Below are 115,343 nucleotides of genomic sequence, written 5' to 3'. Positions count from 1 at the left end.
TATGTTGACGACGAGGATCGTCCTCAGCTAATTCTGATAAAGGTTCGTAGCTATAAGATTTTTCTAAAGGGGTGACGCCAGCCCAGTTAACCCCGAGTTCTTCGCAGTTATAGTCTTGAACGATATCGAGGTAGGTAAACTGCGCTGGTTGTAAGATCACATCAAAGCCGGTGCCAGCACATTCAACCGCCGCTTGTTCACTTTGCCATGAGCAAACAATGGTGTTTTTGCTGACTTTATCGCCGTGTTGTACTTCTTCCCAACCAATCATGCGCTTGCCTAGCGATTGCAGTTTATCTTCTGCGTGGCGCAATAAATGGCCTTGTAGATCTTTAGAATTGGAGTATCCATGCTGTTGCATTAACGCTTGGCATTTAGGGCTTTCAGTCCAAACACCTTCCGGCACTTCATCGGCACCAATATGAACTAAAGGCGCAGGGAATAGTTGGGCGACTTCTTCTAGTACGGTGTCGATAAAGGTGTAAGTGCCTTCAAGCGCCGGGGAGAGAATATTGTCGGTATAGTATTGAATACTGCGATATTGAGATTGATCATCCGGATCAACTAACAGTTCAGGTAACGATTTAATTGCCGCTCGACAGTGGCCCGGAATATCAATTTCAGGGATCACAATAATGTTACGCTCGGCTGCGTATTGAACTATCTCACGGATCTCTTGTTGAGAATAAAATCCACCATGTTTGCCTGCCAAATTGGAATATTGAGGTTCCATTGGGGTATCAATACCTCGCCATGCACCAATTTCGGTTAATTGTGGAAAGGCTTTAATTTCGATTCGCCAACCTTCATCATCGGTTAAATGCCAATGAAAAACGTTGAATTTTAATTGCGCTAATTGGTTGATTAGGCGTTTAACCGTATCGACACCATGAAAGTGACGAGCACAATCAAGCATCATACCGCGGTGAGAAAATCGAGGTTTATCTTCAATTAATACGCAAGGTAATGATGGTTGATTATTATGAACTTGATGGCTTACCCATTGCCAAAGTGAAGCACAGCCATGCATAAATCCACTGGATGAATTGGCTTCCAAAATAATTTGCTTTGGTTGAATTTCTAACTTGTATTCGCCATCCGTTAAATTAGGCGACACCACCAAGCATAAGTTACCTTGGCTGCTCATCTTGATGGTGGAATCTAAAATTTGGCTCAGCTCTCCCGCAAGCCATGTTAAGGCACTTTTTGCTTGATTGGTGTGTGATTGAAAGACCAAGCTTTGGCTTAAATCAAACTCACCATCCATTGGCTTTAAGCTTTGTGGCAGAGGAATGATACCTTGATAGTTGGCGGCAATTGTTGGCAGTGACGTTCGCTGTTTGCTGGCTGATTTTAAGGCGACAGGAGTGACTGCTACCGCCAAAGATTGCGGTTTATTTGAAATATTGGTTTGGATAACTGCATCATCAAAACCATCATCGAGCAATTGAAATGGGGTGGTATGGCAACCAAATTCCACATAAAAATGCGCATTGGCGGCTAAGGTATGATGTTGGTTTGGCACAAAGCGGCAAAAGCTACCAGTTTGAGTGATGCTACCTTGCGTTAAGCTAGCCGGTTGAATATAACGGCGAAAGCTGACATTTAATGCCCAGTCATGTAGATCATGATCACTAAGGTTATGCAGTGTTAAGCCGAAGCGTGCGTAATTTTCTTGTTCTTCAAGAACAGCAAGGTCAATTCGATAATCCATTTTCTCACCTTTTGAGGCGTAATCTATTGTCATTTTATTTATCAACTAAGGTCGCTATTTAGCGGATTAAATAAATTGTGTTTGGGTTGGCGAGCCATCATTAGAGCGCCTTCCATTGCATCGCTTTTCGCTGGCACCAAATACTCTGTGATTGCGGATGAAAGCCAAGGTTGAATTCGTTCAGCAATGCCTCCCATTAAGGCAATCTGTTTTGCGCCCTTGTTTACTAGTGCGTTGAGGTACATTTCAATATCTTGCGCAGTCTGAGTGAGCAAGCTTGCGGCAAATTCATCACCTTGATTAGCACTGGCAAAAATTTGCGGTGAGAATTGGCCGTAATCACATGGGCGAGCGCTTTTAGACCAAGTGACGATGGCATCAATATCATGATCAAAATGGCTCATAACAACGTCTGTGATAGGGCTAGCAGGGTAGATGCCATCTTGAACCAGTAGGCTGTGTTGAATTAGCCTAAGTCCCATAATCGCGCCGCCCCCTAAATCAGAGATAGGAAATTCACGGCCACCGACCACATGTTGTTTTCCTTGAGCTAATAAAATACCGCAAGATCCGGTGCCGGCAATCATGATCGCGCCATCTTGTCCTTGATGCGCTCCTAAGCAAGCGCCATAAGCATCGGTATTGAGTACTACGCTAGCAAAAGGATGTGGCAGCGACATAAATTGCTGCCAGGCACTTTCTTGTTCAGCTGCCGCTAGAGCGAGCCCTAGATGCATGCGAGAAAAGTCTTGTTGGGATAAACCAGCTTGTTGAGCGGCCTTATTGATCGCTTCAATGATGGAAGCCATGGCAACTTCAACACCTAACAAGATATTGGCGCTACCGCTTTTTCCTTCACCGAGTAATACCCCGTGGCTATCACGAATTCGTGCGCGACATGAGGTGCCGCCGCCATCGATGCCAACCAATAAATCACGCATGGTTGGCCTCCATTGTTGACTCTGTTACCGCATATTGCTGCGCGATGATCGCCAATAAGTACCACGCGCCATGCGGGATCCATTGTTCACCCCAACGCCAGTTTTGCAGCATGTCATCTTTTTGTGGTTCAGGATTGAATGCGATATCGGATTCATCATCAAAACCTGCTGTAATACCATTGCATACGCCGCCTTTGGCATTAAAGAAACCGAGTTCTGGTAGGTAGTCCGGGTTATTGTGGCCATGTCCATCAAGCATGCACATGTCATATGGGTTCAAGCCTAAAATCCAATCGAGCGCCGATTGAGCGTAGCCTTGTAATTGGTTTTTCAATTGCGGATCTTGCAGATAAGGCGACACTATATTAGCCATCGCCGAAAGTGAGCCAAGTCGTGCATTTTCGCCTTGCCACCAATAGCCAGACTCATTGTTATGAGCAATAAAAAAGGCGTCACGTTTGTCACTATCAACCGCTTTTACATATTGGCGAGGGTAACCAAATGGATTGGCAACTTGCTGGCTAATAGTGAGTTCAAAGCGCACCGCATTTTCAATTACCGATAAAGTGGTTTGACGCAGTGCTTGATCGCTTTCAATCGCTAAGTATTCAGTGAGAGCAATGGTTGGTAATCCGGCTTCTGCAGAATGAAAGTAAGGTCTTGAGCCATCTTGGTTAGCAGACCAAAAGTGCTCGAAGTTCTCATCAGAGGTTTGACGCAACATTAATGCTTGCGACCAGCGACGTGCTTCCGATAAATAAAATGCATCTTGAGTACTACGATATAGCTCAACACTGGCCAGCAGGGCACAATATTCATCAATAATGTTTTCAACGCCATCGTTGAGGTATTGGGTATTGTGCTCAATCAAATGTTGATAACCTTTGAGCGCACAATCTAGGTAGGTTTGTTGGCTGTATTCACCGCTTTCTTCTAATTGAGAAGCCGCCGCTAAGGCTGCAATCGCGATGCCGCCACCTTGACGAAATCCCGCTTGGTAATCACTGCCTTTATGACCTTCTTGCGTTTCATAAGCGCAAATTTCACGTTGAGCAGTATCTTTACTCCACTTATCAAATACGGTCATATAGAAGAAGCCTTGTGGGCTTTGCATGCGTACTAAAAAGTCAGCGCCAAATAGTGCTTCTTCGATTAAACGAACTTGGGAAAATTTTGCAAAGTCACCGTGATTTTTTGCAAGATTTAACCCTTTCAGCATATTCCACACTACCATTGGAATTTGCTGTGGGTTTAAATAATTAGCATAAGAAAGGTGGCTTAAGTATTTGCTGACATCGCCAGAGGCGTCATACCAACCGCCATGTACATCGACGGTTTGCTGTGTTGATTGATCTGAGCTCAATATTGGCGCGTTGCGATCTTGCTTATCAAACTTTCCACCGCAGCGCTGAGATTTAAAGTAGTGAAGGAGATCCGAAAAAGTACGCTGCATTAAAAGATCATTTTTGATCTCAAAGCTGTGAGATTGAATAGACCTAATAGAAAAGCAGTAGCGGCCAGCTTTAGAAAAGCGAGAAAAGTCGATCTGAGCAAAATCGCCATGATGCCAACGATCAACTTTCCCCACAAAAGTAACTGGAAATTCTTCCTCTACTTGCTGAGTATCTATATTGATTAATTGAGCAATGAGAGGGCGATCTTGTCTGTTGGTTACTGTATTAAAATCTGAGGCAAGTACTACCGCATTTTTGCTGCTAAAGCATGAGTAACCAATATGGTTAGTGAGAATTTGCATATCTGCTTCAAGCCTCCTGCCTATAGCCCCGAATTGTAAAGGCATAGACAACGTTCAAATAGTTTGTTGGCATACCAACCTGAGTAAAGAGGTCAGATTGGTATGCGGGTAAATCGAGGATTAATCCTCAAATAGGTAACAGCGAACAAAGTGGTTTTCTGCTAACTGAGTGACGCCAGGCATTTTCTCGCGACATTTGTCGGTCGCATGTAGACAGCGTCCGGCAAATGGACAGCCAAGGGAATCTGGTGTCCAAAGAGGAATATCCCCTTTATTGCCTTTTAGTTTTTCATGAATCGATTTTTTAGGATCTGGAACTGCAGAAACTAGCAGTTGAGTATAAGGGTGCTGAGGATCGTGAATAATTTCATCGGTATCTCCCCATTCGACCATGTGGCCGACATACATCACTGACAGATCTTCGGCAATATAACGAGCGGTGGCGATATCATGGGTGATGTAAAGAAGTGACATTTGCTTATCAAATTTCATTTCTTCCATCAGATTAAGTACCCCTGCGCGGATAGAAACATCGAGCATAGACGTTGGCTCATCGGCTAACACGACTTCGGCACCCACCGCGATATTACGCGCTAAGTTAACTCGTTGACGTTGACCACCTGAAAGTTGGTGGGGGAATTTTGCCGCGGTTTCTTTTGGCGGGTTAAGACCGACTTGCTCTAGCAGTTCGTAGACTCTTTCTTGCAACTCTTTCTTATTGCTGCTTTTCACTTTGTTATGAATGATCAGTGGTCGCGCAATATGGTGAAAGATATTGTGAGTCGGGTTTAATGAGCCAAATGGATCTTGCCATACCATTTGTACGCCTTCACGGTAACGCATAAGATCTTGGCGTTTAGTGATATCGAGAATATCGCGCCCTTTATATTCAATTGTACCAGCCGTTGGGGCATACATTTTGGCGATCATTTTGGCGGTGGTGGATTTACCCGAACCGGATTCGCCAACCACGGCAAGGCCGCGACTTTTGTACATTTTAAATGACACGTCATTAATAGCGCGCATCATAGGTTGTTTTAATGAATTACTGGTGATCGGGAAGTCTTTAACTAAGTTCTTCCCTTCAATGAGTAATTTTCCGTATTTATCTGATGAGCTCATAATTGTCTCCAGCTTCTCGCTAATTCTTGTTTTACTGGCCGTTAGTGACGACTAAACGATGTATACCCGTCGTACTTGAAGCAGCAGCTTTGTTGACTGCATTCATTCACCCCAATCACATAGGCAAGCTATGCTCATGGGGCTTCATTCACTTGTCGCCTCACTGCAACTCCAATTACTTTGGGTATATTCGATAACTATCTCGTTTAATTAAACTTTTGCCTGAACAATCGGCTCACCATATAAATGGCAGTTTGATAATCGACCTGGCTCTATTTGACGCAATTGAGTAGGAACATGACGACAAGTATCATGAACACGCTCACAACGCGCTTGGAAACGACAACCTTCAGGAATTTCTAGAAGGTTGAGAGGATTCCCAGGAATACCAGTTAGCTTCGTTTTAGGACCAGTAAGTGGTGGGAAAGATGAACCCAACCCTTTGGTGTACGGATGATAAGGCGATTCTAAAATTTGCTTAGAAGGCGCAACTTCAATCAACTCACCTGAATACATAATCCCAATGCGATCAGAAAACTCAACCATCAGTGATAAGTCATGGGTAATGAACAAAATAGAGAAACCAAACTCTTCTTTTAACGCATAGATTTTTTGTAAGATCTCGCGCTGAACCACCACATCTAGTGCAGTTGTCGGTTCATCCATGATGATCATTTTAGGGTTGAGAGCGAGCGCAATCGCAATCACCAGTCGTTGACGCATACCGCCAGAGAATTGGTGAGGGTAGTCACCTAAACGATCTGGGTGAATATCGACAATTTCTAATAAGCCTTCGGCGCGTTTGCGTGCTTGCTCACGAGTCATATTGGTATGACGCATGATCACATCGCAAAATTGCTCTTCCATTGGTAATACAGGGTTTAATGCATTCATGGCACTTTGAAATACCATCGACATTTCACTCCAACGAAAGCTCTGAATGCGTTGCTCGCTGTACTTTAAAATGTTCTCACCGTTGAAGATAACTTCACCACCGGTAATAAATGCTGGCGGCTTATGTAGGCGCATTAGAGAGAAAGCAACGGTGGATTTACCACAGCCCGATTCTCCTGCTAGGCCAAAGACTTCACCTGGTGCGATATCAAAGCTTACGTTATTTACCGCACGGACATCGCCAGCATCAGTGATGTAGTCAACACATAAATTGCGAATCGAAATCAGCGGTTCTTGTTTATTAGTTATTGTCATATTATTTATCTCCGCTCCAAACTGCATTTTGTGGTGGCAACTCAGGTTCACGTGCTTTTTGGTCTTGTTCTGCAATTTTCTTCCAACGCTTCATTCCTTTGTGTGAACGAAGTTGTGGGTTAGCTACTTCATCAACCGCGAAGTTAAGCATTGCTAAACCAACAGCAAGTGATGTCAAAGCTAAACATGGGACAATTAATTCCCACCAAGCGCCGACGAGAATGGCTGAAGAGGTTTGTACGTTATAAAGCATGATGCCCCAGCTGATGGTGCTTGGATCGCCAAGACCTAAGAATGAAATAGTCGCTTCCATCATGATGGCGTACATTACGGAACCGATGAAGCTGGCACCGACAATGGAAATTAAGTTTGGTAGAATTTCCACAAAAATGATTCGGAATGAAGATTCACCTAATACTTCAGCCGCTTTTACAAACTCTTTTTCACGTAGCGCCAAGGTTTGAGAACGAATAACCCTTGCGCCCCAAGCCCAGGAAGTACAACCGATAATCAGTGCGATTGTTAGCGGGCCTGCTTCACCGATAAAGGCTGCCAGAACGAACAGCAGTGGGTATTGTGGAATCACCAACATGATATTCATGGCAGCGGTTAATATGTCATCAACTTTGCCACCAAAGTAACCAGCTGAAACCCCGATAATGGTTGCCAGGAAGCACACAACTAAGCCTGCGCCAAAGCCCACACCTAGAGATACACGCGCTCCATATACAACTTGAGACCAAACATCACGGCCCATGCGAGTTGTCCCTAGAGTATGGTCCTCTTTTTTCGACATGATCATTGTACGGCGATCGTTGGCGAGATTTTGTGCTACCCACCCATCAGGGCTTTGTTTTGCCATGTGGGTGACCAAGCTTGGGTATTCGTGTGGATTACCGGTACGACGGTCTGGTTCATGTTTAGTAATTAATGGAGCAAATAGGGCCATTAAGATGAAAACCGTTAGGATCAACACACCAAACATGGCTTTTGAGTTACCTGAAAGTAATTTAATGAGAGCTTTCATGATTATTTGCCTCCCTTACGTAGGCGAGGGTCAAGTACGACATACAGCATGTCTGCGAGTAAGTTAAAGAACAGCATGAATAGGGTCATGATAAGAAGTTGCCCTTGAAGAACTTGGTAATCACGCGCATTGATAGCGTTAAATAGTACTGAACCAAGGCCAGGGTAGTTAAAGATGATTTCTACGATAAGCTGACCACCGATTGCCATGCCGAGTGACATAGAAAGCGCGGTGACACTTGGTAGCATGGCGTTACGAGCTGCGTAATTAAAGACCACACGGTTTTCGCTAAGGCCCTTGCCTTTCGCCATGGTGATGTAATCTTCATTAAGAAGGTTGATCATGTTGTTACGCATGTTAATCAGGAAGCCGCCAATCTGTACTACCGAGGCACAGAATAGAGGTAGAACGGCATGCCAAAGTACGTCTTTAATAAATACCCAGCTTGTCCAGTCAGGAATATTCCCTGCGGTATAAGCATAACCCGTCGGGAACCAACGTAAACCAACCGCAAAGACGAACATCGCCAGCATCGCAATCACCACTTGTGGAACGGCTTGGATGACTAACATTCCCGGTGAAATAAAGGCATCGTATTTACTACCACGTTTCCATGCAGCAAAAATACCCAGAATCGAACCGATCGAGAATGAGAAGATAACCGCAGTACCCGCTAGAAATAGTGACCAACCAAATGCACCACCAAGTAGCTTTTCAACAGACAGAGGATAAAACTGTATAGAGGTACCTAAATTCCAGCTTAAAATGTTTTTTATGTAGGCAAAATATTGCGCGATAATACCGCCATCAACAAAGCCTAAAAGCTCTTTCATTGCAGCGATACGTTCTGGCGTGACTTGAACAGTGGCATGCGCAAACATCATGGTCACTGGATCGCCTGGCATGGCGCGTGGAATCGCAAAATTAATCGTGGCAGCCACGACTAGCGCGATAAAATAAAATCCTAAACGTTTTAAGAAAAATCCCATAACTTACACCTTAACTTTCCCAGATTTTTTGGCCTGACTCTGGTTTCAGGCAGTCTATTTCAGACAAAGAAATCCCCTGACGCCGAGCGCCATACATTTTCGTATCAAGAAGGGAGTTTAAAAGCGGTGCACTGCTAGCAGTTTCAATGAGTGCACCGCAAGGTTTTTACATGCTACTTAACAGGTTTTAGGTCTAGTACTTGTAGTAGACGCTCTGGAATACCAGCCCAAATGTTTGGACGACCTTTCGGGTTTTTCTCATTCCACCAACCTGTGAATCGTTTAGTGTTGTACTGGAACATGTATGCGCCAGACTGCACCGGTACGGTCACTTGGTTTTCAGCAATGATTTTCTGGATTTTATGAGCGATGTTGATTTGCTCATCTTTATCCGCTGTTTTATAGAAGCTGTTTAGTAAGTTGTCTAGCTCTGCATTCTTGAAGAAGTGCATAGCAAAACGTGGCATACCGTCACCGCTTTGTAGTGCTGAGTTGTAAGCAGAGTTCCAGTAAGTGTATGGATCCGCACCGTGGAAATAGTTGGTGTAAGCCACATCGTAATTACCTTCTAGCATTGCTTGGTTATAAACCGCAAATTCAGGCGTACGAGCTTTGGCTTTGATACCAACATCTTGTAGTTGCTCAACCGCAAGTTGTACTGTGTTGTTAAAGTCAGTCCAACCATTTGGTGATTGAATCAGTAGCTCGAAAGACTTACCAGATGGAGTATCGACAAATCCATCACCATCTTTATCTACGAAACCAGCTTTCTTCAATAATGCTTTAGCGCCTTCAACGTTATAAGTGTTGTACTTCTTATATTCGTTGTGAACTTTCTCATCAGACCAAGCTTCAAATGCATAACCTAGACCTGAAGCGAAATCATTTGGAGTACCGCCACCGTAGAAAGCGATATCGATGATAGTTTGACGATCAAGCGCCATAGAGAATGCACGACGGAAGTCAACGTTAGTCAGTGCTTCTTTCTTCGCAGGATCTTTTTCTGCAAAGTTAATCATAAATGCTTGTGTGCCTGATGGCGGGTACCAGTAGTGGTGATTAGGGCTTACTGATGCGTAAGTTTTATCGATATCTGGTACGAATGAAGAGGTCCAATCTAGTTCTGAGTTAACAATCTTGCCAAGTAATTGGTCATTGTTGGCAATTTGAGGAACACGTAAACAGTCAACTTCTAGGTTGTCTGCATCCCAGTAATTAGGGTTACGACATTGGATGTAAAGCTGTGGTGTAAAGGTATCAATAACCGTAAATGGACCAGTACCTACTGGGTTTTCGTTGGTGAAGCTTGTTGGATCTTTTACGTCTTTCCATACGTGTTCAGCTACAACCGGTACTTTAGAGATTTCGTAAGGTACGTTTGAGTTTGCTTCTGTTAAGTGGAAGACAACTTGGTAGTCACCTTTTTTCTCAACACTTTTTACCCATTTGTTGATACCTGATTGGTCTAGTGCTGGGTATTCTTTTACTAAGTTGAAAGAATAAACCACATCGTTAGCACTGAATTTTTCACCATCAGACCATTTTACGCCTTCACGAATATCGAAAGTGACAGTCATTAGGTCATCAGACATTTTGAAGTCTTTAGCAAGACGCATAACAGGCGTGTTACCGTGCATTTCATTAAATACAACTAAAGGCTCGTAAACAAAATCTGTGGTTGTATGTAGGTTCGTTGCACCCAAGTACGGGTTAAAGTTACGAACAAATGTAGGGTAGAAGTTTGGTACTACCGTTAGCTCGCTGCGTTCTGCCGCAGTGGCTACCGAAGTAAAACCTGTTGCTGCGACAGAGAGTACTGCTGCTGCAATGGCTGTTTTTTTGATATTGGTAAGCATAGCTGTTCCTTACTTTTGCTTTTGTAATTAGCTTAATTAAAAGGAATGTCATCAATTGATAAACACTCGCTTAAGACCTACCTCATTAATGTCACTTCCTATATGAGTGTGATGTTCTGTTACACCCTATGTGACATTTCAGAGTGGCCTGTAGGCCTTTGGCAATACAAGAAAACACCTTAGCGTTGAAATCGTCAATTTCTATTCCCGTTAAAAACGTTAAAAGGGTGGCGTTTCTCGTTAAAATCGTAAAAATCCATGTTTAATGGTTAATGTTTGAGCGAATGTTGGGTGTGATTAATATCACTTTTTTAGATTTAGTTTTTTTTGGTGTAAGTGCTTACTATTTATGTGTGGCTTTATTATATATCGTCTTTATTTGCTTTTATTATTTATTGATGATGATCACAGCTCGAGTATCTCCTTTGTTTTTGTTAGAAAAATAATATTGCCGATTTGTTGTGAGTGGCTTCGCATTACCTGTAATAAAATAGAAATAATAACTTTAAAATCGACATTTCGTTGAAATAAGCAACGGTTAAGCTGTCTTATAATGCTGTTTTTTTTAAAGGAAAAATAAGTATGTGAGCCAGTATTATTGAGTGTTAATGGTTCCCTAGTCGCTAAATATCAGCCCACAGATAAGCGGGCTAGATTGCTTCTGAGCCATACCAACGTCGCCTATTTAGAGTTATTGGAATGAAATGAGGTTGAAGGATATAGTAAAACAAAAGCCAGCACGGTGATGCTGGCTTTGATTGTGATAACGGATTAGGTATTCGCTTCTCACGTTAAGTGGTGATAAGCGTTTGTAGTTGCTCTCGACAAGCCAATAAATGTTGTCGCTGAGACGTTTCTGTTGACGTATGCTGTAAGATATAGTCAATGGTATTCAGTACGGTGCGCCAGCGAGGCGTTTTAGGTAAGGTTTCGATTCTTAGGTACTTATCTAACGTTCGAGTTTGCAAAGTACTACGGTCAAGGTATACGCGCCATAGGCCACTTTTTTCCGCTAAATTAAACTTAGTTTGACCAGTGTCGGACTCCCAATAATCGAGTGCGCTATTCATAGTCTCGACGAGTATTTCACGCATTACCTGCTGTTTATCTTCACTCTTATGTGACACCTTATCCGCTAAACGTGTGAATTCACCACCGAGTTCTTTTAATTGCTGAAGTTTGTTTTTATCACCTTCGAAGGCGTAGCTTGAAAGGGCTTCAATTGCCGTTTCTAGGTTATCAATGCGTTGAGCATTCACACCACCGCCAACGTTAAATATGTAGATGTATTTCAAACCAGAGCCTTCTGGCAAGGTTAAAATATCTGTCTGGATATGCTCTCGTTTATCCTCAATGAAAATATCTATTTCACCACAGAAATGCTCTTGAGCTGTCTTGAGGTATTTCGGTGCAATAATTTCATCGGCTTGAGAACGCTTAAGTTGCTCAGGTGTTCGTCTAAATAATTTGGCCGCTGAATCATTGGCAAAGCGGATTCGACCATCATCTCGAACGCAAATAATCGCTTCTGGTGCTGATTCTAGTTGTTCTAGTAAGCGACCTTGAGTTTCCAGTAAGCTGGCTTCTACTTGTTCACGAATTCGTAATTCTTGCTGTAATTGGGCATTTTCAAGTCGGCGAATTTCTGCTTTGCTGGCGGTTAAATGCGCACGAATACGAGCCGCCAACTCTTGCTTGTTAAAAGACTTGGTTAGGTAGTCGTTTGCCCCACAATCGAAACCTTTGATCCTGTCATTGGTTTGGCTTAATGCGGTTAATAAGATGACGGGGAGTTGGCCATGATCATATTGTTTGCGAATTTCTTGGCAAGCGTCATAACCACTCATGCCCGGCATCATAATATCGAGCAGCACCAATTCAGGCTTTTCTTCTTTAATCAATTGTACGGCACTCACTCCATCGCTCGCAGTACGAACGCGATAGCCTTCTAAACGCAAGAAACTATCTAAAATCTGCAGATTGACCGGTTCATCATCGGCAACGACTAATAGCGGCCCGTCTGGATTTTGTGGTAATGATGAATCATCAATATTAACAAAGTTATGTATATCAGGCGCTTGAAAGTGATTTTGCAAATCATCTTGTTGGTAATCGGCTATCTGCTGCTGGTTTGCGATTGGCAGAGAAAAACTGAAGGTTGTCCCCACCATTGGCTGACTGCTGACATACAAAGTTCCCCCCATAAGCTCAATCAATTGACGGCTAATTGACAACCCAAGGCCTGCACCTTGGCGGTAGCGGCTTGCATCTTGTCCTGCTTGAATCAATGGCTCAAAAATATGTTCGAGTTGGTCTGCTGGGATCCCTTGCCCAGTATCGACGACTTGAATACGGACTTTTTGTTCTAGTATGGTGGTTGAGATTATGATCTTACCTTCGGAGGTATACTTGATAGCATTACCGACCAGATTATACAGTACTTGCTCTAAGCGCTGAGCATCCGCTAATACTAAAGGAAGATCTTGTGGCGTTTGATTAATAATACGAATCGGTTTGCTACCCAATAGGTGCTTAGATAGCTCTAATACTAGTTGAGTGGTGGCTGCTAAATCTACGATGGTGGTTTGAATATCGAGATTGCCATAACGCATTTTATGATAATCCAATAAATCATCGACCAGAGTGGCTAAGCGCTGGCCACTATTAATGATAATTGAAAGTTGATGCTTTTGATTGGCAGGGATTGGGCCGTTGGCGCCTGAGTTTAATGCTTCTGCAATTCCTACCATGCCATGTAGAGGGGTTCTCAATTCATGTGAGGTGGTGGCCAAAAACTCATCTTTTAATTTATTGGCTAGGTGTAACTCATCATTTTGCTGGCGGATGATGTTGATATTGTCTTCTAGCTTGGCGTTTTGGTCACCAATTAATTCTATTTTGTCTTTGATTGAACGCTGCATACGAGCAAAGCTGGTGGCGAGTCGGCCAATCTCATCTTTACGATCAATATTGATTATGTCTTGCGATAAATCACCGGCGGAAACCCTTTCTGCTACCCAAGTTAACTTAAGCAAAGGTCGGGTGATAAAGTTCGACAGGTAGTGAGAACAGATAAATACCACGAGAATACCAATCAGCATCACAACGTAAAATATATGCTCTAATTTTTGAACGCGCGAGTAGGCATCCTTTTCTGGTAATTCAATCACTAAAGCCCAGGTTTTGCCTTGAATACTGATTGGAGTGTAAGCGGCGATAATTTTTTCATCGAGAGTGTTGGTAAAAGAGCCTACCGCTGTTTGTCCGGCTAACGCTTTTGTTATCACCTCATTACTGGCATCAATTTGTTCGGAGGTGATCCCTTGGATCTTGGCTTGCTGGTCGGTGCCAACCAATAACTTGGTCACATCTTTATTATTGTCAGCCACGGTGCTGGTTAGGGCGGTACTTGGCAATTTAAACATCGCATAGCTATGTAGGTAGCCTTGTTGAATAATCGGCGCGCCAATCCACAGAACCTGCTCGCCATTTTGATTGGAAAAGTCAGACAAAATGATAGGGGTGTAGTCTTCGTTATTTTTACGTGACTCTTTAACCGTGGTGATGAGTTGTTGAAAAGTCTGCCCTAAAGGCGAATCTTTATATTTACCCGTGAGTAAGTTAGTGCCGAATTCATCATTTTTACTTACCGAATAAGCAACGTTGCCACTTAAATCAACTAATAAAATATCAGTGAAATCGGAGCGTTTTAGAATATCCACATAAGCCCAATGATAACGCTTATGTAGCAATCGATAGCGCTCAGTGCTGGCATAGTTAGACGATTCTGGCAGTACAGAGGTTTTTATTTGATCGCCAGAGCCAGGAATATAACGTTGTTGCGCATTTGTGCGAGCTTGCTCTGATGTGTCGCCTAATTTGTTAAATGCACTTATCAGGCCATAAAAGCGTCCGCCGCTTGCGTAAGCTAACTCTGAGCGCACCATGCCCATCACTTCGGATTCTTTAGATTTTAAATAATCGTTAATTTGTTGTTTTTTCGTGTCGCGAACTGAGACCAGATATGAGGTGCTTTGTTCTTGTAAGTCTTGGGTGTGGGAATGCAGGAAAAACAGACCAATAATCGTGAGAGGGGTCAGGCTTAAAACCAGAAAGGCCACCATTAAAGTGTGTTGAAGTCGTTGAAATTTATGGGTCTTATTGGACTTAAACATGATGATACTGCTTGCCTGTTCTAGGTGAATAACTTAAAAAAGCTGACTGAAGTTACTTGAGCTTAGTTTAGCTGAGGTCTAATAAAGAAGACACATTGTAGATAATATGCCTTTTTACTATTTTATGCGCGAATAGTTAAGCAAACTTGATTTTCGACAGTAAAAAAGGTGATCGACCGCTATGAATGCCAATAAATTGTCAAAATTAGTGGGGTAGGTTGAGATGGTAGAAAGCGCGATACTTGAGAGTTCAAATATCACGCTATTAGAGTCAATTGAGGTGTGAGGTTATTTCTGGGCGGAGTATATTGAGAATTTGGTATTTTTATCCAGTGTGACGCACTCGCCAAAAGCCTTTTGAATAATCGGAGGGTATTTCAGGAAGTTATTGGCCACTATGATCATTTTACCTGCATGAGATAAGTAGTTCGGTGCTTGGGAAAGCAAGTTTTCTGCTGCAGAATAATTGGTATCCAGTCCTGAATGGAAAGGTGGGTTGCTAATTAAGTAGTCATACTTTCCTGTGATATCGGAATAGATATCTGAGGCAAATACCGTTCCTTTTAAGCCGTTAGCTTGTAAGGTTGCCTTACTCGATTCAATCGCAAGCGCGCTGATGTCGCACATTTCCAGTGAGATGTTTGGGTTACGAGTCGCCATAACACTGCCGATTACGCCCGCACCACAACCAAAATCGAGTACTCGACCTTTTAATTTAGGTAAGGTTGCTAGTAGTAGTTCACTACCTTTATCAAATTCACCGTGGCTAAATACACCCGGTAAACTTTTAATGGTTAAGGTATCTTGGCCTATGGTAATCGGGTAGCTCTTGTACCATTCAGATAGAGTGAAAGGCTTCGCCGGAGTTTGGCATTGTCCCCAATAAAATGAACAACGTCTGGCAGAGTCATACTTTTTGATGATGCCATATTGGTTAAACATCTTTTCGATACTTTTCACACCTGAGCGGTTTTCACCGACTACACAGATTTCGGTATCGACGCCAAGTTTGTCCATTAACATTGCCAGTAAATATTCAGCTTCAGCTTTGGCTTTTGGCCAATATAGCAGCAACATATCCGCTTTCGTGTCTTGTTCTAGCTGGGCGCCAAAATAGGATTGAATATGCGAATGTTGTTCAAATTGTTTGTGGTAGCCATAGTGAGTGGTAAAAATGGATACTGACTCACAGTGGTTGGCCAGCTCGAGGCAGAATAAATCTTCTGCTTCACCGGCAATTAAAACATGTTTACCGTGAAAGTATTCTAGCTGACGTTGTGCAATTTGACTTGGCGCAGTGTACGAGGACATGAATATTCTACCTAGGGTCTGTTGAACTTTGGTGGTTAAATTTCGTTCGATATAAAAGCATTTTAGGCGAGGCAAGTTGATTGTAGCCTAGTAATAAAACAAGCCTGATTTTCTCATAATCAGGCTTGGATACCAATCTAAACAGTTTTCGTTATTTATCTACGGCATTATTTAGCTGTTATCTTGCATATTGAGGAAGTGCTTGAATTCTTCTTCATACATTTTAAATAGCACCATGGTTATCGCAAAAATGAGTGGGCCATAGATTAGACCGATCAAGCCAAATAGCTGAATGCCGCCTAGTAGGGCAAAGAAGATCATTAAGGTATCCATTCCTGCACTACCTTGCATTAATAATGGGCGCAATAGGTTATCGATGGAACCAATTACGGCAATTCCCCATACCACAATGAAAATCGCCCAAGTGATCTCTCCGGTGAAAAATAGATAAGCTGAAGCGGGTACCCAAACTAATGCAGTTCCGACTACCGGAATGAAAGAGGCTGCCCCGATCATGGTGCCTAAAAATAGACCGGGTAGACCAACAATCCAGAATGCCAAACCACCTACAAACCCTTGCGCAATCGCGGTTAAGAAAGAGCCAAGTACGGCAGATTTTGAAACTTGTTCAATTTCGCATAATAGACGATCTTCTTGGCTGCGTGATAACGGAAGAATATGTCGAATATTATCAACCAGTTTTCCTTGATCGCGTAATAAGAAAAACAGTACAAACAGCATTAAGAAGAAGTTCATAATGAAGTTAGTGGCATCACCCAGTATCCCCGCGCTGACAGAGACGAGTACCGAGCCAAATTGAGAGACAAATTTCGCGGCACGCTGAGCTAATTGTTGAGGGTCGATATTATCAAAAGGCAGATAGTGATTAATGATACTTAGACCTTTCACCACATAAGGTTGAGCCAGTGCTTCTTGAATGCCTCCATGGGTCGCCCAAGCATAAACGGTTTGCGATAAGCTGGCTCCTTGCTGAACGATCGATGCGAAAATGGCGAGTAAAGGAAGCACGATCACAAAGGTCAGCAATAAACAGGAAAGAAAAGCGGTGCTATTACGGTGATTTGGCCAGCGTGAATTTAATTTATTGTGCAATGGGAATACTAACAAAGAAATAATAAATGCCATGATGATCGAGTTTAGATAAGGCGTGATCAATAAGTAGCAGGCATAAGCTGCGCAAAGTAGGGCAATGATCAGCACCCAATGTGTGGCTGTCATTCTAAATTTAGTCGGCATGGATCTTCCTTGCGTAATGGTAGTCATCAGGAGTAGTGTTACTTTTAGTTCTTATAATGGCGACAATTGATCGAGTGATCAATCTAAGATTTTTAGTTATAGCTTTGATCAAACAGACAGGAGTAAAACGATGGGGTGCTGTGATAATAAAAATGGCTGTAAGAGTAAATCGAAAAAGCCTATTCCATGGTTTGCGTTATTGATTTCAGTATTGGCTATTTTAGTGGTACTTAATTGGCATTAATGAGTCGCTAGTAAACAAAAAAGCGCTAAAGCAACTCTAACGCTTTTCATTCATCTATTTCTGAGATGCGAGATTACTTATCTTCAGCCATCACAGCAAAGCAACGTTCAGCGGCTTCAATGGTCGCTTCAATTTCACGTGATGAGTGAGCCAGCGACATAAAGCTTGCTTCAAATGCTGAAGGTGCAAGGTAAATACCGTGCTCTAGCATCAGGTGGAAGAAACGCTTAAAGCGCTCAGTATCACACTTGGTCACATCTTCGTAGCAGGTAATGTGTTTTTGTTCGGTAAAGAAGAAACCAAACATGCCGCCAACGCGGTTAACGGTAAACGGAATACCATGCTTTTCAGCCGCTTTCTTTAAGCCTTTGGTTAACTGTTTGGTTCGCTTCGCAAGACGAGCTTCATTCTCTTCACCTTGCAGCTCTTTCAGGCAAGCTAGACCTGCCGCCATAGCGATTGGGTTACCTGATAGCGTACCTGCTTGATAAACCGGGCCGGTTGGTGCGATATATTGCATGACATCTTTACGACCACCGAAAGCACCGACAGGCATTCCGCCACCAATGATTTTTCCAAGGGTCGTTAAGTCAGGCTTAATATCGTAGTAATCTTGTGCGCCACCTTGAGCGACACGGAAACCCGTCATGACTTCATCAAAAATCAGTAGTGCTTTGTGCTCGTCACAAATTTCACGTAGACCTTCCAAAAAGCCTTCAACCGGTGGAATGCAGTTCATGTTGCCGGCAACTGGCTCAACAATGATACAAGCGATTTGCTCAGAATTGGCTTCAAATAAAGCGCGTACCGAGTCTAAATCATTAAAGGTTGCGGTTAAGGTGTGCTTAGCAAAATCAACAGGAACGCCTGGAGAGCTAGGTTGACCTAGAGTTAATGCGCCAGAACCTGCTTTTACTAATAAGCTATCCGCATGACCGTGATAACAACCTTCAAATTTTAGGATTTTATCGCGACCAGTAAAGCCTCGCGCTAAACGAATGGCGCTCATGGTTGCTTCAGTACCAGAGCTTACCATGCGAAGTTGTTCCATTGATGGCACCATCTCTGAAACTAACTCGGCCATTTTGATTTCAGTTTTGGTTGGAGCGCCAAAGCTTAGACCGCGTTCAGCAGCTTTAATGACGGCATTGCGAATCGCTGAATTATTATGGCCCAGGATCATCGGACCCCAAGAACCCACGTAGTCAATGTAAGCTTTGCCATCGGCATCAAAAATTAATGCGCCATCAGCGCGTTCAATAAATAGGGGTTCACCACCCACACCGTTAAAGGCTCTTACTGGAGAGTTAACGCCACCTGGAATGGTTTGTTGGGCTTTTTGGTATAGTTCAGCAGACTTACTCATGCTCTATCCTTTAATAATGCTATTTCTTTGCTGCTCTATCGGCTGAAAAGTCAGAGCTCGAGCAGATGAGATAATTTCAGTCGCATTGTATCTAAGCTGACGAGTTTTGCACTTTTTTCGCTGAGGTTTTTGGCTATGGTTGGGGTTTTCGGAGAAAAGGTCTAGTTTTCAGTAGAAAAAAGCCAATCCTGTTTCTGTTAAGTTACTTGGGTAAAGTTTAATTGTGATTAACTCACGATGAATACTTGAACGATAAGGTCAGGTATTAGATAATCAAGCTATCTGAAATTCATTTCAATGATGAAGTGTGTTCTACCCAAATCGTCGTGCCAAGTAGATAACTTGGTAACAACGCTAATGAGAGAGGTCGTCATGAGCGATGAGCAATTACCATTATCTTTTTCTGACACTGCTGCGTCTCGCGTTAAAATGCTGATTTCTGAAGAAGAAAATCCAGAACTAAAATTGCGCGTGTATATTACTGGCGGTGGTTGTAGTGGTTTCCAATACGGTTTTACTTTTGATGAGAAGGTAAATGACGGCGATATGACTATTGTTAAGCAAGGTGTGACACTGGTGGTGGACCCTATGAGCTTACAGTATCTAATTGGTGGTGTGGTGGACTATACCGAAGGCCTTGAAGGTTCTCGCTTCTTTGTGAACAACCCAAATGCAACGACAACTTGCGGTTGTGGTGCATCATTTAGCGTTTAATTACAAAACCTAAACTTAAGAAAGTTATAAATAATTCCAAGTAAAATGCCCAGTTGATTTAATTATCAACTGGGCATTTTTTATTTAATGACATACCCTGTCAGTTGGGGGTAGCAACTTTGATTATTTATCTTGAGCAATTAAACGATGATCATACTGGTTTAACTTATCAAGTTGTTGCTTAGCAAATTTAACAAAGCGGGTTTTCTTATCACCAGTTAGAGACCTAGATTGAGGTAAATCCACTGTTCTTGGGTTTTTATGTATGCCATGGACCAGAAATTCATAATGCAAGTGAGGTCCGGTTACTCGTCCTGTTCCTCCCAATGTCCCTATGGTATCGCCTTGTTTAACTCGTTGACCTGTTTTAACTAAACGCTTTTTCATGTGCAAGTACTTCGTGATATAGATACTACTATGGCGAATGAATACGTAGTTACCGTTAAATTGGTTATAGCCAGCCTTTTGAACGATACCATCACCAGCAGCCCAAATCGGTGTCCCTACAGGTGCTGCATAATCGGTGCCTCGGTGCGCGACCACTTTACCTGTTACTGGGTGGCGACGAGTTGGGTTGAAATTGGAGGTTACGCGACGAAAGTCAATCGGCGAACGCAGAAAGGCTTTTTTCATTGCTCGACCATCAGGGCCGTAATAGTTGCCATCTTCTGGATTGAGAACGGCTTCAAATGTTGTGCCTTGGTTGGTAAACACTGCCGCCAGAATCTTTCCGCCACCAATATTTTTGCCTTCGACAAACTGCTCTTCAAATAACACTTTAAAATTATCACCGGAGCGAATATCCAGTGCAAAATCGATATCCCAACCAAAGATACCAGCTAATGACATTATTTGGTTTGCCGTTAAGCCGGATGTCACTGCGGCATTCCAGAAATTAGAAGTAATGGTCGCTTCGGCATGGTTGAAATGTTTGTTGATTTCTTTTTTCTCAATATGCGAGCGAAAGCCATCTTTAGTTTTTGAGATACGGAAAGACTCGTAAGACGAGATTGGTCGGATTAACTGAGTAAATTCATGATCTTCATTAAATCCAAAAATCAGTTTATCGCCAGGGCGTAGGCGTGAGAGTTGCTTCTCAATTTCTTCACTAGAAGACACTAATTGGTAAAGTAGTTGTGCCGATAAACCAATACGGTTGAACAATAATGAAGTGCTTTCACCCGATTTTACTGTGTAAGTTTCCCAGTCTGTAAATACTTTTGGTGGGCTTTGCTGAATAAAGGTGTCTTCAGGAATAACCAGTGGGTAATGTTTGCCGACTTTTAAGCGAGGTTCATGTTGGGTTAACTCTTCCATATCAGGTAAGGAAAACGTCACGATAACGGTTAAAGCACTGATAAACCCGATCAGTACTTTATGAAAAATAGGTAGTTGGCTAATGAATGCGCGCATTATTAAAAAAAATTCTGTTATTAAGGCAATTAATTGCTCGGAAAAATAAGATGAGTCAGTCTAACTGGTTTCCAAAAACAGCGCTATTGCGTATTATGTTCTGATACGTATTTTTACAGAATTGTTGGAGTAAACCTAAATGTCGAGCATTGAAGCGGCACTGGCTGAAATTAAGCGTGGTGTAGAAGAGCTAATTCCAGAAGAAGAACTGATTGCTAAATTAAAAGAAGGCCGCCCACTAAGAATTAAATTGGGTGCCGATCCTACTGCGCCAGATATCCATTTAGGTCACACCGTTATTTTAAATAAGTTACGAGCCTTTCAAGAGCTGGGTCACGAAGTAACGTTTTTGATCGGTGATTTCACTGGTATGGTTGGTGATCCAACGGGTAAAAACACCACTCGTCCACCATTGACTCGTGAAGATGTTCTCGCCAACGCTGAAACTTACAAGCAACAAGTGTTTAAGATCCTAGATCCTGCGAAGACCAAAATTCAGTTTAACTCTGAGTGGTTATCGGAACTTGGTGCAGAAGGTATGCTCCGTTTAGCGGCGAATCAAACCGTAGCACGCATGCTTGAACGTGATGACTTTAAAAAGCGTTACGCAAGTAATCAGCCTATTGCGATTCATGAATTTATGTATCCTTTACTGCAAGGTTATGATTCTGTGGCGATGGAAACCGATATTGAACTTGGCGGTACTGACCAAAAGTTTAACTTACTGATGGGGCGTGAGCTACAAAAATCCCATGGCCAGAAGCCACAAGTAGTATTGATGATGCCTTTGTTGGTTGGATTGGACGGTGAGAAGAAAATGTCTAAATCTGCCCACAACTACATTGGTGTGAGTGAATCTCCGACTGAAATGTTCGGTAAGATCATGTCTATTTCTGATGTGTTAATGTGGAGCTACTACGAGCTTCTTTCTTTCCGTCCATTAGAAGAAATTGCGCAATTTAAAGCGGATGTGGAAGCAGGTAAAAACCCACGTGACGTGAAGATTTTATTAGCCAAAGAAATCATTGCACGTTTCCATAGTGAAGCCGATGCAGACGCGGCAGAGCAAGAGTTCATTAACCGTTTCCAAAAAGGTGCGATGCCAGATGAAATGCCAGAGTTTGAATTTGAATCAGGTATGGCAATTGGTAACGTATTAAAAGAAGCCGGTTTAGTTGGCTCAACATCAGATGCCATGCGTATGATTCGTCAAGGCGCAGCCAAAATGGATGGTGCGAAAATTGAAGATACTAAGTTAGTACCAGAAGACGGTACTGCGGTATACCAAGTCGGTAAACGCAAGTTTGCACGTATTACTATCAAGTAACATCGCTTGTCATATCAATCAAAAGGGGGCCAATGTGCTCCCTTTTTTGTCTCTACGTTTTGTATCTACGTTTTTTGGAGAAGGGTGATTAGCTTTTCATTGATAAAGCTGGCAGAGATAAGTGCCAACGTATAGCCGCTAAGCGAATGCTTAATGTTGTGGTTACCCCTAGTAAAAATGCAAGTTGAGAAGGTAGGCCAAAATATAAAGCAGCAGTATGGATGATCCCGCCAGCAATGCACGCGGTCGCATAGATCTCACTTCTCAGTACCATTGGGATTTCACGGGCGAGAATATCGCGAATAATACCGCCGCCACAACCCGTTAGCACCCCCATGATCACCGCGATCATCATTGAATCTTGTAATAGCAGTGTTTTTTCTACACCAATGCCGACAAACACCGCTAAGCCAATGGCATCACAAACTGGCAGAATATACCAAGGCAGCTGCTTAGGTTGCCTCACCAGTAATAGCGTTGCTAGGCAGGTTATAAAAATCACCCATAAGTAATTATTATCGATGATCCAAAATACTGGCGTTGCGCCTAACATCATATCGCGAATGGAACCGCCACCGATGGCCGTCACACTGGCGAGTACTACCATACCAAAGGGATCCATTTTTAATCGAGCCGCAAGCAGTACACCTGAAATGGCAAAGATGGCAGTGCCGAATAAATCAAACAAATACAGTAGGCTGATATCCATGAGGTATGGTCTTCGTTCGGGGTGGTTAAAGTTGGCGCAGATTCTACTGGTAAAAACCGTTCACGCCAAATGGTTATTTTGCGCGAGCTTTATCAAAGTAACCACACACTTGTTTTATTGCTTTTAAGCTACGCATGGTTGGGCGTGATAGCCAATCTGGGTTAACCGACCAGATAAAACCATGTTTAATTGCCGGTATCTGCGGCCAGTTTTGCCATGTAGTGTTATCGCTAGTGGCAAGGTGAGAATTAAAAATTACCTCAGGTTTTAAGGCGATAACTTGTTCGATGCTAATTTGTGGATAAGCAACACGGGTATTGGTTAGTACATTCTCTCCGCCACAGATCTTAAAAATATCAGTCGGCCAATTGGGGTTAGTGACAGACATCATCGGCTTTTGGCTGAGTTGATAAAAATAGCGAACCTTGGCTTGGTTTCGATATTGAGAGCGTAGTTGAGTTAACACTGCTTCAAACTTAGCTGCATTATTTTTCCCTAATGATGTGTCTTCAGCCCATAGGCTGAGTTGTCTTAGGTTTCTGGGAATATCATCTAAGCTCTCAATCGATGAGTAGTAGATGGAAATACCAAATTTTTCTAATTGTTCGAGCTCACGAGAGTTTGCATTCTTTTTCCATGCGATCACGAGATCGGGTCGTAGCGCTAAAATACGCTCTAATTTGATGCCTTGATAATTAGCTACTTGCTCGATATTTTTGGCTTCTGGTGGGTAGTCGCTTGCCTGGCTTACTCCAATCAGTTTATCGCCAAGTCCAGCAGAAAAAGCGAGCTCAGTGGCATGTGGGGATAGAGTTATCACGCGTTGTGCTACGTGGGGGGAAAGAGAGGCCGCCAAGAGTTTCGAGGATAAAAATAGCGCCAGTAAAATCAGCGATGTAACTGTACGAGCGTACATGTTTTATGGTTACCTCATCCTTGATCTATATTGATACCCAAGTATTTGAAAATAAATCACTTGGGTATCCGTTTGTCATTTATTGCATTTGAGTAAGCATATTGATCACCATTTCTGATGAACGTTTGGCTGCAAGCGGTAGAAACTCATCAAAGCTCATTGGCGACTCTTTATCTGCCACATCAGAAATGGCACGCACGACTACGAACGGTTTGCGGAACTGATGGCAAGTTTGCGCAATGGCTGATGCTTCCATTTCTACTGCAATCACATTTGGGAAATGCTGACGAATAAATGCTTGTTTTTCTGGCGTACAAACAAAGGCATCACCGGTACAAATTAAACCGCGTACTGCGTGAGTATCTTTCATGCTTTGAAGTGCTTTTTCTACGATATCAATTAAGGTTGGATCCGCCGCGAAAGCTGCTGGTTGACCGGCCATTTGACCGATTTCATAACCAAATGCAGTGACATCGGCATCATGGTGGCGAACTTCTGTTGAGATAACCACATCACCTAGGTTTAAACTTGAATCAAAACCGCCAGCAGAACCGGTATTAATGATGACATCAGGTTGGAAGCATTCAATTAATAGAGTGGTACCGATACTGGCTGAAACTTTACCAATACCAGATTGCAGAAGGATGATTGTCACATTATTAATGGTGCCAGTATAAAAAGTGCAACCGCCTTTGGTGGTTGTTTCACAGCCAATTAGTGCTTCTTTTAGTATCGCAACTTCTTGTTCCATTGCGCCAATAATGCCAACTTTCATAATCTGTATACTCTATATGGGTCGAAGATGGCGCGATTGTAGCATAACCGCTTTAATTTTAGAGGCTTGGTTTAAGTAAATTAGCGGCAATTAATTTCTGACGTAATGCTTCGACACGGCTTTTGTTGACGCCAAAATCAGAGTAACCCACCCGAGATTTTGAGCGAACCTGAAGCAGTGAGCCTTGTTTGACAATATGAAGGTCATCAACAAACCGGAAAATCAGGCTGGTGGATTCTAAATGTAAGCGAACATCGGTTTTGTTGACGGTTTTGGTTCTCTTTAAGGTCAGTGCCACTTGCTCTATTTCATCGATAGTTGTCGCTTCTGAAATGAGTTCAAATGGGGCAACTTGATAATCACTTCTTAGCTCTTGAGTGGAAACACAGTTAGGTTTCGAGCTGCATAGTAAATCGGGATTATTATCTTTCATAGCATAACTCTGAGTACAACCAGTAAGTAATATAACCATAGCTAAGGTGCTGAGTTTTCGCATCTTGAATGACCTTTTTAACCTTAATATTTTGAACTGAAATAATTATTAGTATACGAAAAGCTCCGAGCAGTATACGAAAGCCCCAAGCAGTATACGAAAAAGCCCCGAATTAACGGGGCTTTGGGTATCACATTATTGAGTTGTTTACGCAGATTTCATCAAAGAATCGGCTCTTGCTTCTAGATGTGAGTTACCCATTAGGTAAGCATCTACAGCACGAGCACATTCACGACCTTCATTGATACAGCGAACAACCAGTGATTGGCCGGTACGCATATCACCTGCAGCAAACACACCTTTTTGATTGGTGGCATAACCTTCGGCTGCGACATTGCCTCGATCATCAAGTTTGATGTCCAATTGGGCAAGTACGCCGCTTGGCTCTGGATGTAAGAAGCCCATAGCTAAGAAAGCTTTGGTACATGGAATGACTCGCTCAGAGCCTTCCACTTCTTTAAATCCTGGGCGTTCACCTGGTTTCGCGTCATCCCATACAATGTCTGCAATACGTAATTCTTTTACATTACCGTTTTCATCGCCAATAAACTCTTTGGTCAAAATATTCCAATGACGCTCACAACCTTCTTCGTGAGAAGTGGTGGTCTTCATGATCATTGGATATTGAGGCCAAGGTTGGTTAGCCGGGCGTTGCTCAGGTGGAATCGGCATGATTTCTACTTGAGTAATGCTTGCTGCGCCATGACGGTTTGACGTACCTACACAGTCAGAGCCAGTATCACCACCACCGATCACCACAACATGATCATCTTTAGCGTGAATTTCTTCACCTTTGAGATCCATGTTGTTAGCACGGCGGTTGTTTTGACCTAGGAATTCCATTGCAAAATGGACGCCTTTTAACTCGCGGCCTGGAATTGGTAAATCACGTGGAACCGTAGAACCACCCGTAAGCAGTATTACATCAAACTCTTGACGTAATTGCTGCGCATTGATGTTAACGCCAATATGAGCGTTAACTTCAAATGTAACGCCAGCTTCTGCCATCAAGTCGATTTTACGGTCGATGACGTCCATGCTGAGTTTAAAGTCAGGGATACCAAAACGTAGTAGGCCACCGACTTTTTCATCACGCTCAAATATGGTCACTGAGTGGCCTGCAGCATTGAGCTGTTCTGCTGCAGATAACCCAGCAGGGCCAGAACCGACAATCGCAATGGTTTTTCCTGTGCGTTTACGAGGTTTACGTGCTTTAGCAAAGCCTTCTTTATAGGCGCGCTCAGCAATGTTTTTCTCGATATTACAAATGGTAATAGGGTCTTGGTTAATACCCAGTACACAGGCGGTTTCACATGGTGCAGGACACACGCGACCAGTAAATTCTGGGAAGTTATTGGTGCTGCTTAGAATATTCCAAGCTTCTTCCCAGCTATCACGGTATACCGCATCGTTAAATTCAGGAATGATGTTCCCAATTGGGCAGCCGCTATGACAAAACGGCACACCACAATCCATACAGCGAGAAGCTTGAGTATTGATTTTTTCACCAAACTCCTCATCGAGTACAAACTCTTTATTGTCTTGTATACGAACACTCGGATCGACTTTTTTCGGTAGTTCACGTCCGTGCTCTAAAAATCCAGTAGGCTTACCCATTGACGGCCTCCAACTCTTCCTTGTTTGCGGCTTGTTTGCGCTTTTGCAATACAGCTTTGTAATCACGAGGCATGACTTTTGCCAAGCTTGCTAGGTTGTTTTCAAAATCAGCTAAGAAGCTTTGCGCCACTGTACTTCCTGTGTACTCAACATGCTTGGTCAGCATATCTTTAATGAACGCTTTATCTTCAGCTTCAATTGGATCGACATCCACTAACTCTGGGTTGAGCTTCTTATCGAAGTCACCATCTTTATCCCAAACATAAGCCACACCGCCACTCATACCAGCAGCAAAGTTACGACCTGTTGAGCCAAGGATAATCGCTGAACCACCAGTCATGTACTCACAACCATGGTCACCAACTCCTTCAACGACTACGTGTGCGCCAGAGTTACGAACGCAGAAACGTTCACCAGCCATACCACGGATAAAGGATTGACCTGATGTTGCACCGTAGAAACATACGTTACCAACTACGATGTTATCTTCAGCAACCACTGTCGAACGGCGATCAGGGTAGAGTACTAATGTACCGCCTGATAGACCTTTACCCCAGTAGTCATTGGCATCGCCTTCCACTTCAAACTTAACGCCTTTCGCAAGGAAAGCACCGAATGACTGACCAGCAGAGCCGGTGAACTTAACGTTCATTGGTTTTGGTAGACCTTGGTCTTTATATACTTTCGAAATTTCATTCGACAGCATAGTACCCGTACTACGGTCGGTATTAATGATAGGGAAGAGTGCTTCTACTGCTTCACCTTTAGTTAAAGCAGGTTGAGCCGCTTCAATTAACTTACGATCCAGTACTGCTTCTAAGCCGTGATTTTGTGGTTTCTGATTGTAGATACCATCTTCAGCGCGAGGCGGTTGAACATGCAGTACTGGGCTAAGATCGAGGTTCTTATATTTCCAGTGCTGGATATCATCACGTACTTTTAGTTTGTGAGATTGACCAACCATTTCATCGATAGTACGGAAACCAAGTTCTGCCATTACTTCACGTAAACCTTCTGCCATGTATTGGAAGAAAGTCACGACATCTTCTACGCGGCCATCAAAGCGCTCACGCAAGGTTTTGTTTTGTGTTGCAATACCAACTGGGCAAGTGTTTTTGTGACACTTACGCATCATGATACAGCCTTCAACCACTAGTGCTGCGGTTGCTACGCCCCATTCTTCTGCGCCAAGTAGTGTAGCGACAGCAAGGTCACGAGGTGTTTTCATCTGACCATCAGACTGAACAACGATACGGTTACGTAGGCCGTTTTTCAGTAGGGTTTGGTGAGTTTCAGCTAGGCCAAGTTCCCACGGTAAACCAGTGTGACGGATTGAAGACATAGGTGATGCACCTGTACCACCATCAAAGCCAGCAATTAGGACGACATCCGCTTTTGCTTTTGCAACGCCTGATGCAATGGTACCTACGCCCGCTTCTGATACTAGCTTGACGTTGACACGACCGTCGCGGTTAGCATTTTTCAGATCGTAGATAAGCTGAGCTAAATCTTCGATAGAGTAAATATCGTGATGCGGTGGTGGTGAAATTAAGCCAACTCCTGGAGTCGAGTGACGAGTCGCCCCGATCCAATCATCCACTTTATCACCTGGTAGCTGACCACCTTCACCTGGTTTCGCACCTTGAGCCATCTTGATTTGTAGCTCATCAGCGTTAGTTAGGTAGTAAGAGGTTACGCCGAAACGACCTGAAGCAACCTGTTTGATTGCCGAACGTTCCCAGTCACCATTGTCTTTTTTCTCAAAACGAATTGGGTCTTCACCACCTTCACCAGAGTTTGACTTAGCGCCAATGCGGTTCATCGCAACTGCTAGGGTTGAGTGAGCTTCGTAAGAAATAGAACCAAAACTCATTGCGCCTGTGGCAAAGCGTTTCAGAATGTTCTCAATTGGCTCAACTTCCTCAAGTGGGACTGAACCTGCTGGGTTTTTGATGAAATCTAGCTGACTACGTAGTGTTGCAGCGTTATCACCTTGGTCATCAACCGTTTTCGCGTATTGCTTAAACTGTGCGTAGTCTTTGTTACGCGTCGATTGTTGCAACAGTGAAATGGTTTCAGGGTTAAACAGGTGTTTTTCACCACGTTGTTTCCACTGATAAACTCCACCCACATCCAACATTTGAATTGGGATTTCACGAGTTGGGTAACCGACACGGTGACGGACTAATACTTCGCGTGCGATATCGTCAATGGTTAAACCTTGAATACGAGAAACGGTACCGGTGAAGTATTTATCAACGACAGATTTACTAATACCAAGCGCTTCAAAGATTTGTGCGCCATGGTACGACTGTAGTGTAGAAATACCCATTTTAGAGAAAATCTTCAACAAGCCAGCATTGATGCCTTTACGGTAGTTGTTGAAGTAGTCTTCAGTTGGAACTTCAGGATCGAGTTTTTTCTTCTTCTGAAGATCAACAATCGTTTCTGTGACCAAATATGGGTTAACCGCATTAGCACCGTAACCGACGAGAGTTGCAAAGTGGTGCGTTTCGCGAGCATCACCTGTCTCGATTACGATGTCACACTTCGCACGTAAACCTTTACGGATTAAGTGGTGATGTACTGCGCCAACCGCCAACATGGCTGGAATTGCCGCGTGGTTAGAGTTGGTTGCACGGTCGGTTAACAGAATAATCGAGTAACCATCTACCACTGCATCTTCTGCATACTGGCAAATACGTTTTAGTGCACGCTCTAGTTTACCCGGCTCTTCGGTGGCACGGAAAACGATGTCTAATGTTTTAGCTTGCAAGTGCTCATTATCGATCGCACGTAGTTTTTCAAGCTCTGCATTAGATAAAACAGGCGACTCTAACTCTACTTTTCGACAGTGTTCCGGCGTTTCCGTTAACAGGTTATGGTCACGACCTAAGTAGGTGTTCAATGACATAACCATGCGCTCACGAATCGGATCGATTGGTGGGTTAGTTACCTGAGCAAACAGCTGTTTGAAGTAGTGTGATAAGTGCTGCGATTGGTGTGACAATATTGCTAATGGCCAGTCTGCACCCATTGACATCAGAGGTTCATAACCCGTTTCTGCGAGTACATGAATGATGTCGTTTACTTCTTCGCTCGTAATACCAAACGCTTGTTGATGTTGTAGCAAGCGAGCAGGAGAAGGCTGGTGATGCATGTTATCGGCATCAGGCAGCGTTTTTAGAGTGAGTAGGTTGTCTTGAACCCATTGCTCATAAGGCTTAGCGGTAGCAATACTGTCTTTTACTTCTTCATCAGAAATAATGCGACCTTGTTCGAGATCGGCAACAAAGATACGACCTGGCTGTAAGCGGCCACGGTATTCAATGTTCTCTGGTGCGATTTCAACTGCGCCAGACTCTGATGCCATCACCAAGAAATCATCTTTGGTTACGGTATAGCGAGAAGGACGTAGACCGTTACGGTCTAGGGTTGCACCTACTTGAACACCATCGGTGAAACAAACAGAAGCCGGGCCATCCCAAGGTTCCATGATATTGGCATGGTATTGGTAGAAAGCACGACGGGTTGGATCCATGTTTTTATTTTCTTGCCATGCTTCAGGGATCAACATCATTAAAGCGTGTGGCAAGCTACGGCCTGAAAGAACCAGTAGTTCTAATGCCATATCAAAGTTAGATGAATCTGAACCATTCTCTGAACAAATCGGCAGTAGCATGTCGATTTCGGCTTTTGAGAATAAGTTTGATTCTAAAATGGCTTCACGTGCCTTCATCCAGTTCAAGTTACCGCGTACGGTGTTAATTTCACCATTGTGGGCAATGTAACGGAATGGTTGTGCAAGACGCCATCTTGGGAATGTGTTGGTTGAAAAGCGTGAGTGTACCAGTGCTAACGCCGTCACCATGGTTGGGTTTTGTAGATCTAAAAAGTATTGAGGAACTTGATCTGTGGTGAGCTGGCCTTTATAAACCAAAGTCTTGTAAGACAATGAGTTGATATAGAAATCATCGCCAATGTTAGATACAGACTCAAGACACACGCGAACTGTGTAGTTACGTAGCACATAAAGCTTACGTTCAAGTTCTGCTGGATCCATACTCGGGCCACCAGAAATGAAGACGTGTTCAAATTGAGGTTCGGTGCTGAGTGGATCTTCGCCGATCATTGAATTATCGACTGGTAAAACGCGGTAGCCTAAAATTTCAAGATCAAGGCGCTTAGCGTTACGCTCTAAAATATCGCGGCATTGCTGGCGTTTATGTTCATCTTTAGGGAATAGAACAACACCAACACCATATTTTTCAAATGATGGGAGTTTGATGCCGAGTTTGACGGCTTCTTCTAAAAGAAATTCATGAGGTTTTTGCAGTAAGATACCTGCACCATCACCACTACAAGGATCACAACCTTGACCACCGCGGTGTTCCATGCGGGCTAGCATATCCAGCGCCTGTGTTACCACAGCGTGAGATTTACGGTTTTTTAAGTGAGCAACAAAACCGATCCCACAGGCATCATGCTCCAGCTCAGGAGTGTACAATCCTTGTGTACTTTGCTCTCTACTTACCATAGATACATCCTTCCAAGTTAAATGGCAGCTTAGCGAATTAGCGTCTATGCTTATCGACATGGCTGCTTGTCCTTTTATGTACTTATAATCTTCCTTACTGACATTGCTCGGTCTAGTAAGTGCGATTCCTTTCAATATATTCGCAGAAAACTATTTGCGAAAAAGTTGTTTCTTAGTTCCTTCGGGAAGTGATACAAAAAACTAGTGGCTTTTTATGCTTCCATTCAAGGAAATGCTAGCGATTTATTCCTAAATATTGACGTGATATTCATCACGAAAAACACAGCATCGTGCCACCATCCTACATTTTTGTACTATGTAATTCCAACAAAAGTTACACAAAAATGATTAATTTTTTTGCGGTATTTGCATATTAAAAGACCATAGGTCCGTCTATTTGTGGATAATATGCTGTTTTTTTGAATTTTTATTTGTTTTTGTTTGCTTGTTGGCTAGGCGAGATTGGAGTGATATCACTATTATTTATTGGGGGAATCCCCATTAAGTATAAAGAACTTTGGCGCAAGTATTTTTGATTGAAGAAAGTTTTATAGTTGAAGTGCGAAACAATCCGCCACAATCAATCTATTTACTTGTAATATATGCGAGTTAATTTTTAAGCGATATGGTGGAACATGGATTGGCTTTCGTTGTTGGAGCATAGCTTTGCACTAGATGTTCTAGTTGTCTTGTTATTTTTAGTGATGATTTATTATTTTCATCATACTCGCCGAACAAGTTTGGTTTTTTCTATTAAAGATGCCCCGACGGCGATATTTTTGGTGGAAGCGCATACAGGTGTAGTGGTTGATGCAAACCGTAAGGCGATGCAACAGTTATCAATTCGCCAAGTAGGGTTGCGTTTTTTATTACCAGCTCGAATTTCTTCTCAACAATTACTTTCCATACTCGATGCTGCTCAAATTAACCCATATCAAGAATGGGAAGTATCGGATACCAATAGACCCTCTATTCATTTTACGCAGTATTCTGCTCGCTATCGGGGCCGTAAAACTTTGGTGGTCCATGCCACTAAATCGCAACACATAGAGCGGGATAACAATCTTCCGATAACTTTAGAAGCGTTAAATTGCCTATCTGAACATATTTTCATTAAAAGTGTTGATGGTGAAATGTTATTTACCAATCGTGCCTATGAGAGATTTTGGTTACATAGAGAGGGAGAGGGCGTTGCTGCTGAAAATATAAATCTCACTCATGAGGCAAGTTCGTACCAGAGGTGGACGACAACACCTAATGGTGATAATTGCTTACTTGAAACTCACCTTACGCCATTAATTTCGGTTGATAACAGCCTAAAAGCGGTCGTTGGGCTCAGCCATGATGTTTCGGATTGGTATTATACTCAACAATCTTACTCTGATGAGATGGATAAAAGACGGACAATTGAGCTTGATCTCGCGAGGAGTGAGACCTTATTACAGTCTATATTACGAGCATCGCCCGATCCGATTGCGATGTTTAACCAAAACCGTATTCATGAGGCTTGTAATCAAGCATATGCAGACTCATTAGGCATAGCTAAAACAGAAGATATTATTGGTCATAGCTTAGATGAGATTTTGCCTCAACAGATAGCTGAAAAATTTGCAGCTACAGATTTAAAAGTGCTTGAAGAAAAACAAACACTTCACTTTATTGATAAAGTAAAAAGTATTGATGGTGAGCCGACCTGGTATGACGTATTAAAAGCGCCTTATACCGAGCCCTTTACTGGTAATACTGGCGGCTTATTAATTGCTAGAGATGTCACCGAGCACTTTTTAGTTAAGCAGCAACTGGCCGACGCCAATGAAGAGTTATTGCAGCTTAGTCATTTTGATCACACATTAAAAATTTCTAACAGTCGGCACTTTTATTCTCAATTACAAGCAGTTTGGCAATTACAGTTGCGCCAACAATCACCTTTAACCGTGATGATTTGTCATGTGGTTATTAATCAGAATGAGCAAGAATCTGGATCAGATCGACTTGTGGAGATTTCTGCGAGATTTGAAGAGGTAATTAAAAGGGGAGCAGACTTGCTAGCGGTTGGTGAATTTGAAGGGGAATTCTTGCTGCTATTACCGGAAACTCAAGCACCATCCTGTCTATTGGTGGCCGATAAGATCCATCAAACGATTAATGAGCTTAATATGGAACATCAGAATTCTTCAGTATCAGAATGTTTTTCGGTCAATGTTGGTGTCGCCAGTGGAATTCCACAAAAAGATTTAAGTTCACTGTCTATTGTTGAAACGGCTCGTCAAGCACTTGATGCTGCTAAGTTGGGCGGGAAAAATCAAACTCAGCTTAAAACCTTACACTCTTCTCTAAAGGCTAGCTCAGGAGATCAGACTTCATCATGAATGTGTTAAAAAACCTTGCCCAATATTATGTCGATTTATTGGTTAAATTGGGAATGGTTAAATTCTCTATGTTGCTGGCGTTGGCGTTAGTGTGTTTTTCAGTGTTATTGCAAGCGGTCGTTAGCCTAGTGTTGATCGGGCATATAGAGAATATTGTGATTATTCGATCGGTATTTTTTGGTTTATTAATTACTCCTTGGGCGGTGTATTTTTTAACGGTTGTGGTCGATCAACTTGAAGAGTCTCGTCAACGCTTAACTAAAATGGTCGATAAGTTGAAAGACATGCGTCAACGCGATCATCAATTAAATATAGAGCTGCAAGAAAATATACATAAGTTGAATCAAGAAATTAATGAAAGAAAAAAAGCAGAAGAAGCTCGTTTAGAGGTTATGCAAGATCTTGAAAATGAGATTTATCAACGTGAAAAAGCACAAGTGGAGTTGGCAGAACGTACCGCTTTATTACGCTCATTTTTGGATGCTTCCCCTGATCTAATTTATTACCGCAATACCGAAGGGCTGTTTTCCGGTTGTAACCGTGCTTTCGAAGAATTAGTTGGATTAACAGAATCGGAATTGGTGGGGTTATCTATTTATGATGTGTATAAAGATAACTCTACGCGTCAGCAAGTAGAAGCAACGGATAAAACGGTTTTTTTAGAGAATCGAGAGTTGGCCTATGATCTGTGGCTTGAATACCCAAATGGTCACAAAGCGTACTTTGAGTTTCGTAAATTGCCTTTTTATAACAAATCAAACCAGCTGCTTGGCTTGGTAGGGTTCGGACGAGACATTACTGAGCGAAAGGCATACCAAGACGCATTACTTAAAGCCAGCCAAGATAAAACCAAATTTATCTCAACTATTAGTCATGAACTAAGAACGCCTTTGAACGGTATTGTCGGATTAAGTCGTATATTACTCGATTCTAAGCTCGATCAAGAGCAGCGGCAGTACATGCAGACAATCAATATCAGTGCCATCACTTTAGGTCATATATTTAATGATGTGATTGATCTTGATAAGTTTGACCGTAGAGAGTTAGAGCTTCTTCCTGTTGCGACCGACTTCCATAGTTTTATCACTGATATTGAAACCATTTCCAGTTTAATGGCTGAACAAAAAGGGCTCACGTTTGAGCTCGATCGTCTAACCGACCTTCCGCCAGCGATTATGGTGGATGCGACTCGGTTACGGCAAGTGCTGTGGAATTTAGTTAGCAATGCGATGAAATTTACCAAGCAAGGTGGCGTTACCATCAATGTCAGCGCGGATGTTGATGAGGATGTTGCCAATATTGAGTTTGAAATTGAAGATACAGGTATCGGTATTCCTGAGGATGAAGTCGATAATATCTTTGGTATGTACTATCAGGTGAAGTCAGGAAAGGATAACTTACATGCAGTCGGTACCGGGATTGGCTTAGCGGTTTCCCAAGAGTTTGCTCATCGTATGGGAGGTGAAATCACTGTTTCAAGTGAACTAGGGTTTGGCAGTACCTTTGTGGTGTCAATCCGAGTGCCTACCACGCAAATAGAAGAATCCATTAGCCATATGGAATCTCAACCAAGTCTACGCATCTTTATGGTGGAAGATATTGAACTGAATGTCACAGTAGCTCGTTCAGTATTGGAAAACTTAGGGCATAGTCTTGAAGTGGCGATGTCAGGAGAAGAGGCGCTTAGATGCTTTAAACCAGAAAACTATGATTTAGTCTTTTTAGATATTCAATTGCCAGATATGACCGGCTTTGATATTGCTCAGCAGCTCCGACAAACTTATTCTCAGTTACCACCATTAGTCGCTTTGACTGCTAATGTAATGAAAAATCAGAAGGAATATATTGAAAAAGGCATAGATGATGCGATCAGTAAGCCACTATCGATTAAAGATATTAATCAGGTAGTGAGTAATTTTTTTGGAAGTAACTCTTCTGGCCATAATTCATCCGGAGCTAAATCAGCCCCCAAAGTAGCGGTAAACTCACCAAATACTGAAGGTGTAAGTCTGCAAGAGGGGACTCAACTGTCGGTGATTGATACTGAAATGTTGAACTCTTATCTTGATATTGTTGGCAAGCAGCCTGTTTTAGATAGCCTACTGATGTTTGAACAAACCATTCCTGATTATATGCAACAACTCAATCAGTATTTAAGTGTTGGTGATGATGAGAACTTAGTGTCGGAAGCGCACAAAATTAAAGGCGCTGCGGGGTCGGTTGGTTTGCAACGTATTCAGCAACTTGCGCAGCTTGCTCAAACACCAGAAGCTGAGGAATGGCGAGAAAATGTCGCAGGCTGGATTGAAAACATGAATCAATGTTACCAGCAAGATATTAATACCTTAAAGCGATGGATAGAGCGGTATGCTTAAGTAACGTCAAGGTGATATCTCAGAATTTGGGTATAGTCATAAAGCAAAAGGCCTCGCAATCTCTTTAATAAAGAGATTGCGAGGCCTTTAAGTTTGTTAGCTATCTAGATGGAGATTATTCGCTTAGTTCACCGCAGAAACGATAACCTTCACCGTGAATAGTCGCGATAATTTCAGGAGTATCAGCGATTGATTCAAAGTGTTTACGAATACGGCGAATCGTCACGTCAACAGTACGGTCGTGTGGTTTCAATTCGCGGCCAGTCATTTTTTTCAATAGATCGGCACGAGTTTGAATTTTGCCTGGATTCTCGCAGAAGTGCAGTAATGCGCGGAATTCAGAGCGCGGTAGCTTGTAGCTTTCACCCATAGGGTTAACTAATGAGCGGCTATTGATATCAAGTACCCAACCGTTGAACTCGTATTTTTCAACTGTACGTTTCTCTTCTTGCGCATCACCGCTGTGCATAGAGCGTTGCAGTAGGTTACGAGCACGAATAGTTAATTCACGAGGGTTAAATGGTTTTGTAATGTAGTCATCAGCACCGATTTCTAAGCCTAAAATTTTATCAACTTCGTTATCGCGACCAGTTAAGAACATAAGCGCAACATTGGCTTGTTCTCTTAGTTCACGAGCCAGAAGTAGGCCATTTTTACCAGGTAGGTTGATATCCATAATCACCAAGTTAATTGGGTTTTCGGATAAAATCTGGTGCATGTTATCGCCATCAATGGCCTCAAAAACAGTATATCCTTCTGCTTCAAAAATAGTCTTCAGCGTATTGCGTGTGACTTGTTCATCTTCAACGATAAGAATTTGTGGGGTATGCATAGGAGTACCTAAATCATGACTTTAAATGGTTTATTAATTCTAAATAAAAATAACATTTTGCTAGCAACTTTATTTACATCACGAGAGTCATTAGCAGTAAAACAGTTTACAAACACAGCTTTAATATAGATAAAAACAGAAATAGTAGCTGAGTTGTTGATTATGGGTTTGAGTCTACAGTCTTAACAGCTTGCTAACAATAAGTGAATATAACCTAATTATCGGTTTGTTGATTTGCATCAATCAGTTTGAAAGAAGAATGTTAAATATCAGTAATAGTTATTCATCTTACCTACGATTAATGATGCTCGATTGATGAGAGGTAAGTATTTTGTGTCTTTGGTCTGTATTTTTGAGCTAAATGAGAATAAAGGTAACTTTTCATTGACTCTTTGCCTTTAAGTCGGTAAATGTAGAGATAGTTGATAACAAGATAAGACATAAGCAATGACGTTTTTTACCAGCATCACCATTATGACCTCAATTATGACCGACACCATTAATGTTGGGGCAGGCTGGTAAGCGAAAGTTTTCAAAAAAAGGCCTGTATCCCACCAGATACAGGCCTTTTTTTATGCAAATTTAGAAGTGAAATTTTGGAGGAAGGGATGCGAGTACTAAAATTTGGAGGGTCTTCACTGGCCGATGCTGACCGATTTTTAAGGGCAGCAGATATTATTATTAACAATGCTCAACAAGAAGACTTGGCCGTGGTGCTTTCTGCACCGGGTAAAACGACCAATAAATTGGTTGCAGTGATTGAAAACACACTAAAAAATGGTGAAGCAGAGTTATTAATTAATGACTTAGAACAATCATTTTATGCTCTTTTTGAGCAAATCAAACAACAAGTCGAAGGATTGGAATACTTAGCGTTTGATACTCAAGTTAAGACCTCAATGAAGCAACTTCGTCAATATGTGCACGGTATGGCGCTATTGGGAATGTGCCCAGATCATGTCAATGCGCGCATTATCAGTAAAGGTGAGCGTATTTCAATTCAATTAATGAAAGCGGTTATCGAGGCGAAAGGTAAGCCTGCGAGCTTAATTGATCCGGTTGAGTACTTGTTTGCCAAAGGCGATCATTTAGAAGCTATGGTCGATGTGGATATTTCGACAGGCAACTTCCAGCGTAAACCTCTACCTGCGGGGCACATTAATATCATGCCTGGCTTTACTGCCGGTAATGCTAAAGGCGAATTAGTGACTTTAGGCCGTAATGGCTCTGACTACTCTGCAGCGGTATTGGCAGCGTGTTTACGTGCTGATTGTTGTGAAATTTGGACAGATGTAGACGGCGTTTATAATTGCGATCCTAGACTAGTCGAAGATGCACGGTTACTGAAATCGTTAAGCTATCAAGAGGCGATGGAGCTCTCTTATTTCGGCGCTTCAGTACTTCACCCTAAAACTATCGCTCCTATTGCCCAGTTTCAAATCCCTTGTTTAATCAAAAATAGCTTTAATCCTCAAGGTGCAGGTACTTTAATCGGTCAAGATACAGGTGAAGATAACCTTGCGATTAAGGGAATTACTACCTTAAGCCAACTGACTATGGTCAATGTTTCAGGCCCAGGTATGAAAGGCATGGTTGGCATGGCGAGCCGCGTATTTGGCGCGATGTCGACGTCTGGCGTTTCTATTGTCTTGATCACTCAATCATCATCGGAATACAGCATTAGCTTTTGTATCGAAGCACAAGATAAAGAAAAAGCTGAGCAAGCCTTGCAAGATGGTTTCGAACTTGAATTAAAAGATGGACTACTTGATCCGATTGAGTTTACCGACAATGTTGCGATTGTGACGTTAGTAGGGGACAAAATGCGCACCGCACGTGGTGTGGCTTCACAATTCTTTGCCTCGCTTGCTGAGGTTAATGTGAATGTCGTGGCTATCGCTCAAGGCTCTTCAGAGCGCGCGATTTCTGCGGTTATTCCAGAAGATAAAATCGCAGTTGCCATCAAAGCTTGTCATGAGAACCTATTTAATTCTAAGCATTTCCTCGATGTATTCGTGGTTGGTATTGGTGGTGTTGGTGGCGAGTTGGTTGATCAGTTCCAGCGTCAGCAAGCCAAATTGGCAGAAAAAGGTATTGTGATTCGAGTATGCGGTTTAGCCAACTCAAAAGGTTTATTACTTGATAGTGATGGTTTACCGCTAGAAAATTGGCGTGACCGAATGGCCCATGCCACTGAAGAGTTCAGCTTAGCGCGTATGATCGCTTTGGTGCAACGTAATCACATCATTAACCCAGTACTAGTTGATTGTACTTCGAGTGAATCTATCGCCAATCAATACACCGACTTCTTAGCGGCAGGTTTCCATGTGGTGACACCGAATAAGAAAGCTAATACTGCGAGCATGAGTTACTACCATCAACTACGAGAAACCGCGAGAAGCACTCGCCGTAAATTGATGTATGAAACAACCGTAGGTGCGGGTTTACCGGTTATTGAGAACTTGCAAAACTTGATCTCAGCGGGGGATGAATTAGAGAAATTTAATGGTATTTTATCCGGTTCACTTTCTTACATTTTTGGCAAGCTAGATGAAGGCATGACGTTAAGCCAGGCAACCAATATCGCCGATGAAAATGGTTTTACCGAGCCGGATCCTCGTGATGATCTCTCAGGTATGGATGTCGCGCGTAAATTGCTGATCCTCGCTCGTGAAGCAGGTATGGAACTTGAGTTAGAAGATGTGATTGTTGAGCAAGCCTTGCCACCGGGCTTTGATGATTCAGGTAGTGTTGCTGAATTTATGGAACGACTGCCACAAGCGGACGCTTACTTTGCAGACCTTTCAGAAAAAGCCGCTCAAGAGGGGAAAGTATTGCGTTATGTTGGCACGATTGAAGACGGCCAATGTAAAGTGAAAATGATTGCGGTGGATGAAAACGATCCTATGTACAAAATTAAAGATGGTGAGAATGCGCTAGCCTTTTATAGCCGTTATTACCAACCAATCCCATTGGTGTTGCGTGGCTATGGCGCAGGGACTCAAGTGACCGCAGCAGGTGTATTCTCTGATGTGATGCGTACTTTAGGTTGGAAATTAGGAGTTTAATTATGTCAATGTCTCAACCTCAAAGTGTCGCAGTGTATGCACCAGCCTCAATCGGTAATGTCAGTGTTGGCTTTGATGTTCTTGGCGCTGCAGTATCACCGATTGACGGTACTTTGCTTGGTGACCGAGTTTTAGTGAAATCATCGGATACCTCATTTGATTTGAAAACCGCAGGAAGCTTTGTTGCGAAGCTTCCAACCGACCCGAAAGAGAATATTGTCTACCATTGTTGGCAAGTGTTTGCTCGTGAATTGGAAAAGAAAAATATTCCTTTATTGCCACTGCAAATGACACTAGAAAAAAACATGCCGATTGGCTCAGGTTTAGGCTCTAGTGCTTGTTCAATCGTGGCGGCACTAGATGCGTTAAACCGTTTTCACCAACAGCCATTAAATGAAATGGAACTACTGGCGTTAATGGGCGAAATGGAAGGACAAATTTCTGGTGGTATTCACTACGATAATGTTGCGCCTTGTTACCTAGGTGGTTTGCAGTTAATGCTAGAAGAACTCGGCATTATCAGCCAAGAAGTGCCTTGTTTTGATGACTGGTATTGGGTGATGGCCTATCCGGGCATTAAAGTGTCGACTGCTGAAGCGCGCTCGATTTTACCTTCTCAATATCGTCGTCAAGATATTATTGCCCATGGTCGTCATCTCGGTGGCTTTATTCATGCGTGTCATTCAGGTCAACCAGAGCTCGCCGCCAAACTGATTAAAGATGTGATTGCTGAACCTTATCGCGCTAAGTTGCTACCAGGTTTTGCGGATGCCCGTCAATACGCGATGTCGGCAGGCGCATTAGCCTGCGGTATTTCCGGCTCTGGCCCAACATTGTTTACTATTTGTAGTAAGAAAGATGTGGCAGAACGAGTCGCACATTGGTTAAATGAAAATTACCTACAAAATGATGAAGGTTTCGTGCATATTTGTCGTTTAGACAAGGAAGGTTCGAGAGTAACAGGAAGTGAATTATGAAGTTGTACAATATAAAAGAAAATGATGAGCAGGTCTCTTTTGGCCAAGCGGTACGTCAAGGTTTAGGTCGTAATCAAGGGTTATTTTTCCCATCAGAATTACCTAAGTTTGATGATATTGAATCACTACTAGCAGAAGATTTTATCAGCCGTAGCAGTAAGATTTTATCGGCGTTAATTGGCGATGAGTTAACTGCTGAGCAAGTGAATCAACTGGTTTCGGCGGCTTTTCAATTTCCAGCACCGATTAAATCAGTCAAAGATGGCGTTTACGCTCTAGAGCTTTTCCATGGTCCGACATTGGCTTTTAAAGATTTCGGTGGCCGTTTCATGGCGCAATCTTTGGCGGCTGTCACTGCAGATAAAGGCCAGAAGATTACTATATTAACAGCGACTTCTGGTGATACTGGCGCTGCCGTTGCCCATGCATTCTATGGGATGGAAAATATCAATGTGGTGATCTTGTATCCAAAAGGAAAGATCAGCCCATTACAAGAAAAACTATTTTGTACCTTAGGTGGCAATATTCACACTGTGGCGATTGATGGTGATTTTGATGCATGCCAATCATTAGTAAAACAAGCTTTTGATGATCAAGCGCTACGTGAAGAGATTGGCCTTAACTCAGCCAACTCAATCAACATCAGCCGCTTAATGGCGCAAATATGTTACTACTTTGAGGCAGCTGCTCAAATGACTAAATCTGAGCGTGATAATTTAGTTATCTCAGTGCCTAGTGGTAACTTTGGTAACTTAACTGCTGGCCTACTGGCTAAAGCGTTAGGACTACCAATCAAGCGCTTTATTGCCGCAACTAATGCTAATGATACGGTGCCTCGTTACCTTGAAACCGGTAAGTGGGAGCCAAAACCAACCGTCGCGACAACTTCTAACGCGATGGATGTTAGTCAACCGAATAACTGGCCGCGTATTGAAGAACTATGTCGAATTAAAGGTTGGGGTCTAGATACACTCGGCAAAGGCATGGTAACTGACACACAAAGTGCGGAATCCGTGGTTGAGCTGAATAGTCTTGGTTACTTATGTGAGCCACATGGTGCGATTGCATACCGAGTTCTGACTCAGCAGCTTCAAGAGGGTGAAACTGGTTTATTCTTATGTACCGCTCACCCAGCTAAATTTAAAGAAGTGGTGGATGAGATCCTGGATACAAATATCGACGTTCCGGGCCCACTAGCAAAACACGGTGCGATGGAATTGCTTTCTGAAGATCTTGCGGCTGATTTTGATTTGCTGAAAGAAGTGTTGAGAAGAGTGCAAAAATAGGTCGCTAGGTTACGAGTCCCTAGTTTCTAGGAAAAGACCAAACCACTGTTATTTATATTGTATTTTGATTAAAAATAAAAAAGGTGCTCAATATTAATTGAGCACCTTTTTTGATCTTCTAGGGACTAGGAACTAAGAGCCTAGTAACCTGAAAATTACATAGACTCTGTAAACGTACGAGCAATAACGTCGCGTTGTTGCTCAGCAGTTAGAGAGTTAAAACGTACTGCGTAGCCAGAAACACGGATAGTTAGCTGTGGGTAGTTTTCTGGGTGTGCCACTGCGTCTTCTAGCGTTTCGCGAGAAAGAACGTTTACGTTTAGGTGTTGACCACCTTCGATGCGTGGTGCAGTTTCAATTTTTACTTCACGGTATTCGATGTCGCCTAGAGAATCTGCAGCAACAACTTGATCCGCTTCAAAGCCAGCTTTAGCGGCAACACAACGTGCTTCATTTTTTTCGCTATCTAGTAACCAGATAGAGTTTAGTAAATCGTCGTTTGCTGCTTTAGTAATTTGGATACCTTGGATCATGCCCATCTCCTTTGCCACTTAAGTGGAATTAAATATGATGTTATTTTCGAACGAATCGATGACGCCATTATATACTTAATAACCACAACATTAATATTGATTTAAATCAATAAACAGCCAAAATTAGATTCCATTATTGGTGTGTTTTCTTGCTGTAAATCAAGAAAATCAAAAGAAATAAGGGGTTGTAAGATTATTTTAAACTCTAAAAAATAATTGAAGTATAAATATGTGGTTAATTTACTACGAAAATAACCGCATCCTTGTGGTTCGTCTTGGGCTCTCCTCACGATACAATGGCAAAATTAACTGAAAATAATGATAGGGATTAAGCGATGTCAACGTGGGCAGATGTGATCGAAAATGAAAAACAACAAAGCTACTTTAAACAACTTGAAAGCTTTGTTGCGAGTGAGCGAGCGCAAGGCAAAAACATATACCCTGAAGATAGTTTGGTTTTTTCAGCGTTTGACCATACCCCATTTGACCAAGTGAAAGTGGTGATACTAGGACAAGATCCTTATCACGGGCCTAATCAAGCGCATGGTTTGGCTTTCTCGGTACAACCTGGGATTAAAACGCCGCCTTCTTTAGTCAATATGTATAAAGAACTAGCGCAAGATATTGAGGGGTTTACTATTCCGAGTCACGGCAACTTGGTGTCTTGGGCCGAGCAGGGAGTGCTGTTGTTAAATACGGTATTGACGGTTGAGCAAGGTAAGGCGCATTCGCATGCTAAGTCTGGCTGGGAAAAGTTCACCGACCAAGTGATTGCAGAATTAAATCAAACGCATAGTGGATTGGTTTTTCTATTGTGGGGAGCCCACGCGCAGAAAAAAGGCGCGTCAATCGACCCATCTAAGCACCATATTTTGACCGCTCCACATCCGTCTCCTCTTTCCGCTCATCGTGGTTTTTTTGGCTGCCAACATTTTTCTCAAGCCAATACGCTTTTATTACAGCAAGGCCAGTCCCCAATTAACTGGGCTTCGGTGAGTTCGCAACAACATGAACAATTTGAATTGATTTGAGTTTATTGTGGGTTTGGATCACAGAAAATGAGCATGAGCTATACTGATTGAACGATATTTGACCATGGACAATAGCGAAGGAAAAGTATCACCTATAGTGGTGGTAGTTGACTGAGTAGGAGGGAGCCATGCTAGGAAATATTATAAGCCGTGAGCACAGCTATATGGTGCGATTGCTGGTTATTCTGGACCAGAAGCTTAATTTTTTAAAACAAGAGAAGCCAATTAATTATCTGATTATTAATGATATTATTTCTTATCTTCAGCGGCATTCGGAAATGACACATCATCCGAAGGAAGATCTTATCTATCATTATTTTTTAGAGCATTATGGCGATAATCATAATATTGCCAATTTGCTGGAAGAGCATAAAAACTTATCGGAAACGACCAAAGAGTTTTCTGATTTGCTGGAGATGGTGTTGCAAGATGCGGTGGTCCCGAATGATGTATTTTGCGAGCGTTTAGAGCATTTTATCCATCAACAAAAAAAGCATTTAGATTTTGAAGAGCGTGAAATTTTACCTACATTAAAGCGTCATTTTACCGAGCAGGATTGGTTGGCGGTTGAAAAGTTGTGGGGTAGTGAAGATAGTGATCCACTATTTGGACAAAGTATTGATAAAGAGTACCAACGTCTGTCTGAATACATGAAGTCAGATGGCTAATAGATAAAAATAAAGCAGACACATTATCAAGCGTGTCTGCTTTCTATTTTTAACGATTCTAACAATTTAGTCATTATAACAATATGGATATTTGGGTTTTAAAGGTTACATATCCAAAGTTTAAAGATTATGTGTTTTAAAAGTATAGGTCCTTAAATATCAAGGTCTTCTAAATTGTACTCGCCAAAGTAATCCAGTTCTTTCAATTCCTTTTGTAGTTGGCGTCTATCTTGAATCGCTTCAATCTCACGCCATTTTCTCTTAGTTGGCTTGGTTTTGTGAGCGCGATAAGGGTTTGGTTCCATTGCCATGATGTCTTCTAATTGGAAGCTTTCCATCTGTAATCCCTCTTTGTTGATACTGAATCCTATTCAGGACTTTATTGATACCACACTTTTTAAGAGGTTAACTTTGATGTGTTTCTCATTTGTTTCTAAAAGATGAATCTTTTGTGTCATTATGCTGCTTGATTCATGATTTGTTTCTGAGTAAAAATTCGCCGTTTAGTAAACTATTTTTGTAGGAAAATGCGGAGGATTGACTTGTGCTGGGTTGCGGAAATGTTAATGGTGTTAGTGGTATGTTTACTTGACTTTCGGGTTAGATATCTAAATTGAATTATCAAATAATAATTGATGTAGTGTTCGAGTAGAGACCTTACTAACTCTTAACTTTTCAGTATTTACCTGTTTTTAACAAAGATGAAAAATTGAGTTTTTATTTCTCAAAATTAATAGTCAAAAGTTTTTCTTTAATGTGAAAAAACAGATTAAATATACCAAAAACTTACTATCATCTAGTGTAATAATGCATAACTATGAATTAAATTTGATATTGATTTTTAGCGCGTAGCCCTGCATTATCCTGCCGTCATTATCGATTTAGTCCATAGTTTAAGATCTAAAATTGCATTTTGATGTGCTTTTTCTCTAAACATAATAAAAGCAACGAACATATAAAGAGATAAGGCGAACACTCAAATGATTTGAGTGTTGAGGGAACTCACTCTCATAGTGAGGGTAAATGAATCATTAATTTAGGTGAGGTTTGCGTGACGGATCTAATAGCTTTATTAAACGATCTTCTTTGGGGATCTATTCTGGTCTACTTATTGGTCGGCGTTGGTGTGTATTTCACTGTGCGTCTTGGCCTTATTCAATTTCGCCACTTTACGCACATGTTTTCGGTATTAAAAAACAGCCGTAAAGCAGATACATCAGGCATTTCTTCTTTTCAAGCTTTTTGTACAAGCCTAGCTGCGCGTGTTGGTACAGGTAACATGGCGGGTGTTGCGGTAGCTTTAACCGTGGGTGGCCCTGGCGCAATTTTCTGGATGTGGATCATTGCTATGGTTGGTATGGCCACTGCATTTGCAGAAAGCACCTTGGCCCAGTTATACAAAACCAAAGGTTCTGACGGCACTTATGTTGGTGGTCCGGCTTACTACATGGAAAAAGGCTTAGGTATGCGCTGGATGGGCATCCTATTCTCAATCTTCCTTATCATTGCTTTTGGCTTGGTATTTAATGCGGTTCAATCAAACTCGATTGCAGATGCGATGCACACAGCTTTTGCTTGGAATAAAGCAATGGTCGGTGGTGTACTGGTTGTGCTTTCTGGTTTTGTTATCTTCGGTGGTATCCGTAAGATTGCTCGTACTGCGGAAATTCTAGTGCCAATCATGGCGATCTTCTACCTAGTACTAGCAGTGATTGTTATCTTTATGAACCTAGATAAAGTACCGGGTGCTATTTCATTAATCTTCAAGAGTGCTTTCGGTTTACAAGAAGCGGCAGCTGGTGGCATAGGTTACGCCATTATGAATGCGATTAAGACGGGTGTTGCTCGTGGCTTGTTTTCGAACGAAGCCGGTATGGGGTCTGCGCCAAATGCAGCGGCAGCAGCAACTCCGTATCCACCACACCCAGCATCACAAGGTTATGTGCAAATGCTAGGTGTATTTGTTGATACGATCGTTATCTGTACTGCAACAGTATCGATCATTTTGCTATCAGGTGAATATGTGCCACACGGTGAAGTGACAGGTATCATCTTGACGCAAAACGCATTGAGCTCTCAAGTTGGTGAGTGGGGTAAAACCTTCGTTGCTATCGCGATCTTCTTCTTTGCATTCACATCAATCATTGCTAACTACTCTTACGCAGAAAGCAATATTGTGTTTATCTTTAAGAAATCTCGTCATGCTAAAAACATCTTCCGTGTCATTGTACTTGGTATGGTGATGTTTGGTTCATTAGCGACACTACCAACGGTATGGTCTCTTGCTGATGCCTCAATGGGCTTGATGGCGATTGTTAACTTAGTGGCTATCTTATTGTTGTCTGGTATCGTTATTAAACTAGCGAAAGACTACAACAAGCAATTAGATGAAGGTAAATTACCGACATTTGATGCGAAAGATTTCCCAGAACTGCATTCTCAAATTGAAGAAGGCGTATGGGGTAAAGAGTCTAAGTAATAACTTTGACCTATATACCCAAGTAACTTCAAGATGCGAGTTTCAGCAAGATTAAAACAAGCTGTAGGCAAGGCAAATTGAATATGATCATAGTTATTCTATCTCTATTTAATTTAACGCAGCATAAAGCTTGTTTTAACTTGCCCTTCGGGAGCTTCATCCAAACCTTTATGCTGCGTCAGATTGGTTTGAAAGGTGTTTACATTCCTTCGCCAATCTTCCTTGCTTAAAAGTTTGGATGATAGCTCTGAATTCTGCATCTTGAAGTCACTTGGGTATACCACTAATAGTAAAAGCCATGCAGCGATGCGTGGCTTTTTTGTTATAATGGTGCCAAATACCCCTCAGAACACATGGATTGAATATGCTGATATTGGTTTCTCCTGCAAAAACACTTGATTACGAATCTCCGCTTCCTACCCAAAAGCACACTCAACCTGATTTAACCGATCACTCTGCTGAGCTAATTGAAGTATGCCGTCAGCTTACGCCTGCAGATGTAGCTAGTTTAATGAAAGTCAGTGATAAGATTGCTGGTCTGAATGTGGCTCGCTTTGCTCAATGGAGCTCTGAATTTAGTTTTGAGAATGCGCGTCAAGCGTTGTTTGCTTTTAAAGGCGATGTGTATACCGGACTAGATGCAAATAGTCTGTCGGAAGCGGATATCGACTATGCTCAGTCTCATTTAAGAATGCTGTCTGGTTTGTATGGTTTATTGAAGCCGCTTGATTTAATGCAGCCATATCGCTTAGAAATGGGCACAAGGTTAGCGAATCCACGTGGTAGTAACCTGTATCAGTTCTGGGGCGATATCATTACCGATAAAGTCAATGATGCGTTACAAGCACAAGGCGATGAGTGGTTAATTAACCTAGCGTCGAATGAGTACTTTAAAGCAGTGAAGCCTAAAGGTGTGAAAGGTAAAATCATTACCCCGGTATTTAAAGACTGCAAAAATGGCACCTACAAGGTGATCAGCTTTTACGCGAAAAAAGCCCGCGGCATGATGGCGCGTTACATCATTGAAAATAAAGTAGAAGATTTGGATGCGTTGAAAGCATTCGATACAGCCGGCTATTACTTTGTGGCGGCAGAATCTACGGAAACTGAATTGGTGTTTAAGCGAGAAGAGCAGTAATCTGCATTTTTTGTTGCTTGAAAGCGTAAACTGAAAACGTAAAAAAGGAGCGAATAGTAGCTCCTTTTTAATTTTACGAGAATGGTTTGGTGAGAATGGCTTAGTAAGAATGTCTTACTTTTTCTTCTTTTTCACAGCCGTTTTCTTCTTCGCAGCAGGCGCTTTCTTTTTCTTCTTCTTAAAAGTCGCTTTTTTGCTTTGTGGGCGAAGATCTTTAATGTAGCGTTCTTTGATTTCATCTTGAGTGTAGCGCATCACGCGATCAATCATCGGCTGGTCATGGGCTTCAATCAAAGAAATCGCATTGCCTTTTTTACCGGCGCGAGCAGTACGGCCAATACGGTGTAGGTACACATCCGCGGTTCTTGGCATGTCGTAGTTAATGACATGGCTAACATCGGGTAAATCGATGCCACGCGCCGCCACATCGGTAGCAATTAATACATTCACTTCACCATCGCGGAAACGTTGAATCGCGTTGTTACGACGATCCTGAGGCATTTCTCCTTGGATCCATGAACAGACGATTTGAGCGCTTTCTAGCTGTCCACGAAGCTCTGCAAGACGTTCACGAGTCTTTACAAAGATAATAGTGCGTTCAGCTTGTTCGATAAGAATATTTTTTAACAGTGCCAGTTTATGTTCGGCATTATCGGCGCGGTGATACCATTGGGTGATTTTTTTACGTTCACGTCGAGAGGGATCCGCTTCCACTTTTACCGGGTTCTTTAGTAGATCTTCAGTAAAGCCTTCAACGCCACGGCCTTCTAAAGTCGCAGAAAAAAGCAGAGTTTGTTTACGCCAGCGACATTCTGAGGATAGACGGTCAACTACTGGACCAAAGCCCATATCTAGCATGCGATCTGCTTCATCTAAGATCAGCCATTCAATCGCTCGACAATCAAAACGCTCGGCTTCAATGTATTCCATTAATCGGCCAGGTGTTGCAACCACGATATCTTGAGTGGTACCCAAAATATCAGCGTGTTCTTGATACATCACGCCACCGGTAATGGTGAAAATGTTTAAGTTGGTATTTTTTGCCAGCGCGCGAGTTTGGTCAGCTACCTGCATCGCAAGTTCACGAGTTGGCGTTAAGATTAGTACACGAGCCGGGCCGGCTTTCTTACGTGGGAAATCTTGTAAGAACTGTAGGGCAGGAAGTGCAAATGCAGCAGTTTTCCCTGTACCAGTAGGAGCTGACGCTAAGACATCCTTGCCATCAAGCGCTTGTGGAATGGCATCCGCCTGAATTTGAGTCGGGCGCTCAAAGCCCATGTCTTCAATGGCTTCAATAAGGTTTTGGTCTAAATCGAGTTCAGCAAAAGTTCTGATCACGTCATTTCTCCAACAAGCCGAGTGGCTTTAGGTTCAGGGTTTATTAAAACGGTCGCGCATTATATACCCAAGTGACTGCAAGATGCGAGTCTCCAGCAAGAATAAAACCCGCTTTAGGCAAGGCTAATTGAAGTCACTTGGGTATATTGCAAGATCCTAATTTCAGTGAGAGATCTCTACTTAGCGTCATTACATCTTGAGATAAAAATCGCGAGTCAGTTGAATAAATGGTGCGCTATAACCGTCAGCTTGATGAATCGTTAACTGGCTATTCTGACATTCGGTTTGATCGCGAGTTAAGGTGAATAATAATCGATAGCCGGGTTTATGCTCAGTGGTATTGACTTGGCAGAGTCGCTTTACAAACCAGCCTTGTTCTAAAGCTAGTTGAATAAACGCTTCGCCTTCAGCTTTCGGTAAAATAAAATTGGCACTGCCGGATGGGGTTAATAACTTAGCACAAGCGATAAGTAACTCACTGTGCGGCAAAGTGTGCGTATGACGTGCGGTTGCTCGGGCTTGCCAATCGGAGGTGACTCCTGAATTGAAGTAGGGTGGATTACAAACAATATGATCAAACTGCTGCTTTGATTTTAACTGCTGGGCCGGAGCCTTGATAACCTTAATTCTTTTGCTCCAAGGGCTGTTATCGACATTATATTGCGCGGCTTTAATCGCATCGTCATCAATATCAATGGCGGTAATCTGACTTTGTTGGCTTCTTTGGGCGCACATTAATGCTAGTAGCCCAGTACCAGTGCCAATATCTAATATTGAACTGTGATTGGGATTGGATATGTTAGCCCAGGCACCGAGTAATATTCCATCAGTACTGACTGCCATGCCGGAATGACCACCGTAAATTGAGAACTGCTTTAAATGAAAGTCTTTAGTTTTATTCATAATATCAATGCTTTTGGCTCAAGTGTCTAATTTATGGTCTTAATATGGTTTTTTATGCTTGTTTGTAATGTTATTGTTTTGATGTTGTTAAGTGGTAAATTCTTAATATATTGGTTTTTAGTAGAGATAAACACTGCCTTTACGTTTTAATGTTGTTATTTTGTGGTGTTTTATTGCTGTTTGCTTGCGCGTTGGCTCTAATTTGTTCATTATCTTGCTCCTTATATTTAGGTAGAGTTTTATACCCAAGTAACTTCAAGATGCAGAAGTCATTTGGGTATATGTTTTGTTCTCCTGAAATGCAATTCATTACTATTATATTAAGGGTTTATTTTGAACCAAAAGTTAAAAATAACCGATATTTGGGCCCTAGGCTTCATGTTGTTTGCGTTCTTTTTAGGCGCTGGCAATATCATCTTCCCACCACTTGCTGGTCAATTAGCTGGCGAATCGGTGTTTTCTACTATGCTAGGGTTTCTTAGCACAGCAGTAGGTCTGCCTTTACTTGGTATTATTGCCATTGCGCTAGTCGGTGGCGGTTGGGATAAACTGACCCAAGACTTACCTAAAAAAGCTGCGACAATTGTTGCGGTACTTTTCTTTATTATCATTGGTCCAGCTTTTGCTGCGCCTCGTACCGGTCTTGTGGCGTATGAAATGGGTTTGAAACCATTTATCGCCGAACCATCACAAATACATCTCACTATTTTTTCTATCGTCTTTTTTGCTATTGCGATGGGCTTTGCTTGGTCTCAAGGTAAGCTATTAGATGTGATTGGTAAGGTGCTGACTCCGGTTCTATTTTTAGGGTTAATCATTCTTTCTGTCATGGTATTTATTAACCCTCAAGGCGATATTGTCGCGGCACAAGGTCGCTATGTAACCCATGCATTTAGTACTGGTTTCCTTGATGGTTATAACACTATGGATACCTTTGCTTCGCTGATGTTTGGTACTTTGATCATTGAAGCTTTACGTAGCAAGAAGATTACTGATAAACGTGCGGTAACTCGCTATGTAACCTATGCAGCATTTATTGCAGCAGGCGGTTTGGCTCTGGTTTACATTTCATTGTTCTACCTTGGCGCGACCAGTAATGGCATTGCGGCTGGCCTAGATAACGGTGGCGCAATTTTAAGTGTTTATGTGCAAGCTCTATTTGGTACTGAAGGTCAGTTCGTTTTAACTACCATTGTATTATTAGCGTGTTTAACCACTTCAATTGGTTTGATTTCAGCTTGTGCCGATTACTTTAGCTCATTAACCCCAATTAGCTATAAAGCATGGGTTATTGTCGTCGGTTCAGTGTGTGCATTGGTGGCAAATGTTGGTTTAACGCAATTAATTGCCTTATCTGTACCAGTATTGTTTGCCTTGTACCCAGTGGCGATTGCGATTGTATTCCTAACATTGGTTCGTTCTCGTCTGCCGAACCGTGCTTTGGCGTATCGTTTTGTGGTTTGCTTATCTTTATTATTTGCTTTGATTGATGCAGGAAAAGCAGTCGGTATTGATATGTCAGTATTCAACTTCCTACCGTTGTTTGATTACGGTATGGCGTGGATGCTGCCAACATTGGCGGCGATTGCGGTGATGATGTTTGTCCCAAAGTGCGAGAAGCAAGCGAATGAAGTGGCCGAGTTAAGCGAAGATATGGCTTAATCGTTTAACCAGCTAACAAGAAAGAAAAAGGCTTAGTGGATTCAACTCACTAAGCCTTTTTTGTATTCGAATGTTTTCGAACGGTAAAGTTATAAACTGTCGTGATACTCAACAAGGATTTGCTCGCACCACTGCTCGATACGCTGATCGCTGAGTTCATATTGAGAATCTTCATCAAGCGCTAAGCCAACAAAATGCGTTTTATCTTCAGTAAGCGCTTTTGATTGTTCAAACTCATAGCCTTGGTTCGGCCAGTAGCCGAGAAACTTAACTCCCGTTGCCATCAGTTCGTCGTGAAGCATTCCCATCGCATCGAGAAACCATTCGCCATAGCCTTCTTGATCGCCGAGACCGAATAACGCCACGTACTTGTCGTTTAGAGATAGCCCATCGAGTTGCTGCCATACCGCGCTCCAATCTTCTTGTATCTCACCGAAATCCCAAGTGGAAATCCCTAAAATAAGGAAATCATAATCTTGAAGTGTTGAGACTGGGGTATCTTTAATATTGTAGATATCGACCAGATCTTCGCCAATAATCGCGCGGATTTTTTCCGAAGCTATTTCGGTATAACAGGTACTTGAACCGTAGAATAAGCCTATCTTCATAGTGTTTTTCAACGTTTGATGAATTTGTGGTTAATTCTAACGGTAATAGTCAGAGCTTTACATGCTTTCAGTAAAATAAGTGGCAATTATGAGTGAGCTACCGTAGTCTCAGCATGGATATTAGGTATTAAATATTAGGCATAAAGTGAGTAATAGGTGATGCAGTCTGAATTAGCTCTGGTAGAACGTTTTCTTGATTCAATTTGGCTGGAGAAAGGCTTATCAGAAAATACCTTGCAGTCTTATCGACATGATCTCGATAAGTTGGTGGGATGGTTAAGTAAGCAATCAATGAGTTTATTAACCGTGACGACTTATGATTTACAAGCCTACCAAGCTTGGTTATTGGAACAAAATTACAAGCAAACTTCTCGAGCACGAATGTTGTCTGCCATACGTCGACTATTCCAATATTTTACTCGTGAGAAGTTGCGCAGCGATGATCCTAGTGCGTTATTAATTGCGCCTAAGTTGCCGAAACGCTTGCCGAAAGATTTATCAGAACAACAGATTGAAGCCTTACTTGATGCGCCAATTGTTGAAGACCCTCTAGAGCTACGTGATAAAGCCATGCTAGAGCTGCTGTATGCTACCGGCCTACGTGTGACCGAATTGGTGAGTTTGACCATGGAAAATATGAGTTTGCGCCAAGGGGTAGTACGTGTAATGGGTAAAGGCGGTAAAGAGCGTCTAGTGCCGATGGGAGAAAATGCTATTGAGTGGATTGAAACCTACATAGAGCAAGGTCGACCGGCATTATTGGGTGAGAAAAGCTCAGATGTGGTTTTTCCGAGTAAGCGTGCTCGGCAAATGACGCGTCAAACCTTTTGGCACCGCATTAAATTTTATGCTCAACATGCTGGTATTGATTCTGAAGCTTTGTCTCCGCACGTATTGCGCCATGCCTTTGCGACGCATTTACTCAATCATGGTGCTGACTTGAGAGTAGTGCAAATGCTGCTCGGACATAGTGACTTATCGACCACACAAATTTATACTCATGTGGCAACCGAAAGATTAAAACAAATTCACCAAGAGCATCACCCGAGAGCTTAGTTCTAGGGTGTGTTGTTGGACAACTTTTCTCCATATTTTAGGTATTTTATGCATTTTGCTTCTTTATTTGATTCAATTAATGTTAAGTCAGTTTGTGCTAAAGCTAGAGGGGCATTAGGAGCATTGGCTTTTTCTGCGTTGATGTTTTCACTATTGAGTTTGCCTAGCTATGCCAGCACAGAAGCTAATCAAGCTGAAATCAGTGCACGCTTTGTTAACCTTGGTATTAAAGTGACTGAGGTTGCGTCATCACCAATTAATGGTTTATATGAAGTGACCACCAATCAAGGAATTTTCTTTTCCAGTGCAACCGGTGACTTTTTTATTCAAGGCAAGATGTACAGCCTAGATAAACAAGGCAACTTCAGTGATTTAATGGCAAAAAAATACGCTAAGCAAGTTGAGAAGTTTGCTGATGATATGATCGTCTATAAAGCCAAAGATCAAAAATATGTGGTGACGGTATTTACTGATATTACTTGTGGTTACTGTGTAAAACTGCATAAAGAAATACAAAAATATAACGATCTAGGTATTACGGTGCGTTATATGGCTTACCCTCGCCAAGGACCTACCGGCGATGTCGCGCAAGCGATGGCTAAAGTATGGTGCGCAGATGATCGTAAAAAAGCTTTGGATGATGTGAAGATTAATCGTCGCTTTGATTTTGATAGCAAAAACTTACCTAAGTGCCAGCAAATGATCAGTGAGCAATATGCTTTTGGTGCGCAATTAGGCATTAGTGGCACTCCTGCCATTTTATTGTCTAATGGTCGAATCGTAGGTGGTTACTTACCGGCTAACGATTTACTCGAAGCATTAGAAGCTGAAGATTTATAATGGACAATCTATCTAACGCATCAATTAACGCAGCAACTAACGTACCAGCCGAAATGACATTTTTTGCTCGCTTTGAAGACGATATTCTGGCGGGCAAAAAGACCATTACGATTCGTGATCAAGCAGAAAGTCATTACGTTCCTGGCAGCGTAGTCACGGTATCGACCTTAGAGCAAGGGCGAGTCTTCTGCCAATTGAAAATATTATCCGTCACGCCGGTGCATTTATCACAACTTAGTGAGTTTCATGCCGAGCAAGAGAATATGAGCTTGCCGCAATTGAAATCCGTGATTCAAGAGATTTACCCCGGTTTAGAACAGTTATTTGTGATTGATTATCAGCTTTATTCTTCCAATGCTTAAACCATCCTCAACCTATTAAGAGTATTATGACGACTATTTCCCGCCGACCTGATGTTGATCTTTCTATTTTACCTGAGTCGATTTCTCCCTTATTACGTCGCATTTATATTAATCGTCAGATCCAGAATGTTAGCCAATTAGAAAAGGGCGCTAAAGGACTACACTCTTATCAAGCGTTGCATGGCATTGAGCTTGCGGTGTCGTTATTGTTTCAAGCGATTAAGCAGCAACAACGTATTATCGTGGTGGGTGATTTTGATGCGGATGGCGCGACCAGCTCGGCTTTATCTGTACTCGCGATTCGTATGCTAGGCAGTAGTAATGTCGATTACCTCGTGCCCAATCGTTTTGAAGATGGTTACGGACTAAGCCCTGAAGTGGTCGATCAAGCGATTGAGCGTGGCGCGCAAGTGATCATGACGGTGGATAATGGCGTCTCTTCAATTGAAGGGGTGCGTTATGCTAAGGAGCAAGGGTTAATTGTGATCGTCACCGACCACCATTTACCTGGCCACGAATTGCCGAATGCCGATGCGATGGTTAACCCTAATCTGCAACAATGTTCTTTTCCTTCAAAAGCATTAGCGGGCGTTGGTGTGGCGTTTTACCTCATGTTGGCTCTACGCGCTGAAATGCGAACTCAACAGTGGTTTGCTCAACAAAATATCCCCGAGCCTAACTTAGCGGAACTGTTAGATATAGTCGCACTCGGAACGGTGGCGGATGTAGTACCACTGGATGAAAATAACCGAATTTTAGTTCATCAAGGCTTACAACGAATTCGTGCTGGTAAAGCCCGCCCGGGCATTCAAGCGTTAATCGAAGTGGCAAAACGCGATGCTAAACGTCTTGTTGCGGCAGACTTTGGCTTTGCTCTAGGGCCAAGAATTAATGCTGCAGGACGCCTTGAAGATATGTCGTTTGGGGTTGAGTTATTACTGAGCAACAATATTCATGCCGCGCGCCGCATGGCCAGTGAGCTCGATGGTTTAAACCACATGCGCCGTGAAATTGAACAAGGCATGAAGCAAGAAGCGATGGCATTTTGTGAACGTTTGCTGAACGCGAAAGGCGGCCTAGAAGATAAGTCGAATCTGCCGTATGGCTTAACCTTATTTCAAGCGGATTGGCACCAAGGGGTGATAGGGATTTTAGCCTCACGTATTAAAGATGAATTCCATCGTCCGGTGATCGCGTTTGCCGATGGCGGTGAATTGTCGAATGGCGAGCCTTCTTTAAAAGGATCATGTCGCTCGATTCCCGGGCTTCATATGCGTGATGTTTTAGATAAGATCGATACTCAAAACCCTGGGATCATTGTTAAATTTGGTGGCCATGCGATGGCGGCGGGTTTAACCATCTACCAAAATAGATTTGAACAATTCTCTCGCTTGTTTGATTTGGCGGTACGCGAAGAGCTCGATGAGTCAGCGCTAGAAGGTGTAATTTTATCTGATGGCGAATTAAAGCCAGAAGAATTTTCGATGCATACCGCAGAAGAGTTACGTGCTGGTGGCCCTTGGGGACAAGCTTTCCCTGAGCCTATCTTTGATGGTGAATTCAAATTATTGCATCAAAAGTTGGTAGGTGAAAAGCATTTGAAAATGATGTTAGAGCCTCTGTTTAAAGGTTATCCAACTGGCATTATGATCGATGCAATTGCTTTTAACGTCGATTTACGCCGCTGGCCGGATGCGTCAGTGAAAACGGTTCATTTAGCTTACAAGCTCGATATTAATGAATTTCGTGGCAATCAATCATTGCAATTGATGGTCGATCATTTAGATGCAAAATGAATCGTGTAAAATCCCTGTATATTCATTAGCAATTTAGGTAGAATTCTGCGCCTATATACCCAAGTGACTTCAAGATGCAGAATTCAGAGCTATCATCCAAACCTTTAGGTAAGGAAGATTGGCGAAGGAATGTAAGCACCTTTCAAACCAATCTGACGCTGCATAAAGGTTTGAATGAAGCTCCCAAAGGGCAAGTTAAAACAAGCTTTATGCTGTGTTAAATTGAACAGAGATAGAATGACTATGATCATATTCAATTTGCCTTGCCTAAAGCTTGTTTTATTCTTGCTGAAACTCGCATCTTGAAGTTACTTGGGTATATTCCTATAAGAATTGACCCAATATCTCAAATAAGTGATAAGCCAACATGTTTGAAATCAATCCGATTAAAAACCGCCTTCAGGACGTTGCCGAGCGCACGAATGTTCTGAGGGGGTATCTTTGACTACGATGCTAAGAAAGAGCGTCTAGAAGAAGTAAATGCCGAACTTGAACAACCTGCTGTCTGGAATGAACCTGAGCGCGCTCAAGCGTTAGGTAAAGAACGTTCAGCATTAGAAGCCGTCGTTGAAACCATTGATCAACTGGAACAAGGTTGTGATGATGTTGAAGGATTATTAGAACTTGCGGTTGAAGAGCAAGATCAAGAAACCTTTGACGAGATTGAACCTGAACTTGCCGATCTTGAAGCGAAATTAGAAAAGCTTGAATTCCGCCGTATGTTCTCAGGTGACCATGATGCATCTGATTGCTATATCGATTTACAATCAGGATCTGGTGGTACCGAAGCGCAAGATTGGACTTCGATGATGCTACGTATGTATTTGCGTTGGGCAGAAGCCAAAGGGTTTAAGACGGAAGTGATTGAAGTATCAGAAGGGGATGTGGCTGGCCTTAAAGGTGCGACAGTCCGTATTTCTGGTGAATATGCTTATGGTTGGCTACGTACCGAAACTGGCGTGCATCGCCTAGTTCGTAAATCACCATTTGATTCAGGTGGTCGCCGTCATACTTCATTTGCATCGGCATTTATCTACCCTGAGATTGATGACAACATTGAAATTGATATTAACCCATCGGATTTACGTATCGATGTATACCGTGCATCTGGTGCCGGTGGTCAGCACGTAAACACCACGGAATCAGCGGTTCGTATTACGCACGTACCAACGAATATTGTGGTGCAGTGTCAAAACGATCGTTCTCAGCATAAAAACAAAGATCAAGCGATGAAGCAGCTTCGTGCAAAATTGTTTGAGTTTGAATTGCAAAAGCAAAATGCTGAAAAACAAGCCAATGAAGATTCGAAATCCGATATCGGTTGGGGCAGCCAAATTCGCTCTTACGTATTAGATGATTCGCGTATTAAAGATCTACGTACTGGTGTCGAAAACCGCAATACTCAAGCAGTATTAGATGGCGATCTCGATAAGTTTATTGAAGCAAGTTTGAAGTCAGGGCTCTAAGTTCGGCAACAAGCTAAGCACACAGAATTCCTCTTCTTTAAGAAGATAACTCATTTTTTATAAGGGCACATGATGACTGAATCAAACAGCCAAAACCAAATTGATGCAGCAGAAGAAAATAAACTGATCGCTGAGCGTCGTTCTAAACTGGATCATATCCGTCAAAGCTGTAAAGCAAACGGCCACCCAAATGACTTTCGTCGTGAGCATTTAGCGGCGGATCTTCAAGCTGAATTTGGTGAAAAATCAAAAGAAGAATTAGAAGCGCTGAATCATGTTGTTGCGATTGCAGGTCGTGTGATGGCAAAACGTGGTCCATTCCTAGTGATTCAAGAAACGTCTGGCCGTATTCAAGCGTACGCGGCTAAAGATGTACAAAAAGAATTAAAAGAAAAATACCAAGGCCTAGATATCGGTGACATCATCGGTGTGAAAGGCGCATTGCATAAGTCAGGTAAAGGCGATCTTTACGTGAACATGGAATCATACGAGTTGCTAACCAAAGCACTGCGTCCACTGCCAGAAAAATTCCACGGCTTAACTGATCAAGAAATGCGTTACCGTCAGCGTTACGTTGATCTGATTGTCAACGAAGATTCTCGTACGGCTTTCATTATTCGCTCTAAGCTTGTAATGGCGATCCGTAACTTCATGGCGAAGAAAGGCTTCCTAGAAGTTGAAACGCCAATGATGCACGTGATCCCAGGTGGTGCGACAGCGCGTCCATTTATTACTCACCACAATGCGCTAGATATTGATATGTACCTACGTGTTGCTCCAGAGCTTTACTTGAAGCGTTTGGTTGTCGGTGGTTTTGATCGCGTATTCGAAGTAAACCGTAACTTCCGTAACGAAGGTCTATCACCTCGTCATAACCCTGAATTCACTATGATGGAATTCTACATGGCGTATGCGGATTACAACGATCTAATGGATCTGACTGAAGAAATGCTAAGTACGGTTGCCGTTGAAGTACTGGGCGCAACGTCGATGCCTTACGGTGAAGAGCGTGTTGAGTTCGGTGGTAAATATGCCCGTATGAGCATGATCGATGCAATCAAACAATACAATCCAGACCATGCTGATATTGCCAACTTAAATGAAGAAACGGTAAAAGATCGTGACTTTATGGTTAAGATTGCTAAATCAGTTCATGTAGAAGTAGAAAGCTTCTGGACTTGTGGTCAACTACTTGAAGAGATCTTTGGTGAAACTGCTGAACCTCAGCTTATTCAACCTACCTTTATTACTGGCTACCCAGCAGATATTTCTCCACTGGCTCGTCGTAGTGATTCAAATCCGTTCTTTACTGATCGTTTTGAGTTCTTTATCGGTGGCCGTGAAGTGGCGAATGGTTTCTCTGAGCTTAATGATGCAGAAGACCAAGATGCACGCTTTAAAGCACAAGTTGAAGCTAAAGATGCCGGTGATGATGAAGCAATGTTCTACGATGCTGACTACATTACAGCGCTTGAGCACGGCCTACCGCCAACTGCGGGTCAAGGTATCGGTATCGATCGTCTAGCCATGCTATTTACAAATACTCATACTATTCGTGACGTGATCCTATTCCCAGCGATGCGTCCACAGCAATAATAGATCTTCTTACCAAAGCATTAGAACCCACCATCTCATTGGTGGGTTTTTTTTTACTTAAAATTCGCAAAATACGTTCCAAGCATCTATTTTTATTAAATAAATAGTCCGTCTCAAAAATAAGAAATGGTTTCATAGCTTTACTCGTGTAGTCCTGTGTATGATGCCCTGACTGGTTGATAAATAGTTGAAAGGATACGATATGGACAATTATTTTCGCATGGACTCGGTACCTGGATCGCTTTTAGTCATAGGTGGACGGCTCGATACTTGGTATGAAAAAATTGTCCAGTTTGGCTGGAAAGTCGAAAGCTGTAGAGATTTAAGGCTTGGCCAAGGCATGATCGACCAAATTGGTCCGTGTATTGGGCTAATTGATCTGACCAATGATGATTTTAGTTTAAGTGCGATTGCCTACTTGGTGACCAACAATAAGCATGTACGTTGGATGGCTTATATTAAAGAGCACCAACTCAACCAAGATCCTATCTGCCAATTTATCGTTAACTTCTGTATTGATTTCTTCACTTCTCCTATGCCTGAGAAACTATTGTTGAGTAGTATTGGTCACCAATTAGGAATGCTGAAACTAGAAAAGAAAGTCTGGCCAGAGAACATGGTGGATAATCAAGATCTATTAATTGGTGATTCTTTACCAACTAAGCGTTTACGTGAGCAAATTAAACGGATTGCCAATACTGAAGCCAATATCATTATTGCGGGGGAGAGAGGTGTAGGTAAGCGTTTAGTAGCCAAATCAATCCATGATACCTCATCTCGTAGCACTGGCCCCTTTGTCGTTGTGAGTTGTAGTGCGTTATCTGAAAAACGTTTTGAAAGGGAGGTCTTTGGTTTTGAAAGAGAAGCTCAACCATCTGGCTTTCAAAGCAAGCTGGAAGAGGCTGATCAAGGAACCTTATTGATTAAAGACATCACCGCATTGCCAAAAAGCCAACAAAATCATTTACTGCATTTTATTAACCATCCGGTAATTCAGACTGAGCAAGGCGAGAAAACATTAGATATTCGCATCATAGTGTCAACCTATAGTGATCTTGAGCAAAAGGTAGTGGAATCAGAGTTTTCCGCAGAATTGTTTTATTTACTAAAGATCTTGAAAGTGCATGTCACGCCTTTGAAAGAACGATGCGCTGATATTGCTAGTATTACTCACTATTATATCCAGCAATTTAGTCGAGAATATAATACTCAAGCTCGTAGTGTTTCTTCTCCAGCCATCAAAGCTTTAACTCAATATCAATGGCCTGGTAATGTCAGAGAACTAGTTAATCAAATCAAACGAGCGGTATTAGTATCCGATGGCTTAGTACTCGAGTTAGAGCATTTTGATTTTCCATCTCAAAGCCAAAAAACTCGAACTTTAAAAATGATCAGGGAAGACTCTGAAAAAGAGGCGCTGATGAAAGTGTTAGAGCAACATGATGGACAAGTATCATCCGCCGCAAAAGAGCTGAAAATATCGAGAGCAACTATGTATCGTTTACTTGGTAAGCATCAATTGGTCTCTGAATCGTGAAGTGAGTAGTGCGATCAAAATAGTCTGCCCAATCAATAATATGGAACCAGACGAAGGTTGGTTGAGTTTTGAGCAATAATTGACTGTTTTTTAGGTTGCCAATAGGTTAATTGGTTGTTTTGATTTTGTTGCGCAAATAAGGCTTGAACAAATTTATTGATTGGTTAAAATTTAATCGTGAATTAAATTTCACTTTATATTTCAAATGGATTAATTAGTTATTTAGGAGGCACATGATGAAACATTTATATTCTGACATTTTTGCATGTGCTCGACTAAACGCGACTCAGTTAACTTATGCTTTTAATGCCTATCGATCAATGCCGATGGCTTCAAGCATGTTATCTGATAAACGAATGAACTAATTATTCCGTAACCTTTTGGCTGCGGAAATTAAGCAGCCATTAGGATTATTTTGTCTATTTCCCTTCTGCGCTGCTGTTTTCCCCATTCATTGTTTGGAGAAAATTATGCGTCACTCTATTTACATTCAACTTGCAACATTGCTAATTAAAGCCGAGCTAAAACGTGAACAAAATGCTTGGTTGCGTAAAGTCCGTCGAGCTCAATATGAACTTCCATTACATAGTGAGCACTTACTACGAGATATTGGTTTAGATAGAACAGGCCGACCTCTTGGTGAATCATTACCTGTGGGCAATAAAGCTGAACGTCGTGTTACTTTAATGCGGCGAATATTTAGGACTCGACTGAGTACATAACCGAATGCTGGTGGTTATTAATCACCAGCGCACAGAAAAGAGAAGTGAGTGATCACTTCTCTTTGTGTGTTTAAACTTATGAAGTATGAATTATGGGCAAGGGTTAGGGTACTGAACACCGACTTGGTAAAGATTTTGTAGGAGTTCGTCAGATAGCTGGGTGTCGATACTATCAATGTTGGCTTTTAGCTGTTCCATAGTGGTAGCCCCGATAATATTCGACGCAACAAATGGGCGTTGATTAACAAACGCTAATGCCATTTGTACCGGATCAATATCGTGTTTTTTAGCAATATCAATATAGGCTTGTGTTGCGGCCTCACCTTGTGGCGTAAAGTAACGGACAAAGCGTTCAAATAAGCTACAACGAGCCCCCTCTGGTCGAGCGCCATTGAGATACTTACCACTTAATACCCCAAATGCTAGCGGCGAATAAGCCAGTAACTCGACACCTTCGTAATGACTAATTTCTGATAGACCAACTTCAAAGCTGCGGTTGAGTAGGTTGTATGGGTTTTGAATTGATATGATTCTTGGCAAATCATGCTTTTCCGCTAAACGTAGCAGCGTCATCACGCCCCATGGGGTTTCATTTGAGACACCTATATAACGAGTTTTACCCGCTTTTACTAACTCCGCTAATGCTTCTAATGTTTCGATAAGAGTGACTTCTTGCTGTTCATCTAAATGGGGATAGTTGAGTTGTCCAAAACGGTTGTTATTACGCTGAGGCCAATGTATTTGGTACAAGTCAACATAATCGGTTTTGAGGCGTTGTAAGCTGCTATCCATTGCTAGATGAATGTTACGACGATCGAGGCTCATATTTTCACGAATATGAGACATACGGCCAGGACCTGCCACTTTGGTCGCTAAAATGACTTTTTCACGCTTACCTGATTTTTCTAACCAATTACCAATATATTCCTCAGTGGATCCTTGGGTGTTAGGCTTTGGCGGAACAGGGTACATCTCTGCAGTATCGATGAGGTTAACGCCCCTTTCGAGCGCATAATCTAATTGCTCGAGTGCTTCTTTTTGAGTGTTTTGTTCACCATAGGTCATTGTACCTAAAGCAATTTTACTGACTTCTAAATTAGAGTGCGGGATTTTGTGGTATTTCATTGCACATCCTTGGCTGATCGCTGAAAAATCAATATTTAAATATATAAACCGTTTACTCAATATATAGCAAAAAAGCTTGAGTAGTAAGTCAGTTAGCTAAGGTTAGATTTTTGTCCTAGACTGGAATATAACGCCATTGATTGTGTTGAGTGTATGGTGGGAGGTAAGAATGAGAAAACAGCAATTAGATCACTGGTTACAAGCGAGTAAAAAGGAGGAATGTGAACCTCCTAAGGTGTTTGTGGTGAGTTGCGCCGATCTTTCTCATTATTCACTTGCCGTCGAATATAAGCATCGACTTGAGCCGATCATGATTAAAGATCAACTTGCCTATTTCAACTCTTTAGAGTCAGTAAAAGATGAGCTAAAAAAATTAGGCTTATCGAGTGCTTATCTTAGATTACACAATGCCTATGATGAATTTGGCGCTGAAGGGCTCGATCTTTTTCAGGATATTGAATTACATCTCGCTTCCTAGACTCAGTGACAGTTTTTTACTAGGTAATAGAGTTTGACTAGGTAACAGACGGTGCTTATGAAGATCGTTGCAAATGGTTTAACAGAATATTCGCTGTGAATTGTTTCCGCAAATAAAAGCCTCTTGGTAAGGTTTTGATTGGTTGTCCATTGGCACTATAGGCCTCTGTAACTACTTTGCTATTGGCAGCTTTAGGTCGTAGCTGCATGACTTCCCCATGCTTAGCCGTAATTTGCTCTACCTTTCCTAGTACGATGAATTCCATCAACTCTTCCCAATCTTGTTTAAGTTGTTGTTCTTCATGTTCGCTTGGTGACCATAAAATAGGGCGCCCAACTCGGCGTTCAGCAAGAGGTATTTCTCGTTCACCTTCCACCGGGATCCACAATACTTTGGCGAGTTTATGCTTAACATGACTATTCTGCCAGGTCAGTCCATTTACTCCAGTTAAGGGAGCGACTGACACAAATGTGGTTTCTAAGGGTTGACCATTAAAGCCAATCGGAATGGTTTTTAGTTCAATGCCTAAATGCTCAAAATCAGGTTGGGCTTTGCTGCCAGACTCTGCACCTAAATGCCACTCAAGCAATTGTCCTACCCAACCTTTTTCTCGTTTGAGGTTTTCGGGAACGGTAATACCGGCTTGATGTGCTAAAGAAGCAAAAGAACGAGAGATGATCTTTTCGGCTCGTTGCATCAACTCTTGTTCTGTCTTAGGGGGTAACGGCATAGCAAATGATCTGATTAAAAAACAAGGTCTCTATAGTACATTATTTTTAAGTAGGATCTTATTCACTTCGGTCTTATTATGTTGTTAAATCAACTTATCCACAGGTTTTGTTCTAAACAGTGAAAATAAAAGTGACAGCGATCACTTTATTCACATTCGTAGCAATAAAAGAACATGTCTGAGTCCTTTTTAAGCGCTTTTGCATGATCTGATGTGGATAATATAAATCATGGTGGATCTTTGACCGATCTGTGTTTATAAAAGATCCTAAAGATCCTTAACTTGTCCTTAATAGCCTTTTTTGTTCTTATGATTTTGTTTTTAAAGGGCTTTGCTTGGTTTTGGTATAAAAGATCGACAGTTGTGCCTGAGTGTTAAATAAGCCATTTAATTGTTTTGTCGTTTTCTTCACACATTTATTCACAGAAATAGTGAATAAATGCCACCGTCACTCAAGTTTTGTGTTGATAACTTATTATTTGGGCTGTTTTTATTAAAAAAGTGGGGGGAAGGTAATAAAAAGCACGATATTGTGCACTTGAAATTTGCCCCTTTTGTGGATATGTGAAAAAATCACTAGTAACAGAGATTTATATTAGAGGTTAGCCGTGATAGATGGCGATGGTTACCGCTTAAATGTGGGAATTGTAATATGTAACAACCATGGTCAGGTATTCTGGGCAAAACGATACGGGCAGCATTCTTGGCAATTTCCACAAGGTGGGATTGATGACGGTGAAACACCGGAACAAGCACTATTTCGTGAATTGTATGAAGAAGTTGGGCTAACAAAGAAAGATGTGAAGATCATTGGAGTCAGCCGTCATTGGTTAAAATATAAATTACCAAAACGTCTGGTGAGATGGGATTCCAAGCCTGTATGTATTGGCCAAAAACAGAAATGGTTTTTACTGCGGTTAGAGTGTGATGAATCAAACATCAATATGAACCGCGGAAGAACCCCTGAATTTGATGGTTGGCGTTGGGTGAGTTTTTGGTACCCAGTCAGACAAGTGGTTTCTTTTAAAAGGGATGTCTATCGACGAGCAATGAAAGAATTTGCTTCGATTGCGATGCCTTTTCGAGAGCCTAAAATGAAAGGTAAAAGAAAAGTGCGTCGATAAGTCTTACCCGGTTAATCACTAGGTAAGGCATCATAAAGGTGGATGTGAATGCTTATTCAACTAAGGGACATCGTTGAACAAGTATCTAAAGCTGAGGATCTTCGTCAAGCATTAGATATTTTGGTAAAGGATACTTGTAAAGCGATGCACACAGAGTGTTGCACCGTTTATTTAGCCAATAACGAGCAAAGCCGTTTGGAGTTAATGGCCACTCAAGGGTTGAAGTTTACTGGTCAAACTATTCATATCCCTTTTGAAGAAGGCTTGGTGGGGTTGGTTCGTCGCAGTGCCGAGCCCCTCAATCTTGCTTATGCGCAACAACACCCTAACTTTAAATATTTCCCTGAACTTGGGGAAAATGTTTACCAATCTTTTTTAGGTACCCCAATTATTCACCGTCGCCAGATTCTGGGGGTGTTGGTGATTCAGCAACGCTCGCCAAGATCGTTTAGTGAAGTAGAAGAATCTTTCCTTGTAACCCTTGCCGCTCAGCTGGCGGTCATTCTTGCTCATTCTCAAGCCCAAGGTCAGTGGCAACTCAATGAAAACCAAGTCCATTCCTATAAAGGTATTGCGGCTTCGTCTGGCATTGCGATAGGTCAAATTTGGTGGGATGACACTCATCCAGAACTTTCCCAGATTGCTCCTGCTTCTTGTTTAGATATTAGTCAAGATAAAGAATGGCTGGCACTTGCGATTGAAAGTGCGATCGCGGATTTTCGCCGGATGCGTAAGCGTTTTGATAGCGAACTAAATAAAGATACCTTGGCGATCTTTGAGCTATTTGTTCACTTATTACATGATCCTATGCTGCGTGCTGATCTTAATAAACAAATTGAGAAAGGCGATCGAGCCGATTGGGCGTTAAGACAAGTCGTTGAGCTTTATGCTGAGCGTTTTGCCAGTATGAGTGATTCCTACTTGCGAGAGCGGGCCAACGACATTAAAGAGCTTGGGCAAAGACTATTGTATTTCTTACACAATAGTGAAGTTCGTGCTCCTAGTTTTAAAAATCCGGTCATTTTGGTGGTTAGAGAACTGACCGCGTCAATATTAGCGGCGATTCCTAAAGATAAGCTGCTTGCGGTTATTTCGTTGGAAGGCGCGGCCAATTCACATGCGGCGATTTTATCTCGTGCACTTGGCATTCCTGCCATCATGGGGGCACAACTTAAACCTGAATCAGTATCGAACAAACTTGGTATTGTGGATGGCTACAGTGGGGATATATTTGTTGAACCTGCCGCCCAATTGCTTGCCGAGTATCAATCGTTAGCGAACGAAGAAGAAGAGCTTTCAGACTTAGTCGCTCAGGAATTATCGCAACCAGCAGCGACAAAAGATGGCCAGCGAGTGGAATTGATGCTCAATGCTGGTCTTAGTGCTGACACCAATATTGCCGTTAATCAAGGCGTTGATGGGGTTGGCTTGTATCGTACGGAAATTTCTTTTTTACTGCATAATCGCTTTCCTTCCGAAGAAGAACAAACTCAACAATACCGGACTATTTTAGCTACTTACCCTGATAAACGTGTGGTGATGCGGACCTTAGATATCGGTGGGGATAAAGCGTTACCTTATTTTCCTATTGAGGAAGACAATCCTTTCCTAGGGTGGCGCGGTATTCGTTTTACTTTAGATCATCCCGATATCTTCTTAATTCAATTACGCTCAATGCTAAAAGCTAGCACTGGTCTGGGTAACTTAAATATTATGTTGCCTATGATTTCTGGGTGCCAAGAGATAGATGAATCACTGAGCTTAATTGATCGTGCTTATCAAGAAGTGTCGCAACTGGATCCTAATATTCAGCGACCACAAATCGGTATTATGCTCGAAGTGCCTTCTATGCTGTATTTATTACCGTTAGTGGCGCATAAAGTGGATTTTGTATCGGTCGGTACTAACGATTTAACTCAATATTTACTGGCCGTAGACCGCAATAATTCTCGGGTGTCGGATGTGTATGAGCATGTTCATCCTTCGGTGGTGATGGCGCTCAAACATATTTACGATATGTGTCAGCAATATAAGCTTCCGGTGTGTATTTGTGGTGAGTTAGCGGGGGATCCAATCGGTGCCTTGTTGCTTATTGGGATGGGCTATCGCTCATTGAGTATGAACACCTCGAATGTTGCTAGAATCAAATATATTCTACGTAAATCTGACTCTACAGAATTGCAACAACTCCTTGATACTGCGATGCAGCAAGCCTATGGTACTGATATTTATAACCTAGTGTTTCAATACCTAGAGCAAAAAGATTTGGCTGGCTTTATTCGCGCCGGTAAGAAATAAGTGTTTGTCTACTGCATCTGTTAAGAGATTACTTTATTATACCGCCTAATCGGTCAGCTTTAATCTTTGAGGGCACTAAATGCCGTTATCATAGTCTGACATTATCTATCTTCATTATTTTAACTTTAAAGCAGAGAGACTTTTATGAGTCAGGGATTTTTAGTCTTCCCACAGATTGATCCGATCATTTTCTCTATCGGACCAATTGGTGTGCGTTGGTATGGATTGATGTATTTACTAGGGTTCGCTTTTGCAATGTATGTTGCTAACAAGCGAGCTGATAAACCAGGCAGTGGTTGGACGCGTGAGCAAGTCTCTGATCTACTCTTTGCTGGCTTCCTTGGGGTTGTGCTTGGTGGCCGTATTGGCTATGTGCTGTTTTATGGCTTTGACTACTGGATGGCGGATCCATTGTATCTGTTTAAAGTCTGGACCGGCGGAATGTCATTCCACGGTGGCCTACTCGGTGTGATCACCGCCATGCTATGGTACGCACGTAAAAACCAACGTACTTTCTTCGGTGTGGCAGACTTTATTGCGCCGTTAGTTCCGTTTGGTCTAGGTGCTGGTCGCATCGGTAACTTTATCAATGGTGAGCTATGGGGGCGTGTTACCGACGTGCCATGGGCGATGATTTTCCCAACCGGTGGCCCATACCCGCGCCACCCATCTCAATTGTATGAATTCTTACTTGAAGGGGTCGTGCTCTTCTTTATCCTGAATTGGTTTATCCGTAAGCCTAGGCCTGCTGGTGCTGTGTCGGGATTATTCTTGATTGGCTATGGAGTATTCCGCTTCTCGGTGGAATTTGTTCGTCAGCCGGATGCACAGCTTGGTTTATTTGATAACTTTATTTCGATGGGGCAAATTTTATCAACACCGATGATTATTATTGGTGCTTTGATTATGATTTGGTCTTATAAAACTCAGAAACCGACTGTATATTCAAACGAAAAAGCCAGTAAACCAGCCAAAGGGAAGTAAGTTGTGAAACAGTATTTAGATCTTTGCCAGCGTATTATTGATGAAGGCCAATGGGTTGAAAATGAGCGCACGGGTAAACGCTGCCTGACTATTATTAATGCCGATCTAACCTATGATGTTGGCAACAATCAATTCCCTTTAGTGACTACTCGTAAGAGCTTTTGGAAGTCGGCTGTTGCTGAGTTACTAGGTTATATTCGTGGCTATGATAATGCGGAAGATTTCCGCAAGTTAGGCACCAAAACATGGGATGCTAATGCCAACTTAAATCAAGCTTGGCTCGATAATCCTTACCGTAAAGGTGAAGATGATATGGGGCGTGTTTATGGGGTTCAAGGCAGAAGTTGGGCCAAACCCGATGGTGGGCACATCGATCAACTGCGTAAAATTGTTGATGACTTAACCCGTGGTGTCGATGACCGTGGTGAGATTCTAAACTTTTATAACCCTGGTGAGTTCCATATGGGATGCTTACGTCCTTGTATGTACAGCCACCACTTTTCTCTACTTGGTGATACGCTATATTTAAACAGCACTCAGCGTTCGTGTGATGTACCGCTAGGCCTCAATTTCAATATGGTTCAAGTGTATGTGTTCTTAGCGATTATGGCGCAAATTACCGGCAAGAAAGCTGGCGTTGCTTATCATAAGATCGTTAATGGTCATATTTATGAAGATCAACTCGCACCAATGCGTGATATCCAATTGAAGCGCACGCCATTTGAATCACCTAAATTCCATATCAACCCTAAGATTAAAACGTTAGAAGATTTAGAAACTTGGGTAACACTGGATGATTTTGAAGTGACGGATTATCAATGTCACGATGCGATTAAGTATCCATTTTCGGTGTAGAGTACCCGAAAGGTAAACATGATCGACGATCAAGCCCTTATTTGGCCGCATATTGCCAAATAAGGGCTTTTTAATAGCTCGGAAAAAGCATATTATCAATCCATTAATAATGGTTTTTCCGAGGCAATAAATGTCACATTTGAATTATAACCATCTGTATTACTTTTGGATGGTCTGCAAACAAGGCTCAGTGGCCAAAGCCGCAGAAGCTTTGTTTTTGACGCCTCAAACGGTGACCGGACAAATTAAAGCGTTTGAAGAGCGTATGAATGGCAAGTTGATGAAGCGCAGTGGCCGCAGCGTTGAGCCTACCGAACTTGGTCAATTGGTCTTTAAGTATGCGGATAAAATGTTTGGTCTCAGCTATGAAATGCTGGATATCGTTAATTATTCTCAGCAAGAAAACGTATTGTTTGATGTTGGGGTTGCGGATGCGTTATCGAAAAGGCTCGTTAGCAAAATTTTATTAAATACCGTACCTGAAGATAACAGTATTCACTTACGCTGTTTTGAATCGACTCATGAGTTGCTGTTAGAGCAACTTTCTCAGCATAAATTGGATATGATTTTATCGGATTGCCCGGTCGATTCGAGTCAGAGTCCTGGCTTATACAGCAAAAAGTTGGGGGAGTGTAAAATGAGTTTTTATTCTTCTCTGCCGATTGATGAACAAGATCTTTCGACTATTCTTAGCCAAAGAAAGTTATTAATCCCCGGAAGACGAACCTCTATGGGTCGTAATGTTATGCATTGGTTTGAAAGGCTGGGAATTCAACCTAATATTTTAGGTGAGTTTGATGATTCGGCCTTAATGAAGACCTTTGCTCGTTACCATAGTGATGCCATTTTTCTGGCTCCTAATTTATACTTATCAGAAGTTAGGGATGAGTATCCTTTGCATTTGATTGCAGAAGTCGAAGATTTGAAAGAAGAGTATTATGTTATTTTTGCCGAACGGATGATTCAACACCCTTCTGTGAAAAATGTATGTGATGCGGATTTTAGTCGACTTTTTCAACCGCTCAGTGAGCATTCCCAAATTCAATAATGAGGCAGTAAGATGGATTTGAAAGAGATGGAAAGTAATCTTTCTCAAGCGGTGGTTCTTCTGAAAGCCATGGCTAATGAAAAACGATTACAAATATTATGTATTTTGCATCAAAATGAATTATCGGTCGGGCAGTTGTGCGAAAAGCTACCTTTAAGCCAGTCGGCATTGTCTCAGCATTTAGCATGGTTACGCCGAGATGGATTGGTCAATACTCGTAAAGAGTCGCAAACGGTGTACTACTCATTACAAAGTGATGAGGTAAAAGCACTGATTGAGCAGTTGCATCATTTGTATTGCGAGAAATAATCTTTTCGATCAACGCAAATTTCAGATATAAAAAAACCGACCCTAAGGTCGGTTTTTAGCAATTAAACAGCTTTTAAATTAAAGTGCTTTGATTGCTGCAGCAAAACGAGACTTGTGACGAGCAGCTTTATTCTTATGAATAAGGCCTTTAGTCGCCATGCGGTCTAGTAATGGTGTAACTTCAACTAGTGCAGCAGTTGCAGTTTCTTTATCGCCAGCTTCAATAGCAGCGATAGTTTTTTTCATGTAAGTGCGCATCATAGAACGACGGCTAGCGTTGTGCTGGCGACGTTTCTCAGCTTGGATAGCGCGCTTCTTAGCAGATTTATTGTTTGCCAAGGGTCTAACTCCCAAAAAACTTTAGTTCGGTGACAATTTAAGGGCGAGGACTATGCCTTTTTCCAAAAAAAATGTCAACAGATTTGTGCAAAAACCAATCTTTACCAAACAAATTTTGGTGAAGTATGGCTATCGCGGTTAAGATGGCGTGGATTCTATCAGCATTTGAATACCAATGCTATACCCAAGTAACTTCAGGGTGCAAGTTTCAGCAAGAATAAAACAAGCTTTAGGCAAGACAAATTGAATATGATTATAGTGATTCTATCTCTGTTCAATTTAACGCAGCATAAAGCTTGTTTTAACTTGCCCTTCGGGAGCTTCATCCAAACCTTTATGCTGCGTCAGATTGATTTGAAAAATGCCTACATTCCTTCGCCAATCTTCCTTGCCTAAAGGTCTGGATGATAGCTCTGAATTCTGCATCTTGAAGTCACTTGGGTATATAATTATCTCATTACAAAGTCACTCATTGATGGCAAATTTATGCTCAAATAGCGATAAATTTGCCGCTGAGGGCTTATTGTCGTTTATGACTATTTTTTATCGAGGCACGCGTGAGTCGAAAACTATTACGATCTGGGTTAATTGTTAGCGCCATGACATTTGTTTCTAGGGTATTAGGCCTGGTACGTGATGTTGTTGTTGCAAATTTAATGGGGGCCGGTGCGGCCGCCGATGTTTTCTTTTTTGCGAATCGAATTCCTAATTTTTTGCGCCGCTTATTTGCCGAAGGCGCATTTTCTCAAGCTTTCGTTCCAGTATTAACCGAATATCACGCCTCTGGTGACATAGATAAAACCCGCCAGCTCATCGCCAAAGTTTCAGGGACACTTGGGGTTCTTGTGACTATTGTGACACTACTAGGGGTACTTGGCTCAGGTGTAGTCACTGCCATTTTTGGTGCCGGTTGGTTTATGGATTGGCTACATGATGGCCCGAAAGCTGACAAGTTTGTTTTGGCGAGCTTCTTATTGAAGATAACTTTTCCCTACCTGTGGTTTGTCACCTTTGTTGCTTTATCTGGCGCAATTTTAAATACCCTAGGTAAGTTTGCCGTTTCATCATTTACTCCGGTGTTTTTAAACATCATGATGATTCTCGCCGCTTTATATATTTCGCCTAATCTCGATCAGCCTGAAGTGGGTCTTGCTATCGGGGTATTTTTAGGTGGCTTGGCTCAGTTCTTGTTCCAAATACCATTTTTATTAAAGCAAAAAGTGATCGTTCGTCCGCAGTGGGGTTGGAATGATCCCGGTGTAAAAAAAATTCGCACTCTAATGATCCCTGCACTGTTTGGGGTATCGGTCAGCCAAATTAACTTATTGTTTGATTCTGCGGTTGCCAGTTTCCTTGCGACCGGTTCAATCAGTTATCTTTATTATTCGGACCGCTTACTGGAATTTCCACTAGGTCTGTTTGGTATCGCGATTGCCACGGTTATTTTACCTGCTTTATCACGCAAGCATATCGATGCGGAAAGTGATGGGTTCTCCAAGACAATGGACTGGGGAGTGCGCATGGTGCTGCTGCTCGGTATACCAGCGATGTGTGGATTGATTGTTCTTGCTAAGCCAATGTTGATGGTGCTGTTTATGCGCGGCGAGTTTTCTGCTGTGGATGTACAAAATGCTTCTTTGTCGTTGTTTGCTTATGCCACAGGCTTACTGAACTTTATGTTAATTAAAGTATTAGCGCCGGGTTACTACTCAAGACAAGACACAAAAACTCCAGTTCGCTATGGCATCATTGCGATGCTGACCAATATTGTGTTCAATGCGATTTTGGCTTATTTCTTTGGTTATGTTGGATTGGCGATAGCCACATCACTTTCAGCCTTAGTCAATATGGGGCTATTATATCGCGGTCTACATATTGCCAATGTGTATCGGTTATCAAAGGAAACCATTGTTTTTGCAGTGAAAATTTCTCTAGCTGGTGGCTTAATGGTGGCGGTGATTGATTGGCAAATGGCTGACTTTTCTACCTGGCTCACTTGGTCTATTTCTGTGCGTGCAATGTGGCTAGCGGGTTTGATTGGTTTAGGTGCGGCTGTTTATCTGGTTTCAGCGACGATATTTGGTATTCGCCTGAAACACTTGAAAGCCGATTAATTGGCAACAACAAAGGTGCGTGATGCTCGCATATTAAGGGCATTACGTATATAATTCGCCGGTTTAACGCGAAGCAAAAATTTGGTAAATAAAAACCGTATGGAATTGATTCGAGGCATTCACAATATTCAGGCACATCATTCAGGATGTGTGCTTAGCATTGGTAATTTTGATGGTGTCCATTTAGGGCATCAGAAAGTATTAAAGCAACTTTGTGAACAGGCTGAGACTCTAGGATTACCTTCGGTTGTGATGACGTTTGAGCCTCAGCCAATGGAGTTTTTTGCCAAGCAAGCTGCGCCAGCAAGGCTCACTCGACTACGTGATAAGTTTGCCCAATTATCCAAATGCAAGATTGACCGCTTATTGTGTGTTAATTTTAATCAAAAGTTTGCCAATTTAAGCCCTGAAGATTTTATTAGTGAATTGCTAGTTAAGAAACTTGGGGTTAAGTTTTTAGTGGTTGGTGATGACTTTTGTTTTGGGAAAAATCGCCAAGGTAGTTTTTCTGATTTGCAAAAGGCTGCAGATAAATATGGCTTCCAAGTGGTCAATACACAAAGCTTTTGTATGCCAGCACGTATTGCCCAACAAGCCGACTCTGCAGTGCGAGTGAGTAGCACCGCGATTCGCAAGGCATTAGCGAGTGATGATCTGGCGTCGGCTGCGACTATGCTAGGTCGTGACTACAGTATTAATGGCCGCGTATCGCATGGCCGTAAGTTAGGTCGAACCATTGGTTTTCCAACGGCGAACATCCCATTAAAACGTAATGTGTCACCAGTGTCTGGTGTCTATGTGGTGAAAGTGGTTGGTGCCGATGGCAACGCGGTGATCGGGGGTGTTGCTAATGTCGGTAACAGGCCAACCGTTAATGGCGTACGTCAGCAGCTTGAAGTGCATTTGTTTGACTTCAAAAACAACCTATACGGCAAGCAGCTAGAAGTAGTACTGCTACATAAAATTCGTGATGAACAAAAATTTGATTCATTTGAATTATTGAAACAACAAATAGAATTAGATGCTCAAGTGGCAAGGGTGTGGTTACTTGAACACAACATATTTTCAGAGATGGCTGAATAAGCACAACATCTCCAAGAAAATCCTTATTTAATATCGCCCAATGTAACGGAATTAAGAATCGATGACTGACTATAAAGATACTCTGAATCTACCTGAAACAGGGTTTCCAATGCGCGGAAATCTGGCTAATCGTGAGCCAGAAATGCTTAAGCGTTGGTACAAAGAAGATCTTTACGGCGCAATCCGTGCTGCAAAGAAAGGTAAAAAATCCTTCGTATTACACGATGGCCCTCCATACGCCAACGGTGATATTCATATTGGTCACGCGTTAAACAAGATTCTTAAAGACATTATTATTAAATCAAAGACACTTTCTGGCTTTGATGCTCCCTACGTTCCAGGTTGGGACTGCCACGGTCTTCCAATCGAACTTATGGTTGAGAAGAAAAAAGGCAAGCCGGGGCAAAAAATCTCTGCGGCTGAATTTCGTGAAGAATGTCGCAAGTACGCAGCAGGTCAGGTTGAAGGTCAAAAAGAAAGCTTCAAGCGTTTAGGTATTATGGGCGAGTGGGACAAACCATACCGCACTATGGACTTTGGTACTGAAGCGAACATCATCCGTGCTCTAGGTAAAATTGCCGACCAAGGTCACTTGTTGAAAGGTTTCAAACCTGTTCACTGGTGTACTGATTGTGGTTCAGCACTAGCAGAAGCGGAAGTAGAATATAAAGATAAAGTATCGCCTTCTATCGACGTTCGTTTTAAAGCTACAGATCAAGCCGCGACCGTGGCGAAGTTTGATTGCAAAGAAGGTCACCAAGGTGAAGGTGATGTGTCGATTGTTATCTGGACGACTACCCCTTGGACACTGCCTGCCAACCGCGCGGTATGTTTACGTGACGATCTTGAATACGTATTGATTCAAGTTGAAGCGAATGGTGAACAACCTGCTGAGCGTATTATCGTGGCTTCAGAACTAGCGAAATCTGTGATGGATCGCGCTGGTATCGAGCATTTCCACAACCTAGGTTTTGCCACTGGTAAAGATCTAGAGTTAACGCAATTTGCTCACCCATTCTACGATTTCAGCGTTCCTGCAGTATTGGGCGATCACGTCACAACCGATTCTGGTACCGGTGTGGTTCACACTGCTCCTGGCCACGGTCAAGAAGACTTCGTAGTTGGTAAACAATACGATTTAGAAGTGGCTAACCCAGTGGGTTCTAACGGCGTTTACTTGCCAGATACTGAGCTATTTGCCGGTCAACACGTCTTTAAAGCGAACGATTCGGTACTTGAAGTATTGAAAGAAAAAGGCGCACTTTTACATCACCACGCTTACGAGCACAGCTACCCACATTGCTGGCGTCATAAGACTCCAATTATCTTCCGTGCGACGCCACAATGGTTCGTATCGATGGATCAAGCGGGTCTACGTGCCAAAGCATTAGGTGCTATCAAAAATGTTGAGTGGATGCCTGAGTGGGGTCAAAGCCGTATCGAAGGTATGATCGAAGGTCGCCCAGAATGGTGTATCTCTCGTCAACGTACTTGGGGCGTGCCAATCGCTTTATTCGTCCACAAAGAAACGGCTGAACTGCACCCTAATTCTCCTGAGCTTATCGAGAAAGTTGCTAAGCTAGTAGAAGAAAAAGGCATTCAAGCGTGGTGGGATGTTGATGCCGCTGAACTAATGAGTGCAGAAGATGCCGCTAACTATGAGAAAGTACTTGATACGTTAGATGTATGGTTTGATTCAGGTGTGACTCACTACGCGGTTGTTGATCACCGTGATGAGTTCAATGGTAACAGTGCGGATCTATACCTAGAAGGTTCAGATCAACACCGCGGCTGGTTCCAATCATCATTGATCACGTCAATCGCAATGAAAGATGAAGCGCCTTACAAACAAGTATTAACACACGGTTTCGTGGTAGATGGTAAAGGCCGTAAGATGTCGAAATCTATCGGTAACGTGGTTGCGCCAAAAGATGTAACCAACAAGCTGGGTGCTGACATTTTACGTCTATGGGTAGCTTCAACTGACTACACTGGTGAAGTAGCGGTTTCTGATGAAATCCTAAAACGTAGTGCGGATGCGTATCGTCGTATTCGTAACACAGCACGTTTCTTCCTAGCGAACCTAAACGGTTTCAACCCGGCAACTGATATGGTCGCGCCAGAAGATATGGTGGCACTGGATCGTTGGGCGGTAGCTCGTGCACAAGCGGCACAAACTGAAATCGTTAAAGCGTATGAAGAGTACAATACTCACGGCGTAACACAGCGTTTAATGCAGTTCTGTTCAATTGAAATGGGCTCATTCTACCTAGACGTGATTAAAGACCGTCAGTACACCGCGAAACAAGGTGGCCACGCACAACGTAGCTGTCAAACTGCGCTTTACTACATCGTAGAAGCACTGGTTCGCTGGATGGCGCCTATCATGTCATTCACTGCTGATGAAATCTGGAACGAAATGCCAGCTAAACTACCAAACGGTGAAGCTCGCGATCAGTTCGTGTTTACTGGTGAGTGGTTCGACGGTTTATTCGGTCTAATTGAAGGCGAAGAGCTAAACAACGAATTCTGGACGCAAATCCAAACGGTTCGTGCTTCAGTGAACAAATTGCTAGAAGCGGCTCGTAACGACAAAACCATTGGTGGCTCACTACAAGCGGAAGTGACTCTGTACGCAGATGACGCATTAGCTGCAACCATCAATAAGCTTGAAGATGAATTACGTTTCGTACTATTAACTTCTAAAGCACAAGTGAAACCACTAAGCGAGAAAACTGATGCTGCCAAAGAAACCGAAGTAGAAGGTTTATTTGTAGAAGTAGCGGCTTCAGCAGCTGAGAAGTGTGACCGTTGTTGGCACCATGTGGCCGATGTTGGCACCATTGCTGGCCATGAAACCGTATGTGGCCGTTGTGTGACTAACGTTGATGGCGACGGCGAAGTCCGCAAGTTCGCATAATGAGTAATCTTATTAAACAAACAGGGCTTCGCTGGCTATGGCTGGCAGCTCTGGTGTTTTGCTTAGACATTGGCATTAAGTTAATCGTTATGGATAACATGGGATACGGTTGGGCAAACCGTATTGAAGTGTTGCCATTTTTTAACCTACTTTATGTTCATAACCTAGGTGCAGCATTTAGCTTCTTAAGCGATCAAGAAGGCTGGCAGCGTTGGTTGTTTTCTGGTATTGCATTTGCCGTGACTGGTATGTTGATGTGGTGGATGCGTAAGCTACCTGCCACTGAGCGTTGGAATAACGTGGCCTATGCTTTGGTGATTGGCGGCGCACTTGGTAATGTATTTGACCGAATTGTGCATGGTTTTGTGGTGGATTACCTCGATTTCTTCTGGGGAAATTATCACTGGCCAGCTTTTAACTTGGCAGATTCGGCTATTTGTATCGGCGCTGTTATGATTGTGCTTGACGGCTTTCGCTCTAAAAAAGAGCAACCAGACGCCTAATTCGTTACTCAAGCCTCAGTTTAAAAGCGCCATTGGTTTTCCAGTGGCGCTTTTTTATATAATCCGTTAACGTTTCTCGTGGCTCGAATCTCGTTTCTCGGGTAAAGATGATTTAAAGAATAAGGATTTTTCGTGTCGATAATTACAGAAAATAGTACGGTCACTTTGCATTTTACTATTAAGCTAAAAGATGGCTCGGTGGCTGATAGTACCCACAATATGGGAAAAGCGGCTAAATTTACTATGGGCGACGGTAGTTTAAGCCCTAACTTTGAAACTTGCCTTATCGGTTTAACGACCGGCGAAAGCAAAGCGATAGAGCTTGAAGCCAAAGATGCTTTTGGTGAGCCTAATCCAGATTTTATTCAATATATGGATAAAAATCGTTTCAATGGTCAAGAGTTAGAGGTCGGCACCATCATGGCGTTTAATGGCCGAGATGGCATGGAAATTCCGGGCATTATTTCTGAAGTGACTGGTGAATCTGTAAAGGTTGATTTTAATCATCCACTTGTCGGTCAAGATGTGGTTTTTGACGTAGAAATCTTAGCCGTAGAATAGCTGACATTTAGGGATAATGGTTGCCTGTAAAAACGTTATCGGTAGAATAGCGCCATTCATTGCCGCTTAAGTGATCAGAGATATGACCCAAGACATGAAAATTTTGTTAGCCAACCCACGTGGCTTCTGCGCTGGTGTAGACCGTGCGATCAGTATTGTTGAACGTGCATTAGAAATGTATCAGCCGCCAATTTATGTTCGTCATGAAGTGGTACACAATCGTTTTGTGGTTGAAGGCTTAAAGCAGCGTGGCGCAGTGTTTGTTGAAGAACTTTCAGAAGTGCCAGATGACAATATTGTTATCTTCTCAGCGCATGGTGTTTCTCAAGCGGTTCGCCAAGAAGCCAAAGATCGCCAGTTAACGGTTTTTGATGCGACTTGTCCTCTGGTAACCAAAGTACATATGGAAGTAGCTCGTGCGAGTCGCCGCAATATGGAAGTCGTGTTGATCGGTCATGCGGGGCATCCAGAAGTGGAAGGCACTATGGGCCAATACGCCAGCGCAACGGGTGGCATGTACCTAGTAGAGCGTCCAGAAGATGTCGCTAACCTAGTAGTAAAAGATCCGACTCACTTACATTATGTTAGTCAAACCACACTTTCGGTTGATGAAACCTCTGATGTTATTGATGAGTTGCGTAAAACCTTCCCAGAAATTCAAGGGCCGCGTAAAGATGACATTTGTTACGCCACACAAAACCGTCAAGACGCAGTTCGTATTTTAGCCGGTAGTGTTGATGTGATGGTTGTGGTTGGCTCGAAAAACTCGTCAAACTCAACACGCCTAAAAGAGCTATCGGAAAAACTGGGTACGCCTGGTTATCTCACCGATTGCCCTGAAGACATTAACCCAGCTTGGTTTGATGGCAAAACTAAAGTCGGCGTTACCGCAGGCGCATCAGCTCCTGAAGAGTTAGTTGATCAAATCATCGACCGCATCAAAGAACTTGGCGGACGTGATGTAGAAGAAGTACTAGGCCGCGAAGAAAATATGTTCTTTGAAGTGCCAAAAGAGCTGCAAATTAAGAATGTAGAGTAGCGGGGCTCGGAAAAGACGTTTCTCGTCGCTCGGAAGAGATAGTTCGAGATAAAATCAAAGAAGGTCGCTAGATGAAAATCTAGCGGCCTTTTTGTTTTTTAGGTTATTCTATTTTGAAAAGTTGTCATTCTGAATCGTGAGGGACGAACGTAGTTTAGGATCTCCCTTATTATGTTGAGACTCAAATCGTGGTAGGAGATCCCGCATCTTCTTCGCCTAGGCTCATGTGCGGGATGACGAGGTGGAAAATTGGTTCTAGTCCTGAATTCACCTTGTACTTCAAAGTGTTAAGTTACATTTAAAAATCGTCATCCTGAATAGTGAGGAACGAACGTAGTTCAGGATCTCCCACAGAAAGTAGTTTGGCGTAACCAACCCCATCCAGCTTCCCCTTATATCGACTTCTGCTGCCAAGTGGCTTCATCTATCAAGGGGAAGAGCTAGTCTTTGTTGCTTGTAGTTGCAATATCTACCCAAGATTCACCGCACATTATTAGAGCGTCATTCCAGCCGAGCCTAAGCGAGAGCAGGAATCTACTTATCACGCGCTGAATATTTACAGTGTTTTTTTACGCTAATACCATTACACAACAAGCGATCACACATAACTCCCTCCCTTTACCAACGGAAAATACTTGGCATCAAGATTTATAGCCAAGGGAGGGTTGATATGAGTGACTTATTTATGCCCCATTGTGCGTTAGATTTTTACTCATTCACATCCTGTTAGTATATTTCCCCCTACCTAATATAATCTGAACTGGTAATAAATTAGTTTTATAAACTTTGTCACACTTTGCTGATTAACTGCTTTCTGTTTCTTAAGTTATTGATTTTTAGTTTAATTAATATAATAATTGCATTAAAAGAAAAGGTGCTGTAACAGTTTGTCAGATGCATTTTGTTTAGTGTTTAAGATATTGTTTAATATTAGTTTGCTGTACAACCCTAGCATATGGTGTGATAAGCGGCCTTAAAGGATAAAGGAACCCTAAATGAAAGTAGACAGATGGGAAGAATACCAAACTTTCTTTCAACTAATCATACTCAGGTATCTTGTTGTGTGGTTCTCATTAGTCCCAGTAATTGCGGGGATTATAAACCAACTCCCAACTCCTTTACCAATTACTCTAATGGGGGTTACGTATAATATTGAACTAACTCTTCCATTTCATTGGCAACTACTCTGGCTGTCTTCTCTATCTTTTGTGATAGCTTTGGGGGTGTTTAAGCTTTTTTGCCCCAAATTCGTCCAAAAATACAGTAGTTTTTCTGAGTACAGTTCATACAACAATCACCCAAGGTGGCTAGCTTGGGAAGCTCATGGCTTATTAAAAAACGCAAACATAGATCAAAAGAAAAAATTAGTTGAACGGCTGAGTAAAAAAAAGTACCTCACCAAGTTGGAAGTTAATTTGGATAAAGACTTGTGTGATGAGCCTAAAGTTCACGAGAAGCAGACCGTAATTAAATTTAGAGTAGATGGTCAGTCCTATGAATTTGGAATGCCAATAATAAAGGACGAACATGATGAGAGTTCTGAAAAGGATGTGTTCTATGAGCTATTCGGCAGATATTCGGAAAGTTACTACGCAGTTAGGTGCACAATAAAGATACTCTTGATAATTAGTTTAGTGCTCTTTTTGTGTGTACTATGCCAACATATATTTAATGGTGCTGGTTTCGTTTGGGAGTGGATATTAGAAGTAAGGAACAAATGAAGTCATATAAATATTATGCAGGTCTCACTAGTCAAGTTGGGTTCTGTGCTACTCCACTTCGATTAGACCCTTATAACCGATGTCAGTTTTCTTGTGAGTATTGTTTTGCCTTAACAAGACAAGGCTTTGGCCGACGGGGAGAGTTGAAAGTTGGAAATCCATCTTCTCTTCTAGATAGGCTAACTCGGGTATCTAACGGTAAAGTCAGTTCAGCTCTTGATGAACTAATAGAGCGTAGAGTTCCTTTCCAACTGGGTGGCATGTCTGATCCATTTACAAAGTTAGAATCTAGAGAAAAAGTCACGTTAGAGTATTTAAAAATTCTAAAAGAGTTTAACTACCCAGTTATTGTAAGTACAAAAAGTGACGAAATAACCCGTGATGAATATTTAGAGATAGTTTCTGGCTCAAACGCTTATGTTAGATTTTCGACGACGATAGTCGATTATGAACAAAGACATAGAATCGATAGAGGATGTGTAGCAATAGAGGACTTGGCAAAGTCCGCTAAGGTACTTGATAGTGAAGGTATTCCAGTTTGCTTTAGGTTTCAGCCAATAATTCCGGGACATGAGAAATTCTTCAGTCACGTTCTAGATTTAGCCGCTTCGTCTAGTGTAAAACACATTTCTGCTGAGTATTTAAAGTGTCCTATAGATGCAAACAAAAAGTTTGGCAGTAAGTTAATCGACATATTGGAAGGGAGCCCCATTAGTTATTATAAAAAACTTGGCGCATTAAAACAGGGGAGAGAATACATACTTCCAGCTAGCTATAGAGTGCCTAACTTAACAGAAATAGCAGTTCAAACTAGGTCTAAAGGTATGAGTTTTGGTTTTGCAGATAATGACTTGCTTCTACACTCGGATGGCAATGCATGCTGTGCTGCTTCAAACTTGTATTTAGAAAATGCTAATTACTTCACGGCTAACATCGTCTCATTAGCAAAATCAAAGTCTATAGGAGAAAAGTTATATTTTGAAGATTACCTATCTGGATGGGTTCCCAATAGTGCGATATCTACCTATCTCAATTCAAAGGCTCGACTTTCCATTATAGACACAGCCCAACCCGAATGGTTGAACTATCTCCGAGAGATGTGGGTTGGAAAGTTAGGTGTTTACAATCCCGAGTATTTCGATGGTATTGAAAAAACAAATGAAGTGGATAACTATGATTTACCTGTTTTTGTTAGAACGGCTTCAAAATACTCTGATATACGTGATCTGAATAGTCAATATATTCAGTCGACTTCGAAATAATGCAACATCTTGAATAAAAGAAAGCAGTTAAGTGAAGTGTCATTTCTTTAGAGCGTTATGTAATACATGGCTCTATCATTGGGCTTTTTAGTACCCTTGAAGAGTGATTTTCATTACTTCTTATTATGCCAAAGACTTATATTTGTTTTACTCTCACTTGTTTCTGCCCAACGTTGAGTTATCCATCTCTCTAGCTCAATTTATGTTTAAAAGCTAGATCCCGCATCTTCTTCGCTTAGGCTCATGTGCGGGATGACGGGGCCGGAGCGATTCATTTTTGTCCAAAATGATACCTAATTAACTCAAAATTACTAATCGTAAGTGCCTTATCAACCGTTCTTCATATACAAAAAAACCGATAGTCTCTCAACTATCGTCTTTATCTTTTCCGAGAAGCTGCGCGCTCTAGCGACGAGCTTCCGAATATCGCTTTCAACTATAAAAACAAAAAAACCGACAGTCTCTCAACTATCGGTCTTTATCTTTTCTGAGAAGCAACGCGCTCTAGTTTCGAGTTTCCGAGTAACGCTTATACCGTCTCAGGTTTTGCGTTCAACTTATCTTCTTCAGTTTGGTCGAACTCTGGGTCGCCTTTACCTTTAGAAATTTTAATCACGTAGCCTGTGATAAATAGCATTGCTACAACACCAATAATGGTTGAGGTTTGCATCGGTAAGCCAAATCCTAATGTACTGTTGTTTAAAATAAAGGTTATACATACCGTAGTCATAAACATGGCAGGAATTGTAGTGATCCAATGGAATTTGTTAAAGCGCAGTAGGTAAGCAGATGCAGTCCATAGCATCATTACCGCAGTCGTTTGGTTAGCAAAACCGAAGTAGCGCCAGATAATACCAAAATCAACTTGAGTTAAGATGCCACCGATAACAAACAAAGGCATCGCCATTAATAAACGGTTTTTCAGCGTTTTTTGTTCAACGTTAAAATATTCAGCCAAGATTAAACGACTTGAACGGAAGGCAGTATCGCCAGAAGTAATTGGAAGAATAACCACTCCTAGGAAGGCGATAATACCGCCAAACACACCTAATAAACCAAATGATGATGAGTAGACCACATTGCCTGGGCCACCGTTTGCGACAGCATCGCTTAATGCATCCATTGATCCAAAGAAAGATAGAGCAATCGCACACCAAATAAGCGCAATGACACCTTCACCGATCATGGCACCGAAGAATACAAAGCGGCCATTCTTTTCGTTTTCAATACAACGTGCCATCAGTGGTGATTGAGTCGCGTGGAAGCCTGAAATCGCGCCACAAGCAATGGTAATGAATAGGGCTGGCCATAAAGGAAGATCATTTGGGTTCATGTTAGTGAACATATCGCTAAATTGGTAGCCAGATAAAATCGAGTAGTCACTAGAAAATGCGATAGCACTGATAAGACCAACAGACATGAAAATTAATAGGAAACCAAATAGAGGGTAAAAACGACCAATAATTTTATCAACAGGTACAAGCGTCGCTAAAATATAGTAAGCAAAAATAACCACTACCATTGTTCCCATCGAAACAGAGAAGTTTGATTGTTCATTGACTAAATTGGAGATCATTCCAGCTGGCGCTGAAACAAAAACCACGCCGACTAATAGCAGTAAAATAATCGCAAACACATTCATAAAGTGTTTTGCGCCTTTACCCAGGTAGCGACCTGTAATGGAAGGAACCGAAGCTCCGCCGTTACGAATAGAAAGCATGCCAGAGAAGTAATCGTGAACCGCACCTGCAAAGATACACCCTAAAACAATCCAAAGCATCGCAGCTGGGCCGTAAAGGGCACCCATGATTGGGCCGAAAATTGGGCCGACACCAGCAATGTTTAATAGTTGAACCAGGTAAACTTTCTTGTTCGACATTGGTACATAATCGACACCATCTTGCTTAGAGTAAGCCGGAGTAGTGCGGTTTTCATTAATGCCGAAAACTTTTTCAACGAAAGCTCCGTAAATAAAGTAACCAGCAATCAATGCGGCTACACAAAAAAGGAACATCATCATAATTATTGTCCTGTTCAATAAAAGGGTTGAGGAGTACGGCATACATAATAATCCCAGCCTTAGTAACAAGCATTTAACCTTTTGATGAGTGGTCGCATATACAATTGAGCGGTCACTACTCTTAGTAAGTGGTTTTATTGTTAACTTAGTGGCGCTTTTCGATTTGTTTTAAATGTGACCTGTGTAATAGTTGTGATAAATATCAGTGTGATGAACAGAAGGGAATATCAATGAATCAAGCTCAAGTTAAAAAGTGGATTAGAAATCTTGGTGTAATAGCAGGGCTACTTTTAGTGGCAGCTTGTACTAGCACTGCGGAAGATTACGCCAAAGCGGGTGACTGGAATGCGGTTGGTTATTCTGATGGTATTAAAGGTAAGCAACACCGTACCGCGGGAGACTTTAAAGATTACGGCGCGGTCAATATTAATGATTATGCTGACGGCTATTTAAAAGGTATTAACGAATACTGTAACCCTAATCATGCTTATCAAATTGGTTTGAGCGGCAATTATTATGAAGGTGTATGTGAAGGAACGCCTGATTCACAAAAGTTCCGTATGGAATGGCAACGCGGTTGGAATGATAGTCAGCTGAATAACTAATGTTATCGCATATCTGTGAATAGTTAATAATAGGTAGTATGTTCGATGATCACTGAAGATCTAGGTTTGATGCTTGCCGCTGTTGGGTTAGTAGGGTTAGGGTGCCAATGGTTGGCATGGCGAATGAAGTTGCCAGCGATTTTATTTCTATTGATCGCCGGTTTTATTATTGGCCCGATTACGCATATCTTTCAGCCGAATGAAATGTTCGGCGATTTGCTCTTCCCCCTTATTTCCTTAGCCGTTGCGGTGATCTTATTTGAAGGTAGTTTAACGCTGAATTTAAAGGAGATCCGCGAAGTAAACCGAACCGTGATCAACATTGTCACTATCGGGGCATTAATTACTTGGGCGATTACCAGTGTCTTCACCTTTTATTTGCTCGACTTTAGTTGGCCGTTGGCGCTGTTATTTGGCAGCTTAACCGTGGTGACCGGTCCTACGGTAGTGGTGCCACTACTGCGCACAGTAAGGCCAAAATCCAAGTTGGCCAACATATTGCGTTGGGAAGGGATTTTAATCGATCCAATTGGTGCGCTCTTTATCGTAATTGTCTACGAATTCATTGTTTCTAGTAGCAAGATGCACAGTTTGCATGTGTTCGGTTTGATCTTATTGATCGGCATCGTACTCGGTGGTTTAGCGGGAATATTACTAGCTCAGCTATTAAGACGCCGTTTATTACCTGAGTATTTACAACCATTTGCGGTGCTAACTTTAGTACTCGGCGTGTTTGCAGTTTCTAATGCTTTGGAGTCTGAGTCTGGCTTATTGGCGGTAACCGTAATGGGTATGTGGCTTGCGAATGCCAAAGGCGTCAATATCCAGAATATTCTGCACTTTAAAGAAAACCTGACCATTTTACTGATTTCTGGGTTGTTTTTAATGCTTTCCGCGCGAATGGAATTAGCAGACTTTGCCACTCTAGGTGTTGCCTCGGCGGTACTGTTTGCCGCAATACAATTAGTGTCCCGCCCAATTGCGATCTTTATTGCCACTATCGGCAGCAGTCTTAACTTTAAAGAGAAATTCTTTATTGCTTGGGTGGCGCCACGAGGCATTGTTGCGGCATCTATTTCGTCATTATTTGCGATTAAGTTAGTTGATTCCGGTGTAGAAGGTGCGAGCTTGCTGGTTCCGTTAACCTTTATGGTGATTGTGGGAACCGTGGTACTGCAAAGTATTACTGCGAGGCCATTAGCCAATGCGCTGAGTTTATCTGAGCCTTCGCCAAGAGGCTTCTTGATTGTCGGGGCAAATGATGTTGGCCGAACCTTCGCTACTGCTTTACAAAAATATGGCTACCGAATCGTCATCACAGATTCTAACTGGGAGTACATTCGTAAAGCTCGCATGCAAGGTTTGGAAACCTATTACGGCAACCCGATTTCCAGCCATGCAGAAGAATATTTGGATTTAATCGGCATTGGTAACTTGATCGCAGTAACGCCAGATAAGCACTTTAATGTGGTTGCCGCAAAATACTTTATGGCGGAATTTAGCGAACGCCGAGTGTTTTTCTTAAATGGCAAAAGCAAAGAAAACCAGCATGAAAAGCACCGCTTAGCAGAAGAAAAACATGGTCGAGTTTTATTGGGTGATGATGTTAGTTATAAAAAACTGGCGAGCCTGATTAACCAAGGTGCTGAGATCAAACACACCAAATTAACCGCTGAATTTAAGTGGCAAGATTATGTGATGAAATACGTTGATGGCCATCGTCTATCGCTGTTTACCGTGGATCCTAAAGGTAATATTCATATTCTTTCTAACGATAGTACTCATACTACGGAAGAAGGGTGGACAGTGGTGAGTTTGATAAAAGAATAGGTTCGAATCTCGTTGCTAGGGCGCTTTGCTTCTCGTGGCTCGGAAACACTATCGAGCCACGAATACCGAGAAACGTTTTCCCACTACCACACAAGCGGTGTGTTTTTGTTTTCCAAAGCCGATGATTTGCGCCAAGCTTGCTTTACTGACAGGAATCGAAGCAGAAGACGAGACATCTTTTTTGGCATCGCTGTGTGGATCATGAATAAAGAAAAACTGTTCATTCATGCCGGATAAAATAATCCAATGCGGCTCTTTGTAGCCATTAAATCGATACGTGCTGATTAATAATAGTACGCACTTGCCTTGCTCAATCCATTGTTCAATTTGCTGATTATTCGGTGGGGCGCTAATCGACGCAATACCGAGCGCTTCCGCTTGTTGGCAGAAATCTTGGTGAACAATTTCAATCACTTCTTTTTTATTTGCATCGCGCACGCTATCAATAAAAGGTGTCGATTGTGATTGAGTCCAGAGCTCAACTTCAAAGCCACGTTTCTTAGCAGCTAACGCCAAACCATGTCCGCTGCAACCTCCGTGACCTCCTGCCATAAAAATGGTGGTGGCCTCACGCCACAGCTGTAATTCTTCTTTTCGTCCGAGCTGAAATTGTTTATCTAAGGTTGAAAATGCCATCAATAAACAAGCCGCGCCACAAGTGAAAGGCGTGGTTTGAATATACAGCGGCATCGTCAATAAAGTTTTAGGTTGGCTGGCGGTCAAACGCTTTTGCATTCGAATTCCATCGGCTAAATCATCGTAATAATGGATCAGCACTTTTAATGGTTTGTAGCCGAGCTTTTGATATAAATTCTTCGCGGCAATATTGTCATTTCTGACTTCTAGGCGTAATGTGGTTGAACCTTGTTCTAAAGCAGATTGTTCGCAAATTTCAACCAGTTGCTGAGCGATTTGTTGGCCACGAAACTCCGGGTTAACCGCAATAGAATAAAGGCGAGACAGTTGTGTTCCTTGATGGAAAAGGAGAAGAGCATAACCGGCTATTTGTTGCTGCTGTTGAGCCACAAACACCATGCTATGTTGAGATTGAATAAAGCGTTTCATTTGTCTTGGCGCAATGGTATCACTGCTGAATACTAGGTTTTCTAGTTCAATTAAAGCGGGTAAATCTTGTAGCGTTGCTCGGCGAAATTCCATCTTACTGCCCCACCTGATAATGATCATGGCGCGTGTCTTACTTCAAGATCACGGCTTAATGATTAGATACGACAAATTGTTTTTTTGCTAGAGGAAAATGGATTCATGGCAAATTTTGTTATTGTGACAGATAAAGACAGCGACTGGCGTCAGTACTTTCCTTCTGACCAAGTTGTCACCGTCGATCAGTATCTTCAACCTAGCTTCTTATCGGATAAATCAGAAAAGCATAAAAGCGTGCAAGTTCTTAATTTATGCCGTGATTATGGCTACATGAGTAATGGTTATTATTGTTCATTATTGGCCGAAGCGCGTGGGCATCGGGTTATTCCTAGAGTCATGGCGATCAATGATGTTAATCAGCCATTTGTCATCTCTCTTCCTGAACAAGACCTGAATAAACACTTTGTTGATGCAGAGCAAGTAGCCGGTAAAGTGTATTTTGGTCGCACCAATATTAAAGGGCTAGAAAAAGTCGCTCGTCGTTTGTTTGAGCACTTTATGATCCCAGTGTTAGATATCGAATTGAAAAAGCATGGTAAGCAGTGGCAATTAGCTAAGGTTGCGCCGTTTCCGTTTCAAGATTTAAACAATCAAGAACAAGATGTGTTTGCTCAGTCGTTAGAGTTGTTCTCCAATAAAGTGTGGCGTAGTTCACCGAAACCAAGTAAACAATATCGTTATGACATTGCGATGCTGGTGGATCCGGAAGAAAAAATGCCACCGTCAGATTCAGTGGCGCTTAATCGTTTTAAGAAAGCTGCCAATCGTTTGGGGATGAGCCTGCAGACGATTACCGTCGATGACTTTTCGCGTTTGAGTGAGTTTGATGGCTTATTTATTCGCGCCACCACTAACATCAGTAACTTTACCTACCGTTTTGCTAAGCGAGCGGAAAAGCTAGGTTTAGTGGTGATGGATGATCCTGAATCGATCATGAAGTGTACTAATAAAGTATTCCTGACTGAGTTACTGGATAGACACAATGTACCTGCGCCGAAGTCGATGATTTTACGTAGCTTTGATCCGAACTGGAAGCAAAGTTTGCTAGAACACATGTCTTTACCTTTAGTGCTAAAAATTCCGGATGGCGCATTTTCAGTGGGTGTAGTCAAAGTGACCGATGAATCAACCTTAGAAGCTAAAGCGGCGGAATTGTTTGATAAGAGTGCGTTGATTTTAGCGCAAGCCTTTATGCCAACCGATTTTGACTGGCGAATTGGAGTGATGAATCGACAAGCGATTTATGCCTGCCGTTATCACATGAGCCGCGGTCACTGGCAGATTTACCAACATCATAATAGCGGACGTACAACCTCTGGTAGCTTTGATACGTTAGACTTGAAACAAGTGCCTAAGAACGTAGTCGATACCGCAGTGAAAGCGGCGAACTTAATTGGTTCCGGTTTATATGGCGTCGATCTAAAAGAAATTGATGGTCACGTGTATGTAATTGAAGTGAACGACAATCCTAGTATTGACAATAAAGTCGAAGATCTGTGGTTAGGTGATTTGCTTTATGATCGCATTATGACGGAGTTTTTGCGCCGGATTCAGTTGAGAGGGTTTTAGCGAATCTCGTTGCTAGGGCGCTTTGCTTCTCGTGGCTCGGAAACACTATCGAGCCACGAATACCGAGAAACGTTTTTCGGATAGCATGGAAAGCTTTTCTCGCAACACTAAGCGAAGCGTTCACGCGACCCGTAACTACCATGCTCTTTCTAGTAGCGAAGCGAATCTAGGAACTCGTTACTAGGAACTTTTACACTATTCCCAACTCTTCTTTCAGTGGTTTCAAATAGCGACGGCTAATGGGTACCACTTGTCCACTTTGGGTGATCACTTCGCCTAAACCGTTATCGAGTAGTTTGATCTCTTTGATCTTTTGCGTATTGATCAAATACTGGCGATGACAGCGTAGTAGTTCCGTTTTTTCTTCCAATGTTTTAAGTGTTAATTGGCTGGTGGCGGTTTGCTGGGCGGTTTGAATATGAACGCCTGAAAGATCGCTAAATGCTGACTCAATTTCTTGCAGTGGAATGATCATGATCCGGTTGTGGCCCATGCAAGGCACTTGTTGTAAGCGCTTTGGTGTCAGGGCTTCGATTTGCGCTTGAGTATGCAGCGCTTCTTTGTTTTGTCCGGCTTTGAGCAAACGTTGAATACTTTTATCCAGTCGCTTGGGGTCGACCGGTTTTAGCAGGTAGTCAAAGGCATTGTCTTCAAATGCTTGAATGGCGTATTGGTCAAATGCGGTGACAAAAATAACGTGCGGCATAGTATCGGGATCAAGCATGCCGAGTAATTCAATGCCACTGACTTGCGGCATTTGAATATCAACGAAAACGGCCTCAGGTTTTAAGCTATTGATTTGCTTTAAGCCTTCAATCGCATTACTAGCTTGGGCAATCACTTCTACCAGACCAGTTTCTTGTAATAATTCGGTGAGTTCTTCACGAGCGAATAGTTCATCATCAATGACGATTGCAGTTAGCATTGATTATCCTTTATTGACCAATTTTTTCGTAAGGGATCAGAAAACTCATACGAGTAAATTGATCTTTATGACAATGGGTTTGCAGTGCGGCGGTTGGTCCAAAATGATTGGTCAAACGCTTATCCACTATTTCCATTCCTAAACCTTCATGATCGGGCTGCGGCGGAATAAAACTGCCCGCATTATCTTCCACTACGATCCGATAACCGAGTGAATTTCGTTGGCTTACAATGCGGATTTTACCACCTTCCAGTTTATTCGAAATACCGTGTTTAATCGCATTTTCAACTAAAGGTTGTAGGGTAAAACTAGGCAATGATTTTTCAAGCAATGCCTCATCAATATTGACTTCCACTTCTAAGCGGTCGGTAAAACGGGCTTTTTCAATGGTGAGGTAGGCATTCACATGTGCCAGTTCTTCTTTAAAAGTAACGGTTTCAATATTCTGTTTTAAGTTGCTTCTAAAGAAGTGCGAAAGATGTTGGATCAGTTCACGCGCTTTATTGGGATCGCGACGAATAATCGCACTGATGGTATTTAGCGCATTAAATAAAAAGTGCGGGTTTACTTGAGCTTGTAATAATTTAATTTCCGCCTGGCTTAGTAAGGCTTGTTGACGTTGGAAATCGTTATACAGAATTTGGCTAGAGAGAAGTTGCGCAATCCCTTCGCCCATTGAACGGTTAATATTAGACAGTAGCTTACGTTTCGGCTCATAAAGCTTAATCGTCCCGATCACTTCTTTACCAGCTCTTAATGGGATCACTAAAACTGAGCCGAGTTTGCAGTTTGGCGACAGAGAACATTGGTAAGGGGTTTCTCGTCCATCGAGATACATCACGCGGTTTTGTTCCATCGCTTGAATAGTGCACTCGGAAGAGATAGGGGTATTCGGTTTGTGGTGATCATCGCCAAGGCCGATAAAGGCTAAGATTTTATCTTTATCAGTAATTGCCACTGCACCTACATTGGTTTCTTCATAAATAATACGAACAATTTTTTCAGCATTGACCGAATTAAAGCCTGAATTCCAAATCCCGACACTGCGCTCAGCAATGGTTAATGCGCGGCGAGAAAAGGTGGCAGAATATTTTTCATAGATGGTTTTTCTATCCTGCAAGATGCTGACAAACAATGCTGCGCCAACACAGTTAGCAATGATCATTGGCGCGGCAATATTGGAAACAAGGGCATAAGCTTGATCAAATGGCTTGGCGACGGAAATGATGATCAGCATTTGGGCGGCTTCGGCAACAAAAGTGATCGCCAATACGATGATAGGATTAAACAGTTGCTCAGCTTTATCTTTTTTTACTAGGTAGAGGTGTAGTAGCCCGCCAATTAACCCTTCTGCGGTGGTTGAGATCGCGCAAGCGACATCGGTGAATCCGCCTAAACTATAACGATGCATTCCGCCAGTAAAGCCTACCGCAAAGCCAACAATCGGGCCGCCAAATAAACCACCCATCACTGCGCCAATGGCTCGAGTATTCGCGATTGCATCATTGATGTGTAAACCAAAGTAGGTTCCCATAATGCAAAACAATGAGAATAAAACATAGCAACTGAACTTATGAGATAAGCGAGAGGAAATGTTCAACAAAGGTAAAAAGATCGGCGTTTTGCTGAGCATATAAGCCAGCACTAGGTAGACGCACATTTGTTGAAGTAGAGAAAGTATTAAGTCCATAGTACCGAGTTTATTGGTTTATAGCTCATTGGCTAAAGTGGATGATATTCACGTTTTGTAAATTTAAAAATACAGGTGTTTATTTTTATTTACGATGTTTGGTGTTGAGGTTTTCAGGCTGGTGGCGCTTGCAAACTTTGTTAATGCTGTTAATTTGGAGTCATCAAACGCTGAGAGTTGACTCAGATATCCAGTGTATTAAAAAATTTACAGGTGACATTATGTACAAAAGCGAATTAAGCAATATCAACATCAGCGATGAACAAGTCATTATCACGCCGAATGAACTAAAAAAGAAAATTCCATTAAGTGAGAATGCTCGTCAGTTTATTCAATCATCACGCCAAACTATCTCTGACATTATACATAAGAAAGATCACCGTTTGCTGGTTGTTTGTGGTCCGTGTTCAATTCATGACATCGATGCTGCCAAAGAATACGCAAAACGTCTTAAAGCATTATCAGCGCAACTGGATGATCAAATCTACCTAGTGATGCGTGTTTACTTTGAAAAACCACGTACTACTGTTGGTTGGAAAGGTTTGATTAACGATCCGCATTTGGATAACTCATTCGATATTGAACAAGGTCTGCATATTGCTCGTCAGCTATTAGTCGATTTAGCCGAAATGGAAATTCCACTAGCGACTGAAGCATTGGACCCTATCAGTCCTCAATACCTTGGTGATACATTCAGCTGGGCTGCAATTGGCGCGCGTACTACAGAATCTCAAACTCACCGTGAAATGGCCAGTGGCTTATCGGTTCCGGTTGGCTTTAAAAATGGCACCGATGGCAGTTTAGGTACCGCCATTAATGCGATGCAAGCCGCTTCTTCTAGCCACCGTTTTATGGGGATTGATAGTGATGGTCAAGTCGCATTACTGACAACCCAAGGTAATGGCAATGGTCATGTGATTCTACGTGGCGGCAAGCAAACCAACTACGATTCAGTGTCGGTTAATGAGTGCGAACAAGAGATGGCGAAACATGGATTAGATGCCGCATTGATGGTTGATTGTAGTCATGCCAACTCACGTAAAGATTACCGTCGCCAGCCACTAGTGGCAGAAGATGTGATTCACCAAATTCGCGAAGGCAATAAGTCGATTATTGGCCTAATGATTGAAAGCCATATTAATGAGGGCAATCAAGGTTCTGATATTCCATTGTCTGAAATGCAATACGGGGTATCGATTACCGATGCTTGTATTAACTGGGATACCACCGAAACCTTGTTACGTCATGCACATAAAGAATTAGTTCCGTTTTTACAAAACCGCTTAAAAGGGTAGAGTAGGGGTATCAAAAGGAATTAAGCACTATACCCTGCGTACTTGAAGCTGCAGCTTTGTTAACTGTGTTATTCACCCCAATCACATAGGCAAGCTATGCTCATGGGGCCTCATTCACTTGTCGCCTCACTGCAACTCCAATTACTTTGGGTATTATGAAGTTAGGAAAAATAAATGGCCGTTGAATTAAATGAATTAAGAGATCAAATCGACGCCGTGGACAAACAAATCGTTGAGCTTCTGGCTCAACGTTTGTCTTTGGTAGAAAAGGTCGGCGAAGTAAAAAGCAAACATGGTTTACCGATTTACGCACCGGATCGTGAAGCGGCGATGTTGGCTTCTCGTCGTGAAGAGGCGGAAAAGCGTGGCGTTCCACCGCAACTAATTGAAGATATTCTGCGCCGTACTATGCGTGAGTCTTACGCCAGTGAAAAAGATTCCGGCTTTAAGTGCCTAAACCCTGAATTGCGATCTATTGTGATTGTGGGTGGTAATGGTCAGCTCGGCGGCTTATTTAAGCGCATGTTTGAGCTTTCTGGTTATCAGGTGAAAATCTTAGGTAGTCAAGACTGGGCGAACGCAGAAGAAATCGTTAAAGATGCAGGAATGGTGGTGGTCAGCGTGCCAATTCACTTAACTGACTCGGTAATTAAAAAACTACCGGCATTACCAAGCGACTGCATTCTATGTGATTTAACCTCGATTAAAGCAGAACCGCTTGCTGCAATGCTTGAAGCACATACTGGCCCAGTGGTTGGTTTGCACCCGATGTTTGGCCCAGATATTCCAAGCATGGCAAAACAGGTAATTATTTGTAGTGAAGGTCGCCAACCTGAAGCTTATCAATGGTTGCTTAAGCAATTTGAAATTTGGGGTGCGAGTATTTGTGCGATTGATGCAGAAGAGCATGATAACGGCATGACTTTGATTCAAGCGCTGCGTCACTTTACTTCTTTTGCTTATGGTTTGCATTTATCTAAAGAAAACCCAAATCTCGATACCTTAGTACAGCTAAGCTCTCCGATTTATCGTTTAGAGCTGGCAATGGTAGGTCGTCTATTTGCGCAAGATCCTGATTTGTACGGCGATATTATCATGTCGTCACAACGCAACATCGACATGATCAAACGCTTCCATCAACGCTTTGGCGAAGCCATTGAAATTTTAGATCATCGTAATAAAGCAGAATTTGTTAAGCAGTTTAATTCGGTATCGGAATGGTATGGAGACTACTCTCAGCAATTTATGCGTGAAAGCCAAAACTTGTTAAAGCAAGCGAATGATGCAATGCATCGCGGCAAGTGATTAGTTAATTATATTTGAGCCTTCTATTATCGATATTTTCTTATTGATAAAACAAGGCTCTTTATTCTTCCACTGTTACCCATCCACCTTCTTCTATCCCAAAATCTTGTAATCCTTCTTTTCTCTTTATTTTCTCTTGTCTGGTGAGTTTGCTTGGTTGGTTTGCAATATCATTGATGGGTTGCTTGCTACTCATTGCCAAGAGTAGTTGCAAGTTAACCGTGCGATTAAGCTGCTTAACTAGGTTTGCCCAAGGAACGTATGATTGCTTGTTAAATAGCTGCTCGATGTTTTCGGGTTGCCATTGCATAAAATCTTGTGGATCTAAGGTTTTGCCAATAAAGCGAACTTCGTAGTGCAAATGTGAACCTGTTGAGTTGCCACTGGTGCCACAAAATCCTACTCGGTCACCTTTCTCGACAAATTGCCCCGGCTTGACTGCAAATTGGTTTAGATGAGCATAGAGAGTGGCAAAGCCCAAGCCATGACGAATCTTTAATAAGTTGCCGTAACCTTGGTTGCTGGCGCGGGTCATTTCAACTACGCCATCGGCGGTTGCAAAAATAGGTGTGCCAAGTGGGCAGGTTAAATCGGTACCTAGGTGTCGTTTCCATTTTCCGCTAATGGGGTGTAGTCGGTCTCCGTAAGGCGAGGATATTCGTCGATAGTCGACCGGAATATCATTGGGGATCATGCGAAACAAGCTAGCTTCAATCGCTGGTGGCAGAGGGAAGGTAATTTGCTGTGAGTTGCCTATTGTTGCGAGAGCTTGTTCGAAGTTGACTGCAGGGGGCGCGATTGAGTTATCGCTAAGGTTATCGATCTGATCATGAGCTTGTTCCTGTAAAGCGTCTTGCAGATTTTGATTGGTGACAAGTTGCTGCTGGTACTGCTCTTTATAGAATTGTAATTCTTGGTTGAGAATATCGAGTTCATTTCGGCTATTTTGCCACTGAGTAATGGCTATCCATGTGGTTGAAAATAAAAAAATAATCGAAGCAATCGAGAATAATTTGAATAGCTTTTGGCCTACTATGTGCTTAAAGATCATCATAGGCCAAATACTCTGTTCGCGCTTGGCGGTAATGCGAGAGTGTAGGCTGTTCGGCAATGTGGAATCTAAGTCAGACATAAAGCACACAAGGTTAAAAATCTGGATAGCTTATGGTCTACAGCAATTTGTGGGGTGGGAAAAGGTTGGGCTAAATTAGGCGATAAAATTTACAGCGCTGTTCTCATTTTGAGACGAGGAAACCAATTCGGAAATCTAAACAGAAAAAATAAAGCCATCACATAGAGCAATGGCTTTAGTGGTTGGTAGCAGTTTAGGCAGGCTAATAGATGACTACCTAGTCCATAACTACTTAGTTACACGCTTATACTTGATGCGGTGAGGTTCAGCAGCCGCTGCACCTAAAGTTTGTTTCAACCACTCGCTGTACTCAGTGTAGTTACCTTCGTAGAAGTTCACTTGGCCTTCATCACGGTAATCAAGAATGTGCGTGGCGATACGGTCTAGGAACCAACGGTCATGCGAGATAACCATGGCACAACCTGGAAACTCAAGTAAGGCTTCTTCAAGTGCACGTAGCGTTTCAACGTCCAAATCATTGGTTGGTTCATCGAGTAGTAACACGTTGCCGCCGGCTTTAAGCAGTTTGGCAAGGTGGACACGGTTACGTTCACCACCAGAAAGCTCACCAATGATTTTTTGTTGATCAGAACCACGGAAGTTAAAGCGTGAACAGTAAGCGCGCGCTGGAATTTCAAAGTTGTTGATCTTGATGATATCAGAGCCTTCCGAGATTTCTTGGAAAACGGTGTTGCTATCATTCATGCTGTCACGGAATTGATCAACCGAAGCCAGTTTCACTGTTTCACCTAGTTCAACGGTGCCTGAATCTGGTTGCTCAGTACCACTTAACATTTTGAATAGCGTTGATTTACCCGCACCGTTGGCACCAACGATACCAACAATGGCACCTTTCGGCATGCTGAAAGAGAGGTTATCAATAAGAACGCGATCACCAAATGACTTGGTTAGGTTTTTCACTTCAAGCACTTTATCGCCTAAACGTTCACCTGGCGGAATAAACAGCTCGTTGGTTTCATTCCGTTTTTGGTGATCGGTTTGGTTCAGCTCTTCAAAGCGCGCCATACGGGCTTTGGATTTCGCTTGACGGCCTTTTGGATTTTGACGAACCCACTCTAACTCTTTCTCGATGGTTTTCTTACGAGCATTTTCAGATGACGCTTCTTGCGCTAAACGCTCATCTTTTTGTTCTAACCATGAGGTGTAGTTACCTTGCCATGGAATACCTTCACCACGGTCAAGCTCTAAAATCCAACCAGCAGCATTATCCAGGAAGTAACGGTCGTGGGTGATCGCTACCACAGTTCCGCTGTAATCGACTAGGAAGTGCTCAAGCCAAGCGACAGATTCAGCATCTAAGTGGTTGGTTGGTTCATCAAGTAGTAACATATCTGGCTTTTCAAGCAATAGACGACAAATAGCCACACGGCGACGTTCACCACCAGAAAGGTGTTCAATTTTGGCATCCCATTCAGGAAGACGAAGGGCGTCTGCGGCACGCTCTAGAGCATTTTCTAGGTTGTGACCATCTTTAGCTTGGATTAATGCTTCCAGTTCGCCTTGTTCTTTCGCAAGCGCATCAAAATCGGCGTCAGGTTCAGCGTAGGCTGCGTAAACCGCATCAATTCGTTTTAATGCATCTGCGACATCTGCCACCGCTTCTTCTACAATTTCACGTACCGTTTTAGATTCATCCAGTATCGGTTCTTGAGGAAGGTAGCCAATATTAAGACCTGGTTGAGGGCGTGCTTCACCATCAATATCGGTATCAATACCAGCCATGATACGAAGTAGGGTCGATTTACCTGCACCGTTTAGGCCTAGAACACCAATTTTGGCACCAGGAAAAAAGCTTAGTGAGATATCTTTCAATATTTGACGTTTCGGTGGCACAATTTTGCTCACACGAGACATGGTATAGACGTATTCAGCCATAGCCGCTCGGATCCTATTCTTGAGAATAAATTGAAAAGCTTAGTTTACTCTTTCTCACATAAGATTCACACTAGATGAATGTAAACAAGGGTATTATGCTTATCGAGTAAGTTGTTTTTTTTTGAAAGTAACAGTGAACTCAACTCATTAAAATTTATCAATATTTATAATTTCACGTGATTTGTGAATTCATTATCAGGGAAGTGTCAAGTTCATGCTGAATTGTAAAAAGACTTTATTTCTTTGTGTGGTATCGGTGAGTGCAGCGTTATCGGCCGCTTCCGTTACTGCTCAGTCGATTAGTGCTACTCACGTGAAAGAGTCTAAAATTACTGATTCAACAGAGAAAAAATTATCACCACTTGAGCTTCAAAGGCAAATTTATGAGCAAGCTCAAGACTTACTCGATAAAGACGATGTGCAGGCGTATCAAGAACTTCGTCCACAAATTGCCAATTATCCGTTAACGCCTTATGTGGATTACCGAGTTTTTCTGACCGATATCGAACATCGAACACCTGAAGAGGTGAATAGCTTTACTGAAAAGTACCAATCTTTTCCATTTTCAGCTCGCGTAAGGGCCAATTATCTTGATGCGTTAGCCAAAACCAACCAATGGAAGTTACTAACGGAATATCAAACCGAAGAGCCTAGAGATCAACGATATCGTTGCCACTACTATTTTGCTAAGTGGACGCAAGGTGAAAAAGAACAAGCTTATAAAGGCGCGCAAGATTTATGGCTAACCGGAAGTAGTGTGTCTTCGGCTTGTGATCCTTTGTTTGATGAATGGGCGAAAGCTGGCTTGCGTGATGATGAGATCATTTTGCAGCGTATGTTACTCGGTTTCAAATCGAGCAATTCACGCTTATTCAAATATCTAGATAATATGCTGACTAGCGAGCAAGCTAAGCGTCAATCGAAAGATCTACAAGCTTTATATGCCGATCCAAGTCAGGTATTAGAGTTCAGTAAAAAGTCAAAAATTACCCCATTCAACCAGCAGTTAACCGAATATGCATTTAGACAATTAATTCGTAAAGATACTGCTAAAGCGGTGGAAGATTACGATCAGGTAATAAAAGGGCAAAAGTTGCCTCAGTCTGCGCAGGTTGAATTATCTAACTACGCCAGTGCTTGGTTGATGAACACCAGTTCAAGTAAGCTAGCAAAATGGCGCGATCAAATGCTGAGCAAGCAAGGGCTAACCAATCGTCTTGAACGACGCGCTCGTATTGCGATTCAAAATGGTGACTGGCATGATTTATCTCAATGGATCAATAAGCTGCCGAAAGAGGACCAGGAAAGCTTGCGTTGGCAATACTGGTTAGCGCGAGTGGAGTTTGCTCAAGGTAAAGATAAACAAGCGACTCAACGTTTAAAGAAGATGTTAGGCCAGCGTAACTTTTATAGTGCTGCCGCAGCAGACTTGCTGGGTGAGCCAATTCGCTATCAAAGTAAGATTTTGAATGAAAAACTGCCTGATATTTCGAAAAACCAAGTAGCGCTTGATCGGATTGCTGAAATGATCGCGGTCGATAAAATTTATGCGGCGAAAAGTGAATGGCGTTGGTTGTTATGGCACAGCACCAAAAGTGAAAAGAAAGCATTAGTGAAGTACGCCACCAATAAGCGCTGGCATAATTTTGCTGTAGTAGGAACGATTGAAGCGAAAATGTGGGATTACACGAGTCTACGTTTTCCAATTGCGCACCGCTGGTGGTTTAACTTCTATTCAGAACAAAACAATGTTCCACTCATTACCTTGATGTCTTTGGCGCGTCAAGAAAGTGCTTTGGATGTCGAAGCCCGCTCTCCCGTTGGCGCGAGAGGGATCATGCAAATTATGCCGACAACCGCTCAGCATACTGCAGATGTGTATGACCTAGAATACAGTGGTGCTGACGAGTTGTATGATATCCAAAAGAACATTGAGATAGGCAGTTCTTATCTTGGTGGCTTACTGGATGACTTTAATCATAATAGAATTTTTGCTTTTGCCGCTTATAATGCAGGACCGTACCGCGTGAAACAGTGGCGCGCACGTACTAATCAAAGTGTTGATGCGTACTCATTTATTGAAGCGATTCCTTTTGATGAAACACGTGGTTATGTGCAAAATATTCTAATGTTTGAAACCTATTATCGTAATTTGCTTGGTCAAGGTGGGGCGTTTTTAACCCCTCAAGAAGTAAAGGAAAAATATTAATCTGATGGATAAATCAAAGCAGCAAATCCATAATGATGAACCGGCACCTGAATTTGTTAATTGGCAAGATGTATTGGCGCTACTAGGGCATTCTTGTCAGCAAGAACAGTTGGATTTTTTACTGTCGATGCTATTAACCTATGATGAGAGAGAAGCCTTATTAGCTCGTATGAATATCTTACATGAGCTGATGAAAGGTGAGTGCTCTCAGCGTCAAATTAGTCAAATGCTAGGGGTTGGTGTCGCGACGATTACTCGTGGTTCTTCTGAGCTGAAAAAGCTGCAACCAGAGCAAAAGCAGCAACTGCAAGCGATGTTGCAAGCTGCTGCGGATAAGGCTTAATTATCGAGATAGTTTAAAGCGGGAAGTGTTCGGCATTTAAAAATGGAATCAATGCCAGAACTAGCGCTTGATGGTAAACCGAACTTCTGGTCAATTGGTGGTGTGTTAGCAAGCCTATCGCACCACCTTTTTGTTTAATGTTGTCAGTCGCAAAGACTTCATCCATGACATGGCCTAGCTCTTTGCCTTGTTTGACCTTCTCAAGCACTACTGGGGGCAGCATTAAGCAAGCTGAACGTGATTCACCGCGTTGTATCTTCCCTACGCTAGGGCTACTTTCGATAATCATCCAAGCGTAAGTAAACGGTTCTGCAATTCCCGCTTCTAATCCAACATAAAAATCGCCATCCGAGATTGCCGTTTGAGCATTGTGTACTCGGTTCAGCGCCCCTTGTTTAGTTTCCTGATCATTCATTGGTTGATCCGGTACTTCACTGGCGACCGACACCCCTTCAAATAGAAATTCAGTCTCAGGAAAACTGGCAGTAAAGGCGCTTTCTACCGCTTTTATTTTGGCTGGGTTTAATGAGGCGACCACCACTTTTTTACAGCTTTTCATTTAGCCTTCCAGTTTGACTTGAGTCGGTTTGATGTTTTCGATTGGGTAGCACCCCAGCACTTTTAGGTGGCGAGTGATTTTGGTTAATTCGCTGATCGATTGCTGCATTTCGACTGAATCTAAATGCGCTTCTAAATCGACATAGAACATTTCTTCCCAAGGGTTGCCCATGATTGGACGTGACTCTAGTTTTGTCATATTGATACCGTAACGTTGCAGCACTAACAAGGTTTGTACTAGCGAGCCCGCTTCTTGGGAAGTCGACATGATCAGCGTGGTTTTGGCCGGGATTTGAGTCGATACTTCGATAGGCTTACGTGCCACGATAATAAAGCGTGTGTGGTTTTCGGTTTGATTAGCAATGTTTTCTTTCACGACTTGTAAGCCGTAAAGTTTGCCGGTGGTTGAGTTACCAATTGCCGCGACATCTGGGCGCTTAAGTTCTTTCACTTTTTGCATCGCATCCGCGGTACTGACACATGATTCTAATGAAACATCGTCTAAGCGACTTAAAAACTCACTGCATTGTTGGTGAGGTTGAGGGTGAGAGTAAAGCGTTTTGATGTCTTCTAGGCGCATCTCTTGCGGGGCTAATAAGCAATGCTCAATTGGCAATGTCATCTCACCCACAATGTATAGCGTCGTATGTTGTAGTAGGTCATACACTTCATTGATGGAACCTGAACTTGTGTTTTCAATAGGTAGTACGCCGAAATCTGCATGGCCTGATTCAACGGTTGAGGTGACTTCTTGAAAGTGCTTACAGTTAATCTCAATCAGTTCGGTGTTTTTGCGGCTGAAATATTCAAGACTAGCAAGGTGTGAATAAGAGCCTTTAGAACCTAAGAAAGCCACCCGAGCTAACGGCTTACGGATTTCTTGTGGATTGGCTAGGTTCTGTAGGTAGGCTTGCTGCAGTAGTACGGAATCTTCAATAATGGTGTGAAAAATCTTAGTGATATAAGGTGCATCGAGTTGATATTTATCTTTGCCATTATTAATCAGTTTGACCAGCAGTTCTTGCTCACGTTGCGCGTCACGAACAGGCTTGGCCGTTTCGACTTTGCTTTTGGCGACATCAAGACTTAATGACCGGCGCTCAGATAAGATTTTTAGCAGTTGGTCATCGAGTTCATTTAAGCGAAGTCGAATCGCCTCTAAAGATAGGCTAGGTTGAGAGTCGTTGGTACTTGGTGAAGAAGAGCTGTGCTGCTTGGTCATGTGTATTTCCTATAAAAAAGCCCCCCAGAGTGGGAGGCTTTCTGTCCGTTTTTGGCTTATTTTTAAAACGACATCTAGCCCCACCGATTAGGATGGAAAAAAGAAGCCAAAAAAGAACAGAGTAAATGAATGCATAGTATTAATTTCCTTGGATGAGACAGTACCATAAGCAAGCGCAGGGAAAGCGTCAAGCAAAAAAATGGCGCTCAATTGAGCGCCATACCATTCGTGTCTATTGAATCTTAAATTTCTTCGATCTCTTCTTCTAATTCTGGTTTTTCTGTCTGAGCACGTTTTGCTTCAGGTTTATGGCTGAGCTTATTAAGTTGCCGTTCGAGTTTTTGCTCTACCTCATTAATCGCTTTGTATAAATCTTCATTGGATGCGGAAGCAACCAGTTGTCCTTTTGGCACACTAATTGTGGCTTCAATTTTCTGTTGTTTACCTGGCTCTGTACTGATGGTAGCTTGGCAACTAATCAGATCAATTTGCCATTTTTCTAATTTTTTAAACTTAGCCTCAATATGGTCACGGATGGAAGAGGTCACTTCAATATTCTTACCAGTAATGTTTAGTTTCATAGGCTATTTATCCTCTTTGTCCTTGATTCGTTAACTTCAGATTACTGTTTTGCGCTGAAATAAACGTGATCAATATCAAGTTTTATAATGGATTTATGGCTTGATGAAGTAAATGTGATCCTAGACAAAAGCTGGTGATATTAGAGGTTGAAAAGGCTTGTTATTTATCTGAATTTAAGTAGATTAAATGGAATGGCTACTAGAGATTAACGTTTTTAGGGACGCTGTTTGAGCCTGAAATTAGGGCGCTTATTTTATCTACACATCTTTACTGTACTACACCTACTCAAACTCTCATTTATCCATTTTTTAAAACAAAAAAAGCAACCGAAGCTGCTTTTTCGTTGTTTCTCTATTCGATTACGCTTTCAGTATTCGACTACTTCTTTTTGTTAAGCTCGATAAGTTGTTCAGTACGTTTAACCGCATCATCTAACCCAAGCTCTTTATAGGCTTCTAGCTGTATCTTTAATGAATCTCGCGCTGCAATAGTATCCGGGTAGGTCTTTTGGATCTCTTGGCAGCGGTTGATCGCAGCCACCCAAGCTTCGCGACGTAAATAAAAATCGGCAGAAGAGAGATCATATTCGGCTAAACGGTTTTTTAATGAATTCAAACGAGCACGTGAATCTGCCGCATATAGGCTATCAGGGTAGCGCTCTAGTAAACGTTTGAAATCAATAAAGGCCGCTTTTACTGGCTCAGGATCTCTATCGTGACGATCCATGTTAAATAGCGAGTGCATAAAGTTTGAATCTTGCGCCATATGAGTTAAGCCGCGCATGTATAACACCCAGTCAGAACGTTCATGAGTCGGATTTAAACGGGTAAATCGCTCAATTGTGGCTAAAGTTAGTGGGTAGTCACCATTTTTGTAGTAGGCAAAAATCAAATCTAACTGTACTTGGTCTGAATATGGACCAAATGGGTAGCGAGAATCTAATGCTTCGAACTTTTTAATTGCTCCAGCCCAGCTACCAGCTTGAAGTTCTTGTTGAGCTTGAGTGTAAAGATCCGATGGCGGAATGTCTGGTACTGCGTCTTTGTTGTCAGCACAGCCAGCAAGAAAGAGTAGGGAAATAAGTCCCAAAAGGTATTGGCGTTTCATCGTGAGGAGAAAATTCCTTGAATTAAATTTATCGCGTCCGTTACTTCTTACAACTTAACAGATACAATAGTGAATAACACTATTTTACCAATAACGGTGAATAGCCCTATTTTATCCATATTAATGGGTATTAGTCTCATGGTTTTTTAAAAAGTTCGATATGGCTCAGCAGATAACACGCACCGATACAGTTAAAGATTCTCAATTAGGTCAACGCTTAGATCAAGCGATTGCCGAATTATTTTCAGAATTCTCACGTTCACGCTTAAAAGAATGGTTGCTTGAAGGCAAGGTTCAAGTGGACGGTGAAGTCATCACTAAACCTCGTATCCGCGTTATGGGCGGGGAAGCGATTACTTTGTTAGCCGAACTTGAAGATGAAGAACGTTGGGAAGCTCAAGATATTCCTCTTGATATCGTTTATGAAGACGATCATTTATTAGTAATTAATAAGCCTAGAGATTTTGTTGTTCACCCGGGCGCAGGTACGCCGGATGGCACGGTATTGAATGCATTGTTGCACCACTACCCTGCGATTGCTGAAGTACCTCGAGCAGGTATTGTGCACCGTTTAGATAAAGACACTACCGGTTTGATGGTAGTGGCGAAAACGGTTCAAACACAAACTCGCTTAGTTCGTGCCTTGCAAAAACGTAGAATCACTCGTGAATATGAAGCAATCATCCTTGGTAATATGACTGCCGGTGGCATGGTTGAAAAGCCAATTGGTCGTCACCCAAACAAACGTACCTTAATGGCGGTAAACGAATTAGGTAAACCAGCGGTCACTCACTACCGTGTGGCGGAGCATTTCCGTGTTCATACTCGTATTCGTTTACGTCTTGAAACGGGCCGTACTCACCAAATCCGTGTTCACATGTCATATATTCAACATCCATTATTAGGTGATATTGCTTATGGCGGCCGTGCGCGTATTCCTAAAGGGGCTTCACCTGAACTAACGAATATGATTCGAAGTTTTGATCGCCAAGCGCTACACGCGGTAATGTTGAAGTTTGTTCACCCTGCAACGGGCGAAGAAATGAAGTTCCATGCGCCGATTCCACATGACATGGTGGTGATGACGGAAGCATTGCGCAAAGATGCGAAAGAAAACTTCGAAGAGGAATAAGGTGAGATGAATAATATTGTTCTACCCAATTGGCCTGCGCCTAAAAACGTCAAAGCGTTTGGCTCTACTCGTTTGGGAGGAGCATCAACCGGTGTTTATCAAGGGTTAAATCTTGGTATGCACGTCAATGATGACAGCAATATTGTTCAAGCCAATCGTGATGAAATCGTGCAGTTGCATAATATGCCGACGTCACCGGTTTGGTTAAATCAAACCCACTCGACCAAAGTGGTTGAACTATTCAAACCAACACAACAAGTGTTAGATGCCGATGGTTCAATCACGAGTCACAATAAAATTGTTTGTGCTGTGATGACGGCTGATTGCTTACCAGTACTGTTAACCAATACTGATGGTACTCAAGTTGCAGCGGTTCATGCAGGTTGGCGTGGACTTGCTGATGGTATTTTAGAAAATGCCGTGCAGCAATTTACTAAGCCGAGTCAGGTGATGGCTTGGTTAGGTCCTGCAATTGGACCAAGTGCATTTGAAGTGGGAGAAGATGTTTATCAAACCTTCACCCAGCACGATAGCCATGCCCAAGATGCTTTCATTCAGCATCCATCTCATTCCAACAAGTGGTTGGCTGATATGTCGATTTTAGCAACTCAGCGATTAAACCAAGCTGGAATTGAGCAAGTGTTTGCTAGCCAACGTTGCACTTTCTCTGAGCCAGAAAACTTCTATTCTTACCGCCGAGATGGCGTGACAGGCAGACAAGCGACCTTTATTTGGATTGAGTAAATAAAGTAATTCACTTTTTCTACTTGAAAAGATCCTCCTTAGCATCCATTTATAAGCCATAACTAATGTATCTCTTTGATAACTTTCTTAGAGTGGAGGCTTATTATGCGTTTCGATAAATTTACCAGTAAATTCCAGCTTGCCATTTCTGATGCGCAATCTCTTGCGCTAGGCCGTGATCATCAATTCATCGAGCCAGTGCATTTAATGCAAGCATTGCTTAATCAAGATGGCAGCACTATTCGTCCTATTTTTACCATGCTAGGAATTGATGCCACTCAACTGCGATCTAAAGTTGCTCAAGAGTTGGATAAATTACCTAAAGTCACTGGTATTGGTGGTGATGTTCAAGCTTCTAAGAGCTTAGGTAACTTACTAAACGTCTGCGATAAAATTGCTCAACAACGTAAAGACAGTTACATCTCTTCTGAACTATTTTTGCTGGCAGCGGTGGAAGATAACGGTCCGCTAGGCAAAATGTTTAAAGAGTTTGGTTTAAATAAAGCGAATGTCACTAAAGCGATTGATGAGATCCGTGGTGGACAAAATGTTGACGATCCGAATGCGGAAGAAAAACGTCAAGCGTTAGAAAAGTACACTATTGATCTAACCGAACGAGCTGAGCAGGGCAAACTTGATCCTGTGATTGGGCGTGATGATGAAATTCGTCGCACCATTCAGGTTTTGCAACGTCGTACCAAAAACAACCCTGTATTGATTGGTCAACCGGGTGTTGGTAAGACGGCGATCGTTGAAGGTTTAGCACTGCGTATCGTTAATAACGAAGTACCGGAAGGGTTACGTAATCGTCGGGTGCTTTCGTTAGATATGGGCGCATTGATCGCTGGTGCGAAATACCGCGGTGAATTTGAAGAACGCCTAAAAGCGGTATTGAATGAACTGGCACAAGAAGACGGCAACGTGATTTTGTTCATCGATGAATTGCATACCATGGTGGGGGCGGGGAAAGGCGAAGGCTCTATGGATGCCGGTAATATGCTGAAGCCTGCTTTGGCTCGTGGTGAGCTTCACTGTGTGGGGGCGACGACGCTGGATGAATATCGTCAATATGTCGAAAAAGATCCGGCACTAGAGCGTCGTTTCCAAAAAGTGCTGGTGGATGAACCTACGGTTGAAGATACCATTGCGATTTTACGTGGTTTGAAAGAGCGTTATGAGCTGCATCACCATGTTGAAATTACCGATCCTGCGATTGTGGCGGCGGCAAGCTTATCTAATCGTTATGTATCGGATCGGCAGTTGCCAGATAAGGCGATCGATTTGATTGATGAAGCGGCATCGAGCATTCGTATCCAAATGGATTCTAAGCCGGAATCGATGGATCGTTTAGATCGTCGTATTATTCAATTAAAAATCGAGCAGCAAGCACTGTTAAACGAAAGTGACGCAGCAAGTACCAAGCGTCTTGCGATTCTTAACCAAGAACTGGAAGAGAAAGAGCGTGAATATTCTGAGCTAGAAGAAGTGTGGAAAACCGAAAAAGCTTCACTTTCTGGTACTCAGCATATTAAAACTGAGTTGGAACAGGCTCGATTGGATATGGATGTGGCTCGTCGTGCTGGTGATTTGCAACGCATGTCTGAGTTGCAGTATGGCAAGATCCCAGAGCTAGAAAAGCAATTGGAGAATGCCTCACAAGCCGAGAATATTGAGCTGACGTTGCTTAAAAATCGCGTGACGGATGCTGAGATTGCTGAAGTGCTATCACGCCAAACCGGTATTCCAGTATCGAAAATGCTCGAAGCTGAGAAAGCTAAATTACTTTCGATGGAAACGGTGTTACATGAACGTGTGATTGGCCAGAAAGAAGCGGTAGATGTAGTGTCGAATGCGATTCGTCGTAGTCGTGCTGGGTTATCGGATCCGAATAAACCGATTGGCTCTTTCTTATTCTTAGGCCCAACCGGGGTAGGTAAAACCGAGCTATGTAAAACATTAGCGAACTTTATGTTTGATAGTGAAGATGCGATGGTTCGTATTGATATGTCGGAGTTTATGGAGAAACATTCGGTGTCTCGTTTAGTCGGGGCGCCTCCGGGTTATGTTGGCTACGAAGAAGGTGGCTACCTAACCGAAGCGGTCCGCCGCAAACCTTACTCGGTGATTTTACTTGATGAGGTAGAAAAAGCGCATCCAGATGTATTTAATATTTTACTGCAAGTGTTAGATGATGGACGTTTGACTGATGGCCAAGGCCGGACGGTAGATTTTAAAAATACCGTGGTGATCATGACATCCAACTTAGGTTCTGATCGAATTCAAGAAAAAGCGATGACCTCGACATATGAATCGATGAAAGCCGAAGTAATGGAGATCGTCAGCCAACACTTTAGACCTGAGTTCTTGAACCGTGTGGATGAAAGTGTCGTCTTCCATCCATTAGGTCAAGAGCAAATTAAGTCAATTGCCTCGATTCAACTTGATCGCCTACGTCAACGTATGGCGGAAAAAGAATATGAATTAGAGGTGAACGAAGACGTGTTGTCCTTGGTTGCAGCAGTCGGATTTGACCCGGTTTATGGTGCTCGTCCATTGAAACGTGCGATCCAACAAATGGTTGAAAACCCGTTGGCTCGTTCGATTCTGGCTGGGGAGCTAATTCCTGGACAGAAAGTCCATCTAACGGTGAAAGATGATGAGATCGTCGCTCATCAGTCTTAATTAAATCGTCAATGAATAAAAGGGAGCAATTAATTGCTCCCTTTTTTATTTGTTATCATTCAGCTTATTTCGAAAAGTTCGCCTGAATTCTCATGTTCAAATACTCTTCGGCAGTCATTGCCTGATATTTTTTATTCGGCCCTTGAATCACTTGATCTTTATTGGCCTGACAGAAAAATGCCATGCTATAGCGTGAACCTTGATTTTCTTCAGGGTAGGGCATACGAACGCGGTGCAATGTCGATTTTAACTTATCATCACTCCAACGCATTAACATATCGCCAATATTACAAGTGATCACGCCAGCTTGTGGTACTACATTACTCCACACTTGTTGATGCTGAGAATCCTTCCCCGCGGCAACTTGTAGTCCGCCTTGATTCGGTTGTTGGAATACCATAGTCAAACAATCAAAATCAGTATGAGCGCCCGCGCGCCAATGTTCTTCGTCTTGTGGCAGTTGCGCCATTGGTAAATAGTGAAGCAACCTTAATGTACTTTGATATTGCTCTGAACTCGGTTGGTGAACTTGAGTGAAAAAGTCGCGTTCAAATCCCAGTTTATCGGCAAAACAAGACAGGATATTCATACCGAGTTGCCATGCTTGAGATTCAAAGTTGAGCATGTCTTGCTGGAAAATGGCTAGAGGCGCTTGGGTTGGCCATATCCCTTCCATGTGAGGACGCGTGATTTGGTAGGATTCTTTTTGATCGGCAGTACCAGTGGAAGGGCGAACCTGTTGCTTAAATTCCCAACCGGCATTTTTCCCCGGTTTTAGGCTTAACGGCTGTTTTTGTTGTTGAGGAAGAGAGAACAATTGCTCGCTAAGTTGAAAGGCGTGTTCAATATCTTTTAGAGCAATGGAATGGTTTTTAATTTGAAAGAAACCGACTTGGGTGGCGGCTTGCCATAGTTCTTCTGTGATCTCAGCTCGGCGAGATTCAAATTGGCTCATATCAATGATGGGAATATTGCTATGTTCTGCATCAATCCCTTTTCCGCCGATGGTGGTTTCAAATTGCAGTTCATCCAGTGCGTAAGCTGTCGTTGTCATATTATTTCTCCAATAGTTAAGCGTGTGCTTAGTGATTGGAGCAATGCCCAGCAATGGTTACCCATTACAGACCGCTTCTACTCCTGTTGTGTTTATTCTGTTATGTATAAGAAGGTTTACCAAACTCCATCATGTATTTGCGCCGCTTGCTCTTCCATCAGTGGACCAATGATTTCCATCGGTCGTTGTCCTGCTGAAAAAACAGTGCGACAAGGTAGATCTAAGGTTGGGTTCTCGGGGTGATTACCGGTGATTTGTTTTAGCCGATGTTCACTTAATCCGTAAACCACTCGCCCTACGCCCGCCCAATAAATCGCTCCGGCGCACATAGCGCAAGGTTCGGCAGAAATATACAGAGTACAGTCTTTCATATAATCAGGGCGATATTTTTGACTCGCTTCCGTCATAATTAATCGCTCAGCATGGCCGGTCATATCTTTATTTGGTAGATAGCCATTAATCTCTTTAAGCAACACTTCGCCTTGAGCATTGACTAAAATTGCCGCAAAAGGGTGAATGCCTTGCTGCTTGGCTTTTTCAGCTAAATCGAGACTTTGCTGTAAGTGTTTTTTGTCTTGTTCTGGTGTCATGGCTCGCTCCTTAATGGCTTTTATCTTGAGGTAAACTCCAAGCGAAGAAACCTTTTTGGATCCAATGCGCGGATTTAAATAACAACATGCTTACCGCAGAGAGAAAGACTAGGGCTGCAAAAGCTTGCGGGATTTTGAAGTATGACGTTGAGAATTGAACAAAGTAGCCTAGACCTTTTTCGGCAGCGACAAATTCTGAAATAACCGCGCCAATTACCGACAGCGTAATGGCCACTTTGACACCACTAAAGATGTGAGGAATGGCATAAGGTAGGCGAATTTGCCAAATGGTTTTTGCTCGCGACACATTGAGTGACTTGGATAACTCGATTAATTCTGATGGGGTAGATAACATGCCGGTTGTCGCAGAAACCACTAATGGGAAGAAGGTAATTAAGCAGGTGATGGCTAAACGTGGAGCATCTCCTGTACCTAAAATCACAATAAGTAGTGGCGCAATGGCAACCACTGGTGTGGATTGTACGATCACTAGTAGTGGGAAAACCGCTTTAGTTAAAAACTTGGAGCTGACCATCATTATCGCTAAAGGAATACTGACTAACAGCGATAAGCCAAACCCTAATAATGCGATTCTTAATGTTGCCCAGAGATTATCGAGCCAGCGTTCAGCCGAGACTTGCATAAAGGCTTCTGCGATTGCCGATGGTGCTGGCAAAATAAAGTTAGGGATCTCAAATGCGCGGCAGATGATTTCCCATACCGGTAGAATAGCCAGCATCGCCAGTAATGGTAGGCTATTTTTATAAAGCTTTTTAATAGACATACTATTTCCTTATAGTGACGTCGTATGAATAAAGAGTATCGCTAGTTAGCTTTAGGCTAGGCGACAGTCCTTATTTGAGAGATATTGCTTTCGTTTTCTTGCTGAGTTGAAGGGGGGGAGTAAAAGTGCTCTCTGATTTTCCCTGTGTATTCAGCAAATAGTCGATGTTGAATGGTCTCAAGTGTTCTAGGTCTAGGTAGATCGATATTAATTTCTTCTACCACGGTACTTGGACGAGGGCCCATCACTAGTACTTTGTCTGACAGTAAGACCGCTTCAGATATCGAGTGAGTAATAAATAACACGGTTTTAGGCTTCTCATTCCACAGGCGTAGTAACTCAAAGCCCATTTCTTCTCGGGTCAGTGCATCCAGTGCGGAAAATGGCTCATCCATAATTAAAATGTCAGGATCAAGTAACAGCGCTCGTGCAATGCCTACTCGTTGTTGCATACCGCCGGAGAGTTGATCCGGCATGCTGTTATGAAAGTATTTTAATCCCACTTTGTTGATCAGCTGTTTAGCAAAGTCACGCTCTTTATTGGTGATATGACCAAACTTATGTTTGAGTGGAAACAATACGTTTTCGAGTACATTCTTCCACGGCAGTAAGGTCGGCTTTTGAAAAACAATTCCGATGTCTTCTCTCGGTTCGGTGACTTGGCGGCCAAAGATTTCGACTTGGCCTTCGGTCGATTGCATTAATCCTGAAAGTAATCTCAGCAAGGTGGATTTACCACAACCTGAAGGACCAACGATCGAAATAAACTGGTTCTTCTCAACATCAAAATTGACGTTGTTTAACACTTTTACCGAGCCATTGTCACTGTGGTAGGTGTGGCCAACTTGTTTGAAAGAAACAAAAGGGTTCATGATTTACCTCCCGGCATAAAGTCACGAGAAATAGCGCTTTCAGGATCAAATTTATTGACGTCGAGTTGTTGAGCTTCCGCTGTCCACTTCCAGGTTTCAGCAAGACGCTCTGGGGTAAAGGCACCGATGCCATCTTTATTACTGACTTCATTAATCACTAAGTCTTTAATCGACATAATAGTATCGGCGGCTTGTTGCGTATCCACTTCTGGCACCATTTTATGAACATCTTGCGCGCTTTGCTGCGGATGTTCCCATGTATAGGCAACGGCTTTTGCGTAAGCTTTGATAAAGCGTTTCGCGACATCGGGCTTTTCCGCTAAGAAACGATCACTGGCAATAAGTGAAGAGGAATAAAAATCTAACCCTGCATCATGCCAAGGTAGGATCTTCAATTTCTTTCCTACTGCCTTAGCTTGGCTTTGGTTTTTAACGGTATCGGTGACCCAAGAGATCATTACATCTGATTTGCCGGTGATCAGCATTGGATTGAGTGCGCCCGGATCGGCTTTGGTGACTTTTACGCTGCTTTCATCAACATGATTTTTACGCAGCAGTAGGGGTAAGAATACGTTAGCAGAAGTGAAAGGAGAGGTTGCCACACTTTTATTAGCAACATCTTTGACTGAGTTAATGCCTGAATCTTCTAATACATAAAAAGCATAAGGCGCTTTGCTGAAGACAGAATATACCGCTTTCACTGGCACATCATCATTGGCCTTGGCGACTAATAGTGACACGAGATCAGATGAGCCTATGTCTGCAGTACCGGTGGCAACTTTAGTGATGGCATCGGTTGATCCTTTACCTTGTCGAATGGTGACATCAAGATCTTGTTCGGCAAAAAAGCCTTGCTGAACGGCAACATAAACCGGTGCTTTATCTCCCCCCGGTAGCCAGTCGAGCTGGAAGTTGACTTTGTCCGCGGCCAAGACATTGACGCTGGTGGATAGTGCAGCTGTGGTTAACGTTAAGTGGATGCATTGCTTGATTGAAAGTTTCATTTGGTTCTCCTTTACTCAATATAATTCCATATTGGCTTAATGATGATTCATTCAGCACTTTGGCAATTTTTGGTAATGGTGAGCAATGTCCCGATGTTTTGCATCTAACCGCTTCTACTCACAGCTGTGGTTGTCACACATAGTTAACAGAGCAAACGCTATGCCAGATGTATATAAAAAAACGAAAAATAGATTTATTGTTAGAAATAACATTTATTTAACAGCTAACATTTTGCTCTACCTTTATATCTAGGGAGCGTTTTGGTGCAGTGGATTGCGTTGAAAAAGTGCAGAAAGTTAACTGTGCATTTATTTGGTGCAACATTTCTTATTCTGAACAATATAAAGCTATATATAGAGGGAATGACTTTCTGGCTTATTAATTGCTAGCTGAGTATGAATGTTATGTTAGATGAGTAGAAGCGGTTAGGTGCTTTGGCGCTGGGACATTGCTCATATCATGTCGAAAGATAGTGATGGAGTGATCATGAAATATCTAATTAAAAATGCACAAGGGATAGTTACGGAACAAACAGCAACAGATATAAGGATAGATAAGGGGGTAATAACGGAAATAGGCTCCGATCTTCTGCTGCAAGAAGGTGAACAGCTGATTGATGCTAGCCAATGTGTGGTTTATCCCGGCTTCGTCAATACCCACCATCATTTAGCTCAATCTATATTAAAAGGTATTCCTGCTGGACTAAACAAACCACTAGGTGATTGGCTTGCTAGTGTTCCTTATCAATATTGGCCAAAGATTACACCAGAAATAATGTACAGCGCAGCATGCCTTGGATTTTATGATTTGATTCGTTCTGGTGTGACAACTTGCGCGGACCACCATTATCTCTATCACGCGAAGACGTCACCTGAATTAGAAGCGGCAGTGTGGCAAGCGGCGGAAGATATGGGAGTACGCTTGGTACTTTGTCGAGGTGGCGCGACAACCAAAGGAACACATAAAGGACTCGCCAAAGCTGGAGTTGAACCTGAATCTATCGATCTAATGTTACGACGCTTGGATGATAGCTATAGTCTATATCATCAAAATACCGATATACCGATGCGGCAGTTGGTGGTGGCACCCACGAGTTTAATCCATTCATCTCCAGCTGAAGATTTAAAACAGCTATCGTCTTTTGCACGCCAACGTAACTTAAGAATGCACTCTCATTTATTAGAGGTGGAGTTTGATCAGCAGCAGTCGTTATCTAAATACGAGAAAAGTGCTGTGGACTATGCCGCAGAATGTGAGTGGCTTGGTAGTGATGTTTGGTTTGCTCATTTAGTGCAAGCTAACGAGCAAGACATAAGAACACTGTCTGAAACAAAAACCGGTATTTCACATTGCCCTACGTCTAATTGCCGATTGGGTAGTGGAATCGCTCCTATTATTGAAATGGAACAAGCGGGGATGAATATCAGTATCGGAGTTGATGGTTCTGCTTCTTCGGAATCGGGCTCTATGCTTCAAGAACTAAATCTAGCTTGGCTATTACATAGAGCAACTCATGGCGCAGCAAGTACGAGTCTAGAAAATGTCGTTAAGTGGGGAACTCAAAATGGGGCTTCGCTATTAGGTTTGGATAAGGTAGGCAAAATAGAAGTAGGTTTCGCAGCTGATATTGTACTTTATGATTTAAACCATGTGCGCTACCAAGGATGTCATTCAAATTTATACGCGCCTATCTTATGTGGTGAGCCTGCCCAAATAAAACTCAGTATGATAAATGGCAATGTGGTTTACCAAAATGAAAGCTGTTTAGTTGATAAAGAAAGCCTGATAGCTAATGCTAAATCTGCATTTCGTGATTTACTCGCTAGAGTTGGTAGGTGAGATATACCTTATATTTTTACTTTTCTGTGGAAAACCTGTGTGTTTAATTAGAGTAAATATGTATAAATAAAGGTTTGAGTGTAAAGTGAGCATACGACGTTTATTTTTAATGTTTTTGATGAAAAGTGCTTGCCAAGATGAATCGGATCTCTATAATGCGACCTCACTGACACGGAGCGCACAGCCTAACGGCAGCAACGAGTTAGAGGTCAAAACCTTATCAAAAAGGTTTGCGAAAAAAGTTTTAAAAAAAGTGTTTGACACGAACTTTTAAATCGCTAAAATGGCCGCCCTGTTCAACGGGATGCACCAAGTGCTTCCAATAAGAACAACGCTCTTTAACAATTTAAACCTATCAATCTGTGTGGGCACTCGTTGATGATAATCACTATAGTTCGTCTCTTTTAACGAAGAGAGGAAGCAACAATGATTTCAATGAACTGAGTGACCAAATCGATTATTAGTTTACTAATAATTGGCACAGTCAATTCATTACCATTCTGTTGGAGTGGTAATAGCTTTAAAGTTACTTCTTCTTTTAAGAAGAATAGTTTTGAAGTCAGTATTCGTTGAGTCACAAAATCTTAAA

Annotated in this window: 90 protein-coding genes and 2 other annotated features (1 of these 92 running past the window's edge); of the genes, 47 read left to right on the top strand and 43 right to left on the bottom strand. The window is 42.3% G+C overall.

Annotated elements, in window-relative coordinates:
- From K358_RS0107735 to hemL, 12 genes are all read right to left on the bottom strand, one after another.
- Window positions 1-1,714: the 5' portion of a beta-N-acetylhexosaminidase gene (locus K358_RS0107735; protein WP_027696287.1), read on the bottom strand. Its footprint begins 206 nt before the window's first position; the window shows 1,714 of its 1,920 coding nt (coding positions 1-1,714); the start codon lies at window positions 1,712-1,714; its stop codon lies off the left edge, out of view.
- Between the two features lie 41 nt (window positions 1,715-1,755).
- Window positions 1,756-2,655, bottom strand: a complete 900-nt coding sequence (locus K358_RS0107730; RefSeq protein ID WP_027696286.1) for a glucosamine kinase nucleotide-binding domain-containing protein — start codon at window positions 2,653-2,655, stop codon at window positions 1,756-1,758.
- Entirely contained in the window at window positions 2,648-4,411 is a 1,764-nt protein-coding gene (locus K358_RS0107725) for a glycoside hydrolase family 9 protein (protein ID WP_027696285.1), read from the bottom strand. The genes K358_RS0107730 and K358_RS0107725 overlap by 8 nt, the downstream gene beginning before the upstream one ends.
- Before the next feature lie 120 nt (window positions 4,412-4,531).
- On the bottom strand, window positions 4,532-5,533 hold the full coding sequence (locus tag K358_RS0107720; RefSeq protein WP_038149990.1) for an ABC transporter ATP-binding protein: 1,002 nt from the start codon (window positions 5,531-5,533) through the stop codon (window positions 4,532-4,534).
- Window positions 5,534-5,743: 210 nt separating this feature from the next.
- Window positions 5,744-6,742 carry an ABC transporter ATP-binding protein gene (locus K358_RS0107715; RefSeq protein ID WP_038149989.1) on the bottom strand — a complete coding sequence of 333 codons (999 nt, stop codon included), beginning with the start codon at window positions 6,740-6,742 and terminating at the stop codon, window positions 5,744-5,746.
- 1 nt (window position 6,743) lies between these two features.
- Window positions 6,744-7,769 (bottom strand): ABC transporter permease, encoded by a 1,026-nt coding sequence (locus K358_RS0107710; RefSeq protein WP_027696282.1) that lies wholly within the window; start codon window positions 7,767-7,769, stop codon window positions 6,744-6,746.
- Between the two features lie 2 nt (window positions 7,770-7,771).
- Window positions 7,772-8,758, bottom strand: coding sequence for an ABC transporter permease (locus tag K358_RS0107705; RefSeq protein ID WP_027696281.1), 987 nt, complete (start codon window positions 8,756-8,758; stop codon window positions 7,772-7,774).
- Window positions 8,759-8,931: 173 nt separating this feature from the next.
- On the bottom strand, window positions 8,932-10,614 hold the full coding sequence (locus K358_RS0107700) for an ABC transporter substrate-binding protein (protein ID WP_027696280.1): 1,683 nt from the start codon (window positions 10,612-10,614) through the stop codon (window positions 8,932-8,934).
- 791 nt (window positions 10,615-11,405) lie between these two features.
- A complete protein-coding gene (locus K358_RS0107690) occupies window positions 11,406-14,789 on the bottom strand; it encodes a hybrid sensor histidine kinase/response regulator (protein WP_027696279.1) in 3,384 nt (1,127 codons plus the stop codon).
- Between the two features lie 288 nt (window positions 14,790-15,077).
- On the bottom strand, window positions 15,078-16,100 hold the full coding sequence (gene rsmC / locus K358_RS0107685) for a 16S rRNA (guanine(1207)-N(2))-methyltransferase RsmC (protein WP_027696278.1): 1,023 nt from the start codon (window positions 16,098-16,100) through the stop codon (window positions 15,078-15,080).
- A 171-nt stretch (window positions 16,101-16,271) separates the two neighbouring features.
- Window positions 16,272-17,357, bottom strand: coding sequence for an AI-2E family transporter (locus tag K358_RS0107680; RefSeq protein WP_027696277.1), 1,086 nt, complete (start codon window positions 17,355-17,357; stop codon window positions 16,272-16,274).
- Between the two features lie 317 nt (window positions 17,358-17,674).
- The gene (gene hemL / locus K358_RS0107670) at window positions 17,675-18,967 is read right to left on the bottom strand and encodes a glutamate-1-semialdehyde 2,1-aminomutase (RefSeq protein WP_027696276.1); all 1,293 of its coding nucleotides are present in this window, start codon (window positions 18,965-18,967) and stop codon (window positions 17,675-17,677) included.
- 372 nt (window positions 18,968-19,339) lie between these two features.
- Here hemL and erpA point away from each other — a divergent pair, with 372 nt between their 5' ends.
- Window positions 19,340-19,681 carry an iron-sulfur cluster insertion protein ErpA gene (gene erpA, locus K358_RS0107665; RefSeq protein ID WP_027696275.1) on the top strand — a complete coding sequence of 114 codons (342 nt, stop codon included), beginning with the start codon at window positions 19,340-19,342 and terminating at the stop codon, window positions 19,679-19,681.
- 123 nt (window positions 19,682-19,804) lie between these two features.
- On the opposite strand, the gene shyC is transcribed toward erpA, so the two are convergent.
- A complete protein-coding gene (shyC, locus tag K358_RS0107660; protein WP_027696274.1) occupies window positions 19,805-21,094 on the bottom strand; it encodes a peptidoglycan DD-endopeptidase ShyC in 1,290 nt (429 codons plus the stop codon).
- Window positions 21,095-21,233: 139 nt separating this feature from the next.
- On the opposite strand from shyC, the gene tyrS reads away from it, so the two are divergent.
- Complete coding sequence (gene tyrS, locus K358_RS0107655; protein WP_027696273.1) at window positions 21,234-22,421, top strand: tyrosine--tRNA ligase; 1,188 nt, start codon at window positions 21,234-21,236, stop codon at window positions 22,419-22,421.
- An 88-nt stretch (window positions 22,422-22,509) separates the two neighbouring features.
- Here the strand turns inward: tyrS and K358_RS0107650 are convergent, their stop codons facing one another.
- The 6 genes from K358_RS0107650 to gltB form a co-directional block, all read right to left on the bottom strand.
- Complete coding sequence (locus K358_RS0107650; protein WP_027696272.1) at window positions 22,510-23,130, bottom strand: TRIC cation channel family protein; 621 nt, start codon at window positions 23,128-23,130, stop codon at window positions 22,510-22,512.
- 73 nt (window positions 23,131-23,203) lie between these two features.
- Complete coding sequence (locus K358_RS0107645) at window positions 23,204-24,046, bottom strand: helical backbone metal receptor (protein WP_038149988.1); 843 nt, start codon at window positions 24,044-24,046, stop codon at window positions 23,204-23,206.
- A 79-nt stretch (window positions 24,047-24,125) separates the two neighbouring features.
- Window positions 24,126-24,821: a 5'-methylthioadenosine/S-adenosylhomocysteine nucleosidase gene (gene mtnN, locus K358_RS0107640; RefSeq protein ID WP_027696270.1), complete on the bottom strand. Its 696-nt coding sequence runs from the start codon at window positions 24,819-24,821 to the stop codon at window positions 24,126-24,128.
- Window positions 24,822-24,879: 58 nt separating this feature from the next.
- On the bottom strand, window positions 24,880-25,254 hold the full coding sequence (locus tag K358_RS0107635; RefSeq protein ID WP_244875238.1) for a DUF1499 domain-containing protein: 375 nt from the start codon (window positions 25,252-25,254) through the stop codon (window positions 24,880-24,882).
- Window positions 25,255-25,461: 207 nt separating this feature from the next.
- Window positions 25,462-26,931 (bottom strand): glutamate synthase subunit beta, encoded by a 1,470-nt coding sequence (locus K358_RS0107630; protein WP_027696268.1) that lies wholly within the window; start codon window positions 26,929-26,931, stop codon window positions 25,462-25,464.
- Window positions 26,924-31,468 carry a glutamate synthase large subunit gene (gltB, locus tag K358_RS0107625; RefSeq protein ID WP_027696267.1) on the bottom strand — a complete coding sequence of 1,515 codons (4,545 nt, stop codon included), beginning with the start codon at window positions 31,466-31,468 and terminating at the stop codon, window positions 26,924-26,926. Before gltB ends, K358_RS0107630 begins: the two co-directional genes overlap by 8 nt.
- Window positions 31,469-32,103: 635 nt before the next feature.
- Between gltB and K358_RS0107620 the strand changes: the two genes are divergently transcribed.
- Together K358_RS0107620 and arcB are read left to right on the top strand one after the other, a co-directional pair.
- On the top strand, window positions 32,104-33,837 hold the full coding sequence (locus tag K358_RS0107620) for a PAS domain-containing protein (RefSeq protein ID WP_027696266.1): 1,734 nt from the start codon (window positions 32,104-32,106) through the stop codon (window positions 33,835-33,837).
- Window positions 33,834-36,212, top strand: a complete 2,379-nt coding sequence (gene arcB, locus K358_RS0107615; protein ID WP_027696265.1) for an aerobic respiration two-component sensor histidine kinase ArcB — start codon at window positions 33,834-33,836, stop codon at window positions 36,210-36,212. Before K358_RS0107620 ends, arcB begins: the two co-directional genes overlap by 4 nt.
- Before the next feature lie 115 nt (window positions 36,213-36,327).
- On the opposite strand, the gene arcA is transcribed toward arcB, so the two are convergent.
- Window positions 36,328-37,044: a two-component system response regulator ArcA gene (gene arcA, locus K358_RS0107610; RefSeq protein ID WP_027696264.1), complete on the bottom strand. Its 717-nt coding sequence runs from the start codon at window positions 37,042-37,044 to the stop codon at window positions 36,328-36,330.
- Window positions 37,045-37,496: 452 nt separating this feature from the next.
- Window positions 37,497-37,619, top strand: a sequence feature (Thr leader region).
- Window positions 37,620-37,652: 33 nt separating this feature from the next.
- On the opposite strand from arcA, the gene thrA reads away from it, so the two are divergent.
- The 3 genes from thrA to thrC are packed head-to-tail and all read left to right on the top strand — an operon-like array spanning window position 37,653 to window position 42,375.
- The gene (gene thrA, locus K358_RS0107605; RefSeq protein WP_027696263.1) at window positions 37,653-40,112 is read left to right on the top strand and encodes a bifunctional aspartate kinase/homoserine dehydrogenase I; all 2,460 of its coding nucleotides are present in this window, start codon (window positions 37,653-37,655) and stop codon (window positions 40,110-40,112) included.
- An 8-nt stretch (window positions 40,113-40,120) separates the two neighbouring features.
- Complete coding sequence (thrB, locus tag K358_RS0107600; protein ID WP_027696262.1) at window positions 40,121-41,089, top strand: homoserine kinase; 969 nt, start codon at window positions 40,121-40,123, stop codon at window positions 41,087-41,089.
- The gene (thrC, locus tag K358_RS0107595; RefSeq protein ID WP_027696261.1) at window positions 41,086-42,375 is read left to right on the top strand and encodes a threonine synthase; all 1,290 of its coding nucleotides are present in this window, start codon (window positions 41,086-41,088) and stop codon (window positions 42,373-42,375) included. Before thrB ends, thrC begins: the two co-directional genes overlap by 4 nt.
- Before the next feature lie 155 nt (window positions 42,376-42,530).
- Here the strand turns inward: thrC and grcA are convergent, their stop codons facing one another.
- Window positions 42,531-42,908 carry an autonomous glycyl radical cofactor GrcA gene (gene grcA / locus K358_RS0107590; RefSeq protein ID WP_027696260.1) on the bottom strand — a complete coding sequence of 126 codons (378 nt, stop codon included), beginning with the start codon at window positions 42,906-42,908 and terminating at the stop codon, window positions 42,531-42,533.
- Window positions 42,909-43,243: 335 nt separating this feature from the next.
- On the opposite strand from grcA, the gene ung reads away from it, so the two are divergent.
- Together ung and K358_RS0107580 are read left to right on the top strand one after the other, a co-directional pair.
- Window positions 43,244-43,939: a uracil-DNA glycosylase gene (ung, locus tag K358_RS18200; RefSeq protein WP_051241238.1), complete on the top strand. Its 696-nt coding sequence runs from the start codon at window positions 43,244-43,246 to the stop codon at window positions 43,937-43,939.
- 128 nt (window positions 43,940-44,067) lie between these two features.
- The gene (locus tag K358_RS0107580) at window positions 44,068-44,607 is read left to right on the top strand and encodes a hemerythrin domain-containing protein (protein WP_027696259.1); all 540 of its coding nucleotides are present in this window, start codon (window positions 44,068-44,070) and stop codon (window positions 44,605-44,607) included.
- 152 nt (window positions 44,608-44,759) lie between these two features.
- Here K358_RS0107580 and K358_RS0107575 read toward each other — a convergent pair whose 3' ends face one another.
- Window positions 44,760-44,945, bottom strand: coding sequence for a DUF3545 family protein (locus K358_RS0107575; protein WP_027696258.1), 186 nt, complete (start codon window positions 44,943-44,945; stop codon window positions 44,760-44,762).
- 713 nt (window positions 44,946-45,658) lie between these two features.
- Here K358_RS0107575 and K358_RS0107570 point away from each other — a divergent pair.
- On the top strand, window positions 45,659-47,086 hold the full coding sequence (locus K358_RS0107570) for an alanine/glycine:cation symporter family protein (RefSeq protein WP_038149987.1): 1,428 nt from the start codon (window positions 45,659-45,661) through the stop codon (window positions 47,084-47,086).
- Window positions 47,087-47,450: 364 nt separating this feature from the next.
- The gene (yaaA, locus tag K358_RS0107565) at window positions 47,451-48,224 is read left to right on the top strand and encodes a peroxide stress protein YaaA (protein WP_027696256.1); all 774 of its coding nucleotides are present in this window, start codon (window positions 47,451-47,453) and stop codon (window positions 48,222-48,224) included.
- A gap of 114 nt (window positions 48,225-48,338) precedes the next feature.
- On the opposite strand, the gene srmB is transcribed toward yaaA, so the two are convergent.
- Complete coding sequence (gene srmB, locus K358_RS0107560) at window positions 48,339-49,562, bottom strand: ATP-dependent RNA helicase SrmB (protein WP_027696255.1); 1,224 nt, start codon at window positions 49,560-49,562, stop codon at window positions 48,339-48,341.
- A gap of 189 nt (window positions 49,563-49,751) precedes the next feature.
- Complete coding sequence (locus K358_RS0107555) at window positions 49,752-50,465, bottom strand: tRNA1(Val) (adenine(37)-N6)-methyltransferase (protein WP_027696254.1); 714 nt, start codon at window positions 50,463-50,465, stop codon at window positions 49,752-49,754.
- 333 nt (window positions 50,466-50,798) lie between these two features.
- On the opposite strand from K358_RS0107555, the gene brnQ reads away from it, so the two are divergent.
- Window positions 50,799-52,127, top strand: coding sequence for a branched-chain amino acid transport system II carrier protein (gene brnQ / locus K358_RS0107550; protein ID WP_027696253.1), 1,329 nt, complete (start codon window positions 50,799-50,801; stop codon window positions 52,125-52,127).
- A gap of 89 nt (window positions 52,128-52,216) precedes the next feature.
- Here brnQ and fldB read toward each other — a convergent pair whose 3' ends face one another.
- Window positions 52,217-52,735 (bottom strand): flavodoxin FldB, encoded by a 519-nt coding sequence (gene fldB / locus K358_RS0107545; protein ID WP_027696252.1) that lies wholly within the window; start codon window positions 52,733-52,735, stop codon window positions 52,217-52,219.
- Window positions 52,736-52,894: 159 nt separating this feature from the next.
- Here fldB and xerD point away from each other — a divergent pair, with 159 nt between their 5' ends.
- The 9 genes from xerD (at window position 52,895) to K358_RS0107495 (ending at window position 62,110) form a co-directional block, all read left to right on the top strand.
- A complete protein-coding gene (gene xerD, locus K358_RS0107540; protein ID WP_027696251.1) occupies window positions 52,895-53,791 on the top strand; it encodes a site-specific tyrosine recombinase XerD in 897 nt (298 codons plus the stop codon).
- A 141-nt stretch (window positions 53,792-53,932) separates the two neighbouring features.
- Window positions 53,933-54,631: a bifunctional protein-disulfide isomerase/oxidoreductase DsbC gene (gene dsbC / locus K358_RS0107535; RefSeq protein ID WP_038149997.1), complete on the top strand. Its 699-nt coding sequence runs from the start codon at window positions 53,933-53,935 to the stop codon at window positions 54,629-54,631.
- Entirely contained in the window at window positions 54,631-54,993 is a 363-nt protein-coding gene (gene yqfB / locus K358_RS0107530; RefSeq protein ID WP_051241237.1) for a N(4)-acetylcytidine aminohydrolase, read from the top strand. Before dsbC ends, yqfB begins: the two co-directional genes overlap by 1 nt.
- Window positions 54,994-55,019: 26 nt before the next feature.
- Window positions 55,020-56,789: a single-stranded-DNA-specific exonuclease RecJ gene (gene recJ, locus K358_RS0107525; protein ID WP_027696248.1), complete on the top strand. Its 1,770-nt coding sequence runs from the start codon at window positions 55,020-55,022 to the stop codon at window positions 56,787-56,789.
- 367 nt (window positions 56,790-57,156) lie between these two features.
- Window positions 57,157-58,255 (top strand): peptide chain release factor 2 gene (gene prfB, locus K358_RS0107515; RefSeq protein WP_156888700.1). Its coding sequence is split into 2 segments (ribosomal slippage): window positions 57,157-57,231 and window positions 57,233-58,255, totalling 1,098 coding nucleotides; the frame shifts between segments, so codons are not numbered across the junction.
- A 72-nt stretch (window positions 58,256-58,327) separates the two neighbouring features.
- Window positions 58,328-59,851 (top strand): lysine--tRNA ligase, encoded by a 1,524-nt coding sequence (gene lysS, locus K358_RS0107510; RefSeq protein ID WP_027696246.1) that lies wholly within the window; start codon window positions 58,328-58,330, stop codon window positions 59,849-59,851.
- 202 nt (window positions 59,852-60,053) lie between these two features.
- Complete coding sequence (locus tag K358_RS0107505; protein WP_027696245.1) at window positions 60,054-61,388, top strand: sigma-54 dependent transcriptional regulator; 1,335 nt, start codon at window positions 60,054-60,056, stop codon at window positions 61,386-61,388.
- A 233-nt stretch (window positions 61,389-61,621) separates the two neighbouring features.
- Window positions 61,622-61,753 carry a hypothetical protein gene (locus K358_RS19495; RefSeq protein WP_280456401.1) on the top strand — a complete coding sequence of 44 codons (132 nt, stop codon included), beginning with the start codon at window positions 61,622-61,624 and terminating at the stop codon, window positions 61,751-61,753.
- 105 nt (window positions 61,754-61,858) lie between these two features.
- Window positions 61,859-62,110: a hypothetical protein gene (locus tag K358_RS0107495; protein WP_027696244.1), complete on the top strand. Its 252-nt coding sequence runs from the start codon at window positions 61,859-61,861 to the stop codon at window positions 62,108-62,110.
- 90 nt (window positions 62,111-62,200) lie between these two features.
- On the opposite strand, the gene K358_RS0107490 is transcribed toward K358_RS0107495, so the two are convergent.
- Window positions 62,201-63,235, bottom strand: coding sequence for an NADP(H)-dependent aldo-keto reductase (locus tag K358_RS0107490; RefSeq protein ID WP_027696243.1), 1,035 nt, complete (start codon window positions 63,233-63,235; stop codon window positions 62,201-62,203).
- 169 nt (window positions 63,236-63,404) lie between these two features.
- Here K358_RS0107490 and K358_RS0107485 point away from each other — a divergent pair, with 169 nt between their 5' ends.
- On the top strand, window positions 63,405-63,713 hold the full coding sequence (locus K358_RS0107485) for a DUF6482 family protein (protein ID WP_027696242.1): 309 nt from the start codon (window positions 63,405-63,407) through the stop codon (window positions 63,711-63,713).
- A gap of 55 nt (window positions 63,714-63,768) precedes the next feature.
- Here the strand turns inward: K358_RS0107485 and mutH are convergent, their stop codons facing one another.
- The gene (gene mutH, locus K358_RS0107480; RefSeq protein WP_027696241.1) at window positions 63,769-64,443 is read right to left on the bottom strand and encodes a DNA mismatch repair endonuclease MutH; all 675 of its coding nucleotides are present in this window, start codon (window positions 64,441-64,443) and stop codon (window positions 63,769-63,771) included.
- 608 nt (window positions 64,444-65,051) lie between these two features.
- Between mutH and rppH the strand changes: the two genes are divergently transcribed.
- From rppH to K358_RS0107445, 6 genes are all read left to right on the top strand, one after another.
- Entirely contained in the window at window positions 65,052-65,567 is a 516-nt protein-coding gene (gene rppH, locus K358_RS0107470) for an RNA pyrophosphohydrolase (protein ID WP_027696240.1), read from the top strand.
- 48 nt (window positions 65,568-65,615) lie between these two features.
- Window positions 65,616-67,865 (top strand): phosphoenolpyruvate--protein phosphotransferase, encoded by a 2,250-nt coding sequence (gene ptsP, locus K358_RS0107465; RefSeq protein ID WP_027696239.1) that lies wholly within the window; start codon window positions 65,616-65,618, stop codon window positions 67,863-67,865.
- Between the two features lie 144 nt (window positions 67,866-68,009).
- Window positions 68,010-68,849, top strand: coding sequence for a prolipoprotein diacylglyceryl transferase (gene lgt / locus K358_RS0107460; RefSeq protein WP_027696238.1), 840 nt, complete (start codon window positions 68,010-68,012; stop codon window positions 68,847-68,849).
- A gap of 3 nt (window positions 68,850-68,852) precedes the next feature.
- Window positions 68,853-69,704 (top strand): thymidylate synthase, encoded by an 852-nt coding sequence (locus K358_RS0107455; protein WP_027696237.1) that lies wholly within the window; start codon window positions 68,853-68,855, stop codon window positions 69,702-69,704.
- 130 nt (window positions 69,705-69,834) lie between these two features.
- Window positions 69,835-70,752 (top strand): transcriptional activator NhaR, encoded by a 918-nt coding sequence (nhaR, locus tag K358_RS0107450; protein WP_027696236.1) that lies wholly within the window; start codon window positions 69,835-69,837, stop codon window positions 70,750-70,752.
- A gap of 12 nt (window positions 70,753-70,764) precedes the next feature.
- Entirely contained in the window at window positions 70,765-71,061 is a 297-nt protein-coding gene (locus K358_RS0107445; RefSeq protein WP_027696235.1) for an ArsR/SmtB family transcription factor, read from the top strand.
- 78 nt (window positions 71,062-71,139) lie between these two features.
- Here K358_RS0107445 and rpsT read toward each other — a convergent pair whose 3' ends face one another.
- Window positions 71,140-71,400 carry a 30S ribosomal protein S20 gene (rpsT, locus tag K358_RS0107440; RefSeq protein WP_027696234.1) on the bottom strand — a complete coding sequence of 87 codons (261 nt, stop codon included), beginning with the start codon at window positions 71,398-71,400 and terminating at the stop codon, window positions 71,140-71,142.
- 557 nt (window positions 71,401-71,957) lie between these two features.
- On the opposite strand from rpsT, the gene murJ reads away from it, so the two are divergent.
- The 8 genes from murJ to K358_RS0107400 all read left to right on the top strand — a co-directional run bounded on the left by murJ (window position 71,958) and on the right by K358_RS0107400 (window position 82,603).
- Window positions 71,958-73,514 carry a murein biosynthesis integral membrane protein MurJ gene (murJ, locus tag K358_RS0107435; protein WP_027696233.1) on the top strand — a complete coding sequence of 519 codons (1,557 nt, stop codon included), beginning with the start codon at window positions 71,958-71,960 and terminating at the stop codon, window positions 73,512-73,514.
- A 99-nt stretch (window positions 73,515-73,613) separates the two neighbouring features.
- Window positions 73,614-74,597, top strand: coding sequence for a bifunctional riboflavin kinase/FAD synthetase (gene ribF, locus K358_RS0107430; RefSeq protein WP_027696232.1), 984 nt, complete (start codon window positions 73,614-73,616; stop codon window positions 74,595-74,597).
- A 61-nt stretch (window positions 74,598-74,658) separates the two neighbouring features.
- On the top strand, window positions 74,659-77,517 hold the full coding sequence (gene ileS, locus K358_RS0107425; protein WP_027696231.1) for an isoleucine--tRNA ligase: 2,859 nt from the start codon (window positions 74,659-74,661) through the stop codon (window positions 77,515-77,517).
- Window positions 77,517-78,020: a signal peptidase II gene (gene lspA / locus K358_RS0107420; RefSeq protein ID WP_027696230.1), complete on the top strand. Its 504-nt coding sequence runs from the start codon at window positions 77,517-77,519 to the stop codon at window positions 78,018-78,020. The genes ileS and lspA overlap by 1 nt, the downstream gene beginning before the upstream one ends.
- Window positions 78,021-78,152: 132 nt before the next feature.
- Window positions 78,153-78,581 carry an FKBP-type peptidyl-prolyl cis-trans isomerase gene (fkpB, locus tag K358_RS0107415; protein ID WP_027696229.1) on the top strand — a complete coding sequence of 143 codons (429 nt, stop codon included), beginning with the start codon at window positions 78,153-78,155 and terminating at the stop codon, window positions 78,579-78,581.
- 82 nt (window positions 78,582-78,663) lie between these two features.
- Entirely contained in the window at window positions 78,664-79,620 is a 957-nt protein-coding gene (gene ispH, locus K358_RS0107410) for a 4-hydroxy-3-methylbut-2-enyl diphosphate reductase (RefSeq protein WP_038149986.1), read from the top strand.
- 995 nt (window positions 79,621-80,615) lie between these two features.
- A complete protein-coding gene (locus K358_RS0107405; protein WP_027696227.1) occupies window positions 80,616-81,341 on the top strand; it encodes a hypothetical protein in 726 nt (241 codons plus the stop codon).
- Window positions 81,338-82,603, top strand: a complete 1,266-nt coding sequence (locus K358_RS0107400; protein WP_027696226.1) for a radical SAM family protein — start codon at window positions 81,338-81,340, stop codon at window positions 82,601-82,603. The genes K358_RS0107405 and K358_RS0107400 overlap by 4 nt, the downstream gene beginning before the upstream one ends.
- Before the next feature lie 529 nt (window positions 82,604-83,132).
- Here the strand turns inward: K358_RS0107400 and K358_RS0107395 are convergent.
- Entirely contained in the window at window positions 83,133-84,623 is a 1,491-nt protein-coding gene (locus tag K358_RS0107395) for a carbon starvation CstA family protein (RefSeq protein WP_027696225.1), read from the bottom strand.
- Window positions 84,624-84,853: 230 nt separating this feature from the next.
- Between K358_RS0107395 and K358_RS0107390 the strand changes: the two genes are divergently transcribed.
- Together K358_RS0107390 and K358_RS0107385 are read left to right on the top strand one after the other, a co-directional pair.
- Window positions 84,854-85,228 carry a DUF2799 domain-containing protein gene (locus tag K358_RS0107390; RefSeq protein ID WP_083962779.1) on the top strand — a complete coding sequence of 125 codons (375 nt, stop codon included), beginning with the start codon at window positions 84,854-84,856 and terminating at the stop codon, window positions 85,226-85,228.
- Between the two features lie 45 nt (window positions 85,229-85,273).
- Window positions 85,274-87,058, top strand: a complete 1,785-nt coding sequence (locus K358_RS0107385) for a cation:proton antiporter (protein WP_027696223.1) — start codon at window positions 85,274-85,276, stop codon at window positions 87,056-87,058.
- Between the two features lie 48 nt (window positions 87,059-87,106).
- Here K358_RS0107385 and K358_RS0107380 read toward each other — a convergent pair whose 3' ends face one another.
- Window positions 87,107-88,216 (bottom strand): GNAT family N-acetyltransferase/peptidase C39 family protein, encoded by a 1,110-nt coding sequence (locus tag K358_RS0107380; RefSeq protein WP_027696222.1) that lies wholly within the window; start codon window positions 88,214-88,216, stop codon window positions 87,107-87,109.
- 105 nt (window positions 88,217-88,321) lie between these two features.
- On the opposite strand from K358_RS0107380, the gene K358_RS0107375 reads away from it, so the two are divergent.
- Window positions 88,322-89,788, top strand: a complete 1,467-nt coding sequence (locus K358_RS0107375; protein WP_027696221.1) for a RimK family protein — start codon at window positions 88,322-88,324, stop codon at window positions 89,786-89,788.
- A gap of 190 nt (window positions 89,789-89,978) precedes the next feature.
- Here the strand turns inward: K358_RS0107375 and btsR are convergent, their stop codons facing one another.
- Window positions 89,979-90,713: a two-component system response regulator BtsR gene (gene btsR / locus K358_RS0107370; protein ID WP_027696220.1), complete on the bottom strand. Its 735-nt coding sequence runs from the start codon at window positions 90,711-90,713 to the stop codon at window positions 89,979-89,981.
- Between the two features lie 10 nt (window positions 90,714-90,723).
- Window positions 90,724-92,403: a sensor histidine kinase gene (locus tag K358_RS0107365; RefSeq protein ID WP_027696219.1), complete on the bottom strand. Its 1,680-nt coding sequence runs from the start codon at window positions 92,401-92,403 to the stop codon at window positions 90,724-90,726.
- 221 nt (window positions 92,404-92,624) lie between these two features.
- Here K358_RS0107365 and K358_RS0107360 point away from each other — a divergent pair, with 221 nt between their 5' ends.
- Together K358_RS0107360 and tyrA are read left to right on the top strand one after the other, a co-directional pair.
- A complete protein-coding gene (locus K358_RS0107360) occupies window positions 92,625-93,698 on the top strand; it encodes a 3-deoxy-7-phosphoheptulonate synthase (protein WP_027696218.1) in 1,074 nt (357 codons plus the stop codon).
- Window positions 93,699-93,872: 174 nt separating this feature from the next.
- Entirely contained in the window at window positions 93,873-95,003 is a 1,131-nt protein-coding gene (tyrA, locus tag K358_RS0107355) for a bifunctional chorismate mutase/prephenate dehydrogenase (RefSeq protein ID WP_027696217.1), read from the top strand.
- Between the two features lie 61 nt (window positions 95,004-95,064).
- Here the strand turns inward: tyrA and K358_RS18195 are convergent, their stop codons facing one another.
- The gene (locus tag K358_RS18195; RefSeq protein ID WP_051241236.1) at window positions 95,065-96,135 is read right to left on the bottom strand and encodes a M23 family metallopeptidase; all 1,071 of its coding nucleotides are present in this window, start codon (window positions 96,133-96,135) and stop codon (window positions 95,065-95,067) included.
- A gap of 228 nt (window positions 96,136-96,363) precedes the next feature.
- Entirely contained in the window at window positions 96,364-98,031 is a 1,668-nt protein-coding gene (gene ettA / locus K358_RS0107345) for an energy-dependent translational throttle protein EttA (protein WP_027696216.1), read from the bottom strand.
- A gap of 214 nt (window positions 98,032-98,245) precedes the next feature.
- On the opposite strand from ettA, the gene K358_RS0107340 reads away from it, so the two are divergent.
- Together K358_RS0107340 and trpR are read left to right on the top strand one after the other, a co-directional pair.
- Window positions 98,246-100,240, top strand: a complete 1,995-nt coding sequence (locus K358_RS0107340; RefSeq protein WP_027696215.1) for a transglycosylase SLT domain-containing protein — start codon at window positions 98,246-98,248, stop codon at window positions 100,238-100,240.
- Window positions 100,241-100,244: 4 nt separating this feature from the next.
- Window positions 100,245-100,583 carry a trp operon repressor gene (trpR, locus tag K358_RS0107335; protein ID WP_051241235.1) on the top strand — a complete coding sequence of 113 codons (339 nt, stop codon included), beginning with the start codon at window positions 100,245-100,247 and terminating at the stop codon, window positions 100,581-100,583.
- Window positions 100,584-100,596: 13 nt separating this feature from the next.
- On the opposite strand, the gene yjjX is transcribed toward trpR, so the two are convergent.
- The 4 genes from yjjX to K358_RS0107315 all read right to left on the bottom strand — a co-directional run bounded on the left by yjjX (window position 100,597) and on the right by K358_RS0107315 (window position 104,052).
- Complete coding sequence (gene yjjX, locus K358_RS0107330; protein ID WP_027696213.1) at window positions 100,597-101,142, bottom strand: inosine/xanthosine triphosphatase; 546 nt, start codon at window positions 101,140-101,142, stop codon at window positions 100,597-100,599.
- Window positions 101,143-102,363, bottom strand: a complete 1,221-nt coding sequence (gene pheA / locus K358_RS0107325) for a prephenate dehydratase (protein WP_051241234.1) — start codon at window positions 102,361-102,363, stop codon at window positions 101,143-101,145. It abuts the gene before it with no gap.
- A 10-nt stretch (window positions 102,364-102,373) separates the two neighbouring features.
- Window positions 102,374-102,496, bottom strand: a sequence feature (Phe leader region).
- A gap of 109 nt (window positions 102,497-102,605) precedes the next feature.
- Window positions 102,606-102,944 (bottom strand): ribosome hibernation-promoting factor, HPF/YfiA family, encoded by a 339-nt coding sequence (gene hpf, locus K358_RS0107320; RefSeq protein ID WP_027696211.1) that lies wholly within the window; start codon window positions 102,942-102,944, stop codon window positions 102,606-102,608.
- A 379-nt stretch (window positions 102,945-103,323) separates the two neighbouring features.
- Entirely contained in the window at window positions 103,324-104,052 is a 729-nt protein-coding gene (locus K358_RS0107315; RefSeq protein ID WP_027696210.1) for an outer membrane protein assembly factor BamD, read from the bottom strand.
- A gap of 160 nt (window positions 104,053-104,212) precedes the next feature.
- Here K358_RS0107315 and rluD point away from each other — a divergent pair, with 160 nt between their 5' ends.
- From rluD to clpB, 3 genes are all read left to right on the top strand, one after another.
- Window positions 104,213-105,184 carry a 23S rRNA pseudouridine(1911/1915/1917) synthase RluD gene (rluD, locus tag K358_RS0107310; protein ID WP_027696209.1) on the top strand — a complete coding sequence of 324 codons (972 nt, stop codon included), beginning with the start codon at window positions 104,213-104,215 and terminating at the stop codon, window positions 105,182-105,184.
- A gap of 6 nt (window positions 105,185-105,190) precedes the next feature.
- Window positions 105,191-105,928, top strand: a complete 738-nt coding sequence (pgeF, locus tag K358_RS0107305) for a peptidoglycan editing factor PgeF (RefSeq protein WP_027696208.1) — start codon at window positions 105,191-105,193, stop codon at window positions 105,926-105,928.
- Window positions 105,929-106,033: 105 nt separating this feature from the next.
- Window positions 106,034-108,610 (top strand): ATP-dependent chaperone ClpB, encoded by a 2,577-nt coding sequence (gene clpB, locus K358_RS0107300; protein ID WP_027696207.1) that lies wholly within the window; start codon window positions 106,034-106,036, stop codon window positions 108,608-108,610.
- A 64-nt stretch (window positions 108,611-108,674) separates the two neighbouring features.
- Here the strand turns inward: clpB and K358_RS0107295 are convergent, their stop codons facing one another.
- From K358_RS0107295 to K358_RS0107275, 5 genes are all read right to left on the bottom strand, one after another.
- Window positions 108,675-109,664 carry an isopenicillin N synthase family dioxygenase gene (locus tag K358_RS0107295; RefSeq protein WP_027696206.1) on the bottom strand — a complete coding sequence of 330 codons (990 nt, stop codon included), beginning with the start codon at window positions 109,662-109,664 and terminating at the stop codon, window positions 108,675-108,677.
- 116 nt (window positions 109,665-109,780) lie between these two features.
- Window positions 109,781-110,254, bottom strand: a complete 474-nt coding sequence (locus K358_RS0107290; protein WP_027696205.1) for a nucleoside deaminase — start codon at window positions 110,252-110,254, stop codon at window positions 109,781-109,783.
- Window positions 110,255-110,264: 10 nt separating this feature from the next.
- Window positions 110,265-111,038, bottom strand: coding sequence for an ABC transporter permease (locus tag K358_RS0107285; RefSeq protein ID WP_027696204.1), 774 nt, complete (start codon window positions 111,036-111,038; stop codon window positions 110,265-110,267).
- 56 nt (window positions 111,039-111,094) lie between these two features.
- Window positions 111,095-111,910 carry an ABC transporter ATP-binding protein gene (locus K358_RS0107280; protein WP_027696203.1) on the bottom strand — a complete coding sequence of 272 codons (816 nt, stop codon included), beginning with the start codon at window positions 111,908-111,910 and terminating at the stop codon, window positions 111,095-111,097.
- Window positions 111,907-112,914, bottom strand: a complete 1,008-nt coding sequence (locus K358_RS0107275) for an ABC transporter substrate-binding protein (RefSeq protein ID WP_027696202.1) — start codon at window positions 112,912-112,914, stop codon at window positions 111,907-111,909. The genes K358_RS0107280 and K358_RS0107275 overlap by 4 nt, the downstream gene beginning before the upstream one ends.
- A 487-nt stretch (window positions 112,915-113,401) precedes the next feature.
- Between K358_RS0107275 and K358_RS0107270 the strand changes: the two genes are divergently transcribed.
- Window positions 113,402-114,754, top strand: a complete 1,353-nt coding sequence (locus K358_RS0107270) for an amidohydrolase family protein (RefSeq protein ID WP_027696201.1) — start codon at window positions 113,402-113,404, stop codon at window positions 114,752-114,754.
- Window positions 114,755-115,343: the final 589 nt, after the last annotated feature.

The organism is Vibrio litoralis DSM 17657 (assembly GCF_000426765.1).
Classification (GTDB): Bacteria; Pseudomonadota; Gammaproteobacteria; order Enterobacterales; family Vibrionaceae; genus Vibrio; species Vibrio litoralis.
This window is presented reverse-complemented; position numbering and strand designations above follow the sequence as displayed.

Coding starts and splice junctions, on each gene's coding strand:
- K358_RS0107400 (WP_027696226.1), top strand. CDS start 81,338: ATGAAGTCATATAAATATTATGCAGGTCTCACTAGTCAAGTTGGGTTC.
- K358_RS0107715 (WP_038149989.1), bottom strand. CDS start 6,742: ATGACAATAACTAATAAACAAGAACCGCTGATTTCGATTCGCAATTTA.
- K358_RS0107290 (WP_027696205.1), bottom strand. CDS start 110,254: ATGACACCAGAACAAGACAAAAAACACTTACAGCAAAGTCTCGATTTA.
- K358_RS0107495 (WP_027696244.1), top strand. CDS start 61,859: ATGCGTCACTCTATTTACATTCAACTTGCAACATTGCTAATTAAAGCC.
- K358_RS0107280 (WP_027696203.1), bottom strand. CDS start 111,910: ATGAACCCTTTTGTTTCTTTCAAACAAGTTGGCCACACCTACCACAGT.
- rsmC (WP_027696278.1), bottom strand. CDS start 16,100: ATGTCCTCGTACACTGCGCCAAGTCAAATTGCACAACGTCAGCTAGAA.
- K358_RS0107630 (WP_027696268.1), bottom strand. CDS start 26,931: ATGGGTAAGCCTACTGGATTTTTAGAGCACGGACGTGAACTACCGAAA.
- K358_RS0107700 (WP_027696280.1), bottom strand. CDS start 10,614: ATGCTTACCAATATCAAAAAAACAGCCATTGCAGCAGCAGTACTCTCT.
- K358_RS0107705 (WP_027696281.1), bottom strand. CDS start 8,758: ATGGGATTTTTCTTAAAACGTTTAGGATTTTATTTTATCGCGCTAGTC.
- arcA (WP_027696264.1), bottom strand. CDS start 37,044: ATGCATACCCCACAAATTCTTATCGTTGAAGATGAACAAGTCACACGC.
- K358_RS0107680 (WP_027696277.1), bottom strand. CDS start 17,357: ATGCCGACTAAATTTAGAATGACAGCCACACATTGGGTGCTGATCATT.
- recJ (WP_027696248.1), top strand. CDS start 55,020: ATGACGACTATTTCCCGCCGACCTGATGTTGATCTTTCTATTTTACCT.
- K358_RS0107340 (WP_027696215.1), top strand. CDS start 98,246: ATGCTGAATTGTAAAAAGACTTTATTTCTTTGTGTGGTATCGGTGAGT.
- K358_RS0107555 (WP_027696254.1), bottom strand. CDS start 50,465: ATGAATAAAACTAAAGACTTTCATTTAAAGCAGTTCTCAATTTACGGT.
- K358_RS0107385 (WP_027696223.1), top strand. CDS start 85,274: ATGATCACTGAAGATCTAGGTTTGATGCTTGCCGCTGTTGGGTTAGTA.
- ung (WP_051241238.1), top strand. CDS start 43,244: ATGTCAACGTGGGCAGATGTGATCGAAAATGAAAAACAACAAAGCTAC.
- K358_RS0107720 (WP_038149990.1), bottom strand. CDS start 5,533: ATGAGCTCATCAGATAAATACGGAAAATTACTCATTGAAGGGAAGAAC.
- K358_RS0107580 (WP_027696259.1), top strand. CDS start 44,068: ATGCTAGGAAATATTATAAGCCGTGAGCACAGCTATATGGTGCGATTG.
- K358_RS0107295 (WP_027696206.1), bottom strand. CDS start 109,664: ATGACAACGACAGCTTACGCACTGGATGAACTGCAATTTGAAACCACC.
- K358_RS0107365 (WP_027696219.1), bottom strand. CDS start 92,403: ATGGACTTAATACTTTCTCTACTTCAACAAATGTGCGTCTACCTAGTG.
- thrB (WP_027696262.1), top strand. CDS start 40,121: ATGTCTCAACCTCAAAGTGTCGCAGTGTATGCACCAGCCTCAATCGGT.
- K358_RS0107730 (WP_027696286.1), bottom strand. CDS start 2,655: ATGCGTGATTTATTGGTTGGCATCGATGGCGGCGGCACCTCATGTCGC.
- mutH (WP_027696241.1), bottom strand. CDS start 64,443: ATGCCGTTACCCCCTAAGACAGAACAAGAGTTGATGCAACGAGCCGAA.
- K358_RS0107725 (WP_027696285.1), bottom strand. CDS start 4,411: ATGCAAATTCTCACTAACCATATTGGTTACTCATGCTTTAGCAGCAAA.
- K358_RS0107315 (WP_027696210.1), bottom strand. CDS start 104,052: ATGAAACGCCAATACCTTTTGGGACTTATTTCCCTACTCTTTCTTGCT.
- clpB (WP_027696207.1), top strand. CDS start 106,034: ATGCGTTTCGATAAATTTACCAGTAAATTCCAGCTTGCCATTTCTGAT.
- btsR (WP_027696220.1), bottom strand. CDS start 90,713: ATGCTAACTGCAATCGTCATTGATGATGAACTATTCGCTCGTGAAGAA.
- mtnN (WP_027696270.1), bottom strand. CDS start 24,821: ATGAAAGTTGGCATTATTGGCGCAATGGAACAAGAAGTTGCGATACTA.
- arcB (WP_027696265.1), top strand. CDS start 33,834: ATGAATGTGTTAAAAAACCTTGCCCAATATTATGTCGATTTATTGGTT.
- K358_RS0107485 (WP_027696242.1), top strand. CDS start 63,405: ATGAGAAAACAGCAATTAGATCACTGGTTACAAGCGAGTAAAAAGGAG.
- K358_RS0107360 (WP_027696218.1), top strand. CDS start 92,625: ATGTACAAAAGCGAATTAAGCAATATCAACATCAGCGATGAACAAGTC.
- hemL (WP_027696276.1), bottom strand. CDS start 18,967: ATGAGTAAGTCTGCTGAACTATACCAAAAAGCCCAACAAACCATTCCA.
- hpf (WP_027696211.1), bottom strand. CDS start 102,944: ATGAAACTAAACATTACTGGTAAGAATATTGAAGTGACCTCTTCCATC.
- K358_RS0107405 (WP_027696227.1), top strand. CDS start 80,616: ATGAAAGTAGACAGATGGGAAGAATACCAAACTTTCTTTCAACTAATC.
- erpA (WP_027696275.1), top strand. CDS start 19,340: ATGAGCGATGAGCAATTACCATTATCTTTTTCTGACACTGCTGCGTCT.
- dsbC (WP_038149997.1), top strand. CDS start 53,933: ATGTTTTCACTATTGAGTTTGCCTAGCTATGCCAGCACAGAAGCTAAT.
- K358_RS0107710 (WP_027696282.1), bottom strand. CDS start 7,769: ATGAAAGCTCTCATTAAATTACTTTCAGGTAACTCAAAAGCCATGTTT.
- tyrS (WP_027696273.1), top strand. CDS start 21,234: ATGTCGAGCATTGAAGCGGCACTGGCTGAAATTAAGCGTGGTGTAGAA.
- K358_RS0107380 (WP_027696222.1), bottom strand. CDS start 88,216: ATGGAATTTCGCCGAGCAACGCTACAAGATTTACCCGCTTTAATTGAA.
- K358_RS18195 (WP_051241236.1), bottom strand. CDS start 96,135: ATGTCTGACTTAGATTCCACATTGCCGAACAGCCTACACTCTCGCATT.
- K358_RS0107390 (WP_083962779.1), top strand. CDS start 84,854: ATGAATCAAGCTCAAGTTAAAAAGTGGATTAGAAATCTTGGTGTAATA.
- ileS (WP_027696231.1), top strand. CDS start 74,659: ATGACTGACTATAAAGATACTCTGAATCTACCTGAAACAGGGTTTCCA.
- K358_RS0107620 (WP_027696266.1), top strand. CDS start 32,104: ATGGATTGGCTTTCGTTGTTGGAGCATAGCTTTGCACTAGATGTTCTA.
- ribF (WP_027696232.1), top strand. CDS start 73,614: ATGGAATTGATTCGAGGCATTCACAATATTCAGGCACATCATTCAGGA.
- K358_RS0107645 (WP_038149988.1), bottom strand. CDS start 24,046: ATGTACGCTCGTACAGTTACATCGCTGATTTTACTGGCGCTATTTTTA.
- K358_RS0107575 (WP_027696258.1), bottom strand. CDS start 44,945: ATGGAAAGCTTCCAATTAGAAGACATCATGGCAATGGAACCAAACCCT.
- lysS (WP_027696246.1), top strand. CDS start 58,328: ATGACTGAATCAAACAGCCAAAACCAAATTGATGCAGCAGAAGAAAAT.
- ettA (WP_027696216.1), bottom strand. CDS start 98,031: ATGGCTGAATACGTCTATACCATGTCTCGTGTGAGCAAAATTGTGCCA.
- fldB (WP_027696252.1), bottom strand. CDS start 52,735: ATGAAGATAGGCTTATTCTACGGTTCAAGTACCTGTTATACCGAAATA.
- xerD (WP_027696251.1), top strand. CDS start 52,895: ATGCAGTCTGAATTAGCTCTGGTAGAACGTTTTCTTGATTCAATTTGG.
- K358_RS0107375 (WP_027696221.1), top strand. CDS start 88,322: ATGGCAAATTTTGTTATTGTGACAGATAAAGACAGCGACTGGCGTCAG.
- rluD (WP_027696209.1), top strand. CDS start 104,213: ATGGCTCAGCAGATAACACGCACCGATACAGTTAAAGATTCTCAATTA.
- K358_RS0107650 (WP_027696272.1), bottom strand. CDS start 23,130: ATGGATATCAGCCTACTGTATTTGTTTGATTTATTCGGCACTGCCATC.
- gltB (WP_027696267.1), bottom strand. CDS start 31,468: ATGGTAAGTAGAGAGCAAAGTACACAAGGATTGTACACTCCTGAGCTG.
- K358_RS0107635 (WP_244875238.1), bottom strand. CDS start 25,254: ATGAAAGATAATAATCCCGATTTACTATGCAGCTCGAAACCTAACTGT.
- K358_RS0107275 (WP_027696202.1), bottom strand. CDS start 112,914: ATGAAACTTTCAATCAAGCAATGCATCCACTTAACGTTAACCACAGCT.
- K358_RS0107505 (WP_027696245.1), top strand. CDS start 60,054: ATGGACAATTATTTTCGCATGGACTCGGTACCTGGATCGCTTTTAGTC.
- K358_RS0107395 (WP_027696225.1), bottom strand. CDS start 84,623: ATGATGATGTTCCTTTTTTGTGTAGCCGCATTGATTGCTGGTTACTTT.
- K358_RS0107690 (WP_027696279.1), bottom strand. CDS start 14,789: ATGTTTAAGTCCAATAAGACCCATAAATTTCAACGACTTCAACACACT.
- thrC (WP_027696261.1), top strand. CDS start 41,086: ATGAAGTTGTACAATATAAAAGAAAATGATGAGCAGGTCTCTTTTGGC.
- pgeF (WP_027696208.1), top strand. CDS start 105,191: ATGAATAATATTGTTCTACCCAATTGGCCTGCGCCTAAAAACGTCAAA.
- K358_RS0107270 (WP_027696201.1), top strand. CDS start 113,402: ATGAAATATCTAATTAAAAATGCACAAGGGATAGTTACGGAACAAACA.
- yqfB (WP_051241237.1), top strand. CDS start 54,631: ATGGACAATCTATCTAACGCATCAATTAACGCAGCAACTAACGTACCA.
- yjjX (WP_027696213.1), bottom strand. CDS start 101,142: ATGAAAAGCTGTAAAAAAGTGGTGGTCGCCTCATTAAACCCAGCCAAA.
- K358_RS0107285 (WP_027696204.1), bottom strand. CDS start 111,038: ATGTCTATTAAAAAGCTTTATAAAAATAGCCTACCATTACTGGCGATG.
- K358_RS0107445 (WP_027696235.1), top strand. CDS start 70,765: ATGGATTTGAAAGAGATGGAAAGTAATCTTTCTCAAGCGGTGGTTCTT.
- shyC (WP_027696274.1), bottom strand. CDS start 21,094: ATGCGCGCATTCATTAGCCAACTACCTATTTTTCATAAAGTACTGATC.
- K358_RS0107490 (WP_027696243.1), bottom strand. CDS start 63,235: ATGAAATACCACAAAATCCCGCACTCTAATTTAGAAGTCAGTAAAATT.
- ptsP (WP_027696239.1), top strand. CDS start 65,616: ATGCTTATTCAACTAAGGGACATCGTTGAACAAGTATCTAAAGCTGAG.
- nhaR (WP_027696236.1), top strand. CDS start 69,835: ATGTCACATTTGAATTATAACCATCTGTATTACTTTTGGATGGTCTGC.
- grcA (WP_027696260.1), bottom strand. CDS start 42,908: ATGATCCAAGGTATCCAAATTACTAAAGCAGCAAACGACGATTTACTA.
- tyrA (WP_027696217.1), top strand. CDS start 93,873: ATGGCCGTTGAATTAAATGAATTAAGAGATCAAATCGACGCCGTGGAC.
- ispH (WP_038149986.1), top strand. CDS start 78,664: ATGACCCAAGACATGAAAATTTTGTTAGCCAACCCACGTGGCTTCTGC.
- lspA (WP_027696230.1), top strand. CDS start 77,517: ATGAGTAATCTTATTAAACAAACAGGGCTTCGCTGGCTATGGCTGGCA.
- trpR (WP_051241235.1), top strand. CDS start 100,245: ATGGATAAATCAAAGCAGCAAATCCATAATGATGAACCGGCACCTGAA.
- lgt (WP_027696238.1), top strand. CDS start 68,010: ATGAGTCAGGGATTTTTAGTCTTCCCACAGATTGATCCGATCATTTTC.
- pheA (WP_051241234.1), bottom strand. CDS start 102,363: ATGACCAAGCAGCACAGCTCTTCTTCACCAAGTACCAACGACTCTCAA.
- thrA (WP_027696263.1), top strand. CDS start 37,653: ATGCGAGTACTAAAATTTGGAGGGTCTTCACTGGCCGATGCTGACCGA.
- K358_RS19495 (WP_280456401.1), top strand. CDS start 61,622: ATGATGAAACATTTATATTCTGACATTTTTGCATGTGCTCGACTAAAC.
- yaaA (WP_027696256.1), top strand. CDS start 47,451: ATGCTGATATTGGTTTCTCCTGCAAAAACACTTGATTACGAATCTCCG.